Annotated in this window: 112 protein-coding genes, 1 other RNA gene, 3 pseudogenes, 1 riboswitch and 1 other annotated feature (2 of these 118 running past the window's edge); of the genes and pseudogenes, 81 read left to right on the forward strand and 35 right to left on the reverse strand. The window is 38.1% G+C overall.

All coding sequences use genetic code 11. The annotated features are described in order from the left end of the window. From NV377_RS16955 to NV377_RS16970, 4 genes are all read left to right on the forward strand, one after another. On the forward strand, positions 1–269 hold the 3' portion of the coding sequence (locus tag NV377_RS16955; protein WP_258201985.1) for a sensor histidine kinase. It extends 1,480 nt beyond the left edge of the window; the window shows 269 of its 1,749 coding nt (coding positions 1,481–1,749); its start codon lies off the left edge, out of view; it ends in the stop codon at positions 267–269. A 206-nt stretch (positions 270–475) separates the two neighbouring features. Beyond that, positions 476–2,059 carry a hypothetical protein gene (locus tag NV377_RS16960; RefSeq protein ID WP_258201986.1) on the forward strand — a complete coding sequence of 528 codons (1,584 nt, stop codon included), beginning with the start codon at positions 476–478 and terminating at the stop codon, positions 2,057–2,059. Continuing rightward, the gene (locus tag NV377_RS16965) at positions 2,059–4,965 is read left to right on the forward strand and encodes a DEAD/DEAH box helicase (protein ID WP_258201987.1); all 2,907 of its coding nucleotides are present in this window, start codon (positions 2,059–2,061) and stop codon (positions 4,963–4,965) included. Before NV377_RS16960 ends, NV377_RS16965 begins: the two co-directional genes overlap by 1 nt. Before the next feature lie 5 nt (positions 4,966–4,970). Further along, entirely contained in the window at positions 4,971–5,201 is a 231-nt protein-coding gene (locus NV377_RS16970) for a hypothetical protein (protein ID WP_258201988.1), read from the forward strand. 163 nt (positions 5,202–5,364) lie between these two features. Here NV377_RS16970 and NV377_RS16975 read toward each other — a convergent pair whose 3' ends face one another. Continuing rightward, on the reverse strand, positions 5,365–6,504 hold the full coding sequence (locus tag NV377_RS16975; RefSeq protein ID WP_258201989.1) for a YfbR-like 5'-deoxynucleotidase: 1,140 nt from the start codon (positions 6,502–6,504) through the stop codon (positions 5,365–5,367). A gap of 114 nt (positions 6,505–6,618) precedes the next feature. Between NV377_RS16975 and NV377_RS16980 the strand changes: the two genes are divergently transcribed. From NV377_RS16980 to NV377_RS16995, 4 genes are all read left to right on the forward strand, one after another. Then, positions 6,619–7,581: a bile acid:sodium symporter family protein gene (locus NV377_RS16980; protein ID WP_258201990.1), complete on the forward strand. Its 963-nt coding sequence runs from the start codon at positions 6,619–6,621 to the stop codon at positions 7,579–7,581. A 44-nt stretch (positions 7,582–7,625) separates the two neighbouring features. Then, positions 7,626–9,404 carry a two-component system histidine kinase PnpS gene (gene pnpS, locus NV377_RS16985; RefSeq protein ID WP_258201991.1) on the forward strand — a complete coding sequence of 593 codons (1,779 nt, stop codon included), beginning with the start codon at positions 7,626–7,628 and terminating at the stop codon, positions 9,402–9,404. Positions 9,405–9,496: 92 nt separating this feature from the next. Further along, positions 9,497–10,219 carry a response regulator transcription factor gene (locus tag NV377_RS16990; RefSeq protein WP_258201992.1) on the forward strand — a complete coding sequence of 241 codons (723 nt, stop codon included), beginning with the start codon at positions 9,497–9,499 and terminating at the stop codon, positions 10,217–10,219. A gap of 655 nt (positions 10,220–10,874) precedes the next feature. Further along, positions 10,875–11,393 (forward strand): GrpB family protein, encoded by a 519-nt coding sequence (locus tag NV377_RS16995; RefSeq protein ID WP_258202285.1) that lies wholly within the window; start codon positions 10,875–10,877, stop codon positions 11,391–11,393. 88 nt (positions 11,394–11,481) lie between these two features. On the opposite strand, the gene NV377_RS17000 is transcribed toward NV377_RS16995, so the two are convergent. Next, positions 11,482–12,363: a helix-turn-helix domain-containing protein gene (locus tag NV377_RS17000; protein ID WP_258201993.1), complete on the reverse strand. Its 882-nt coding sequence runs from the start codon at positions 12,361–12,363 to the stop codon at positions 11,482–11,484. 304 nt (positions 12,364–12,667) lie between these two features. Between NV377_RS17000 and NV377_RS17005 the strand changes: the two genes are divergently transcribed. From NV377_RS17005 to NV377_RS17055, 11 genes are all read left to right on the forward strand, one after another. Further along, on the forward strand, positions 12,668–13,801 hold the full coding sequence (locus NV377_RS17005) for a methyl-accepting chemotaxis protein (RefSeq protein WP_258201994.1): 1,134 nt from the start codon (positions 12,668–12,670) through the stop codon (positions 13,799–13,801). Positions 13,802–13,951: 150 nt separating this feature from the next. After that, on the forward strand, positions 13,952–14,971 hold the full coding sequence (locus NV377_RS17010; RefSeq protein ID WP_258201995.1) for a PstS family phosphate ABC transporter substrate-binding protein: 1,020 nt from the start codon (positions 13,952–13,954) through the stop codon (positions 14,969–14,971). Positions 14,972–15,158: 187 nt separating this feature from the next. After that, positions 15,159–16,022, forward strand: coding sequence for a phosphate ABC transporter permease subunit PstC (gene pstC, locus NV377_RS17015; protein ID WP_373425833.1), 864 nt, complete (start codon positions 15,159–15,161; stop codon positions 16,020–16,022). A gap of 1 nt (position 16,023) precedes the next feature. Then, the gene (gene pstA, locus NV377_RS17020; RefSeq protein ID WP_258201997.1) at positions 16,024–16,899 is read left to right on the forward strand and encodes a phosphate ABC transporter permease PstA; all 876 of its coding nucleotides are present in this window, start codon (positions 16,024–16,026) and stop codon (positions 16,897–16,899) included. A 31-nt stretch (positions 16,900–16,930) separates the two neighbouring features. Then, complete coding sequence (gene pstB / locus NV377_RS17025) at positions 16,931–17,686, forward strand: phosphate ABC transporter ATP-binding protein PstB (protein WP_258201998.1); 756 nt, start codon at positions 16,931–16,933, stop codon at positions 17,684–17,686. A 355-nt stretch (positions 17,687–18,041) separates the two neighbouring features. Further along, positions 18,042–18,701 (forward strand): phosphate signaling complex protein PhoU, encoded by a 660-nt coding sequence (phoU, locus tag NV377_RS17030; RefSeq protein WP_258201999.1) that lies wholly within the window; start codon positions 18,042–18,044, stop codon positions 18,699–18,701. Positions 18,702–18,880: 179 nt separating this feature from the next. Then, entirely contained in the window at positions 18,881–21,559 is a 2,679-nt protein-coding gene (gene polA, locus NV377_RS17035; RefSeq protein WP_258202000.1) for a DNA polymerase I, read from the forward strand. Positions 21,560–21,633: 74 nt separating this feature from the next. Next, positions 21,634–22,464 carry a DNA-formamidopyrimidine glycosylase gene (gene mutM / locus NV377_RS17040; protein WP_258202001.1) on the forward strand — a complete coding sequence of 277 codons (831 nt, stop codon included), beginning with the start codon at positions 21,634–21,636 and terminating at the stop codon, positions 22,462–22,464. A gap of 367 nt (positions 22,465–22,831) precedes the next feature. Continuing rightward, entirely contained in the window at positions 22,832–23,554 is a 723-nt protein-coding gene (gene ytaF / locus NV377_RS17045) for a sporulation membrane protein YtaF (RefSeq protein WP_308860158.1), read from the forward strand. Between the two features lie 67 nt (positions 23,555–23,621). After that, positions 23,622–24,227: a dephospho-CoA kinase gene (coaE, locus tag NV377_RS17050; protein WP_308860160.1), complete on the forward strand. Its 606-nt coding sequence runs from the start codon at positions 23,622–23,624 to the stop codon at positions 24,225–24,227. Beyond that, entirely contained in the window at positions 24,224–24,793 is a 570-nt protein-coding gene (locus NV377_RS17055) for a lytic transglycosylase domain-containing protein (RefSeq protein ID WP_258202003.1), read from the forward strand. Before coaE ends, NV377_RS17055 begins: the two co-directional genes overlap by 4 nt. A gap of 186 nt (positions 24,794–24,979) precedes the next feature. On the opposite strand, the gene NV377_RS17060 is transcribed toward NV377_RS17055, so the two are convergent. Continuing rightward, positions 24,980–25,195: an alpha/beta-type small acid-soluble spore protein gene (locus NV377_RS17060; protein ID WP_258202004.1), complete on the reverse strand. Its 216-nt coding sequence runs from the start codon at positions 25,193–25,195 to the stop codon at positions 24,980–24,982. 95 nt (positions 25,196–25,290) lie between these two features. Between NV377_RS17060 and nrdR the strand changes: the two genes are divergently transcribed. Then, the gene (gene nrdR, locus NV377_RS17065) at positions 25,291–25,767 is read left to right on the forward strand and encodes a transcriptional regulator NrdR (RefSeq protein ID WP_258202005.1); all 477 of its coding nucleotides are present in this window, start codon (positions 25,291–25,293) and stop codon (positions 25,765–25,767) included. 102 nt (positions 25,768–25,869) lie between these two features. Here the strand turns inward: nrdR and infC are convergent, their stop codons facing one another. Next, a complete protein-coding gene (gene infC, locus NV377_RS17070) occupies positions 25,870–26,349 on the reverse strand; it encodes a translation initiation factor IF-3 (RefSeq protein ID WP_258202006.1) in 480 nt (159 codons plus the stop codon). 21 nt (positions 26,350–26,370) lie between these two features. Then, the gene (locus NV377_RS17075) at positions 26,371–27,093 is read right to left on the reverse strand and encodes a Crp/Fnr family transcriptional regulator (protein WP_258202007.1); all 723 of its coding nucleotides are present in this window, start codon (positions 27,091–27,093) and stop codon (positions 26,371–26,373) included. Between the two features lie 298 nt (positions 27,094–27,391). Here NV377_RS17075 and NV377_RS17080 point away from each other — a divergent pair, with 298 nt between their 5' ends. From NV377_RS17080 to NV377_RS17115, 8 genes are all read left to right on the forward strand, one after another. Beyond that, positions 27,392–28,363, forward strand: coding sequence for a 2-hydroxyacid dehydrogenase (locus tag NV377_RS17080; protein WP_258202008.1), 972 nt, complete (start codon positions 27,392–27,394; stop codon positions 28,361–28,363). Positions 28,364–28,462: 99 nt separating this feature from the next. Beyond that, positions 28,463–29,242, forward strand: coding sequence for a glutamate racemase (murI, locus tag NV377_RS17085; RefSeq protein WP_258202287.1), 780 nt, complete (start codon positions 28,463–28,465; stop codon positions 29,240–29,242). Positions 29,243–29,281: 39 nt separating this feature from the next. Next, positions 29,282–30,433 (forward strand): cation:proton antiporter, encoded by a 1,152-nt coding sequence (locus tag NV377_RS17090; protein WP_258202009.1) that lies wholly within the window; start codon positions 29,282–29,284, stop codon positions 30,431–30,433. Between the two features lie 228 nt (positions 30,434–30,661). Then, positions 30,662–32,692 (forward strand): carbohydrate-binding domain-containing protein, encoded by a 2,031-nt coding sequence (locus tag NV377_RS17095; RefSeq protein WP_258202010.1) that lies wholly within the window; start codon positions 30,662–30,664, stop codon positions 32,690–32,692. A gap of 176 nt (positions 32,693–32,868) precedes the next feature. After that, positions 32,869–33,600 (forward strand): CPBP family glutamic-type intramembrane protease, encoded by a 732-nt coding sequence (locus NV377_RS17100; RefSeq protein WP_258202011.1) that lies wholly within the window; start codon positions 32,869–32,871, stop codon positions 33,598–33,600. Between the two features lie 356 nt (positions 33,601–33,956). After that, positions 33,957–34,832: an ROK family protein gene (locus NV377_RS17105; protein ID WP_258202012.1), complete on the forward strand. Its 876-nt coding sequence runs from the start codon at positions 33,957–33,959 to the stop codon at positions 34,830–34,832. Positions 34,833–34,936: 104 nt separating this feature from the next. Continuing rightward, positions 34,937–35,617 (forward strand): PspA/IM30 family protein, encoded by a 681-nt coding sequence (locus NV377_RS17110; protein WP_258202013.1) that lies wholly within the window; start codon positions 34,937–34,939, stop codon positions 35,615–35,617. 79 nt (positions 35,618–35,696) lie between these two features. Continuing rightward, positions 35,697–38,024 carry a TPM domain-containing protein gene (locus NV377_RS17115; RefSeq protein ID WP_258202014.1) on the forward strand — a complete coding sequence of 776 codons (2,328 nt, stop codon included), beginning with the start codon at positions 35,697–35,699 and terminating at the stop codon, positions 38,022–38,024. 129 nt (positions 38,025–38,153) lie between these two features. Here the strand turns inward: NV377_RS17115 and nagZ are convergent, their stop codons facing one another. Beyond that, a complete protein-coding gene (gene nagZ / locus NV377_RS17120; RefSeq protein WP_258202015.1) occupies positions 38,154–39,398 on the reverse strand; it encodes a beta-N-acetylhexosaminidase in 1,245 nt (414 codons plus the stop codon). Between the two features lie 127 nt (positions 39,399–39,525). Between nagZ and NV377_RS17125 the strand changes: the two genes are divergently transcribed. Both NV377_RS17125 and NV377_RS17130 read left to right on the forward strand, forming a co-directional pair. Then, a complete protein-coding gene (locus NV377_RS17125) occupies positions 39,526–40,530 on the forward strand; it encodes a Gfo/Idh/MocA family protein (RefSeq protein ID WP_258202016.1) in 1,005 nt (334 codons plus the stop codon). Between the two features lie 22 nt (positions 40,531–40,552). Then, positions 40,553–41,485: an aldo/keto reductase gene (locus tag NV377_RS17130; RefSeq protein ID WP_258202017.1), complete on the forward strand. Its 933-nt coding sequence runs from the start codon at positions 40,553–40,555 to the stop codon at positions 41,483–41,485. Between the two features lie 159 nt (positions 41,486–41,644). On the opposite strand, the gene NV377_RS17135 is transcribed toward NV377_RS17130, so the two are convergent. The 4 genes from NV377_RS17135 to NV377_RS17150 all read right to left on the reverse strand — a co-directional run bounded on the left by NV377_RS17135 (position 41,645) and on the right by NV377_RS17150 (position 46,086). Beyond that, positions 41,645–42,580, reverse strand: coding sequence for a ribose-phosphate diphosphokinase (locus tag NV377_RS17135; RefSeq protein WP_258202018.1), 936 nt, complete (start codon positions 42,578–42,580; stop codon positions 41,645–41,647). Positions 42,581–42,729: 149 nt separating this feature from the next. Further along, positions 42,730–43,920 (reverse strand): enoyl-ACP reductase FabV, encoded by a 1,191-nt coding sequence (gene fabV, locus NV377_RS17140; protein ID WP_258202019.1) that lies wholly within the window; start codon positions 43,918–43,920, stop codon positions 42,730–42,732. Positions 43,921–44,080: 160 nt separating this feature from the next. Next, positions 44,081–44,290, reverse strand: coding sequence for an alpha/beta-type small acid-soluble spore protein (locus NV377_RS17145; protein WP_258202020.1), 210 nt, complete (start codon positions 44,288–44,290; stop codon positions 44,081–44,083). Positions 44,291–45,099: 809 nt separating this feature from the next. Further along, on the reverse strand, positions 45,100–46,086 hold the full coding sequence (locus NV377_RS17150) for an aldo/keto reductase (protein ID WP_258202021.1): 987 nt from the start codon (positions 46,084–46,086) through the stop codon (positions 45,100–45,102). A 168-nt stretch (positions 46,087–46,254) separates the two neighbouring features. Between NV377_RS17150 and NV377_RS17155 the strand changes: the two genes are divergently transcribed. Beyond that, the gene (locus NV377_RS17155; protein WP_258202022.1) at positions 46,255–47,745 is read left to right on the forward strand and encodes an alpha-N-arabinofuranosidase; all 1,491 of its coding nucleotides are present in this window, start codon (positions 46,255–46,257) and stop codon (positions 47,743–47,745) included. 14 nt (positions 47,746–47,759) lie between these two features. After that, a complete protein-coding gene (locus NV377_RS17160; RefSeq protein ID WP_258202023.1) occupies positions 47,760–48,047 on the forward strand; it encodes a DUF6171 family protein in 288 nt (95 codons plus the stop codon). 99 nt (positions 48,048–48,146) lie between these two features. Here NV377_RS17160 and NV377_RS17165 read toward each other — a convergent pair whose 3' ends face one another. Then, complete coding sequence (locus NV377_RS17165; protein WP_258202024.1) at positions 48,147–48,926, reverse strand: alpha/beta fold hydrolase; 780 nt, start codon at positions 48,924–48,926, stop codon at positions 48,147–48,149. A 286-nt stretch (positions 48,927–49,212) separates the two neighbouring features. Between NV377_RS17165 and NV377_RS17170 the strand changes: the two genes are divergently transcribed. Genes NV377_RS17170 through NV377_RS17185 form a run of 4 tightly spaced genes read left to right on the forward strand, consistent with a single transcriptional unit; the run spans position 49,213 to position 53,115 of the window. Beyond that, a complete protein-coding gene (locus NV377_RS17170) occupies positions 49,213–49,986 on the forward strand; it encodes an ABC transporter ATP-binding protein (RefSeq protein WP_258202025.1) in 774 nt (257 codons plus the stop codon). Further along, positions 49,973–50,884 carry an ABC transporter permease gene (locus NV377_RS17175; protein ID WP_258202026.1) on the forward strand — a complete coding sequence of 304 codons (912 nt, stop codon included), beginning with the start codon at positions 49,973–49,975 and terminating at the stop codon, positions 50,882–50,884. The genes NV377_RS17170 and NV377_RS17175 overlap by 14 nt, the downstream gene beginning before the upstream one ends. Positions 50,885–50,929: 45 nt before the next feature. Beyond that, entirely contained in the window at positions 50,930–52,021 is a 1,092-nt protein-coding gene (locus tag NV377_RS17180) for an ABC transporter substrate-binding protein (RefSeq protein ID WP_258202027.1), read from the forward strand. A gap of 26 nt (positions 52,022–52,047) precedes the next feature. Beyond that, complete coding sequence (locus NV377_RS17185) at positions 52,048–53,115, forward strand: LLM class flavin-dependent oxidoreductase (RefSeq protein WP_258202028.1); 1,068 nt, start codon at positions 52,048–52,050, stop codon at positions 53,113–53,115. A 516-nt stretch (positions 53,116–53,631) separates the two neighbouring features. Here NV377_RS17185 and NV377_RS17190 read toward each other — a convergent pair. The 3 genes from NV377_RS17190 to NV377_RS17200 form a co-directional block, all read right to left on the reverse strand. Continuing rightward, a complete protein-coding gene (locus NV377_RS17190) occupies positions 53,632–55,749 on the reverse strand; it encodes a coiled-coil domain-containing protein (RefSeq protein WP_258202029.1) in 2,118 nt (705 codons plus the stop codon). A 395-nt stretch (positions 55,750–56,144) separates the two neighbouring features. Beyond that, entirely contained in the window at positions 56,145–56,969 is an 825-nt protein-coding gene (locus NV377_RS17195; protein WP_258202030.1) for an aldo/keto reductase, read from the reverse strand. Between the two features lie 159 nt (positions 56,970–57,128). Further along, positions 57,129–58,295: an iron-containing alcohol dehydrogenase gene (locus tag NV377_RS17200; protein WP_258202288.1), complete on the reverse strand. Its 1,167-nt coding sequence runs from the start codon at positions 58,293–58,295 to the stop codon at positions 57,129–57,131. 177 nt (positions 58,296–58,472) lie between these two features. Between NV377_RS17200 and NV377_RS17205 the strand changes: the two genes are divergently transcribed. The 3 genes from NV377_RS17205 (at position 58,473) to NV377_RS17215 (ending at position 61,196) form a co-directional block, all read left to right on the forward strand. Continuing rightward, positions 58,473–59,402, forward strand: coding sequence for an ArsR/SmtB family transcription factor (locus NV377_RS17205; protein WP_258202031.1), 930 nt, complete (start codon positions 58,473–58,475; stop codon positions 59,400–59,402). A 50-nt stretch (positions 59,403–59,452) separates the two neighbouring features. After that, positions 59,453–60,370 (forward strand): poly(ethylene terephthalate) hydrolase family protein, encoded by a 918-nt coding sequence (locus NV377_RS17210; RefSeq protein WP_258202032.1) that lies wholly within the window; start codon positions 59,453–59,455, stop codon positions 60,368–60,370. Positions 60,371–60,518: 148 nt separating this feature from the next. After that, a complete protein-coding gene (locus tag NV377_RS17215) occupies positions 60,519–61,196 on the forward strand; it encodes an S-layer homology domain-containing protein (RefSeq protein WP_258202033.1) in 678 nt (225 codons plus the stop codon). Positions 61,197–61,316: 120 nt separating this feature from the next. Here the strand turns inward: NV377_RS17215 and NV377_RS17220 are convergent, their stop codons facing one another. Both NV377_RS17220 and NV377_RS17225 read right to left on the reverse strand, forming a co-directional pair. Next, positions 61,317–63,326 carry a methyl-accepting chemotaxis protein gene (locus tag NV377_RS17220; protein WP_258202034.1) on the reverse strand — a complete coding sequence of 670 codons (2,010 nt, stop codon included), beginning with the start codon at positions 63,324–63,326 and terminating at the stop codon, positions 61,317–61,319. A 135-nt stretch (positions 63,327–63,461) separates the two neighbouring features. Further along, a complete protein-coding gene (locus NV377_RS17225; protein WP_258202035.1) occupies positions 63,462–64,379 on the reverse strand; it encodes a hypothetical protein in 918 nt (305 codons plus the stop codon). 269 nt (positions 64,380–64,648) lie between these two features. Here NV377_RS17225 and NV377_RS17230 point away from each other — a divergent pair, with 269 nt between their 5' ends. The 12 genes from NV377_RS17230 (at position 64,649) to NV377_RS17285 (ending at position 72,949) form a co-directional block, all read left to right on the forward strand. After that, positions 64,649–65,215 (forward strand): hypothetical protein, encoded by a 567-nt coding sequence (locus NV377_RS17230; RefSeq protein ID WP_258202036.1) that lies wholly within the window; start codon positions 64,649–64,651, stop codon positions 65,213–65,215. Between the two features lie 38 nt (positions 65,216–65,253). Beyond that, a riboswitch (PreQ1 riboswitch) is annotated at positions 65,254–65,297 on the forward strand. 443 nt (positions 65,298–65,740) lie between these two features. Beyond that, a complete protein-coding gene (queC, locus tag NV377_RS17235; protein ID WP_258202037.1) occupies positions 65,741–66,418 on the forward strand; it encodes a 7-cyano-7-deazaguanine synthase QueC in 678 nt (225 codons plus the stop codon). Continuing rightward, positions 66,418–66,882 (forward strand): 6-carboxytetrahydropterin synthase QueD, encoded by a 465-nt coding sequence (gene queD, locus NV377_RS17240; RefSeq protein WP_258202038.1) that lies wholly within the window; start codon positions 66,418–66,420, stop codon positions 66,880–66,882. The genes queC and queD overlap by 1 nt, the downstream gene beginning before the upstream one ends. Continuing rightward, a complete protein-coding gene (gene queE, locus NV377_RS17245; protein WP_258202039.1) occupies positions 66,879–67,610 on the forward strand; it encodes a 7-carboxy-7-deazaguanine synthase QueE in 732 nt (243 codons plus the stop codon). The genes queD and queE overlap by 4 nt, the downstream gene beginning before the upstream one ends. A 113-nt stretch (positions 67,611–67,723) precedes the next feature. Further along, the gene (gene queF, locus NV377_RS17250; RefSeq protein WP_258202040.1) at positions 67,724–68,221 is read left to right on the forward strand and encodes a preQ(1) synthase; all 498 of its coding nucleotides are present in this window, start codon (positions 67,724–67,726) and stop codon (positions 68,219–68,221) included. Positions 68,222–68,467: 246 nt separating this feature from the next. After that, positions 68,468–69,586, forward strand: a complete 1,119-nt coding sequence (locus NV377_RS17255) for a glycosyltransferase family 2 protein (RefSeq protein WP_258202041.1) — start codon at positions 68,468–68,470, stop codon at positions 69,584–69,586. Positions 69,587–70,045: 459 nt separating this feature from the next. Further along, on the forward strand, positions 70,046–70,456 hold the full coding sequence (locus tag NV377_RS17260; RefSeq protein WP_258202042.1) for a YhjD family protein: 411 nt from the start codon (positions 70,046–70,048) through the stop codon (positions 70,454–70,456). Positions 70,457–70,590: 134 nt separating this feature from the next. Then, a complete protein-coding gene (locus NV377_RS17265; protein ID WP_258202043.1) occupies positions 70,591–70,983 on the forward strand; it encodes a cupredoxin domain-containing protein in 393 nt (130 codons plus the stop codon). A gap of 208 nt (positions 70,984–71,191) precedes the next feature. Beyond that, entirely contained in the window at positions 71,192–71,326 is a 135-nt protein-coding gene (locus tag NV377_RS17270; protein WP_258202044.1) for a hypothetical protein, read from the forward strand. Between the two features lie 77 nt (positions 71,327–71,403). Further along, entirely contained in the window at positions 71,404–71,691 is a 288-nt protein-coding gene (locus NV377_RS17275) for a Dabb family protein (protein ID WP_258202045.1), read from the forward strand. Positions 71,692–71,841: 150 nt separating this feature from the next. Further along, positions 71,842–72,264 carry a DUF86 domain-containing protein gene (locus NV377_RS17280; protein ID WP_258202046.1) on the forward strand — a complete coding sequence of 141 codons (423 nt, stop codon included), beginning with the start codon at positions 71,842–71,844 and terminating at the stop codon, positions 72,262–72,264. Between the two features lie 40 nt (positions 72,265–72,304). Next, positions 72,305–72,949, forward strand: a complete 645-nt coding sequence (locus NV377_RS17285; protein WP_258202047.1) for a helix-turn-helix transcriptional regulator — start codon at positions 72,305–72,307, stop codon at positions 72,947–72,949. A gap of 108 nt (positions 72,950–73,057) precedes the next feature. Here NV377_RS17285 and NV377_RS17290 read toward each other — a convergent pair whose 3' ends face one another. Then, positions 73,058–73,459 (reverse strand): hypothetical protein, encoded by a 402-nt coding sequence (locus tag NV377_RS17290; protein WP_258202048.1) that lies wholly within the window; start codon positions 73,457–73,459, stop codon positions 73,058–73,060. 296 nt (positions 73,460–73,755) lie between these two features. Here NV377_RS17290 and NV377_RS17295 point away from each other — a divergent pair, with 296 nt between their 5' ends. The 7 genes from NV377_RS17295 (at position 73,756) to NV377_RS17325 (ending at position 78,167) form a co-directional block, all read left to right on the forward strand. Next, on the forward strand, positions 73,756–74,214 hold the full coding sequence (locus NV377_RS17295; protein WP_258202049.1) for a DUF948 domain-containing protein: 459 nt from the start codon (positions 73,756–73,758) through the stop codon (positions 74,212–74,214). 58 nt (positions 74,215–74,272) lie between these two features. Then, a complete protein-coding gene (locus tag NV377_RS17300) occupies positions 74,273–74,608 on the forward strand; it encodes a YtxH domain-containing protein (protein ID WP_258202050.1) in 336 nt (111 codons plus the stop codon). Positions 74,609–74,681: 73 nt separating this feature from the next. Beyond that, positions 74,682–75,587 (forward strand): glutamate racemase, encoded by a 906-nt coding sequence (gene murI / locus NV377_RS17305; RefSeq protein ID WP_258202051.1) that lies wholly within the window; start codon positions 74,682–74,684, stop codon positions 75,585–75,587. Positions 75,588–75,829: 242 nt separating this feature from the next. After that, the gene (locus NV377_RS17310; protein ID WP_258202052.1) at positions 75,830–76,066 is read left to right on the forward strand and encodes a hypothetical protein; all 237 of its coding nucleotides are present in this window, start codon (positions 75,830–75,832) and stop codon (positions 76,064–76,066) included. A gap of 39 nt (positions 76,067–76,105) precedes the next feature. Further along, positions 76,106–76,408 (forward strand): iron-sulfur cluster assembly accessory protein, encoded by a 303-nt coding sequence (locus NV377_RS17315; protein ID WP_258202053.1) that lies wholly within the window; start codon positions 76,106–76,108, stop codon positions 76,406–76,408. Positions 76,409–76,447: 39 nt separating this feature from the next. Further along, entirely contained in the window at positions 76,448–76,678 is a 231-nt protein-coding gene (locus NV377_RS17320) for a DUF1450 domain-containing protein (protein WP_258202054.1), read from the forward strand. Between the two features lie 82 nt (positions 76,679–76,760). Further along, positions 76,761–78,167, forward strand: coding sequence for a PDZ domain-containing protein (locus tag NV377_RS17325; RefSeq protein WP_258202055.1), 1,407 nt, complete (start codon positions 76,761–76,763; stop codon positions 78,165–78,167). A 129-nt stretch (positions 78,168–78,296) separates the two neighbouring features. Here the strand turns inward: NV377_RS17325 and NV377_RS17330 are convergent, their stop codons facing one another. Then, the gene (locus tag NV377_RS17330) at positions 78,297–78,968 is read right to left on the reverse strand and encodes a hypothetical protein (protein ID WP_258202056.1); all 672 of its coding nucleotides are present in this window, start codon (positions 78,966–78,968) and stop codon (positions 78,297–78,299) included. Between the two features lie 156 nt (positions 78,969–79,124). On the opposite strand from NV377_RS17330, the pseudogene NV377_RS25940 reads away from it, so the two are divergent. Then, a pseudogene (locus tag NV377_RS25940) lies at positions 79,125–79,730 on the forward strand (recombinase family protein). Between the two features lie 90 nt (positions 79,731–79,820). On the opposite strand, the gene NV377_RS17340 reads toward NV377_RS25940, so the two are convergent. Together NV377_RS17340 and NV377_RS17345 are read right to left on the reverse strand one after the other, a co-directional pair. Next, positions 79,821–80,105, reverse strand: a complete 285-nt coding sequence (locus tag NV377_RS17340; protein ID WP_258202057.1) for a hypothetical protein — start codon at positions 80,103–80,105, stop codon at positions 79,821–79,823. 542 nt (positions 80,106–80,647) lie between these two features. Continuing rightward, positions 80,648–81,934: an amidohydrolase gene (locus tag NV377_RS17345; RefSeq protein ID WP_258202058.1), complete on the reverse strand. Its 1,287-nt coding sequence runs from the start codon at positions 81,932–81,934 to the stop codon at positions 80,648–80,650. A 76-nt stretch (positions 81,935–82,010) separates the two neighbouring features. Here NV377_RS17345 and NV377_RS17350 point away from each other — a divergent pair, with 76 nt between their 5' ends. Further along, positions 82,011–83,006, forward strand: a complete 996-nt coding sequence (locus NV377_RS17350) for a methyltransferase domain-containing protein (RefSeq protein WP_258202059.1) — start codon at positions 82,011–82,013, stop codon at positions 83,004–83,006. Positions 83,007–83,414: 408 nt separating this feature from the next. Here the strand turns inward: NV377_RS17350 and NV377_RS17355 are convergent, their stop codons facing one another. Both NV377_RS17355 and NV377_RS17360 read right to left on the reverse strand, forming a co-directional pair. After that, positions 83,415–83,618 carry a hypothetical protein gene (locus NV377_RS17355; protein ID WP_373425827.1) on the reverse strand — a complete coding sequence of 68 codons (204 nt, stop codon included), beginning with the start codon at positions 83,616–83,618 and terminating at the stop codon, positions 83,415–83,417. A 10-nt stretch (positions 83,619–83,628) separates the two neighbouring features. Beyond that, positions 83,629–83,853, reverse strand: coding sequence for a helix-turn-helix domain-containing protein (locus NV377_RS17360; RefSeq protein WP_258202060.1), 225 nt, complete (start codon positions 83,851–83,853; stop codon positions 83,629–83,631). Positions 83,854–83,959: 106 nt separating this feature from the next. Here NV377_RS17360 and NV377_RS25945 point away from each other — a divergent pair. From NV377_RS25945 to NV377_RS17370, 3 genes and pseudogenes are all read left to right on the forward strand, one after another. After that, positions 83,960–84,070, forward strand: a pseudogene (locus NV377_RS25945) (RHS repeat-associated core domain-containing protein); the annotation flags it as partial. A 30-nt stretch (positions 84,071–84,100) separates the two neighbouring features. Further along, a complete protein-coding gene (locus tag NV377_RS17365) occupies positions 84,101–84,712 on the forward strand; it encodes a hypothetical protein (protein WP_258202061.1) in 612 nt (203 codons plus the stop codon). 85 nt (positions 84,713–84,797) lie between these two features. Beyond that, a complete protein-coding gene (locus tag NV377_RS17370) occupies positions 84,798–85,178 on the forward strand; it encodes a hypothetical protein (RefSeq protein ID WP_258202062.1) in 381 nt (126 codons plus the stop codon). A 329-nt stretch (positions 85,179–85,507) separates the two neighbouring features. Here NV377_RS17370 and NV377_RS17375 read toward each other — a convergent pair. Next, positions 85,508–86,652 (reverse strand): annotated as a pseudogene (locus NV377_RS17375) (IS3 family transposase). Positions 86,653–87,224: 572 nt separating this feature from the next. Between NV377_RS17375 and NV377_RS25950 the strand changes: the two are divergent. Continuing rightward, entirely contained in the window at positions 87,225–87,488 is a 264-nt protein-coding gene (locus tag NV377_RS25950; RefSeq protein WP_373425834.1) for a YolD-like family protein, read from the forward strand. A 111-nt stretch (positions 87,489–87,599) separates the two neighbouring features. On the opposite strand, the gene NV377_RS17380 is transcribed toward NV377_RS25950, so the two are convergent. Beyond that, positions 87,600–88,739: a THUMP domain-containing class I SAM-dependent RNA methyltransferase gene (locus NV377_RS17380; protein WP_258202063.1), complete on the reverse strand. Its 1,140-nt coding sequence runs from the start codon at positions 88,737–88,739 to the stop codon at positions 87,600–87,602. A 360-nt stretch (positions 88,740–89,099) separates the two neighbouring features. Between NV377_RS17380 and NV377_RS17385 the strand changes: the two genes are divergently transcribed. Together NV377_RS17385 and NV377_RS17390 are read left to right on the forward strand one after the other, a co-directional pair. Beyond that, entirely contained in the window at positions 89,100–89,747 is a 648-nt protein-coding gene (locus NV377_RS17385) for an O-methyltransferase (RefSeq protein WP_258202064.1), read from the forward strand. Positions 89,748–89,986: 239 nt separating this feature from the next. Further along, on the forward strand, positions 89,987–90,556 hold the full coding sequence (locus tag NV377_RS17390) for an SF0329 family protein (RefSeq protein ID WP_258202065.1): 570 nt from the start codon (positions 89,987–89,989) through the stop codon (positions 90,554–90,556). Between the two features lie 79 nt (positions 90,557–90,635). On the opposite strand, the gene NV377_RS17395 is transcribed toward NV377_RS17390, so the two are convergent. After that, complete coding sequence (locus NV377_RS17395; protein ID WP_258202066.1) at positions 90,636–91,850, reverse strand: MFS transporter; 1,215 nt, start codon at positions 91,848–91,850, stop codon at positions 90,636–90,638. Positions 91,851–92,009: 159 nt separating this feature from the next. Here NV377_RS17395 and hemE point away from each other — a divergent pair, with 159 nt between their 5' ends. The 5 genes from hemE (at position 92,010) to NV377_RS17420 (ending at position 98,039) form a co-directional block, all read left to right on the forward strand. Next, positions 92,010–93,071 (forward strand): uroporphyrinogen decarboxylase, encoded by a 1,062-nt coding sequence (hemE, locus tag NV377_RS17400; RefSeq protein WP_258202067.1) that lies wholly within the window; start codon positions 92,010–92,012, stop codon positions 93,069–93,071. A gap of 139 nt (positions 93,072–93,210) precedes the next feature. After that, complete coding sequence (gene hemH / locus NV377_RS17405) at positions 93,211–94,152, forward strand: ferrochelatase (RefSeq protein WP_258202068.1); 942 nt, start codon at positions 93,211–93,213, stop codon at positions 94,150–94,152. Positions 94,153–94,156: 4 nt separating this feature from the next. Continuing rightward, positions 94,157–95,596, forward strand: a complete 1,440-nt coding sequence (gene hemG, locus NV377_RS17410; RefSeq protein ID WP_258202069.1) for a protoporphyrinogen oxidase — start codon at positions 94,157–94,159, stop codon at positions 95,594–95,596. A gap of 260 nt (positions 95,597–95,856) precedes the next feature. Next, entirely contained in the window at positions 95,857–97,179 is a 1,323-nt protein-coding gene (locus tag NV377_RS17415) for a CapA family protein (protein ID WP_258202070.1), read from the forward strand. 41 nt (positions 97,180–97,220) lie between these two features. Beyond that, a complete protein-coding gene (locus tag NV377_RS17420; protein ID WP_258202071.1) occupies positions 97,221–98,039 on the forward strand; it encodes a DUF92 domain-containing protein in 819 nt (272 codons plus the stop codon). A gap of 158 nt (positions 98,040–98,197) precedes the next feature. On the opposite strand, the gene pepF is transcribed toward NV377_RS17420, so the two are convergent. The 3 genes from pepF to NV377_RS17435 all read right to left on the reverse strand — a co-directional run bounded on the left by pepF (position 98,198) and on the right by NV377_RS17435 (position 100,702). Continuing rightward, complete coding sequence (gene pepF, locus NV377_RS17425) at positions 98,198–99,988, reverse strand: oligoendopeptidase F (RefSeq protein WP_258202072.1); 1,791 nt, start codon at positions 99,986–99,988, stop codon at positions 98,198–98,200. Between the two features lie 252 nt (positions 99,989–100,240). Beyond that, positions 100,241–100,420: a phosphoethanolamine transferase CptA gene (locus tag NV377_RS17430; protein ID WP_258202073.1), complete on the reverse strand. Its 180-nt coding sequence runs from the start codon at positions 100,418–100,420 to the stop codon at positions 100,241–100,243. 48 nt (positions 100,421–100,468) lie between these two features. After that, positions 100,469–100,702: a hypothetical protein gene (locus NV377_RS17435; RefSeq protein WP_258202074.1), complete on the reverse strand. Its 234-nt coding sequence runs from the start codon at positions 100,700–100,702 to the stop codon at positions 100,469–100,471. A 232-nt stretch (positions 100,703–100,934) separates the two neighbouring features. Between NV377_RS17435 and NV377_RS17440 the strand changes: the two genes are divergently transcribed. Next, on the forward strand, positions 100,935–101,132 hold the full coding sequence (locus NV377_RS17440; RefSeq protein WP_308860163.1) for a cold shock domain-containing protein: 198 nt from the start codon (positions 100,935–100,937) through the stop codon (positions 101,130–101,132). 105 nt (positions 101,133–101,237) lie between these two features. On the opposite strand, the gene NV377_RS17445 is transcribed toward NV377_RS17440, so the two are convergent. Further along, on the reverse strand, positions 101,238–102,413 hold the full coding sequence (locus NV377_RS17445; RefSeq protein WP_258202075.1) for an MFS transporter: 1,176 nt from the start codon (positions 102,411–102,413) through the stop codon (positions 101,238–101,240). A 237-nt stretch (positions 102,414–102,650) separates the two neighbouring features. Between NV377_RS17445 and NV377_RS17450 the strand changes: the two genes are divergently transcribed. The 3 genes from NV377_RS17450 (at position 102,651) to NV377_RS17460 (ending at position 106,959) form a co-directional block, all read left to right on the forward strand. Beyond that, positions 102,651–103,679: a tetraprenyl-beta-curcumene synthase family protein gene (locus NV377_RS17450; RefSeq protein WP_258202076.1), complete on the forward strand. Its 1,029-nt coding sequence runs from the start codon at positions 102,651–102,653 to the stop codon at positions 103,677–103,679. A 253-nt stretch (positions 103,680–103,932) separates the two neighbouring features. Next, positions 103,933–104,901 (forward strand): 6-phosphofructokinase, encoded by a 969-nt coding sequence (gene pfkA / locus NV377_RS17455; RefSeq protein ID WP_258202077.1) that lies wholly within the window; start codon positions 103,933–103,935, stop codon positions 104,899–104,901. A 58-nt stretch (positions 104,902–104,959) separates the two neighbouring features. Then, positions 104,960–105,212, forward strand: a binding site (T-box leader). Between the two features lie 193 nt (positions 105,213–105,405). Continuing rightward, positions 105,406–106,959, forward strand: coding sequence for a 2-isopropylmalate synthase (locus NV377_RS17460; RefSeq protein ID WP_258202078.1), 1,554 nt, complete (start codon positions 105,406–105,408; stop codon positions 106,957–106,959). Between the two features lie 129 nt (positions 106,960–107,088). On the opposite strand, the gene NV377_RS17465 is transcribed toward NV377_RS17460, so the two are convergent. Together NV377_RS17465 and NV377_RS17470 are read right to left on the reverse strand one after the other, a co-directional pair. Continuing rightward, positions 107,089–107,283 (reverse strand): hypothetical protein, encoded by a 195-nt coding sequence (locus tag NV377_RS17465; RefSeq protein WP_258202079.1) that lies wholly within the window; start codon positions 107,281–107,283, stop codon positions 107,089–107,091. A gap of 147 nt (positions 107,284–107,430) precedes the next feature. Then, positions 107,431–108,270: a YitT family protein gene (locus tag NV377_RS17470; protein WP_373425828.1), complete on the reverse strand. Its 840-nt coding sequence runs from the start codon at positions 108,268–108,270 to the stop codon at positions 107,431–107,433. A gap of 158 nt (positions 108,271–108,428) precedes the next feature. On the opposite strand from NV377_RS17470, the gene cshA reads away from it, so the two are divergent. Next, positions 108,429–110,048 (forward strand): degradosome RNA helicase CshA, encoded by a 1,620-nt coding sequence (cshA, locus tag NV377_RS17475; RefSeq protein ID WP_258202080.1) that lies wholly within the window; start codon positions 108,429–108,431, stop codon positions 110,046–110,048. A gap of 71 nt (positions 110,049–110,119) precedes the next feature. Here cshA and NV377_RS17480 read toward each other — a convergent pair whose 3' ends face one another. Then, entirely contained in the window at positions 110,120–110,233 is a 114-nt protein-coding gene (locus tag NV377_RS17480; RefSeq protein WP_258202081.1) for a YjcZ family sporulation protein, read from the reverse strand. Between the two features lie 147 nt (positions 110,234–110,380). On the opposite strand from NV377_RS17480, the gene NV377_RS17485 reads away from it, so the two are divergent. The 3 genes from NV377_RS17485 to NV377_RS17495 all read left to right on the forward strand — a co-directional run bounded on the left by NV377_RS17485 (position 110,381) and on the right by NV377_RS17495 (position 111,926). Next, positions 110,381–111,190, forward strand: coding sequence for a YesL family protein (locus NV377_RS17485; RefSeq protein WP_258202082.1), 810 nt, complete (start codon positions 110,381–110,383; stop codon positions 111,188–111,190). Between the two features lie 51 nt (positions 111,191–111,241). Beyond that, positions 111,242–111,424: non-coding RNA, 6S RNA (gene ssrS, locus NV377_RS17490), on the forward strand. Positions 111,425–111,533: 109 nt separating this feature from the next. Next, positions 111,534–111,926: a DUF1499 domain-containing protein gene (locus tag NV377_RS17495; RefSeq protein WP_258202083.1), complete on the forward strand. Its 393-nt coding sequence runs from the start codon at positions 111,534–111,536 to the stop codon at positions 111,924–111,926. 56 nt (positions 111,927–111,982) lie between these two features. Here NV377_RS17495 and tpx read toward each other — a convergent pair whose 3' ends face one another. Next, the gene (gene tpx, locus NV377_RS17500; protein ID WP_258202084.1) at positions 111,983–112,501 is read right to left on the reverse strand and encodes a thiol peroxidase; all 519 of its coding nucleotides are present in this window, start codon (positions 112,499–112,501) and stop codon (positions 111,983–111,985) included. 100 nt (positions 112,502–112,601) lie between these two features. Between tpx and NV377_RS17505 the strand changes: the two genes are divergently transcribed. Continuing rightward, entirely contained in the window at positions 112,602–113,243 is a 642-nt protein-coding gene (locus NV377_RS17505) for a rhomboid family intramembrane serine protease (protein ID WP_258202085.1), read from the forward strand. 26 nt (positions 113,244–113,269) lie between these two features. Then, positions 113,270–114,160 (forward strand): glutamate biosynthesis transcriptional regulator GltC, encoded by an 891-nt coding sequence (gene gltC, locus NV377_RS17510; protein WP_258202086.1) that lies wholly within the window; start codon positions 113,270–113,272, stop codon positions 114,158–114,160. 114 nt (positions 114,161–114,274) lie between these two features. Here the strand turns inward: gltC and NV377_RS17515 are convergent, their stop codons facing one another. Beyond that, the gene (locus NV377_RS17515) at positions 114,275–114,943 is read right to left on the reverse strand and encodes a zinc metallopeptidase (RefSeq protein WP_258202087.1); all 669 of its coding nucleotides are present in this window, start codon (positions 114,941–114,943) and stop codon (positions 114,275–114,277) included. A 31-nt stretch (positions 114,944–114,974) separates the two neighbouring features. Beyond that, positions 114,975–115,343, reverse strand: the 3' portion of a protein-coding gene (locus tag NV377_RS17520; RefSeq protein ID WP_258202088.1) for a MerR family transcriptional regulator. 72 nt of this gene lie beyond the right edge of the window; the window shows 369 of its 441 coding nt (coding positions 73–441); the start codon falls outside the window, past its right edge — the gene reads right to left on this strand; its stop codon occupies positions 114,975–114,977.

Genomic DNA, 115,343 nt, shown 5'->3' on the forward strand with positions numbered 1-115,343 from the left:
TAAAGCATAGTGAACAGAATCGTAAAGTGATTTTGTATGGTCGTGAGCAGGAAGGTATGTTATATTTGAAAGTAACAAATTATTGTAAAGACGCTTGTCAGACTGTAAATAGTCCATTATTCGTTACTGGGTTCACTTCCAAAGGTGGAGACCATCAAGGACTTGGGTTATCCATTGTATCTGAGTTAATTAAGCAATACAAAGGTGAGCTAGAAGTCTATGCAGTTGATGAACATTACATTGAATTTTCAGTGAAAATCCCCGTTTAGTCCCGCAATTATTTTATAGCTATACATGAGCTGAACCATGCTAATGTATAGCTTTTTATATTGTGTACTGGTTAAAAGAGATCATTTAAAGCTTCATTTACAATGGGAATTGAAAAGAATAAGGAAATGATTATAGTTTGAGCGTTTTTTTTGATATAATAGATAGAATGGACAGATTGAAGTAGAAAGCAGGTGAAGTAAGAAGCATGCAAATGTATAATCGATTGCTAACGGCCTTTGAACAACTTAGTAGTGAAGGGTCATATTCGAATGTATTGAAGCAAGGCTGGAAGCTATATCAAAATCAAGTCGTACAAAAAGTCAATGTATACGGCACCAATATGATTAATGGCATTGTGAAAGATATAGAACTTCACGCGGTAGTTATTGATTCTGATCATATTCGCTATAGTAGTTGTACTTGCCAGCAACCTGTGTACTGTGAACATATGGCAGCATTGCTATTTCAATATTGTAAAATGTTGGAAAACGGAAAAGTTCTTGCTGAGCAAGCATACTTTCAATTATTAGGTTTAGTACGTGCATCTTCCATTCCATCTGTTACAACTAACACTCCATTTGAACAGAATAATGAGGGACAGATTAGCCAACAGGTAGACCCAGAAGAAGTCATTCAAAAAATGATGCAACTATTTGGTGATGATTGGAAGAAGTGCAAACATTCTTTCCATCCACTTTCTAATACATTAACATCGATAAAAGGTATGGCTAAATCAAGTCAACCTACTATTCAACGTTTGCATTGGTGTGCTTCCATATTGTTTGTGTTATCTCTAGGAGAGAGAGCACTGCAAGCGGTAGATAGTTTTAGTCGATATTATCATGAAATGACATTTAAACGTCTCGCAGAGCCTTGGAGTACGCAATTATATGAACTGCTAGGTCTATTGCAAGATGATGTATTACAACCTTATGAGCGGCAATGGATAAGGACTATGATGAACTTTACATTTGAAAAGGCAACTACTTTTGAGAAACCGATGTTTGAGTGGGATTATGCTTACTATAGACTAATTAGTTTCCTTGCCCCATATGATGAACAAAACGATGAGTTATTCACTCAATTAGAAAATCTTGCTCAAGTAGAGAATCGCGAATATGTTGTTTCGTTTTTATATGGTTCTATTGCTGTTCTAATGCTTGGCAAAAAGGCCGATGAACGAGCGATTTATTATTTAGATAAGTGTCAATTTGATCGAGTGCAACGAATTATTTATCCTATTGTAGAGACTCGAATGAGTAATAGCCAGTGGGATCAAGTCGAGATGTGGATGGATTTTTTGAATGATCATTTTGTGCAAACTCAGCAAGTTCGCTCGATAGGGCCATTTCTACAATTGTGCCGTAAAGGCAGTCAACAACAACCGAGTAACTCTAAATGGCTGAAATATATGGTTGAATTCTTGCCACATTCATATGCTGCACTATCTGAGCATTATATTAATGAGCAGCAGTATAAGGATTGGGCCGATTTGCAACTCTATATGGGAAGAAAACCAGAAGATTTCAAAGCAAATGAGTTACAACCGATAGAGAAATATGCTCCGTCAGTGTTATTACCGATGTATCATCAAGCCATTGAATTATCAATTCATAGTCGTAACCGACAAGGTTACAGAACAGCTGCTAAGCATATGAAAAAGTTGCATGGCCTATATGAGCAACTAGAGAAGCCTAATGTATGGAGAAGTTATTTCGATATGATGCAAAGCCGTTATAATAGATTGCGGGCATTTCAGGAAGAACTTCTGAAAGGAAAGTTATTGTAATGAAAATGAGTTTCGGCATACAGCCTTTGGCTTTAGATGGAATATGGGGTAAGCGAGAAGAGAAGTATGAGATCATCTTACGCGTGGATGGCTGGAAAGAAACAACCTTCGGTCAATTGCGTAGTTATATATTTGGTTGGCATACGCCGTCTTGGTATGGTACAGAGATTGAAGAAAGTAAATTAAATGGCAGAACTATTCTTATCTTAACGCCGAAACAAGCTTTAGAGTTTTTGGCGGCTCCTGCACCATTAACCTTACTAGACATACAGTATTCAGAACGGTTACTATTACTGCAAGAATTAGCGCAGTTTTATTTGAAGTGCTTGGAAAACGGAGAATATGAACCGGAAACTGCGAATTGGAATACGAATGCTACGGCATGGAGACCTCTTCAAACTACAGTCCCTATTGAGCAGATTGATACATGGTGGGACAAAGCGAAACAATTTGGATTTGATGGAATTGGTCATTGGTTCAGTCATATTGTGAATGATATTATTGAGAATGTATCACCGGTTAGAAGGAGCTGGAATACGCTTCTAGATGTTACAGGCGATGCATTGCTAATGAATAAAGTTTCCGATGAAGAAGAATGGTTAACGGCAGTCGGTTTTAAAGAGGATGTTTTACCATACAAACTTGCAATAGCACTTCATGAGCCAACCGATCGTTCAAAAACTTGGTTTCTCCGTACATCTATATATAATGTTAAAGATGAACAATGGTATAGTTTAAGCTTTAATGAAGTGACTCAGAATTGGTCCATGATTAATGGTGATGGGTTTGCTACTCCAATTAAGGAACCATGGAGCGATACGTTACCTGAGAAGCTACAACGTGAACGACTACGGTATCAAGGTGTCATCGACAACACGCTAATAAGTGACGATTATGATGTGTTGCAGCATCCGTTAACAGAAGATGAAGCATGGAAATTTTTAGAGTACGAAAGTGCGTCTTTATTATCTTCAGGCTGTAAAGTTATATTGCCTGCTTGGTGGGAAAGTGTTAAAAATCGAAAGCTGAAAATGAAGGGGAAAGTAAAATCTTCGTTAGGATCAGCAGCTGAACCGATGTTTGGATTAGATCAAATTGTACAGTTTGATTGGAAATTTGCAATTGGTGATAAAGAGATCAGTGAAGATGATTTTATGAGTATTGCAGCAAGCAATCGAAAATTAGTTCAACTTGGAGATCAATGGGTATATTTGAGTGCTGAAGATGTCGCTCAAGTTAAAAAATGGTTGAAAAACGTTCATCGTAAAAAAGGACTTACATTTAGTGATGTTCTACAAATGCATTTACGAGGTGAACATGCAGATTGGATCGATGAAGAACTTGATTATGATCTAGACACCGAGATAGAGTTGAATGATCATTTGAAAAAATGGTTAATGCAATTACAAAATGTTCAAGATATTCCGTTAATTGAGGCCCCTTCAACATTCCTTGGAGAATTACGTCCATATCAACAACAAGGGGCATCATGGCTTATTTTCTTGCGTCAATTCGGACTTGGAGCAGTACTAGCTGATGATATGGGACTTGGGAAAACTATACAATACATGGCATACTTGTCTTACGTGAAGCATAATCAATTACGTAAAAGCGAAGCGCCATCTTTGTTGATCTGTCCAACCTCAGTAATTGGGAACTGGGAAAGAGAATTGAAGCGTTTTGTACCAAGTTTAAAAGTTGTTCTGCATTATGGTACGAAACGACCTCGGGAAGCTCAATTTGAACAGTCAATAAAAGATGCTGATCTAGTTATTACATCCTATGCATTGGCACAAATTGATTCTGATGACCTTCAAGCGTATCAGTGGGATTCTCTTTGCTTAGATGAGGCTCAAAATATAAAAAATGCTTATACGAAACAAGCTGGAGCTATTCGAAAGCTTCAAGCGCTGCAACGTATTGCATTAACAGGAACACCGATGGAGAATAGATTAACGGAACTATGGTCAATCTATGATTTTATTAATCCTGGTTATTTAGGAAGCTTATATCAATTCCGTAAATCGATGATAGCACCAATCGAGCGTGAGAAGGATGAGAAGCGCATTGCAGGATTGCAACGTTGGGTGAAGCCATTTATGCTTCGTCGTGTGAAGAAAGACCCTACAATATCATTATCACTGCCTGAAAAGCAAGAAGCGAAAAGCTTTATGCCACTTACTACAGAACAAGTTTCGTTGTATGAAGGTATCGTTAGTGAATTGCTTGAAAAACTGCATAAAGAAACGCCTATGCAACGTAGAGGTCTAATACTTGGATCATTAACGAAGTTAAAGCAACTTTGCGATCATCCAGCCTTATTACTGCATCAAGAAACGAAGAAGCAGTGGGAGATTACACGTTCAAGTAAGCTTGAACGATTAGTCGAACTTGTTGATGAAATTGCTGAGTTAGGCGAACGTTGTCTTATCTTTACGCAATATATTGAAATGGGTAGTCAAATCCAGCGTATATTGGAGCAACGTTATGAGATAAAAGTTCCTTACTTGCATGGGGCAATTCCGAAGCAAAAGCGCGATGAAATGATTGAAGCATTCCAAGATGAATCGATTCCACATGTAGCTTTCGTATTATCTTTAAAAGCTGGCGGTACTGGCCTCAACTTAACAGCTGCCAATCATGTTATTCATTTTGACCGTTGGTGGAATCCAGCCGTTGAAAACCAAGCGACTGACCGTGCTTTCCGGATTGGTCAGACAAGACAGGTTCAAGTACACAAATTTATAACGATTGGTACATTGGAAGAGAAAATTGATGAGATGATTGATGGAAAACAACAATTGAACGATCAAATTGTGCGTCAATCAGATCAATGGATAACGGAGTTAAGTACAGATGATTTGAAAGAATTGTTTACACTACGAGACTCTTGGCTTAAGGAGTGATCGCTTTGAATAAAGAAAATAATGTGGGTATTTCAGAAGTACTGCAACATGCAGATGAACAAATGTCTATCCATGAGATTACGGATGTAATCGAACGTACAGAACCCAGTGAAGGGCAAAAAGAGGAGGCTGTAGCTCTTGCTACAGCTCCTCTAACGGCCAACTCTAACTGGAAAGCATTATATCGAGATATAGCTACTTATGCTAAATCATTAAGACAATCGAATGATGAGTAAGTGAATAGTAATGATAAATGGGAGTAACCATTAAAAGTGAGATGTGGAAAGCCTTGATATTAGCAGAGATGCTAATTTATCAAGGCTTTTTTTATTTTATGAGCTAACATTTGAAAAAAATAACTCAAGTTGAAGTTACACTTTTTTCATAAATTAATCTATTTTATCTCATAAAGTGATCGTAGGTAATATCATGTAGTATATATGCGAGGAAGAAAATAACGGATGGATTTTCATAATGATGCTGAATATGTGTCAATTGTTGCTCGTACTTGCTGACATAATGTGGGTTATTGCGCATTTCAAGATTACTTTTGATGAGTGCGTCAAGTTTATCGGCAATTTCAACTAACATACCTTCATAACTGTCGTCTTTCGCATGTACTAGAAAATCCATCATATCTTCTTGCATGAATGCAGGTAAGTTACTCACCATATCTCTCGCAACTTGTTGTTCAAAATTGATGAACGCTTGTTTGATTTCGATAGATGAGCGTTTGATTGGTGATGCAACATCTCCGCTGACCCCTTCAACTACATCATGCATAATTGATTTCCCAAGTATCGCATACATATTGATATGTTCCTTATTGTATTTCTCTTTTTCCAAATGAGCGTTGAATAGACATAAGGCAGCAACTCGGAAAGAGTGAGTGGCATCATTATCTGGAATAAGATTAAAGCTGCCCCCCCAACGATCGATAAGATCTAGATTGAGGATATAATCGAGAAATTGAGCAATACCTTCATCTTGCTCTAATGCTAATAGTAACCAACGAATAGATTCGAATTCACTTTGCATTAAAACATTCCGTAATTGTTCGTAACGCTCAGTGAAATAACTTTGATGTTGTAAATTGCTTTCGCGTCTACAGAATAACATTGCATCGAAAGAATCGATCGCTTTCACAAGATTACCTGTGTAACTATTATCTTCTGCTTGCACAATATATTCTGTGAAACTAGGTTGAAGTGACTTTGATAAATAGGCTACGAGTTCTTTATTCACTTCATTTTCTAATTTTTGGATATGTGGTGAAAGAGTTTGTTCCTTTTTGGTAACATACTTAATAGAGCCAGTTACCGTTTCGTTCAAATCATGAAGCAATGCTTTTCCAATTAATTCAGACGGCAAGATTGGCTTATGGTATAATCGAGTTTCTATTATACTTATTAGTACAGCAATTGCTCCGCATCGGAAACTATGACTAGCAGCATTGTCTTTGTATCTTGGAGAAAACTCTTGCCAGCGCGAGACATATTGCATCTGAAAAATGGATTTTACATAATGACTGTTATTCATCTTTTCACCTCATTTACTGCTTGGTGTCTAGTGTAAAACTTTATGTTACTTCTCATTATTTATTATAACCTTAATTGATATAAACAACTAGATATTGGAAAGAAGGAAACAACAATGGCTTCATTCGGTCTTGCTATAAATGACTGGTTTGAAAAATACATGTTTCTAATTGTTCCATTTGTTATGATTATTGGCATTTGCTTTGGCGAACCATTAAGTGGACATGTTAATCTAGTACCATACCTGTTTGCATTTGTTACTGTAGCGATGGCGATTGGATGTCGCTTACAACAAGTTAGAGATGTAATCGCGAAACCATTGCAAATATCATATTTCCTAATTTTGATTCATATCTTTGTACCAATTGTTGTCTATCTATTAGCGGGGCTTATACTTGGTTATCACTCTCCATATGTAGTTGGTCTCGTTATGTTCACATTAATCCCTGTTGGAATATCATCAGTGATGTGGGTATCAATGACAGGTGGGCAGGTCTCGCTCGTTTTAGCTATTGTAGTTATTGATTCTCTGTTAAGTCCATTTATTATTACCATTGGACTAAAGGCATTTTTTAGTAGCGTAATTGAAGTGAATACAACTCAAATGATGATTGATTTATTATTAATTGTCGTCTTGCCAACGGTAGTAGGCATAACTTTGAATGAATGGTCGAAAGGTACAATACAAAGTAAAGTTAAACCGATCGTTGCACCATTATCAAAACTTTGTTTTGTTATCGTCATATTATTAAACGCGTCTGCTATTACTCCGTATTTGCATGATCTAAAGGGTGATATTATTAAAATTATTCCATTTTCCATCATTATTGTTATAGTAAGTTATGCGATAGGTTATGTTACAGTAATGAGAAGAAGTGACCTGTCTACTCAAGTAACGATGTCATATGCTTCAGGGATAAGAAATGTTTCATTAGGTATTGTTATTGCCATGAGTTATTTCAGCCCCAGTACAGCGGTACCTATTCTTATCGGAGTACTGTTACAGCAGCCAATAGCAACGTTGTATTCGTTATTTTTACAAAAAATTAATAAACGAACATATAGCCAAAGTAACTAGACAGGGGTACGATGGTAGTACTATTTATTCAAGGAGAGGGAACAATGTTAAGTTTTCGCACAAGACTAACTGTCATTATTATTTCGATGGTCGCATTATCTGTTGTTGCCTCAGGATTATTAATGTTGAAAACATTCAAAGAAAATCATATTCAAGTATTAGAAGAAACACTTGAAAGAGAAATGCGCCTAATTGCAGCACAAATGGATTGGGTGTCAGGTGATAATGAAGAAGTTATTAACTACTATACTGATCAAGCCACTATGCTTCAAGAACTTATGGATTCCCGTGTTACATTTATTCAATCAGATGGTACTGTGCTAGGAGATTCGAGTTTTAATCCTTCTGAAATGGACAATCATAGTAATCGTGAAGAAATTGTCGGCGCATTGAAAACGGGGATAGGCAAAAGTATACGTCCTAGTGATACTCTTCATAAAAATATGCTTTATGTTGCGATTCCTGTAACGAACGAAATAATTGATGATACGTATGTCATTAGACTTGCTATGAGTCTTGATGAAGTGGAGCAGTCGATTAATAGCTTAACCATGGTCCTTATTGTTGGGTTAATTATATTATTCGTTATTGCAGCGTTAACAAGCTATCGAATTGCACTTAGTTTAACAAAACCGTTAGAGAAAATTACTCAAGTTGCCAAGCGTATTAAAAATATGGATTATCGTGCACGTGTGGAAGGAATAAAGCAAGATGAAATTGGCGAACTTGGTAATGCGATTAATGCAATGGCAGAAAGTCTTCAAATTCAAATGGCTAGAATTCGTCAGAATGAGAACCATCTACAAAGTGTCTTATCTAATATGATAAACGGTGTAGTGATGATGGATGCTAATGGTGCTATCCTTATTATGAATGAGCGGGCTGAAAATATTCTTGGTGTATCTGCTCGTAAGTTAATCGGAAAGCCTTATAGTGACATTAAGCAACAATATGAGCTTTCACAATTAATTGTAGAAGGTTTTGATACGAAGGAATTTATACACGAAGAAATTACGTTCTACTATCCAGAGGAACGGTTGTTAGAGCTCAATCTTGTTCCGATCTATCACGGAAATAGTTCTGATTTCGGTGGGATTCTACTTGTACTGCAAGATGTATCGGCAATTAGACGTCTAGAGCGAATGCGAAGTGAATTTGTTGCTAACGTATCTCATGAGTTGAAAACACCAATCGCGGCAGTGAAAGGATTTGCAGAGACATTGCTTGGTGGCGTTGTGAAAGATGAAGAAACGACGCGATCTTTCTTGCAAATTATTTATGATGAGAGTGAACGATTAAATCGACTAATCGGTGATATTTTAGAATTATCCAAAATAGAGTCTAGGCGTGCTCCATTAATGCTAACACCAGTAGATATTAATGAATTTATGTCAAATACGATTGCCATTCTTGAAGTAAGTGCTATGCGTAAAAATATTCACATTGATATGACTTCACCAGAAGAATTTTATATGGAAGCAGATGAAGATCGACTTCGTCAAATTCTAGTTAATTTATTGAGTAACGCCATAAATTACACACCAGAAGGTGGTACGATTACAATCGTCATATCTGAGTCGAAAGATGAAAACATTGTAATTTCTATCTCAGATACGGGAATTGGTATTCCTGAGAAAGATCTTCCACGTATTTTTGAGCGATTCTATCGTGTTGATAAAGCTCGTTCACGTATTTCTGGAGGAACAGGTCTTGGATTATCAATCGTGAAGCATCTCGTTGAATTGCATAAAGGAACAATATGTGTAACGAGTACCGTTGGAGTTGGTACTAAATTTACGATTGAATTACCAAGCATACAATAATTATATTTACCTAACTTTTATATTAATGTTACACTATTAATATGAAATAATGCATGCGACTCAATGTACGTGTAGCTTTTGGAGGTAGGAACATGTCGAATAAGATATTAGTTATCGAAGATGAACCGACATTATCAAGATTGTTATCTTATAATTTAATACAAGAAGGCTATGATACAACCGTGATTGATCATGGTGGTGATGGTCTGCAAGCTGCGTTGCAAGGGAATTTTGATTTAATTATTCTTGATATTATGCTTCCAGGTATGAATGGTTTTGAAATTTTGAATCGACTGCATCAGAACAATGTGCGTACTCCAGTTGTAATTCTTACAGCTCGTAATGCTGAAGAAGAGGTAGTACAAGGATTGAAACATGGTGCAGACGATTATATAACGAAACCATTTGGCGTTGCGGAACTGCTTGCACGTGTATCAGCAGTTTTACGGAGAACACAAAACGAGGACCCCAAACCACTTTTGTCTAATGAGAAAGTGATACAAGCAGGGGAACTGTCCATCTACCCAGAAAAGTATGAAGTCAACGTACAGGGGCAACCTATTTCACTAAGACCGAAAGAATTTGAAGTGTTATTGTATCTTGTTCAACGTCCAGGTATGGTAATAAGTCGTGACGATCTCATGAATGTCGTATGGGGCTTCGATTACATTGGTGGACAGCGTACAGTAGATGTACATGTAAGTTCTTTACGTAAAAAGCTAGAACTTGAGCAGCAATCTGTAAGAATTGAATCTATCCGTGGCGTCGGATATAAACTTGTGATGCCGAAGAAGCTTGTGCAGTCCTTGAAGTAGGATGCATCAAGCTTCTTCTTTTTTGATCGATTGTGATCACGATGATTAAGCTAACGAAGGTTATTCGACATCGAATATGCCATTCATCGTTTGCTCCAGTGCTCATGTACCAACCACGTACATTCCGCGCTTCGCTTCACTGGCTTTATGTCATCTTCTCGGTGCTGACAACCGATCATGCTTCGAAGTTTTGTAGAGTTTTGTAAGTGGTATCAGGGAAGTGGGGCTGCTTTTGAACTTTCCTTAGGAATGTTCAAAAGATTCGCATACTTCGTATGCTGATCATGCTTCGAGGTTTTGTAGAGCTTTGTAAGTGGTATCAGGGAAGTGATGCTGCTTTTGAACTTTCCTTAGGAATGTTCAAAAGATTCGCATACTTCGTATGCTGATCATGCTTCGAGGTTTTGTAGAGCTTTGTAAGAGGTATCAGGGAAGTGATGCTGCTTTTGAACTTTCCCTAGGAATGTTCAAAGATTCGCCTACTTCGTATGCTAATTGTGCTTCGAGGTTTTGTAGAGCTTTGTAAGTGGTATCAGGGAAGTGATGCTGTTATTGAACTTTCCTTTGGAATGTTCAAAGATTTGCCTACTTCGTGAGCGGACAGGAGTATGTTCGAAGACAAAGAATGATATTTGTTTACTGAGGAGTGATTATTATTAAAGTTCGTCTTACTCCCTTTAGCGATAAATGGGCTCAAATGTTTCAAGATGAGGTCAATAATTTGAAAGCTATTTTTGAAGAACTAATAATTAATTTTGAACATTTCGGTAGTACGTCTGTTCCTGGTATGAAGGCTAAGCCTGTAATTGATATGATGTGTATCGTTAATGAAATTTCAATAGTTGATTCCTTTAATGAGAAGATGAATGCTCTAGGGTACGATATTGCTGGAGAATGGGGCATTGATAGAAGAAGGTTATTTCGAAAAGGCGGAGATAATCGAACCCATCATATTCACTTTTATCAATTCAACAATCCTCAAATTGAACGACATTTGGTATTTCGAGATTATCTACGCAGCCATCCAGAAGAAGTGGCTAGATACAGCCAATTTAAAGAAGAAATAGCTCGACAATTTGAAAATACGAGCGGGTATAGTCCAGCGAAAAAAGCATTTGTAACTGAAATGGAACAACTAGCATTCATTTGGTTCACCGAAAAACCGACAAATTAAATCAAATGCAATGCTACTCAAACGCTCCCTTACAGAAAATTAAAAAGCAGATGCTACGAATTCGTAGCATCTGCTTTTTTGTTTGATTTTATTCGCTTTGATGGTCGGGTTTCCATTGCAACATCTTTTTCTGATATTGCTTGGGTGAGCAATCATTATGTTTTTTGAACATTTTATAAAAATGAGCCATGTTAGGCATTCCTATTTTTTCACCGATTTCAGTAATACTTATATCTTTTGTAAGCAGTAGTCGTTCGGCACGTTTCACTTTTCTATAATTCACATACTCGGTAAATGAAAAGCCTATCGATTTTTTGAAGTATTTTACGAAGTAGTAGTAGCTCATATTGGCGATTCTACACACTTCTTCTACTTGAATGCGATCAGTAAGATGTTCCTCAACATAATCGAGAACCGGTTTCAATCTTACTTTATCGAATGAATCTTGCTCGGCAAGTACTTTCTTGTGATCATTGCGTAACAAGATTAATAAGATCTGCTTTATGAGAATACTAACAGCTATTTCATACCCTCTTTGACGAGTAGTTGCTTCATTCAGTATTTTACTAATGCAGTTTGCAGTTTCTTGTTTTACTGCTTCATTTTCATGGAAGATGTAATTGGCTTGACTTAATGGCACATGTGTTTCTGAGAAATATCGCATATATGAAATCGAACCTTGATCGAAGAAATGCTCAAGATCAAACTGCACGACAATATAATCAAGATCTTCTGAGCAGTAATCACGATGAAGTTCGGATGTACCAATAATACATACATCTCCAGCTTTCAAGATCATACTTTCTGCTTCCATATACATTTCTAATTGTCCATTCAATATTAAGAGTAATTCGAGTTGTTTATGGTGATGCCAATCAGTCCGAGTATTATGCTCACGGTGAGTCTGAAATACTTTAATACTTAAAAGAGGGTTATCATATGATACTCGCTCATTAACTGCCTCCAACATAACCACTCCTTAAACTTTTCGTTACTTTACAGGCTGCTTCAATGTAAGAAAAGTACATCGTAAGCATAGGGTTAAACTTTTCATTAACATCTCTTCTATACTTCTCGCAAATGAAAAGTACATCAAAAGCCTAACTTAACTATCCTCATTATATAACTCATCAACCACATAGCAATACAAAAGTAATTGGAATTACGATTAAAAATCTATAAATTTAATAATAATTTTACAAACCTTTGCATGTACGCTAACGCTTCTCCTCTATAGTAATCTTGTAATGATTGGATAAGAAGGAGATGAAGTGATGCAGGCAGTGTCAGTAAAGGCAGTGAATCCGGTATTAAGTGGGATGTCTCAATTTCAACAAGAGGATCAACTATTATTAAATGTTATCTCCAAAACACCTTGTATATCACCAGATATGAATTGCGAGCAAACGTTAGCAATATTCCGTAATAATCCAGAGCATGAGTGCGTCGTTATTGTAGATGGATTAAGTAGACCTAAAGGTTTAATGATGCGCAATGAATTGTTTAGACGTTTAAGTCAACGTTTTAGTGCTGATTTGTTCAGTGAAAAACCAATTGAGAAACTAGCAGATAAAGAACCTTTAATAGTAGATAGAAGAGAATCACCTAGTTATATTATTGAGATGGCATTGAGTCGCAAAGGTGATCGTCTATACGATTGTGTAATCGTAACTGATGGTCAAATCGTCGACGGAGTGTTAACAATGTCTAGCTTACTTCAGTTGTCTAACGACCTGCAACGAAAGTTAAAGGAAGAACAACAATATTTGATCTATTCCTCGCAAGAAAGAATTAAGCGAATTGTTAACGAGATTATTAATGTGGGACAAGCGGCAAAAAGTAGTGGTGAGAAATCCGATGAAATGGTTAATTTCACATTGGAAGGCAAAACAATGCTGCACAAGTTAACAAACACTTTAGAAATTATCAGCTTAAATGCTAGAAAGCAACAATCACAAATTACAGAGCTACAAGGCAGTGTTAATGATATTAAGAAAATTACTTCCATCGTTCATGAACTGTCAGATCAAAGTAATTTGTTAGCGATCAATGCTACGATCGAAGCGGCTAGAGCCGGAGAACACGGTAGAGCATTTACAGTGGTAGCACAGGAGGTAATGAATTTAGCTGGACAAACAAAGCAATCTGCTGCACGAATATCTCATTCTGTTGAAAAGATTGTTGATGTTGTGAGAGGTACTGTGGAAATTACTGATGAAGGATTACAAATAGGTTTACAAAGTGACAAGCTAATTTCAGATACAGAATCGATATTTTTGACATTATTCAAAATGGTAGCAGAGAACAAAAATAACTTGCAACTTATTGGAGAACAAGCCCTTCATGCCAATGATCAAGCTAATAAAACGGTAAATGAGTTGAAAAAGCTCAATGAGATGAATATGTAAACATTGCAATGATGTTTGTGAAAATATTTTACATAGTGTTTACATTATAAAAATACGAGATTAACAATCTATTAGTAATATTAAACCTGTAAGCAATAATACATGAAAAGCTTAAACAAAGAGGGAAACTAAAACTGAGGAGTGGTTAAGTTGATTAAAAACAACACAATTAAAGGAATCATTACGTTAACAATGGCAGCAATGCTAGTATTCACTGCAGCATGTGGTAATACAAATGAAGGTGCAGCAAATAACACAGCTAATAACACAACAAACAATGCAACAGCAGGCAATACTACAAATGAGCCGGTAACTCCGGAAGTTAAGCTTAGCGGTGAAATTAAAATAGATGGTTCTTCTACTGTATTCCCGATTACAGAAGCTGTATCTGAAGAATTCAACGCTGTTCATAAAGATGTACGTGTTCCAGTAGGTGTTTCTGGTACTGGTGGCGGTATGGAACAATTCATTGCTGGTGAAATTGCAATCGTTGATGCATCTCGTCCAATGAAAGATAAAGAAGCAGAAGCTGCTAAAGCTGCTGGTATTGAATATACACAAGTTAAAGTTGCTTATGATGGTCTTTCTGTAGTAGTTAGTAAAGAAAATGATTTCATCGACCACTTGTCTATCGAAGAGTTAACTAAAATCTTCTCTGTAGAAGGAAATGCTAAAAACTGGTCTGACGTTCGTGCAGGATGGCCAGCTGAACCAATCGTAATCTATAGCCCAGGTGCTGATTCAGGTACTTATGATTACTTCGCTGAAGTTGCTCTTAAAGATGTATCAATGAAAACGGATGGAGTTACTTTCTCTGAAGATGACAATACACTTGTAACGGGTGTTGCTGGTACTCCTAACGGCATTGGTTACTTCGGATTTGCTTACTATGAGGCGAACCAAGATACATTAAAAGTTGTTCCAATCGATAGTGGTAATGGTCCAATCACTCCATCTTTCGATACAATCAAAGACAATTCATACTCTCCACTTTCTCGTGAACTTTACATCTACGTAAACAACGCTGAAATGGCTCGTCCAGAAGTTGCTGAGTTTATGAAATTCTATGTACAAAATGCTGGTGAACTATCTTCCGAGGTTGGTTATGTAGGTCTTCCAGATGAAATGTATGCTGAACAACTTGCAAATGTTGAAGCACTTATTAAATAGTAGGTACATTGAGAATTGTAAAAGAGAAAAATGTGGTGTCTCGCGGCATCACTTTTTTTTCAGGCAATATGTTAAAGAATTGTAAACAATAAGGGAGGCAAAGTAAATGCCGAACAAGTCACAGTCAACATTGAGCGCAGATGCTAATGAGTATAGCAATCCATTTAAAAATAGTCGTGTAAGTGTAATGAATAAAGTGATGCCTGTACTACTATTTTTATGTGCGATTGTATCCGTTCTAACAACGATAGGCATTGTGATCACGCTATTATCTGAAACAATTAATTTCTTCAAAATAGTTCCGATTCAAGATTTCCTATTTGGAACAAAATGGTCTGCTCTCATTCAACCACAAAGCTTCGGTATTTTACCGCTACTTACTGGTACTTTAATGATTACAACGATTGCAATTGTTGTAGCTTTACCAATTGGATTGGCTAGCGCGATATATTTATCTGAATATGCTCCGGACAAAGTTAGAAGAATTGTAAAGCCAATACTTGAAGTATTAGCAGGCGTTCCTACCATTGTCTATGGATATTTTGCAATTAGTATTATTACTCCTGTTATACAGTTTATTTTCCCAGGAGCGGGTGTATACAACGCTTTAAGCGCAGGTATTGCTGTAGGGATTATGATCATTCCGATGATTAGTTCATTAAGCGAAGATGCTATGAGTGCAGTACCAAGATCATTAAGAGATGGTGCTTACGCATTAGGAGCAACTAGATTTGAAGTAGCATTGAAAATCGTTGTGCCGGCAGCATTTTCTGGTATTGTTTCATCAGCTGTCCTTGCTTTCTCTAGAGCTTTAGGTGAAACGATGATTGTTTCACTGGCAGCAGGTTCTACACCAACTTTAACCTTTAATCCTTTGGATAGTATCCAAACGATGACTGCTTACATTGTACAAGTAAGTTTGGGTGATGTAGCGCGTGGAAGTGTAGAGTATGGATCAATCTTTGCAGTAGGTATGACATTATTCGTCTTTACGTTCTTATTGAATATCCTTGCACAGTACATTTCAAAACGCTTTAGAGAGGAGTACTAAGATGAATATATTTCAAGATGCGAATCGCCAACAAATCGCTAATCGTCGTCTCAAAGATCATTTATTGCACACGTTATTCTTGCTTGCAACATCAGTTGGAATTATTGCTTTAACGGTCCTAATTGTAGATATTATTATTGATGGTTGGGCGCATTTATCTCCTGACTTGTTCACTAACTTCCCTTCACGTAAAGCAGAAAATGCTGGAATGAAGTCAGGTTTAATGGGGTCACTTTATATATTATTAATTTTGATACCACTATCCTTCGTAATGGGCGTAGGTGCTGCCATTTATCTTGAAGAGTATGCGCCGAAAAACAAGTTTACACGGATGGTTCAATTAAATATTAGTACTCTAGCTGGTGTTCCATCTATCGTGTACGGTATTTTGGGTCTTGCATTGTTTGTACGTATGTTAGGACTTGAGAAGAGCTTAATATCTGGTGCGTTAACGATGACTTTACTAGTACTACCAGTGATTATAGTAGCTTCTCAAGAGGCAATTCGTGCAGTACCACGTTCGAGAAGAGATGCTTCCTTTGCTTTAGGAGCTACGAAGTGGCAAACTGTATCGCGTTCGGTGTTACCATCATCCATTCCAGGTATATTGACAGGTGTTATTCTAGCTGTTTCTCGTGCAATCGGTGAAACGGCACCACTAATAATTGTTGGTGCATCTACGTATGTTGCATTTCTACCGCAAAGTCTTACCGATGCATTTACAGCAATGCCAATTCAAATTTACAACTGGATTTCAAGACCACAAGCAGAATTCAAAGATTTGGGAGCAAGCGCGATTATTATTTTGCTAGCCATACTGATCTTGTTAAATATCTCGGCTGTTATTATTCGTAACAGATATCAGAAGAAATTTTAATTAATTACGAACAGAAATGAGGGAATGAGTTATGGCTACTTTAATTGAAGCAAAAGACTTAGATTTATTTTACACAGATTTTCACGCATTGAAGAAGGTGAATTTAACAATTCCTGACAAAGCAATAACTGCTTTTATTGGACCATCAGGTTGTGGAAAATCAACATTACTTCGTACTCTTAATCGTATGAACGATATGATCATAGGTACAAGAATTGAAGGTCAATTAACCATTAGTGGTACAGATATTTATTCTAATGAAGTGGACGTAGAGACGCTTCGCAAAAAAGTAGGTATGGTTTTCCAACAGCCAAATCCATTCCCAAAATCAATTTATGATAATATCGCATATGGTCCACGTCTTCACGGTACGACTAACAAGAAAGAGTTAGATGAGATTGTAGAAACAAGCTTGAAATCAGCTGCGCTATGGGATGAAGTGAAGGATCACTTGAAACGTTCAGCGCTATCGATCTCAGGTGGACAACAGCAGCGTTTATGTATTGCACGTGCTTTGGCTGTTAACCCTGATATCTTGTTAATGGATGAAGCTACTTCTGCTCTTGATCCAATCTCTACACTGAAAATTGAAGAGCTTGTTCAAGATCTTCGCGACAAATATACGATCGTAATGGTTACTCATAATATGCATCAAGCAGCGCGTGTATCAAATCAAACGGTATTTTTCTTAAATGGCGAAGTTGTTGAGTTCGACGAAACAGAAAAGTTGTTCTCGAATCCGGGGGATAGACGTACCGAGGACTACATCTCAGGACGCTTCGGCTGATATCGCTTGTGATCACGATGATTACGCTGACGTTGCTGATTCGACGGCGAATATGCCATTCATCGCTTGCTCCAGTGCTCGTGTACCAGTAACGTACACTCCGCGCTTCGCTTCACTAGCTTCATGTCATCTTCTTGGTGCTGACAAGTGATCTATGCTTCGAAGTATGTTGGGCATCTCTGGTGGTTCTGGGGCTCCTATTGAACCATCCTCATGGATAGTTCAAAGAATCGCAGCTTCGTGCTAGTGTTTGCATCGTAGAGTGGGCTCCTATTGAACCATCCTCACGGATAGTTCAAAGATTCGCGTACTTGATTGAAGTTATTATGGCTCTATATATGGGGAGGAAACTATTATGATAATGCGTAAAGAGTTTGATCAAGGACTTGAGCAATTGAATCAATGGCTTGTGGAAATGGGAGAATTAGTTGAGGGTGCTATTGAGAAGGCAGTTACTGCATTAAAGAATAATAATATTGAGCAAGCCAAAGAAGTTGTTGCAGATGACATCCATGTCAATGATATGGAAGAGAAGATTTTAGAATTAGGGTTGAAACTCATTGCTACGCAACAACCAGTTGCTAAAGATTTGCGGAGAATTATTGCAGCTTTCCGTATTGCTAATGATCTTGAGCGTATGGGTGATCTTGCATTAGATGTTGCTAAAGCTGTAATTAAGATTGATGGTGAAACATTAATTAAACCTATTATTGATTTGCCACGTATGGGTGAAATTATTCGCAACATGACTTACGAAGCAATTCAATCATTTGTTCATGAAAATGTTGATCTTGCCTATAAGATGGCTAAAGATGATGATCAAGTCGATGCACTTTATGGTCAAATGATGCGTGAATTATTACTTCTTATGATGGAAAATCCACGTAATATTGCACAAGCTCAGTTGTTAAGCTTTGTTGGACGATATATGGAACGCTTTGGTGATCATGCGACAAATATCGGTGAAAGTGTGGTTTATCTTGTAACTGGGAAAAGGCCTGATCTTAATGCATAAAAATAATGAACAAATTAGGACTTTCCTTTAATCGTAATGATTAGGGAAGGTCCTTTTTGTGGTATCATAGTAACATATACTTTGATGTAACTTTTCGTTAGTGTAAAGTTATAGTAATAGGTAGATGAAAAGTATGAAATAGAACTAAATTGTTAATAGAATGAGGTGCAGCTTCACATATGAGTAAATGGATGTTAATTGATGGAAATAGTATTACATATCGTGCATTTTTCGCTATGCCACCTCTTACGAATTCTTCAGGCATGCAAACAAACGCGATATATGGATTCACGACCATGCTTTTGAAGCTGATTGAAGAGCATAAACCAAGTCATATTCTTGTAGCATTTGACGCAGGTAAAGTTAACTTTAGACATGAACAATTCGAGGATTATAAAGGTGGACGTCAAAAAACTCCTCCTGAGTTATCACAACAATTTCCTATATTAAAGCAACTGATAACAGCTTTCGGTATTCAGCAGTATGAATTGTCTGGCTATGAGGCCGATGATATTATTGGTACGTTAACGAAATTGGCGGATCAGCAAGGCGTAGAGGCGATGGTAGTATCCGGTGATAAAGATATGCTACAGCTTGCTTCGGAGCATGTTACGATTGCTCTTACTCGAAAAGGTGTCAGCGAGATTGAATTATATTCTCCTGAAACGATTACTGAGAAATATGGATTAACTCCGCTACAAATTATTGATCTGAAGGGTCTAATGGGTGATACTTCAGATAATATTCCAGGAGTACCTGGTGTAGGTGAGAAAACAGCACTTAAACTATTGCATCAATTCCCTAGCGTTGAAGAAGTGTTAGCTAATCTTGATGCACAAAAAGGGAAATTGAAAGAAAATCTAACAAACAATCAAGAATCAGCTATTATGAGTAAGAAATTAGCGACGATTTTCCGTGAAGTTCCACTCGAATACAATGAAGAACAAATGCAATTTAATGGTTACGATCATAGCCAGCTTGCTGAGCAATTACAAAAACTAGAATTCAAATCACTGATTGAGCGATTACAATTATCAACTGAAAGTGGTTCTTCTGTGGAAGAAGCGCGCTCAGCTATTGAATCTTTAAGCATTCATGTTATCGCTAATGACAATGATGCAAATGTAGTGAATGACCTTATGCAAGCAATTCAGCAAAGTGCTGAGCATGGCTTATATATCGAAGCAATAGGAGATAATCCACATCAAGCAAGCTTTGAAGGGTTGTCTATTTCATTCCAAGATGATGTCTATATTATTGCGAAAGATCAATTGACTGAGCCTTTCCTTCAACCGTTTTGTGATTGGCTATCCAATGAAGACAAGCCTAAGTACGGATATGATCTGCATAAATCCGAATTAGTGTTAAGTTGGATCGGTGTAAAGCTTGGTGGTGCGAAATTTGATGTACAATTGGCGGCTTACTTATTAGATCCTACCGACGGTAATCAACTACTATACACGATAGCTGAGCGACATAACGTATATGGCTTGGTTTCGGATGATGAAGTCTATGGTAAAGGTGCTAAGCTAAAGTTACCTGAAGATGAGAAGCTGTTTCAGCATTTAGCGTTAAAGGCTCGAACAGTCGAGAAGTTAGTTCCGCTATTGAATGAAGAATTAGAACAGATGTCTATGCTTTCACTTTATTACGATCTTGAAGGTCCATTATCACGAATTCTTGCAAAGATGGAGCTACAGGGCATTAAAGTAGCTAGTAGTGAACTAGAAAATCAAGGTGTTGAGCTTGAAGCTGCACTTAAATTGATTACAGCGAGCATTTATGAATTAGCTGGGATGGAATTCAAGATTAGTTCACCGAAGCAATTAGGAGAAGTTCTCTTTGAGAAGTTAGCTCTTCCTGCAAAGAAAAAAACAAAAACAGGATACTCCACTGATGCGGAAGTGTTAGAAGAACTAGCGCCTTATCATCCGATCATCACACATATATTGAATTTCAGACAGCTTTCTAAGCTTCAATCAACATATGTAGAAGGTTTGTTGAAAGAGGTTAATCCAACTACTGGAAAGATTCATACGTACTATCGTCAGACAATTGCTGCAACAGGCAGACTTAGTAGTCAATTCCCTAATCTGCAAAATATCCCAATTAGACTTGAAGAAGGAAGAAAGATTCGCAAAGCTTTTGTTCCTTCTGAAGCGGGTTGGACGATATTAGCAGCGGATTACTCGCAAATTGAGCTACGTGTATTGGCACATATTTCCGGTGATGAGAAATTAAAAGAAGCGTTTATTCATAATATGGATATTCACACGAAGACGGCGATGGATGTATTCGGCGTAACAGCTGAAGAAGTAGATAGTAATATGCGTCGTTCAGCCAAAGCTGTTAATTTCGGTATTGTATATGGTATTAGCGATTTCGGCCTATCTCAGAATCTAGGAATTACGAGGAAAGAAGCTGCTCAATTTATTGAACAATATTTCAATATTTTTAGTGGTGTCCGAAAATACATGGACGATATCGTAGCTGAGGCGAAAAGCAATGGCTATATTTTAACTTTACTTGATCGTCGTCGTTACGTTCCTGATATTCATTCTTCAAACTTTAATTTGCGTTCATTCGCAGAACGTATCGCGATGAATACACCAATACAAGGAACTGCCGCTGACATTATTAAGCTAGCGATGGTTCGTATGGAGCAAACGTTAAAGGATCGTCAATTAGAAAGTCGTATGTTATTACAAGTACATGATGAATTAGTATTTGAAGTTCCTCCACATGAGCTTGAGTTAATGAAAAAATTAGTACCAGAAGTGATGTCAGAGGCTATCCAATTAGATGTGCCACTACGCGCTGATGTAAGCTTCGGCAATAGCTGGTATGAAGCGAAATAGAGATGTAATTGTAAGCATAAGAGGACTAACCTCTTATGCTTACATCTATTAGTAACTAAATTGAGGTGAGCAGTATGCCAGAATTACCAGAAGTAGAAACTGTTACCCGCACGCTAACAGAGCTTGTTCAAGGGAAGCAGATTATACAAGTAAAAGTATTACTCCCACGCATTATTCAACGACCAGCAGAAATAGAGCAATTTTGTGATGCTTTAGTTGGACAGACTATTCTGTCGGTTGAGCGAAGAGGGAAATTCATTCGAATTGTATGTAATGATCTCGTTCTTGTTTCGCATCTTCGAATGGAAGGTCGTTATGGAGTTTTTTCTGCGGATGAAGAAGTAGAGAAACATACACATGTACTATTTACTTTCACAGATGGTACTGAGCTTAGATACAAAGACATTCGTCAATTCGGTACGATGCACTTGTTCAAGGCAGGAGAAGAAATGACGAATTTACCTTTAAGTAAATTAGGAATTGAACCACTTGAAGAACAATTTACAGCTAAATTGCTACAAGATAAATTGCAACATCGAACTTCGAAAATTAAGCCATTACTTTTAAATCAAGAATTAATTGTAGGGCTAGGAAATATATATGTGGATGAGGCGTTATTCACCGCTGCAATTCATCCTGAACGTACCCCTGATACATTGTCCACTAAAGAATGGAAGAAACTTCACCGTGCCATCGTAGATACATTAGCAAGAGCGGTGGAAGCGGGAGGTTCATCAATCAAATCATACGTCAATGGACAAGGTGAGATGGGCATGTTCCAACATCAACTACTAGTCTACGGACGTAAAGGTGAAGAATGTCACAATTGCTCTAGACCCATTCATAAGTTTGTCGTTGGTGGAAGAGGCACTCATATTTGTTCCCATTGTCAGAAGTTGAAATGAAAATGGTGTAGGTTCACATCATATCCGATATCGAGTAAGCTACATCGCGATACATCGTTATCAAAGTCTGTTTTTGAACTACAGCTTCCAATATAGGTTCAAAAAGTAGGCTTTCAGAACCGAGAAGATGAAGCGCTACTTGCGGAGGAAGGAAGCTCCAGTGTACATAATAGGTACACGAGACCCGGACATCCCAAGTTCGCTTCATATTCGATGTCGACTAAGCGTCCAGCATCACATCGTTATCAAAGTCCATTTTTTGAACTACAGCTTCAATGTCACTCATTTTCCTTCCCCCGCATATGATACGTTACGTTCGTAGGCATTCGTCTACTACGCTATTGTAGATGTGGGAAGGGGAACTATCATGTTGTTTGTTCATTTCGCCTCAATGGCTATACTAGCTGTAGCTGTAAGCTTGGACAGCTTTGGAGTTGGAATAACGTACGGATTACGTAAAATAACAATTCCATTTTTATCGATTATTATTATTTCTTGTTTTTCTGGAGTGGTAATTGGTGTATCTATGCAAGCAGGTGCATGGTTGACTGCATATTTGTCTCCTACTCTAGCCAATGATGTAGGTGCAAGTATTCTAGTGCTAATCGGATTGTGGGCGTTATATCAATATTTTCAAAGCATCAAAGATCAACGTGCTGAGAAGAATCAGATTGTAGAAAATCATAATGAACAAGAAAGTGATCGAACAGAACATAATGTAATTAATGCAGTTTCTTTACAAACGACTGCTACAGTTTTTCGCGTAGAATTAAAGCGACTAGGTCTAGTAATTCAAATATTACGTACGCCACAAACGGCAGATTTTGATTCATCAGGAACGATCTCATCGTCTGAGGCAATAATGCTTGGCATTGCATTATCATTAGATTCTTTAGGAGCTGGAATTGGGGCTGCGTTACTAGGACTTCATCCGATTATGACACCAATCATTATCGCTATATGTAGTGCGTTATTTCTTATCGTAGGAACCAAAATAGGTCAAAAACTTGCACATATCCCAATTGTGAAATATTTCAGTGGCTTACCCGGCTTACTATTAATTATACTAGGGATTAGTAAATTCTTTTAAAATCAGCTTCCTAAGTACTTTTCGTATACGAAGTAGTATATTAGGAAGTTAACGAAAAGTTTAAGGAGTGAGTGCATTGTTAATTGGTTTGACAGGCGGTATTGCAAGTGGAAAAAGTACAGTTAGTCGACTGCTTGTTAAGCACGGTGCCTTACTTGTTGATGCAGATCAGGTTGCTCGTGATATAGTAGAGCAGGGGCAACCTGCCCTTAAGGAGATCACCTCCTTTTTTGGACAAGCAGTGCTACATGCTGATGGTAGTCTGAATAGAGCAGCTTTAGGTGCTATTGTTTTTTCGGATAAGGACAAGCTGGCAACATTAGAATCGATTACTCATCCAGCTATTCGTACACGAATGCTTTCTACAATAGAACGTTATAAAGCAGAACATCCAAATACTATTATTGTTGCTGATATTCCATTATTATATGAAACGAAACAGATGCATTTATATGAAGCAATTGTTGTTGTATATGTATCTCGAGAAATTCAAATCGAGCGTTTGGTAGTTAGAAATAACATTACGCTAGATGATGCCTCTTCTAGAGTAGATATTCAGATGGATATTGAACAAAAGAGAGTATTAGCTGATTATGTTATTGATAATTCTGGGTCACTTGAGCAAACAGAGAAACAAGTGATTGAACTTATTCAAAGGCTGGTAAGTGTATGAAGAGAAAAAAATTTAGAAGTCGGTTATTACTATTAGTTGTCATTTGTTTTATCGTTTTTTTATTTGGGAAATCTGATTGGATCACGAAGCAATTATATCCAGTAAAGTATAATGGAGTAATTGTTGAAAGTTCTGAAAAATATGATGTTGATCCTCATCTTATCGCTGCCGTAATTAGAGTGGAGTCCAATTTTCAAACAGGCCGTGAATCACCAAAAGGTGCAGTTGGTTTAATGCAGTTAATGCCAACGACTTCGGATTGGATCATTGAGCGTGCTAATTTAGAACATATTCCAGCAGAAAAGTTGTTACATGATCCAACGATGAATATTGAGTTAGGTACATGGTATTTGAATCATTTGTTGAGTCAGTTTGATGGAGAGAAAGTTAAGGCTATTGCAGCATATAATGCAGGTCCTGGCAACGTATCGAAATGGATTGAACAAGGTACTTGGTCAGGCGAATTTGCTACTGCGGATGATATCCCATTTGGTGAAACAAGACGCTACGTACAAAAAGTTTTTTATTATTATAATAAATATAAGGAAGTATACCCGAAATTATAATTAGATCATAGATAAATGCAACAACTATACGGCATTTTGTATTTTATGCTATACTGTTGTAGATCAAAAAATAAACACATGATATTCTTCTCGCACATAATAATTAAAAATGAATAATAGCCTTGAGACTGTCTTCCTGATGGAAGAACAGCCCCAAAGCTTGTGTTCATTATACAAGGTATAATATTAACTTTGACCTGCTAAAGATTGTTCAGCGATCTGAACTAAACGACGAGTGATTGAACCACCGATGTAGCCTGCATCTCTCGTTGTGATGTTACCGTAGTAACCATCTTGTGGAATAGCAATTCCTAGCTCTTGTGCTACTTCATATTTCAAACGATCAAGAGCTGCTGTTGCTTGAGGGACAAGCAATGAGTTGCTGCTGCGATTTTGTGCCATGTTATTTTCACCTCCTCGCGGTTGGTAAATGTATTATGTGCGATATTTAATGTTTTATTACAAGTTATCATTGGTAAAAGAAGGGAGGGTTCTATATGAAATGTCCATACTGTGATTACTCTGGTACGAAGGTTCTAGATTCTCGTCCAGCTAACGAAAATAAATCAATCCGTCGAAGACGTGAATGTGAGCAATGCAGCAGGCGCTTCACAACCTTTGAAATGGTTGAGGAAACTCCATTGATTGTCATAAAGAAGGATGGAAGTCGTGAGGAATTTAGTCGCGATAAAATACTACGTGGTTTAATCCGTGCATGTGAGAAGAGACCAGTACCAGTAGAGCGCTTGGAAGTAATCGTATCAGAAGTTGAGAAAGAATTAAGAACGACTGCGCTAGCTGAGGTAGAAAGTAGCGATATTGGTTCTATCGTTATGACACAATTATATCCTGTTGACGAAGTTGCCTATGTTCGTTTTGCATCTGTTTACCGTCAATTCAAAGATATCGATATGTTTATGAAAGAATTGAACGGTATACTGTCTAATCCTAATCCTAATCTAAGAACAGAGTAGACGAAATAACGAATAGATACAATAATAAGGGTGTAACAGTAGATTGAACCTTTCTATAGGTCTGATCTACTGTTACACCCTTTATATGCTTTACTAATTATTCTATTTTGGTAGAACAGTGACGGCAGCCTGTTTACCACTTACATGAATCCCAGCTTCCTTCGTGCCATCAGGTTTTAATGTAATGAGCATTCGTTCAAGTAAAGCTTTGGCAACTATGCCTTCCTTCCCTTGAATCTTCACAATTAGTGCAACGGGATGCCCAGATTGAAGCAAAGTTACACATTGTCGGATTTTTGTGTCATAATCATGTTCCTCTATATGAGGCGTTAAGCGAATTTCTTTAACTTTTTTTGGAGAAGCTAATGACTTCTCGATATTTTTTGTTTGTTTTGCCATTCCTTTAGCCATTAATTGGCATGGAGGAGGACTCGAAAAAATATTTGTACACACTAGATCAGCTTTATACTGCTTAGCTAATTCTAATGCTGCTTTTGTAGTCATCGTACCAAGATCTTCACCACTAAGTCCTGTAAGTTCTACCTCAGAAGCTTTTATCTTTTCATTCATTATCATATTCATTACATTGAAACTCCTTCATTACTAAGAGATAGGTTGAGATGGATAATACCAGCCTTCTATTTTTTGTTCCAATTGTGCTAACTGGAGAACTTTTAGTTTTTTATTTTGGAAAATAATTAATTGTTGATCTTGAAGATCAATTAATATTTTGGATACGGTTTCCCGAGCTGCTCCCACTGCATCTGCAAGTTGTTGATGAGTGATTTTAACAGTGAGTTGATAAGCACCATCAGCAAGTAAGATTCCAAATTCTTTGCAAAGATCGAGCAAACGACGAATTATCCGATGTTGTACGTTGAGGAAAGTCAAATCATAAATTTGTTGGTTCGCTTTGCGGAGACGCTCCATCGTATAATTTAATATGAGAAAGGGAACATTGCGATCCTTTTCGACTAACTGTTGAAAATCTGCACGATGCAACGCATACGCTTTTACAGAGGTCATCGCTTCAGCAGTAGCTGAACGTAGGAGACCAGGTTGCATAAGTGCCATTTCTCCGAAATACTCACCTTTATCTAAGTAAGCTAACGTAATACGTTTTGCTTTATTAGAAGTATATATACAAACCATACCTGTTCGAATGAAGAAAATTTGATTGCCTTCATCGCCTTCATGAAAGATAACATTACCTTTTGTGAAACTTACTTCCTTCATATATGGAGTAAGCTGATCTAATAGCTGTTGATCGATGTCTTGAAAGAATGGTATTGAGGCGCGTAACTTGATGGTATCTATTTTTTTCAATGTAAGCATCCTTTCATTCATTATTCGATTTTTTGTAATGTGAGTTACAGAATCAATGTAATGAATTTGTTATTCTATATTTGGGAGAAGGAATAAATAAGTTAGGAGGACAAAAAAATATGTTACTTTAATGATAGCTTGTATACCTGCTATTTTCAATCCATTAAAGTGAAAAATATGGTACTTATGTAGAAGAGTTCTTTTTGCTGTTGGGAGGCTGCAAAAAGAACTCTTTTCGTTGTATTCATTTTCAAGTTGCAGTACGATAAGAGTAACGATATTGAAAGAAGGTAGAACAATGAAACCACTAATATTTGTAGATCGAAGATTGCCACTCGATGTGCTGCAATATCTTGAGGAGCACTGTACTGTCAAAACATGGGGGAAAGACGAAGAACGTAATCCTGAGAAAATACTTCATTATTTACAAGATGTCGTTGGCTTTTTCAATAGTGGTTCTGTAAAAATAGATAACAAGCTATTAGATGCAGCGCCGAACTTGAAAGTAGTAAGTACAATGAGTGTTGGTTACAATCATTTTGATATTGAGCAGTTAAAGCAACGAAAAATAATTGGAACGCATACGCCATATATATTAGATGATACAGTTGCGGATCTTGTCATGGGATTAATGCTTTCTACTGCACGTAGAATTACTGAATTAGATACATACATTAAAGAAGGAAACTGGAAAGGGAATGAAGGAAAAAAACTTTTTGGTATCGATGTTCATCACCGGAAATTAGGTATTATAGGTATGGGTAGAATTGGGGAAGTCATCGCGAAGCGAGCGACACTCGGATTTGATATGGAAGTTATGTATTATAACCGTTCACGAAAGCCGGAAGTGGAAGCACAATTGAGCTTAACATATGTTTCTATGGATCACTTACTGGAGCAATCTGATTTTATCGTCATTATGTTACCTTTAACGGATGAAAGTAGAAATATGATTGGTAAAGAACAATTTGCTAAGATGAAAAATGACGCTATCTTTATAAATGCTTCCCGAGGAGGGACAGTAATAGAACAAGACCTGATCGATGCATTGCAGCACGGTCAGATTAGAGGTGCGGGTTTAGATGTATTTGCACAGGAGCCTTTATCAAGTGATCACCCATTGTTGGCTTTATCTAATGTGGTACTAACTCCGCATATTGGTTCAGCAACAGAGGCGACTCGATATGATATGGCTAAACTTGCTGCGCGTAATCTTGTCCATGCCCTACAAGGTAAAGAAGACGCCCATATTATTAAAGAATTATTATAAGTTTTTGTATGGAGAGTTATTGTTCTATCGCGTGAAGAGTATTATGATAATAATTGTGATTAATTCATAGAAGATTTTGAGTGCAAGGGAACGATTATGATGACAATAGGTATTTTTGATTCAGGAATGGGCGGGTTAACTGTATTATCTGAAGCAATTCGACGCATACCAATGGAAGATTATTATTTTGTTGCAGATACTTTACATGTTCCTTATGGAACAAAATCCAAAGAAGAAGTACATGGATATATTCTTGATACCGTTCACGATATGATGAAACATGACATAGACGCACTCGTTATTGCTTGTAATACAGCTACAAGTATCGCTGTAGAAACATTACGCGAAGAATATCCTAATTTACCTATCATCGGAATGGAACCAGCAGTAAAGCCAGCGGTAGAGATGAATCATTCCACAGGACGAAGAGTATTAGTATTTGCTACACCTCTTACACTGTCATTACCGAAATATTATGCACTTGTTTCACGTGTAGATGATTCCGGCATAGTAGATTCCCTACCAATGGAGAAGCTTGTTCCTTTTTGTGAAAGTATGAAGTATGATACGGATGAAGTGAAAGAGTATTTTTTAGAGCAATTAGCACCTTTTGATCTAGAAGATTACGGAATCATTGTACTAGGCTGTACACACTATCCGTATTTCAAGCCATTATTACGAGAAATATTGCCTTCACATATTGATATTGTAGATGGGAGTACAGGGACTGTACGACGGCTTGCTGCGCTATTACATCGATACGGTATGGCTAGAGGTAAAGGTAGTGGGAAAGTGGTTTTCCACAACACGAATGAAGATAAGATATACAATGAACGGATGAAGGATGCTCTCACTTATTTGCAACATAATCAGCTTTGATGGGTATTTCAACAGGTGTTTGCATAAGGGAGGATCCAAATGGATTTTATTTTTACACTCGTTATTATTATACTTGCAACGAAAATTGCAGGTCATATTTCAGTTAAGTTTGGTCAACCTGCTGTATTAGGAAAACTAATTATAGGTATCGTACTTGGTCCTGCCTTGCTTGGATGGGTACAAAGTGATGAGTTATTAACTACGTTCGCTAATATCGGAGTTTTATTACTTATGTTCATTGCAGGACTAGAAACAGATCTAGAACAAATGAAAAAAACTTGGAAATCTGCATTAGCCGTTGCTATAGGTGGAATTATCTTGCCATTTATCGGTGGTTATAGTGTCGGTATGGCCTTTGGCTTCAGTTCTAATCATTCACTATTTTTTGCAACGTTATTTTGTGCCACATCTGTAAGTATATCAGTTCAAGTGTTGAAGGAATTAGATCAATTAAATTCAAGGGAAGGCGCTACAATCTTAGGGGCAGCTGTCATTGATGATGTTCTTGTTGTAATCTTATTAGCCTTTATGATGAGCTTTACTGGTGGGGACGAAGGTAGTTCAATTGGAATGCTTGTACTTAATAAAGCAATATTTTTTGTTGTTATAGTATTAGCGAGTATATTTATCGTACCGCGATTAATGAAATGGTTAGGAAAATTAAAAGTAACAGAGCCAGTTATTTCTTTAGCGATTGTTATTTGCTTTGGCTTTGCTTACTTTGCAGAATATATGCATATGGCAGGAATTATTGGTGCTTTTGCAGCTGGTATAGCTGTCGGACAAACACCATTTAGAAAAACCATTGAACATAAAATTGAGCCGATTGCTTATACACTTTTCGTTCCGGTATTTTTTGTAAGTATTGGACTTGATGTATCCTTCGAAGGTATTAGTGAGCAGATCGGATTTTTAATCATAATAACGATTATGGCCATTGTGACGAAGCTCACAGGTTGTTGGTTAGGGGCAAGACTAACAGGGTTCAAGTCTAAGCCAGCACTTGTCATTGGAGCGGGTATGGTATCTCGTGGTGAAGTGGCACTAATTATAGCGGCAACTGGTCTTTCATCACAGTTATTACATCCTGAATATTTTACATCTATCGTTATTATGGTTATTGTGACGACAATCGTTACTCCACCATTATTAAAACTTATGTTTATGAGGAATGCGAAAGAATCGGTTTAATTAATAATGATATGAACAGTAGTAAGGTGGATTACAACCGATAAAATTTCGTAATATCTAGTTGGATAACTATAATACAGTTCGAAAAAAAACCAATGAAGAACGCTATCGAGTTCTTCATTGGTTTTTTTATTTTTTAAACTTTCATCATTCTTTAAGTTCACCCTAATTTCAAATTAATTTAGGGGCTCCATAATGAGATTATAGTACAAATTAGGAGTGAAGAATATGAAGTTGAACATATACCAATGGTTTGGGATTTCAATGCTGACGATGAGCTTATTGCTAGCAGGTTGCACAGCTAGTTCTAGCGAGGTAATGTCAGGTGTAGTCGCTGAAAATATGAATGGTGGGTCAACGACAAAAGTATCGTTAGCTGACTTTGATGAGGAGGATTTAGATAGTAGCTGGGATGAGAATTCATCTAAGCAAATTAAACTGAATGGTAATTCCATCACGACATCCGCTTCAAGCGGTGTGTTTATTGAAGGGACAACCGTTACCATTGCTCTTCCAGGAACATACGTAGTAAGTGGTGAACTTAATGATGGTCAAATTCATGTAAAACTTGAAAATGACGGAAATGTAAAGTTAGTGCTTAATGGTGCAACTATTCATAATGAGAATAGCGCAGCTATCTATATCGAAGAAGCAGGGAAAACGATCATTACTCTAGCTGAAGGAACGCAAAATAATCTATCAGACGGTTCTAAATATGTATATGAAAATAATTCAGATGAGCCATCTGGAACTTTGTATAGTAAGGATGATCTTTCGATCAATGGAACAGGAACATTAACAGTTAACGCGAACTTTAATGATGCGATCGTTGGAAAAGATATTTTGAAATTAGTAGATGGTACATATATTGTAACTTCTGCGGATGACGGAATTATTGGTCGTGATGTGCTTGCTATTCGTGCAGGAAAATATACATTAGACGTAAATGGCGATGCCATGAAATCTACTAATGATAATGAAGAGGAATTAGGCGCTATATATATCGTAGATGGCACATTTGCAATTACTTCAGGCAACGATGGTATTGATTCTATAGGAGCAGCTGTTATTGAAAATGGTCAATTCAATATTGTTTCTGGTGAAGGCAGCCAATCTCAAATCGATGATACAACGAGTGCTAAAGGTATTAAATCAGCAACGGACTTAACGATCTATGACGGTACTTTTAATGTAAATAGTGCTGATGATGCATTTCATAGTAATGGCGTTGTAAATGTTCATGGAGGACAATATACAATTACAACGGGTGATGATGGTTTCCATGCCGATAGTACGTTGACTATTAATGATGGAATTATACAAGTTAATGAAAGCTATGAAGGATTAGAAGGAAATCAAATTACTATAAATGGCGGTAACATATCAATTGTAGCCTCTGATGATGGGGTTAATGTTGCTGGTGGCAATGATGAATCAGCATTTGGTGGAAGAGGTGGAGCAAGCTTTGCTACAGATTCTGATGCTTTATTGAAAATAACTGGTGGTCTAATCAAAGTTAATGCAAAAGGAGATGGATTAGATTCTAATGGGAACGTTGAGATGAGTGGTGGTACGGTAGTAGTTAATGGACCTGAGGATAACGGAAATGGACCATTAGATTATGACGGAACATTCAATATGTCGGGCGGTACATTAGTCGCAGTAGGTTCTAGCGGAATGGCTCAAGCAACGTCGGATACATCTACTCAACCTGCAATGTTGATGTACTATACAGAAACTCAAGCAGCAAATACACTTGTACAATTAGCTAATGAAGCAGGGGAAATTATTGTTGCTTTCGAACCAGACAAAACGTATCAGTCCGTAATGATTAGTTCTCCGCTTATTGAACAAGGTCAAACGTATACTTTGTACTCAGGTGGTCAAACAGAATTGGATGAATTGTTAAACATAGCAGAAAATACGACAGGCTCTCTCGGCAATAAAGTAGTAAGTTTCACTATTGCTGACATGATTACTTATGTAGATGCTAATGGTATTACGACTGCTAAAGGCGGAATGGGTGGCTTTGGTGGTGGAATGGGAGGTGGTCGAGGCCAAGTGGGTGGAAATAGGGATGAAAATGGTGAGATGCCAACACGTCCAGAAGGTGAGAATGGCGAGATGAAGATGCCAGACGGTGAAATGCCAACAATGCCTAATGGTGATATGCCAACACGACCAGAAGGTGAGAACGGCGAGATGAAGATGCCAGCGATGGCAGATGGTCAATCGGACAGTTCTGATGGGACACAGTAAATGTTTCTAAAATAGATTAGATTAAGCCTTGGCTAGTATTCTAGAACTAGCCAAGGCTTAATTATCGTTATTTAGATGCATTGACAGAAAGGTATTAACAAAATATTGCAATTGCTATATACTTTAGATAGTTTGTAAAGAGGTACAACCTCTATTCTACTAAAGGATGTGCAATAATGGAGTTATTACTTGAATTGTTATGGATCTTGTTTCCTTTTCTTCTCGTAATGCTTCTCTTATATGTGATTGTGGCACGTAAGAAAGTAGTTTGGAAAATAGTTATATTCGTTACAAGCTTTGTCATCATCGAGACTATGCTTTTGTATAAGCAATTATGGTGGCTACATGGTGAGCATCGTAGACTAGAAATTGAATTTACTTCGGATGGCTGGATACTATTCACGTTAAGTCTGGTTGGATTACTTATTGTCGTAGGATGTATTTTATTTCAAGTGAAGTTGAATCGATATGTTATCTGGACTGGTAAAAATATATTTAAGTCAGTTACATGCGGATCAATTGGTGCTATCATTCTTTCATTACCAATCATTCTATTAAATTTCTATTCATTAGGAAGAGTTCCGGTGGATGGGAGTTTATCTCTATTTATATCAATTATTATGTTTATTGTTGTAGGAAAGAGTATAGAGGAACTATTATTTCGAGGATATTTACAAGGGTATTTAGATCGGATATATTCTCCTTTTAAGTCTGGATTTATTACAACAGCGATATATAGTTTGTTAAATTTTTTGATTTTAATCGTTGCGAATGAATACTTTTTATTAGCATGGATACAAACTATTTATATAGGCATTATTTGCTCATGCCTACGTTATCGCTATGGTATTCTGGCTTCAACGCTCGCAAATGCGCTCGCAATTATTTGTTGGTACTTATTAATTTGAAGGTATTAACTAAGAATAAATGTATATATCGCGAAAGAATATAAATATATATTGACTATATGCGGTTAAGTAATTGATGATATTAATTATTAAGTAATTTATTAATACATAGACTGGAGCACATAATGTTAAATATTTTAAGGGGTCAAGTTAATGCTAAGGTTGAACCGATTCAGCCAAGTGATGAGACCTAGAAGATAGTATACAAATTCCATTATCTAATCTATATTTATTGTAGATAGGCTAATGGATTTTTGTGTTGTGAAGTTATGTTTGATTCAAAGTATGTGCTTTCGGAGCTGCTTTTTTTACAAAGTAGTATCTCAAGTATCCAAAAAAAGTTTTAGGAGGTTTTTTTGTTGAGAATTGGAGCAATTGAAGCTGGTGGAACAAAAATTATCTGTGGTATTGGTAATGAGTATGGACAGATTGAACGTAAAGTTAGTTTCCCTACGGAAACACCTACTATAGCAATGGTGAAAATTAATGAATTTTTTGCTAATGAACAATTGGATGCGTTAGGTGTAGGTACGTTCGGCCCAATCGATGTGAACAAATCAAGTGAAACTTATGGCTATATTACAACGACTCCTAAGCCAGGTTGGGGTAATTTTAATATATTAGCGGAATTACGAAAAACAATCGAAGTTCCGATTGGCTTTGATACTGATGTGAATGGTGCTGCACTTGCAGAGGCTACTTGGGGAAGTGCCAAAGGTGTGAAGAGCTGTGTTTATTACACGATAGGAACTGGTGTAGGCGTAGGTGTATATGCCGAAGGTCATCTCATTCATGGACTTCTACATCCTGAAGCGGGACATATTCCTGTTAAGCGTCATCCAGATGATAAGTATGAAGGTTTCTGTCCTTATCATAAAGATTGTCTCGAAGGTGTAGCAGCAGGTCCAGCAATTGAACGTCGTTATGGTGTGAAGGGCGCTGAACTATCTGTTGATCATGAAGCGTGGAATCTAGTAGCATATTATATTGCACAAGCACTTACATCAACCGTATTATTGCTTTCACCTGAGAAGATTATTTTGGGTGGTGGTGTAATGCACCAAGAGCAACTTTTTCCGCTTATTCATGAGCAATTACAACAAAATTTGAACGGATATGTTCAACATCCGATGATATTGGAAAATATTGATCAATATGTAATCGCTCCTGGATTAGGTGATGAAGCGGGTTTATGTGGCGCTATCGCAATCGGATTATTAGCGCTTGAATAATGTTAACATATATATGTAATGATGAAATCTAATACAACATGAAACGACTATGATATTATTACGTATAACTATTATCGTGTTAATCCGAAGGAGGAATTCCAAAAATGAGTATATTTGATAGATTATTCCGTATTGGTAAAGCTAATGTAAATGCAGCCATTGATAAAATTGAAGATCCAGTTAAAATTATTGATCAAGTACTTCGTGAACTTGATGAAGATGTAGAGAAAGTAACAGCTGCAGTAACGTCTCAAATGGCAGTGGAAAAGAGATTCCAACGTGAGTTGTCAGAAGCCGAAGAACTTGTTGCTCGTCGTGATGCACAAGCCCGTCAAGCTCTTTCAGCAAACAATGAAGATCTAGCCCGTGAAGCTTTGCTTGATAAAAAGAAACAAGTTGAGAAACGTGATCAACTTCAAGAAGGTTATGATCGTGCCAAATCAACTGCTGATAAACTTCGTACACAATTAACTGAGTTAAAATCTCGTGTAACTGAGATGAAAGATCAACGTAATACGCTTATTGCTCAAGCAGAAGCAGCGAAAACTCAACAAAAAATTAATCATACGATGTCTGGTGTCGGTCATAATGATGTCGGTGCTACGTTCAATCGTATGGAAGAAAAAATTAAAAGAATGCATGACGAGGCAGACGCAGCGTATGAACTTGCTAATGAAGACAAATCTTTAGATGATAAATTTGCTGAAGCATTGAAAGATGCTCGTACTACTGCTGTAGACGATGAGTTGGCTGCACTAAAAGCTGAACTTGATGCAAATAAATAATCCATTCATAGCATAATATTGTTATAAGCTGAAAAAGCCAGGTTAATTAACCCGGCTTTTTCTTTTCGGAGGAATGAAAATGAAAAAATGGACAATGATGCTCTTTGCGGGGATATGTATCGTACTTCTTCAGTTTTCACTAACGACGCAGATAAGTGCAAGCTCAGCTAAAGATCAGTACATTTATGATGATACGGGCTCTCTATCAACAAGTGAGATCACATCATTGGAATCGAAGATAAAGGCACAATCATTCCAATTATATGTTCTATTCGTTAATAACACAGGTAATCGGTCGATTGTGGATTTTGCGGAGGCGCAATATACGAAGATGAAGTTACTGACAAACCAAGGATTGCTAGTTGTAGCTTTAGACGATGGGTATGTGCATCTCCAATTAGGAGTAAATTCTAGACTTGAAAATGCATTATACTCCGCAAAAGACTTATCATCATCTGAGCCAGTCACTGACTTTGTAGAACAATATTTCTTTCCAAATGCAGCTTCAGGTGATTTTGCAGGAGCAATTGATGATGTAATTGATGGATTAGCCGACTACATGGAACAAAGTAATTCAACAAATAATTCTGGAGAAAATATGCAGTCTTCGCAAGCTTCTTCCTTACAAATTAGTGCAAAAGGATTCGCATTAATTATAGGAATTCTAATTGTCATAACGGTAGCATTGATACTTATGGTTCAATCACGTAAGCGTAGAAGATACAGTGAGGATGTAGAAAATCTAACGGATGAATTAGAAACGGTACTTGGTAAAGTTCATGAACTTGAGGATGGTTTAACTACTGCTCTTAAATTCAGTCAAGGTCGATCTAAAGCAATTATTGAGGCATCCGAAAATGAGTTGTATACATTACTGCAACGTGCGACGACCTATCCTGAACAATTACGAAGCTTAAAACCTCTGCCCAGATGGATAAGTTCAAAACATGTTGTTCATTTGAAAGAATTAATGTACCAAGTAAAACAACAACTTCAATTGGCAAATAGACTTGAAGATGTATTTCATTCATACAATAATGAAATATCGATAGCAACTAAAGTGCTACAAGATTATCAGTTGAAGTTTGATCAAGCAAAGAAAAACTTCGATACGATGAATAAAAGTAATGAAATGACATTAATCAAGTTAACTGAAAAACAATTTGAGATTCAGAAAATTATTGAGCAGTGTACCTCATTACTTGCCTTCAATCCTGTAGAAGCGAAAGTTCAACTTGATCAATATGGTACACTAATTACTGCTTGGTGCAGTGATATTAATGAATATACGTCGTTAGTAAATGAAGTATCGAAGCTACCAGATAAAATTAATGAGACAAAACTAAAAGTTGATGAACTGGTACAGCAAGAACGATTGAAACTAGATGAAATTTCACCTTACAAATATTATGATTCGATGAATGGTCAATTATCTTCGATAAAAAAAGCATTGAATATCGGTGATATGATCGTGGTTCGTGACGGGATACAACGAATCAATAATTGGTTAGCAAACTCTTTAGCAGAAGTAAAGCAATCGATAAATGCAAGAGATCGTAATCAACAGATGCTGAAACAGTTTACTTTAGTCATGTTGCAATTCGAACAAGATCAACAAACTGAAATTACAAAACAGATTAGTGCCCTGCAATTACAATTCCATGAAGTTCACTGGCGAAACGCTGCTGATCAATTTTCACAGTTGCAACAGAATGTTCAACTGCTGAAACAGAAGATGGATAAAGCGGAAAACTATAATTCAATTGATGTTCAACGTTATTTGGAAGCAGACAACATATTACAAGAAGCGAATTCATTATTGCAGGTGATTCAAGATAGCAGTGCACAATTACTTCATATCCATGAGCGATCAGAACAACGTGTGATCGAGTATTTAACGACATGTGGTCAGTTGAAAACATCAATCGTTCAATTACGTTCTACTGCTCAGTCGCATGGTGTGTATAGTTATCCTGGAATAAGTGAGACTGAAACTGTTGCGAGTAGCAGTGTTCAAACGTTAGAAAATGCAGTTTCATTAACACCTCGCAATCTATATCATGCCAATGAGCAATTAAGAGACGCTACTCAAAAAGTCAATGAATTTGAAAATCTTGTAAACCAGGCAGTAGATAGTAAAATTGCTAGAGAAAGAACTGAGCAAGAAAGGCTGCAGGCCGAAATGATGCGTCGAATGTTCAAAGGCGGCAATAATGGCGGCTTTGGTGGCGGAGGAGGTTTCGGCGGAAGTGGTCCACGTAATGGTGGTGGCTTCGGTAGCTTCGGAGGCGGTGGCAACTCTCGTGGCGGCGGCGGTAGCTTTAAGGGTGGAGGCAACTCTCGTGGCGGCGGTGGAAGCTTTAAAGGTGGAGGTCCGTCTCGCGGCGGAGGCGGAAAATTCAAGTGAAGAGGTAGTTCAAAACGTAATATAACGAGCACCAGGTCGAGGAATGATTCTCATTCCTCGACCTGGTGTTTTGCATTTCAAGTAAATCTTTAATTGTAGATCTGATTTCCGATTATCTTCGGTAGAATGCTATTGATCCAGCTTAGCAGTTAATACTCTACGTACATGTTCATCTAATAACTGCTCTGAAATATTACCGTTCTCGACAGCAGTTGTTATAGCTGTTATGACCTCTTGTTGTGACTTGGTGTCATGACCTACGATAAGCATATCAATGCCTGCTTGCAGAGCGATTATAGCAGCATCACCTATGTTGTATTGTTCTGTAATTCCACCCATAACCATATCATCCGATATAGCAAGACCTGTGAATCCCATTTCTTCGCGCAATCTATTCGTAATAATTTCTTTCGATAATGATGCTGGATATTCGCTATCAAGTTGAGGGAAATAAAGATGACCAATCATAAGTGCATCAATTTGTTGCTTTATTGCAGCATAGAAAGGTATTAATTCTAGTTGTTGAAGCTCTTCCCATGATTTGTTGACAGTAGGCAACGTCTTATGTGAATCTTCACTTGTATCACCATGACCTGGGAAGTGCTTGCCTACGGTAATGACATAAGATTCTAATCCTTGCATCATTGCAATAGCTTGCTCTGCTGTTTCTTGTGGTGTAGTACCGAAGGCGCGATCACCTATTACAGGATTTCTCGGATTACTGTTCACATCTAGTACTGGAGCAAAATCAACATCGATCCCATATCTAGATAATGTTTCTCCCATTGTAGCAGCAGAGTCATAAGTTAATGTTGAGTCGTGAAGCTCAGCTAGAGTTGCTGCAGAAGGGAATTTTTCGGGCAATCGATTTACAATACCACCCTCTTGGTCGATCGTAATCCATAATGGAATGTCTGTATACTCGTTCTGTTGTTTTAATTGTGCGATAAAGTCAGTAAGTTGTTTTTCATTTTTGATATTGCGCTTAAAAAGAATAATGGAGCCAATATATTGCTCTTGAATTAGTTTCTGATGTGCGGTAGTTAACTGTTTGTCCTCGATTCCCATGATTAACAATTGTCCAATTTTTTGAGCAGTGGAAAGATTCTGTAGTATTTGTTCTACTTCATCCGTTGTCTCAACGTTCGGATTAATTGCATTGGGAGTAGTTGTAGGTATTGGTTCTTGACTTGGAGTAGTGACTATCGTTGGAAGACTATCGTTACTTGAAGGTGTAGTAGTATTTTGTTCAAGTTCATTTGGATGCAAAGAGATCGTTTCTTTAGCGTCTAGAACAGTGAATATAAAGTAGAAAGTTACAATAATCAAGACAAGTAATAATATTGTAATAAATGTTATTTTTTTTTGTTTCAAGACATTGTACCTCACTAGTTATTTGATATAATACATATACATTATAGTCTAATCTAGGTGAAGAGTTAACTAACAAAATACTCCTGTTGGGAGTTATACACAATATTAATCGAGAAGGGGAGAGGTAATGAGTATTCAGAAGTTACGATGGGGCATTCTTGGTTGCGCTTCCATTGCAAAGAGGTCTGTTATACCAGGTATTCGTTTGTCTAAGCATAATGAAGTTAAAGCAATTGCTAGTCGTTCAATAGAAACAGCACAAGCAACAGCATCTGAACTACAAATTCCAATTGCGTATGGCAGTTATGAAGAAATGCTTGCTGATCCTGATCTGGATGTCATATATATTCCACTACCGAACCATTTACATAAGGAATGGAGCATTAAAGCAGCAAAAGCAGGCAAGCATGTACTTTGCGAGAAGCCAATTGCATTGAATAGTGTTGAAGCAGCAGAAATGGCGCAAGTAGCCAAAGATGAGAATGTAATTATGTCTGAAGCTTTCATGTACCGCTATCATCCCCGATATAAACTAATTAAACAAATGATTGCTGATGGTGAAATAGGTGAAATTCGTCATATTCGTGGTGGATTCACATTTAATAATGGAGCAAGTACGGAAAATGTCCGTTATGTGAAAGAGTGGGGTGGAGGTTCACTGTATGATGTCGGATGTTATCCAATAAGTGCAGCACGTTATATTCTTGAATCTGAGCCTATTGCCACAACAGTACAAGCAATGTTCTCCGAGAAGCATGGAGGAGTTGATATGATGGCATCAGGCCTGCTTGAGTTTAGTAATGATGTAGCGCTTGTATTCGATTGTGGAATGTGGGCTGCTCCACGAAGTCCGCTTGAAATCATCGGAACAGAAGGTGTTATTGAGCTACCTAATGCATTTTTATCGCATACAGAAGAAGGTTCATATTTTTATGTTCGTAAAGGCGATAAAGTGAAAGAGATAAAAACACCTTATTATAATAGTTATGCATTGCAAGCAGATGCGATGGCTAGAACGATCCGTGGAGAAGAGGTACAGCAATTTCCATTGGAAGATGCTGTAGCGAATATGAGAGTACTTGAAGCATGTCTTCAATCAGCTGAGACTGGAACTAGAATTGTCATTAATTAATCAATTTCTAGGAGAGATGAAGATGCAATATATATCAATTAAAGGTTGTAGCAAGCCGATTTCAAGACTAATAAAAGGAACAGATTATTTGTTACTTAATGAGTTCGAACAGATTAGTGATCATCTTGATGATTATATGGAGTTAGGTGGCAATATGATTGATACCGCTCATATTTATACAGATGGGGAAAGCGAACAAGTTATTGGAAAGTATATTCAATCTCGTAACAATCGCGAAACACTCGTCCTTATGTCTAAAGGTGGTATGCCGGACACAGATGGTAACTCAAGACTTGGTCATGCAGCATTATCAGAACAAATTAAGTGCAGCTTAGATCGACTACAAACTTCTTATCTTGATATGTATGCTCTTCATCGTGATGATACCGAGTTACATGTTGGTCAAATTCTTGAAACAATGAATGAACATATGGTAGCAGGTCATATTCACGCTTTTGGTTCATCCAATTGGACTACTTCCAGAATAGCAGAAGCGAATGAATATGCCACTAAGCATGGCTTAGTAGGCTTTGCATTTAATAGTCCCAATTTGAGTCTAGCTAGACCTCAAGAGCCTTTCTGGGGGGGAGTGCTTGAGGCAGATGATGAAATGCGTCAATGGCATCATGAAACAAAGTTACCTCTTTTATCGTGGTCCCCACTAGCAAGGGGATTTTTCACAGGGAAATATACTCCTGAAGTACGCAGCGATGAAGACATGGTCCGCGTATTCTACAATGAAGATAATTGGGCAAAGTATGAAAGAGCAAGTCAACTTGCTACTTCCAAGGGAGTATCTACGATTGAAATTGCTCTTGCCTTCGTTCTGAATCAGAGCTATCCAACCTGTGCAATTATTGGAGCAAGAAGTAAAACTGAACTTGATTCTTGTCTTGTTGGTTCTACAATACAACTGACTCCTTCGGAGGTAGAATGGCTAAATCTAGCTGAATAATTACGAATTATACATTGTGATCTAGATAATAATAAAACGAGCCGTATAAGATCAAGTTTTGATCTTATACGGCTCATTTCGTCTAGTAGTGCATCTTCGAATCCGATTAAGCTTCCTGCATTACTTCATTATCAAAGTCTTCTTTAAGAACTACCTCTATTAAGATTTGAAGAGAGTAGCTATAGAACCGCCCTCAGTAATAATCTTAATTGCTGAAGATATAAGTGGTGCGATAGACAAAGTGACAAATTTGTCAGGAATATTATCATCTAACAAAATCGTATCTGTAATGATGATCTCTTCAATATTAGGATGATCTAGCTTTTGTACTGCGTTTTCAGAGAATAGACCATGCGTAGCACAGATGTAGGCATCGTTAGCGCCTTTCTTTTTCAAAGCTTCAACGACGTTAACAATTGTACTACCTGTATCGATTAAGTCCTCAATAATGATTGGAGTCATGCCTTCAACTTCTCCGATAATATGGGTTATCTCGGATTTGTTATGGGCAGGACGGTTTTTAATCATAATTGCAAATGGACAATCAATTAGACCAGCTAGTTTTTCTGCAACAGTAGCACGTCCAGCATCTGGGGATACGACTACAGGGTTGACGATATTTTTCTCGCGAATATATTTAATAATAATATCTAGCGCTGTAAGGTGATCTACAGTGATATCGAAGAAACCTTGGATCGGGTCAGCATGAAGATCAACGGTAATAATACGATTCGCACCAACCGTAGTAATAACGTCAGCAACCATTTTTGCAGAAATAGGTTCACGCGGACGACTTTTACGTTCTTGACGAGCATACCCGTAGTAAGGCATAACGATGTTGATTGAATTTGCAGACGCACGTTTTGCAGCGTCAATCATAACAAGTAATTCAACTAGATATTCGTTAACAGGATGTGATAACGATTGTACTAGAAATACATCATGGTTACGAAGAGTTTCTTCGTAAGATACATGAATTTCTCCGCTTTGTAGGCGCGAGATGTTGGCTTGCCCCATTGGGACTTGCAATTGATCACAAATCGCTTGCGCTAGCGGGCGGTTAGATGAACCAGAAAAAATTTTAATTTGAGCCATAATATCCTCCAAAATATGTGTGTCACGTAGCAGCTATAATTAGCAATCTTATCATATCAAAATAATGAGTTATTCACAAATGAAAACCTCATCTAGTTGGCAAATAAAATAGTCATGAAGAAATACATCTTCATGACTATCTCGTTGTATTACTTTAAGTTGTGAATGTCGACATTTGGCTCTGAATCTAACTCGTAGTTAATGCCTTCAACTCCGAAACCGAATAGTCCGAAGAATTCATCACGATAACCTTCAAGATCAGTTAAGTCATATACATTTTCAGTAGTTAGAGCTTCCCAGATTTTAGCTACTTCAGCTTGAAGTTCAGGGTTCATCTCTAGATCATCAATACGTATTTGACCGTCTTCATCAACTGGTGTTGCACCATCAATGTATAATCTTTCTGTAAATAGACGATAGATCTGTTCGATACAACCTTCATGAGTACCTTGCTCTTTCATTAATTTGTAAAGAGCAGATATGTACAATGGAACAACTGGAATTGCAGAGCTTGATTGCGTTACAAGTGCTTTATTTACAGAAATAAATGCACGACCGCCAGTTGATTTCAATTGATCATTCAAGTTGTGAGCTGTTTCTAGAAGATGGTTTTTCGCAGCACCGATCGTACCATCACGATATACAGCATGTGTAATAGAAGGGCCAATATAGTTATAAGCGACAGTAGTTGCATCAGCAGTAAGTGCATCAGCAGCTTGTAACGCGTCAATCCACATTTGCCAGTCTTCGCCACCCATTACTGCAATCGTTTGACGCAATTCATCTTCAGTAGCAGGTTCGATAGCTACTTCCGTCACTTCGCCTGTATGGAAGTTAACTGTTTTGTTTGTATATACTTCACCAAGTGGTTTAATTACAGAGGAGAAGACTTCTCCTGTATCAGGATGCACACGACGTGGAGAGGCTACGCTGTATACTACAAGATCAATTTTACCTAATTCTGATTTGATTAGATCGATGGTTTTTGCTTTGATCTCATTAGAGAATGCATCACCAACAATACTATAAGACTTTAAGCCAGCTTCTGCAGCTGCAGTTTCAAATGCAGCAGAATTGTACCAACCTGCACTTGCAGTACGAGCACCTTCAGCAGCTTTATCGAAGTATACACCAATTGTATTTGCATTTGCACCAAATGCTGAAACGATGCGAGAAGCAAGACCGTAACCAGTTGAAGCTCCGACTACTAGAACATTTTTCGGACCGCTAAGCTGTGGGTGTGATTTCACATAATTAATTTGTTCTTGAACTTGTACAGCACAACCTAGTGGATGAGCTGTCGTACAAATAAAACCTCTTGATTTTGGTTGAATAATCATATTTAGATATTCCTTTCTTTCTTATATTCTCTATGAATATCTTACTTACATGAATCTATTTTACCGATAAATATGAATAAATGGAAGTGCAAAGTAAATAGGCTACCTCTTTTTGCTTATGAATCAAGCGCTTGAGGCAGCCTTAACGTGATTTGATACGCTAGAAACGGTTTGATGATAGTTGTTGTTGACCTAGAGCAACTAGTCGTTTTGTTATGTAACCGCCAATTGATCCGATGTCACGAGTTGTCATATTGCCGTAGTAACCGTCTTGTGGCAACTGAATGCCAAGCTCTTGTGCAATTTCGAATTTCATCTGATCAATCTCATATTTTGCTTCAGGGACAATAAGTCTGCCTCTTGAACCCATACTAATCAACTCCTTTCGAAGCTAGTATGAGATTCAAGTTGAAACATTATGCATCATTTTCCTTTTAATTTGGAAAACATTCGCAAGCGGAGAAGATGGAGCGCTACTTGAGGGAGGAGGAAACGCAAGTGTACATGTTTCGTACACGCGAACCGGACTTCCCAAGTTCGCTTCATATTCGACGCCGCCTAAGCTAAGTTAGCATACTCATCATTATCAAAGTCTGCTTTTTGAACTACCTCTTTCAATGAGAGGTTCACAAAGCAGGCTTTCAGAACCAAGAAGATAGAGCGCTACTTGAGGGAGGAGGAAACGCAAGTGTACCTGTTTCGTACAGGCGTACCGGACTTCTCAAGTTCGCTTCATATTCGACGCTGACTAAGCTACGTTAGCATACTCATCGTTATCAAAGTCTGCTTTTTGAACTACCTCTTTCAATGAGAGGTTCACAAAGCAGGCTTTCAGAACCAAGAATATGGAGCGCTACTTGAAGGAGGAGGAAACGCAAGTGTACATGTTTCGTACACGCGTACCAGACTTCTCAAGTTCGCTTCATATTCGACGCCGCCTAAGCTAAGTTAGCATACTCATCATTATCAAAGTCTGCTTTTTGAACTACCTCTTTCAATGAGAGGTTCACAAAGCAGGCTTTCAGAACCAAGAAGGTGGAGCGCTACTTGAGGGAGGAGGAAACGCCAGTGTACATGTTTCGTACACGCGTACCGGACTTCTCAAGTTCGCTTCATATTCGACGCCGACTAAGCTACGTTAGCATACTCATCGTTATCAAAGTCTGCTTTTTGAACTACCTATAAGGATGGCTTGTGAGATCCATTAGCTGTTGTGTATAACATCCACCACTCATCACGCGTCATTAAAGATGCTTGTCGCTCAGCGTCTTCACAATCTAACACGCGCTGCGCATTGGTCGTACCAAGAATCGGTTGAATCAATGCGGGATGTTTCATTAACCATCCGAGTAAAATAGCTTCTTTCGTCGTTTCTTTTTCATTTGCCAGTTTTTCAATAAGCTGTGTTGTTAGTATCTCTGCTTCGGTTACTGGTTGTTTATTTGCCCCCGTATATCTGCCCTGAGCGAGCGGACCCCAAGCTTGAATTTGCATATTTTCAAGTTGCATGTACTCCATTAATCCTTGTTCAAAATTAGTACTTGCACCTTCTTTACGATTAACAAGTAAACCTTGATCGATAAAATCATGTTGCTGGAGGCTAAGATGAAGTTGATTAACGATGAGGTCATCAGCAAGCGCTTGCTTTATATAGCGTATTTGACCTGTGTGCATATTGGAAACACCGAAATATTTCACCTTGCCGGAAGATTTCAATATATGTAAAGCCTCTGCAATTTCTTCTGGTTCAAGTAATGGGTCGGGACGATGTAGTAGTAGGATATCGATGTATTCGGTGGATAATCTGTCTAAAATCCCATCAACGGAACTTAATAGATGCTTCTTAGAAAAATTATATCGACCTGGCAAGATGCCATCTGCAAGTTGTATACCACATTTAGATTGGATAATAAGTGAATCTCGTAGTGAAGGTTTGTCTTTCAATATTTCTCCGAAGATTCGTTCTGCTTTTCCTCTGGTGTATATATCTGCATGATCAAAGAAGTTAATTCCGATAGAAAGTGCTGCATCCACAACAGCTTCAAACTGTTTTACATGGTCCGTAGTGTATGGTTCTGAAGCGTCCCAAGAGCCGCCAAAACCCATACAACCAATAGCAAGGCGACTTGAAGTAATTCCTCGTTGTACGAATGGCATTTGTTTCACAATGAATTGCTCCTCTCTACTATAATATTCCACTTTAAGTATAACAAAATTTAGAAGAAGTAGTTGTCAAAATGGTAGAATAATATTATTATGAATGTAGGATTAATATAATAACTATTGAATTTATATATACATTAATCCATACATCATTGAAAGGGTGATCGTCTCATGTCAACAAATCACTTAATTATTAATGGAGATCAAACATTATCTCATATTGACCGTCAAATTTATGGCCATTTTTCCGAACATTTAGGAAGATGTATCTATGAAGGGCTATGGGTTGGAGAAGATTCTCCGATCGAGAATACAAAAGGTATTCGTAATGATGTATTGGAAGCGCTTAAAGAAATTAAAGTTCCTGGTTTGCGTTGGCCAGGTGGATGTTTCGCGGATGAATATCACTGGAAAGATGGTATTGGCCCGAATGAAAACCGTAAGAGAATGATTAACACACATTGGGGCGGTGTAGTAGAAAATAATCACTTCGGTACTCATGAGTTCATGCAATTATGCGAATTGTTAGATTGCGAGCCTATCATTTGCGGTAACGTTGGAAGTGGTACAGTTCAAGAAATGTCCGAATGGGTAGAATATATGACATTCGAAGGTATTTCTCCTATGGCAGAACTACGTGCGGAGAACGGTAGAGAGAATCCATGGAAACTGAAATATTTCGGCGTAGGCAATGAAAACTGGGGATGCGGTGGTAATATGCGTCCAGAGTATTACGCTGATCTATATCGTCGTTTTCAGACTTATGTACGCAATTATGGCGATAATAAAGTTTTCAAAATCGCTTGTGGACCAAACGTTGATGACTACCGTTGGACGGAAGTATTAATGCGTGAAGCACATCAATTTATGGATGGTCTATCTCTACATTATTACACGATCCCAGGTGAGTTCTGGACACAAAAAGGTTCTGCTACTGCATTCCCTGAGAACGAATGGATTACAACATTGAAGAAAGCGCAACGTATTGATGAATTGATTACACGCCATTCGGCAATTATGGATCAATATGATCCGCAAAAACGTGTATCTCTTATTGTTGATGAGTGGGGAACTTGGTACGATGTTGAGCCAGGTACTAATCCAGGTTTCTTGTATCAACAAAATACGATTCGTGATGCACTAGTTGCAGCACTTTCATTCAATATCTTCCATGATCATAGTGATCGTGTTCGTATGGCTAACATCGCTCAAATGGTTAACGTACTTCAATCCGTTATTCTTACGGAAGGCGAGAAAATGCTATTAACACCAACATATCATGTATTCAATATGTATAAAGTACATCAAGATGCACAATTATTACAATTCAATCTTGATTCTGAAACTTTTGAAAGTGATGGTCTAAGCATGAAAGCAGTATCTGCTACAGCTTCTCGTGATGCTGCTGGAAAGATTAACATTAGCTTAGCACATGTTAATCCAGCTCAATCTACGACAGTGACTATTGACTTAAGAGGTTTAGTGCAAGATTCATTGACGATTACTGCAACTGAATTAACAGCTGATGTTATGGATGCACATAATACATTTGACACTCCAGATCGTGTAGCGCCAACAGCATATATGAACTATACAGTTAACGGTACTGAATTGACGCTGACGCTTTCTCCAATGTCAGTAACAGCTTTAACAGTCGAGTAAGCTAGGTGAAAGTTATGGATGAAGAAGCACGTACTGACAATCGCTGTCGTGGCTGTGGTCCGCAGTATGAGGTCACAGAGCAGCAGATAGATCGGATTTTATTAGCGCCGATGTTTCAAGATGACACAATTGTTGTCTCTGATCAGGAGTATGCACAAAGATTGAGTCTGTGTGATGGATGCGACAAGCTTATGAATAAGCAAACCTGTCTATTATGCGGTTGTTTTATAAGAGTGTCTGCTAAATATCGCAATAAAAGCTGTCCTAATATCAGTGATCGCAAATGGTCAGCAATAGTGTAATCGTTTTTTAACGAAAAGAGCGAGATAATCTCCCTAGGGAGATTATCTCGCTCTTTTTTGTTGTGTAATTGATATATAATCAATGAATGGTAACGATTTTTAATGTATGGCTTTACAATTCTCAGGCAGCTTTTCTTCTTCTATCCAATCTTTAACCATCTGATTGAAGAAAGAAGGATTTGCTAATGGAAGCCCATGACCCATATTAGGAATAATGAGACCACGACAATTAATGTTGTTTTTAATGAGATCAACTGCTGAGTTTTTCATCATTGAATTTTCTTTTGCACCGACGGTAACTAATATTTTAGACGTAGCTAAGTGAAATTGTTCAGGTATTGCAAAGGACATATTTTCTTCTAAAATTCTAACTAAAGTTTCTAATTTCATTTGACAACTTTCACGATAATATTGTTCAAAATAATCATTAGATACATATAAAGTTTTAGCTTGTAGACGTGAAAAAAATCTATTTCTAATAAGCGAATATGATAATCTAATGGAAGGTTTTATTAATGACTTGGCTAATCGATTTGGTCGAACTAAGGCACTATTAATAATTGCGTAATCAATTAGTTGGGGCTGCATACTTAACATCTGAACGACTATCTGTGCACCTAATGAAAAGCCGATGATAATAACTTTTTTACCAGTTCCTTTTTCTATAATCAACTTAAGAAGTTGTTCTGCACTGTATACGATGGAAAAGTTTCTTTCATTACTACTTAATCCTTGCTCAGGCAAATCTGGTACAACGACATGATAATCGGTGAAGTATTGAGTTTGTTGATCCCACATCCAGTTGCTTACGCCACCACCATGTAAAAATAATATAAGCGGTGCTTTATCATCTCCATGTTCTTGATAGTGCATTGTCAAAACAGTTGCCCCCTGTCCTTTATACATTACTAATTATAATATCAATGATTTTAGAGATAACGATATGGATGGTACATATTCACTTCTATTGTAGCAATACTATATAGATCGGTATATTCGCCTTTACGATGACCTATTAATCCCTATCAATTTAATCGGTATTATGGCATAATAATGAAAACTCACTATTAGGCACTTTCTTTTTGTTAGTAATACATGATAAGATAGTGACTGTTAATTAATTTTATTGGTTATCTTGAATATATATTAAGTGTGGTGAATGTAATTGTCTTATATACAATTGAAAAATGTAAGTAAAACTTTTCGACAAAGAGAGCAGTCTACGAAAGCTCTTCAGCATATAGATTTACATATTGAGCAAAGACAATTCGTTAGCTTAATCGGTCCTAGCGGCTGCGGGAAATCAACGTTATTGCGAATGATTGGTGGACTAGTTAAAGGTGATGAGGGTGAGGTTACGGTTGGTGGGTTATCGCCGAAGGAAGCTCAAAAACAAAAGCAGTTTGGTTTTGTTCCACAATCACCTGCACTATTCCCGTGGCGAACAGTGCTTGAAAATATGAATCTTCCTTTTGAAGTAAACAAAAGAGCGGTTCAAGTATCTGCTAAACGTGAAGATCCTATGGAATTGCTTAAATCAGTAGGACTTGGTGATTTTGCACATTCTTATGCAAAAGAACTATCTGGTGGTATGCAGCAACGTGTTGGTATTGCTAGAGCATTTGGATCAGGTGCGCCTATTCTATTAATGGATGAGCCATTCTCTGCGCTTGATGAAATTACACGTGAAAAAATAAGTTATCAGCTTCTACACATATGGGAATCGCATCAAAAAACAGTTGTGTTTGTTACACATAATATTAGAGAAGCTGTACTACTTTCTGATAAAGTTGTCGTAATGAGCGCTCGTCCAGGGAAAATAACGAAAATCATTGATATTGACTTGCCTAGACCTAGATCCGCTGACATTGAGGAAAGTGCACAGTTTCATGAATACGTGAGTGAAATTAGAGGGTATTTACGTAATGAATGGCAATAATCGTGCTTTACATGACAAATCGGGGTACGTTGAAAGGAAGGGCACATCTATTGTGAGTAATATTAACGAAAAAGAAAAAGCTCCTTTGGACGTCAACGCTCCAAAAAAACCATTTGCTAAAAGATTCAAAAAGAAATATGTAAGTTCTGCTTATTGGCCTTCATTAGCAGCATTTGTTGGCTTATTTATAATATGGGAATTAAGTACGATGATATTCAATATTAATCCCATTACATTACCAGCACCATCTTCTGTTATTCAAGAGTTTGTAAGTTCGTTCAGTTTCTATATTACACATGCATGGGTTACTTTGCAGGAAGCAGTGTTAGGATTTCTACTTGGAATGAGTGTAGCTATCATTATGGGAGTGCTAATGGCTCATTCATCGGTGCTTGAACGTACATTGTTACCGATTGCGGTACTTGCAAATGTGACTCCGATCATGGCTATTGCACCGTTATTTATATTATGGTTTGGCTTTGATACATTACCTAAAGTATTAATAGCAGCAATCATTACATTTTTTCCGATGCTTGTTAATTCAATTATGGGATTTCGTTCGATTGATGAAAATCATTATGAATATATGCGTTCATTACATGCGAGTAAATTGGAAATTTTCATTAAACTAAGATTTCCTAATAGCTTACCTTATCTATTTAGTGCAGCAAAAACTTGTGTAAGTTTAAGTGTTATGGGAGCTGTTGTTGGTGAGTGGAGCGGTGCAACAGAAGGACTTGGTAATGTCATCATGATGGCGAGCAATTATATGCAGACGAATCGTATGTTTGCTGCTATTATTATGTTGGCGATTATGGGAATTACACTTACGAATGTTGTTAGATATATTGAGAAGAAAGTGCTTTATTGGCATGTCTCAGCAAACAATTGGAACTAGTTGACGTTTATCAATAATAAATGAAAAGTTGGAGGTTAACAGAGCATGAAGCAATCAATGACAATACTGGCACTTTCATTGCTGCTTTTTATGGCAGCATGCAGTGATGGTAACAATAGTAGTAATCGTACAGAACAGAACAATAATGCGAGCGCGGAGGTTGAGCTTACTGCAGAAGAGCGTAAAGCTCTGAATGAAGCGGTAGGTGAGATTACGTACATTACAGGATTCTATTACGCTGCATCGCCGCCAGATATTGAAGTGGTTATGGCTGATGAATTAGGATATTTTGCGGAATTAGGGTTAAACGTGAAGATTATTCCTGGGCTTGATGCCGAGGGTATGAAGTTTCTTGCAGCGAATAAAGCACAAATTGCTAGTGCAGGAACACCTAGTCAAGTCATTCAAGCTGTTTCGAATGGTGCCGGTATTAGTGGAGTCGCTACTTTTGGAGCGGAAGGTACAAGTGCTTTACTTGTCATGAATGATTCAGACATTTATAAGCCTGCTGATCTTAAAGGGAAAACTATCGGTTATCACGGGGCATTACCCGCTAATTTAATCGCAATGTTACAATATAATGGTATGGACGTTTCTGATGTGAAGGGAGTTTCAGTTGGCTATGATCCAACCATCCTTGCTTCAGGGCAAATTGATGCGCTAACCGTATACAAATCGAATGAGCCTTATCAGATGGAATTGCTCGGACATGACGTTCGTGTCATAGATCCTGGTGAATTTGGTGCTGAAACATCGTTCGGTGTGCTTGCAGTTAATAATGAATTTGCTGCGGCGAATCCGGTAACAGTAGAAGACTTTTTGCGAGCAGTTGCCAAGGCACATGAATATGCTGTTACTAATATAGATGAATCGATAGCGGTGTTAGCGTCACGTTCTGATTCAGTCTATGACATTCAAACAGAAACAAATCGATGGAAAGTTGAAAGTGAATTGTTGGAGAGTGCTAAAAATACAGAGCACGGAATAGCATGGCAAACAGATGAACAATGGAACCGGGAAATTAAGATGCTTTTTGATGCTAAAGTTATTGCAAAGCAATTAACGGTGAATGAAGTAATGAATAATTCGTTTATCGATGCAATCTATAACGATACTGAACTTATTTGGCCACAATAATGACCAACGATAAGGGGTGAGCAAATATGACAAAGGCAAGTGACCGACATATTGACTTTGGTGTGTTTCTTCCAATAACTAACGGAGGCTGGATTATTTCTGAAACAACGCCAACGCTTAACGGCTGTTATGATATTAATCGAAAAGCTGCCAAAATAGCGGATGAGCTTGGGCTTGATTTTATAATGTCTATGGCTAAATGGAAGGGATACGGCGGCTCAACGAATCACTGGGGAACTTCATTGGAGTCAATGACGATGATGGCAGGTCTTGCTGAAGCTACTACTAGAGTTAAAATATATGCAACAGTGCATACGTTGTTATTCAATCCTGCTGTTGCAGCTAAAATGTTTGCGACGCTAGATCAGATCAGTAATGGTCGTGTTGGGATGAATGTCGTATCTGGCTCTTATGCTAATGAATTCCGGCAGATGGGGATGTGGCCAGAAGAGCTTGGACATAGTGAACGCTATGATCTAGCTAAGGAATGGATGCATGTTGTTAAGCGATTATGGAGTGAAGAGATCGTTACGCACCATGGACAATATTTCACGATGGACAATTGTGAGTCACTTCCGAAACCAGTACAGCAGCCACGTCCGGAAATTATTTGTGCAGGACAATCCGAGAGAGGTTTAAGCTTCACGATTGATGAAGGAGATGCTAGCTTTATCGGTGGGCGAGATTTGGACGAATTATCATCTGTTAGTAAGCGAGCTAAACAAATGGCTGCTGATCGCAACAAAACGATTAAAACGTATGCCATGTTTACCATTGTACCTGGCGAAACAGATGAAGCCGCAGAACAACGGATGAAGCTGTACCAAGAGGGTGCTGACACAGGTGCAATTAAAGGAATGCTTCGCAGTTATGGACTAGATCCAGATGGTCGTGAAAATTCAATGGTTGCACGTGCCAAAAGTGCTTTTATGACAGAAACGATTCACGGCAGTGTAGATACGATTACTAAGCGTATCCAAGAAATATTGAATATTACGCAGATCGACGGTATGATGCTCACGTTCCCTGACTACGTAGAAGACCTAACCATTTTCGGCGAGCAAATCTTACCACGTTTACGCCGCGAGAGCTAATCGGGGACCGCTCCGAGAACAAATCACCGTACTACGCTCCGAGAACAAATCGCTGTTCCAATCGCCGTTGTCCTCGGATTTATTGTAATGGTAATAGCGGTATAAATCCGAGGACAAAAACGACCGCTATCGCTTTTCCACTAGCGATTAGTTCTCTCCGCTGGGGTATTTACAAGAGTGATTAGTTCTCTCCACTAGGGAGTAGTTGCAGTGAAACATTTTAAACAATGTGATTAGTACAAAGAAGGCAAGTATAAGCACCGCATGGGTGCTCATACTTGCCTTTGTTGTTTGTGTTGTTTATCATTTACCCACTTACCAACTTCCACATGGCTAACTGATCAGTGAGCGTGGAAGCAGCGGAGAGGACAGTCATTATGGAAAAGCGGTAGCGCTCGGCCTTGTTCCACGATTTATACCTCTTGCTATTTCAATAAATCGCGGAACAAAAGTCGATTGGAGTAATGAGTGTCATCGCAGCGGGCCCTAACACGCTTCACTGCTACATGAGCCAACTTATTCCATCCGATTCGAGCTGCGTATAAGTTCTTGATTTTCCCATAGCAACATACGAAGATTCGATTTGGAGCCTTGAATGACGAAATGAGGTACTTGATTCATTTTTGCAATTTCAATACCTTCCCAAGTTGCACGATGCGATGTTGATGTCAGAATCATAAATAATGCTTGTGAACGGCTTAGATCAGAAGCGATACGCTCTGGTCGTTCACCACCATCGTGAACTAGCTCAGCACCCGTTTCTTTTACGACGGTTTCAAACCATTTGCGTTGACCACCAATAATAGTGATGGTGCAATCTGTAAGGAAAGGTTCAACTTTATTACGCATGGATGAAGCTATCGCTTCTCTAGGCTTATCTGATTTTTTGCGAGCAGGGTGAACATCTGTCATATCACCATGTAATCGATACAAACGAGTTAACCGCGCGATATGCCCATCTTCTGCTACATTGAATGTACATGGATCACCATGACCAGGCTTTTGAATTTCGACATCTTTGAAATGAATAGGGAAGCGATTATCCTCATCATTGAGATCGACACAGTACCATTTCAAATCTTCATCCTGATGTACGAATCCGTCATATTGATTAATAGGTGAGAAGTTATCATCGCCTTGGAATAGAAGCTCAATCGTATAATGATTATGTCTACCTGGATGGGCAGTAGGTGTACATAGTACTTCTGCCTCATGCTGTAACTCTAGTTGCTGAACAAGTGATTCTGTAATATTGAAAATATCACCATTCTCAAGTGAAATATAGCCTCCATGATCTCGGCGATAGAATGTACCGTAGAGCATGGCACCTTGTTTCTCTGGTAGCATGATGGATGTTGCAGTGTCGTTATGCTCAGTTATTGTTGCAATATCAGCTTGCTGTTGTTGAATAGCTTGTGATTCTTTTGCTTGTGTTATTGTTTGTGCAAATTGATTATGGGTTATTTGATAGTTTTCAATATTCTCGATAAGTTCTAGTACATTTCGCATTTGTTGACGATATTGAGTTCTTAGCTCAAGCCCAGTTGATGTAGGTTGTTCTAAAGTACGAATAAGAGTTTCATTGTATTGATCTAATTCACGATGTAGGCTAATCGTCGTTGCTGTTAATTGTTGTTCCAAAGTAGTTGCTACGGCAGTGGCATTTAATTTTGTAGCCGCTTGTTCTTGCTTTTGTTGTGCAATTTGTTGCCAACTATTCGATTGTTTTTTACTTTCTTCTAGTTCTTTTTGTAACTGATCTTGTATTTGCGAAGACTTTTTCAACTCGTCGGAGTATTGTTTGGTCTGTAACAACAATTGACTTCGTTCAATAAGCCATCTTTCTTCTTCTTCTTTTCTTTTTTGTGAAAATTCTTGTTGAACATTTTCCATTCTTTCTACTTTAACTTCATACATATTTAGCTGCTCCTTTAGCTGCTGGGCATGCAAGGTTAGCTTGTCCTGCTCTTGCTGAAGATGGCGATATAGTTTATCTTTTTGCACCCCTGAAAGCTCTAATTGCTGTCTTGTTGTAATTTCTTTGCTGATTTTATCTTCTAGTACAGCTATCTTTTTTTCATATTTATTTTGATCTTGCACAAGAGTTGGTATCGTATTAACGGTAGCCGCAACTTCCTGAGTTGCAACTTCTTGTACATGGTGGGAATTTATTTTTTCTAATATGTGTATACATAGATCTTCATTGTTTTCTCGATCTGGATGATAATAAATGGTCCAGTATACATTCCAATAGCCATATGTAGCTATTTGTTCTATTAGGTCTTCGTTAAGTTGATCTATTGATGGTGCATCTACGATCATGAGACTTGTAATATATATCAATAGTTGTTGTTTAGTCGTTATATCAGAGGAGGCTTTTTTTATAACAGTGCTTAGCTTTTTAAGAAATAAGAGATCTGGCCATTTCCTTAAATCTTTTTTTGTAAATGGTAATTGTAATGCAATGGCTAACATTAATTTATCATAATCGCTTAATGTTTTAACAAACTGCATAAAATTGTGATGTGGGAACGCTCGATGTGTTTGTTTTTCAATAATAGATCGAAATACTTTAGTATGTTCGTTACTTAAAATATCGTCATGATTTCCTCCTGCAATAGACTTGAGCTTCAATAGAATTCACCCTTTCATCATAACTATTTTATTAGTATTATCTTCAAAGAAGTTCGACATTTACTCGCTTTATTCCTTTAGGTCAATAGACTTAAAAAAGTATAGTACTAATGTAAAATCTTATTGTAAATTGTCGAGATTACAGTCAGTTTCAATCATTATTAGCTTTTAAGTATTGTAGACAACCTCTAAATACGGTTGAAGCTAAAGTAAGTTACTGTTATAGATGATATGGGAAAAGGGTGAAGACAGAATGTGAGAAGCAAACTGAAAGAGTTTAATGAGGATTAATGATTGAGAAGTAGCGGAAAATGTTTTCTGTATATTATTTTACGAAAGAAGTACGATTGAATTGAGAGAAAAGCAGCACAGCAAGACTGTACTGCTTTAATGAATTAGAAATTGAAATTATCAGGATCAGGACCAAAACGTTTATTCTCATTGAGTGCAGAAATTTGCGTCATTTCATCGTTTGTAAGCTCAAAATCGAACACATTAGCATTTTCTACGAGACGAGCAGGTGTTGTTGTTTTCGGAATTGTGATCACACCATTTTGAATATCCCAACGTAGTACGATTTGTGCTGCAGATTTATTATGTTTTGCAGCGAGCTCTTGCAACAATGGGATGTCGAGATTTCCTTGCATTAACGGACTCCACGCTGTTACTTTTATATTATGCATAGAACAATACTGACGAAGCGGCTCTTGTGTGAGAAGAGGGTGGAATTCTACTTGATTAACCATCGGTGTTATTTCACTTTTCGTAGCGATATCCTCAAGATGATGAATCTGGAAATTACTAACTCCGATTGCACGTGCATAGCCTTTTGTATAGATCTCTTCTAATGCTCTCCATGTCTCGGTATACTTGCCTTTCACTGGCCAATGTACTAGAAGAAGATCAACGACATCCATATTAAGTTTAGTTCGACTGTCATCAAAAGCTGCTAAAGCCTCATGATAACCTTGATGTCCATTCCAAATCTTTGTTGTAACGAATATTTGGTCACGATCAATGCCGCTAGCAGTAATTCCTCGACCAACGCCAGCTTCATTTCCATATGCCGTAGCTGTATCAATAGCACGATAGCCAACTTCAATAGCTTGACGCACAGTGTTCTCCGCAACTTCATCAGTAACTTTCCATACTCCTAGACCTAAATAGGGCATTTGCACACCATTTTGTAAGATAACATTGTTTGTATCATTAGCAGTCATTAATTTGAGTCCTCCTCTAAAATTAATAGTAACTGTCTATATAACCTCTATCGTAAATGAGAAGTTATATAGACAACATGAATCTCGTAATCCGAAATTGTCATACCTAGCAAGCTGCTTATTGAACTACCTCTCAAAGTATGCTTACTGAATTAACGCTTAAAGGCAGTTTTTTAATATTGCATGTACGTCCTCTTGCTCCAACTGCTTGAATGATCCAATAGGTCCATATCGTACTGCTTCAATAGCCATACGCTCTAATTGGCTGCCATCGATATCGAATTGAGAGAGTGTAGCTTCCCCGCCAATTTTTGTGAAGAAGTCACGAGTAGCTTGAATACCTGCTAATGCAAGCTCATCCTCAGTTTTTCCTTCACTACTAATGCCCCATACACGAGTGGCATATTGAGCAAAGCGACTTGGACGTTCTTTGTATACATATTCCATCCAATTTGGGAAGACGATTGATAAGCCAGCGCCATGGGGAATATCATAGATAGCACTAATCTCATGCTCGATGCCATGAGATGCCCAGTCATTACGCATACCAAGAGAAATTTGTCCGCCATTAAGTGCCATCGTGCTGCACCACATTAGATTTGCTCTTGCGGCGGAGTCATTTGGATTAGCAATGGCTATTTCAACATTTTCAATAACGGTTTGTAGTATTGATTCACAGAAGCGTTCTTGTAGTGGTGTATCAGGTGTTAGACTGAAATACTGTTCGAACACATGCGACATAATATCAATCGATCCATATACTGTTTGATGTTGGGGAACGGTATATGTTAGCGTAGGGTCTAGAATAGAGAAACGAGGGTATACATGTGGACTACCAGAACCACGTTTCAATTTACTTTCCCAATGGCTAATAACCATAGAACCGTTCATCTCAGTACCTGTTGCAGCTAATGTAAGAATGGTACCAAGTGGAATTGCTGATTCAATGCGAGCTTTATTCGTGAAGAAATCCCATACATCGCCTTCATAAGGTACACCTGCTGCAATGGCTTTGGAAGCGTCGATAACACTGCCACCACCAACAGCTAGTATAAAATCTACATTATGTTCACGGCAAAGTTCAATTCCTTCATATACGCTTGTAAGTCTTGGATTAGGCTCAATTCCAGCTAATTCAACATATTGCACTCCTGCATTTGTTAATTGGTTGACAACTTGATTATATAGTCCTGATTGTTTAATGCTATTACCACCGTACACAAGTAAAACTTTTGTGCCGTATGTAGCTGTTACAGTACCGACTTGTTGTGCAGTACCTTCACCGAAAATGATGCGTGTAGGGTTATGAAACGAGAAAGGTAGAATAGTATTGCCTCCTTATTGTTATGATTAACTTACAAGTTAATCTAATTTTTAGTTTATTGCCTTATTTCATTGTATTTTACAGAAATATCACTGTCAACTTTTCGAAGGTTATTGAAAGATTAACTTTTCAGTTATACAATAGGGTGGAAAGTTATTGAGAGCTTAAGGGGAATCTAGATGGAAGTAGCGGTTAATACAGAGAATAGTTATATATTGGAATGTTTTGCATCACCTACACGAATTAAGATGATTGAATTATTGAAGCAAACGCCGATGAATATTAAGCAATTATCGCAGGCATTAGATATTAAGCCGCCGATCGTTACGCGACATATACAAATGCTTGAAACAGCAGGTATCGTTAGAAGTGAACTTATCGCTGGTAAAAGAGGACAGCAGAAACGTTGTTTCTTACAAATCGAAAAAATGGTTTTAGATTTTACATTACCGTCACAACAAACGACAGCGGAAGGTCCAGATAATTATGGCAAAAGGTATGAGGTAGAGGTACCTGTAGGAATGTATTCTGCATATGACGTGAAACCGAGTTGTGGCTTAGCCTCCGAATTGAATATGCTTGGTATGTGTGATGACCCACGTTATTTTGCTGATCCGATTCATAGTGATGCAAGTATCGTTTGGTTTAGTTCAGGATATGTTGAATATCGTATCCCCAATTATATGATATCCAATGATCAATTATCAGCAATTGAAATCTCTTTGGAAGTTTGTTCTGAAACGCCATGTTCTTCCTCAGAAATGTTACCTTCAGATATTGTATTTAGTATCAATGGAACAGATATTGGAGTTTGGACATATCCTGGTCGGTTCGGTAAAGATAAGGGAGTATTTACCCCTAGTTGGTGGTACAAAAACATTCAACATGGCATTATGAAGCATGTTCGAGTGACAGAGCAGGGCTCATTTATCGATGGCGTGCAATTATCTGACGTAACAATTGATGATCTTGATCTGGATTATGATAAGGAGTTATTATTGAAAATTAGTTGTGATAGCAGTGCGAAAAATTGTGGAGGAGTTACTATTTTTGGTAAAGGGTTTGGAAATTATAATCAACACATTCAGGTAGTCATGCAATGTAAGTGATAAGTTAGCATTAGTATCGCACAATAGTCATTATAATGAGAGGAGATTGTATGCCACAAATTAAGAGGGTACTTAGAACCAAATGGTTTATATCATCGCTCAGCATTATTTTGATTATAATATTAGCTTTCTCTACGGTATCCTTTTTACTCGTAAACTCAGTGTCAGCTACTTTCGAGAAGGGTAGCGTGGAAGAAAAATATGCTTCATCAGGAGAGTATGAAGTTGAAACGATAGCGATCTCGAACGAACTTGGTGAAAAGCTGTATAAAATTTATTACCCCCAATCACAAGATGTTATGCATCCACTAATTGCTTGGGGCAATGGAACAGGGGCATTACCTGAACAATATGACGAACTTTTACGCCACTTGGCTAGTTGGGGATTTGTTGTTATCGATACTTATAGTAAAACTACTGGAACAGGGAAAGAAATTCTAGCTTCCATAGAATATATGTTGGCTGAAAACGATTTGCCCAAAAGTCAGTTTTATCAAAGGATTCAATCTGATCAAATTGCTGCTGCTGGTCATTCTCAAGGTTCCACTGGAGTCATTAATGCCCATACTAACTATGAAAATGGTTCTCTCATTAAAACTGTTGTATCAATTGCTCTCCCACAGTTGAAATATTGCGATCCGAAGGATATATATGATACGTCGGCTTTGAAAGTGCCGTTTTTTGTAATGGGTGGAACACGTGATTTTATTATATCGCCTTCATCGTCCAATCAGCAGGCATTGACTGACGCTAATCCTGATATTCCGGTAATGATGGCAATGGCAAAAGGAGCGGCACATACTGCGATTGAACATGATGGGGGCAAGCATAGAGGGTATCTAACTGCATGGATGAGATTTCAGTTAATGGATGATGTAGAGGCAAAACGTGCTTTTGCTGGTAAGGATGCTGAACTTCTTACAAATGCTGATTGGAAGGATGTAGATTCCGTAAATATGCAGGAATAAAACATAGACCAGTTATCCCGTGTTATCTAATGACTTTATCTGAGAACCACAACTATAAGGATGTTTAACATGACTGCAACCTTTTTCACAATACAGTCGTTCTAATAGGAGAACAGACATACTAAAACAAACAGAAGAGGTGGACACCATGAAGAAACATTTAGCAATTGCAGCGGTCGCGGTCATGATTTCAGCATCATTAACTACACAGGTTTTCGCAGCTAATTCTTTTAGCGACATTAATAGTTTAAGCAGCAAAACACAAATTGAAGCATTACAGCAGCTAGGTATTATTAAAGGAGTGAGCGATACGTCATTCAATCCAGAAGATAAATTAACTGCCGCGCAAGGCATTTCTTTAATTGTAAGAGCGACTCAAATCAGTCTCGCAGCAATCGATTTCTCAACTGCACCTACTGCTGACGGTTTCTACAAAAAGGTTTCCAATGACGCGTGGTATGCACAAGATTTCATTATTGCCCACTACAACGGTCTCGATATCCCTGCTGATATCGACCCTAATCAGCCGTTGACCAAGGAGCAGTTCACACACTACTTAGTACAAGCTCTTGAACTCACAGGACAATATCCGACGATCAAAATGTTTATTCCAATTGAAGATGAGAAGGATATTACCGTTGATTACCAGGGAACTATTCAACGTGCACTATTATATAAAATCGTTTCTTTGGATGAATCAGGCAAATTTGATCCATCACATCTGTTGACTCGTGCTGAGGCAGCAGCCATTTTATTCGACGCACACAGTTTTATTGAAGCGCACAAAGACAATGTAACCCCAGAAGAGCCAGAAGCAAAATCTTAATTTAACTTGAAAAGAAGCTGAATAGACTTATTCAAAGTCTGCTCAGCTTCTTTTTTTTTGATTTTAGTCTTTATCCAAGCTATTTTAAATTTCCAAGCGACTGCCCTTTATGAGATGTAGTTATTTTGTTTTAAATTTTTTCATTTGCTCATTCATATTCAAAGCCATATTACGTAGTTCACTCGAGCCACTAGCTACTTCTTGCAGGGAAGCTGTTTGCTCTTCAGTAGCAGCTAAAATGCTTTCAGAGGATGCTGCAGTTTGTTGTGCCATTTGATTCATCCCGCTCATTTGTCCTGTTACTTCATCAGATGCTACAGTGAGTAGCTGTGAAGCTGCACTAATTTCTTCAAGATCACCTGTCATTTCTTGCATACTGTTATTAATTTTCAGGAAGGCGTGTTCTGCTTCTTTGATCGCTTGAACTCCACTATTTACTTCAACTTGGCCTTTCCCCATAGCAGTCATTACTTTAGTAGTGCTGTTAGTAATATGCTCCACAATCTCAATAGCTTGCTTGGCTGAGGTCTGAGACTGAGCAGCAAGTTTATGAACTTGTTGTGCTATAACAGAGAAACCACGACCTTCATCACCTGCTCTTGCCGCTTCGATCGAAGCATTTAATGCTAGTAGATTGGTTTCATTAGCTATACTTGAGATGACGTCAACGAAGCTGCGCACTTCTTCGGTTTGCTTAGCTAGTTGCTCAAGAAGTTCAGAAGATTGTGCAACGGAATGATAGATGTTATCCATCTGGGTCATTGCACCATTCATCATCTTAGTGCCATTAGCAGCAAGTTTATTAGATACTGACGCTGCTTCAAATACATGATTGGCTGATAACGTAATCCGATGTAGTCCAGCATTCGTTTCATTCATAGAGGTACTTGTCAGTTGACTAGCTTTTGCACTAGCTTGAGCATTGCCAGCTATATCCTCCATTGTACTAGCGATATGATCAGTTGCTTCAGCTACTTGTGTACTGCTTGAATACATATCATCAGATGATACAACAACTTGATCTGAGATCGCTCGAAGTTGATCAATCATCTGCTTCAGTTGTGTGCGCATATCTTCGAAAGAACGACCTAGGCTACCTAACTCGTCTTTTCTTAATAGTAATTTCTCATCGACAGGTATGGTGAAGTCACCTTTTGCTAACTGCAGTCCGTTCCACTCCACACGTTTAATTGCTTTTGCAAGTGAGCGACTGAATGGGTATGCGACAATGATTCCGATAAAGATAAATACATAGCTAAGTATTGCAGAATATTTCAATATATTGTTAAGCCCATCGGTTATTTCGGAAGCTAAAGCACCAGTAATCATTACCCAATTTGTTCCGGGAATCGTTGTGAATGCTATCATCTTTTTGCCATCAGCATCTTTAAATTTCTTAGTTCCACTGTGTTCAGTAATGACATCTTTTAATAGCTTAGCGTACTCGTCGTATGTTGCATCCGTTTTTGCTAATGTAATATAGTTAGTCTCTTGTAGCACTAAATCTTTGTTTTGATGTGCAAGAATTTTACCACTGTCACTCACAATATAAGTGAACCCTGTCTCGCCCACACGAATATCTTCAACGATATCACTTAAGTAATATCCATCGATTCGCGCTAATAGCAATTGTTGAATTTGATCTTGCTTTATGACAGGCACTGCGATTAATAAAGCAGGGGCATTTGTTTTACGACTAATAATGACTTCTGAAATCATCGATTTCCCCTTTAATGCTTCTTGAACATAGGAACGATCGCTAAGATCTATTGTTTCACCGTCGGTATAATGTGCTTGACCTTTAAGATCGACTATAGCAATTCCTTCATAGTTCAGACGTTCTGCTTCAGTATTTAGTACGGGCAGCTGTTCATCCCAGTTATTGCTTTGAATTCCTGGTTGATTAGCCAATGCTTCTAGCTCACTTACTTTACGTGCGAGTCTTTCTTGTATAATGACGGAACTATCTGTTGCTTTACTCATTAGTGATTTTTCATACTCATTCGAAAGTTCCTTTTCTGACACGAAAAAGCTAACCGCATTTAACGAGAAGGAGATTAATACCGTAAGAAATATTACTAAAGTCATAATTTTTTTGAAAATAGTGTTTAATTTAAAAAAGTTCTTCATTACACTCAACCTCTCGTTGTAGTTAACCTGTATGTATTTGTAAATATTATCTATCTTAATCCAGTTCACAAATGCTATATATGATAAAAATCACACAAAAAAGGAGTGTATGAAATTCATACACTCCTGTATTAATTATGAAAGAGGCAATGTTTTTGCATAAGTTTCAATAAATTGCAATGCTTTCTCTGGATGTGGAGCATCTACGCGAATGCCCACAATTAATTTAGGATATGCAATTGGCAAATTTTTACCAAGTGCACTTTCCGTTAGATCTATCGCATAGACATGCTCTTCGATAATATTACCATCATCATCTGTTATTGCTCCAGTAACGGCATACTTACTATCTAATACATCGCTTAGCGATGCCACATCTTCAAGTGGGGTTAGTACACCTTGCGGTGTAATATAATTGAACATTGGTTCATCTAAAATGTAGAGATCAGGTGACTCTGTCATAAGTAGGACGAAAGCCTTTTGTATATAAGCATATTGCATAGCCTGATCTTCTGGAACATAGATGATATCCGAGACTACCCTTTGAAAATCTGGGAAATCACTTAGGAGTTTAGCATTAGTTGTCTCGAAGGTATCATCTTTACTTGTATCGAAATAGTTACCTAAAAATGACATTTGAACATCAATGGGAGGTAAGCTTGCTAGGTATCTTTTCTCTTCTTGACGATCCATGAAAGCGACAACACCGTATATTAGGGCAATAACAAGACCAATGGCAACATAAGTGTGTATTTTATAATAGCGCCAGAAATGATCGAATTTTTTAGCTTGTCCAGCCATTTTCTTGTACTTACCATATTCTTGCTCTTCGAAAGCATCGGTATATTTCTTTGTTTCGTAATCTAGTATAGCTCGATAGGCTTCTGTTATTTTGTGGAAATCAAAATCAGGATCAATACTTTGCTCTTCTACAGTTAGTTTCGAACGAGAACGATCTTTACGTAATAGGGTAGAGTATTTCTTTTCTACCAGATCTTTCTCCGCGAATGGCTCAAGACCTAATCGCTCATAGGCCTGTTTAATGTCTTCCATTGTGTCACCCCTAATAGTAATTGCTCCATTAATTATTAATGATATCTCATCTAGTATACGTTATTTTGTAGCAGGAGTACATTTTTCCAACTATTTTTCACTACTAAATGTACAAAATGATGTCGAAACTTGAAAACGCTATTATCTATTACGATAGTAATATGATATCGGTTGCACAGGATCGCTTTTTAAAAGTACAAATAAGTTCAAAAGGTATTGAATGAATAGGTTATAATACAAATATGAAATGACAGTAGAGGATGGTACAGATGTTTGACCCAACGATATTTGAAAATTTGAAAATAGCTTTTGAGAATCAATTGTATGACTTAGATAATTTGGATGGCGTTATATCTATTATAGATCGGAAAGATAATCTTGATCTTGCCGTTATGTCACGTACATGGACGCTTACTTTCGTGCTTGCTCAAGTGGAGTTAAAGCAAGTTCCACTATCAGCCGAAATTGTATTGTCAAGCTCTGTACAAGATTTGGCTGGTGAAATATTAGAACACGAAACAGCACATCCAGCATGTAGTTTGATGCTGAGATTTCATTGTCTTATAGATAATCCGTTTGAACAATGTAAGAAAATTGAAAGAGCGATTAGCGAAATATGGGAACGAAATATGTTGCCACGTCAATCATTAAGCGCGATGTATGACACAGAATTACATCCTGTTCATGGTTCACCACTATGGTTACCAATCATCTATCGCAATACGATTGAACTTCCTTTCAATCGTCGGATTAATGAGGATCAAATGGATGATATTGATCAGTTGATTGAATATACAATTAATACACTTGAAGCTATAGGAGATGCTGTGCTATAGTAGCAGTTGACAATTGAACAGGAAAATCTGGTGTATGGCCAGGAGAGGTTCGCGAACTCCCTCTATAAAAAACTAGACGAAACGATTGCTATTATCTGTAAAAGATAATGAGCGTCGTCGTTTTGTGTTCGGCGTGTATTGCCCATTAAGGGTAATGCTCGCCTTTTTTATTTGCTATGAGAGTTGAACAGCTCGGGCTGTACTAAATATTTTTCTTTCGATGTAACTTTTCGTTGAGAGGTAATTCAAAATGATCGCTACTGATCACGAAGGAAGGCTCTGAAGTGGATTCGATGGCGAATATGCCATTCATCGGTCATTCCGATACTCATGTACAAATGACGTACACTGCGCTTCACGTATCCCTAGCTTTATACCGTCTTCTTGATGCTGAGTCGCAATTATTTTGAATGTTCGAAGAAGTTCAATCAAGATTTTAGAGAAGTTTTAGCTTATGCTTTCGATGTAACTTTTCATAAGTGAGAAGTATATCGAGAAGTAATGAAAAGTTTTAGGAGGTTTAAAATGTTACATGAAGAGAAAGCTGTTGTTGTATTTAGTGGTGGTCAAGATAGTACAACATGTTTGTTCTGGGCGCTAGAACGCTTTGCAGAGGTTGAAGTGATTACATTTAACTACGGTCAACGTCATATGTTGGAGCTTGAATGTGCGGCCTCCATTGCTAAGGAACTTGGGGTTAAGCAGCATGTGTTAGATATGGGGCTATTGAATCAACTTGCACCTAATGCTTTAACTCGATCAGATATTGATATTGAAGTGAAGGATGGCGAGTTGCCAACTACTTTTGTCGATGGTCGTAACTTGTTATTTCTTTCTTTTGCATCAATTGTGGCAAAAGGGATTGGAGCCAAACATATTGTAACGGGTGTATGTGAAACGGATTTCAGTGGCTACCCAGATTGTCGAGATATATTTGTGAAATCGTTGAATGTGACATTGAACCTCTCTATGGATTATCAATTCGTTATTGATACGCCATTAATGTGGTTGGACAAAGCGCAAACTTGGGAGATGGCTGATCAACTTGGCGCCTTTGAGTTTGTACGTGAACGTACGTTAACATGCTATAACGGTATTCCAGCAGATGGTTGCGGCGAATGTCCGGCATGTGAACTTCGTCGTAGAGGGCTTCAACAATATCTTGAAAGACGACAATTGACTGAGGCTGGAGGTGCACAGTAATGCTACAGCAAATCTATCCTCAAGTAGAGCATCCTTTTGAATATGAACTTAATAAAGATTTTCAATTCGCTGCAGCCCACTATGTACCGTCACCGAAAGCTGGGAAATGTCAGCAGATGCATGGTCATACGTACTTTGTTAATGTTACAGTTGCTGGTGATCAATTAGATGATACAGGTTTTCTTGTCAATTTTGCTTTCATTAAAGAGCTTATTCATGATCGGTTTGATCATACATTACTGAATGACCATCATAATGATTTTAACAATAATGAGCCTAATTATTTTCCTACGACGGAAGTCGTTGCTCGTACAATTTATGAGCTCGTCAGTGATTTTTTGGCTACAACGGATAATAAACCTACATGTGTGCAAGTATTTTTACGCGAAACACCTACAAGTTACTGTATATACCGCCCTCGTAAGTTATTGCGCCAGTTGAATGCAGTAGGAGGAGAGCGATGAGTGCTGAACGTGCCATTCCTGTGCTTGAAGTATTCGGACCTACTGTACAGGGAGAAGGAATGGTCGTAGGACGTAAAACAATGTTTGTGCGAACTGCTGGTTGTGATTATCGTTGTGTGTGGTGCGATTCTGCTTTTACATGGGATGGATCAGCAAAAGATGAGATCCAACTCCGATCTGCTACACAAATTATTGCCTCATTAGATGAACTTGCTGGTGATGCATACGACCATGTTACTATTTCTGGAGGAAATCCTGCGCTATTGCCACAGTTGGATCGTTTTATAGATGCACTTCATGAACGAGGGAAGAAAGTTGCTCTAGAGACACAAGGTAGTCGTTGGCAAGATTGGTTTACTAATATTGATGATATGACGATTTCCCCTAAGCCACCTAGCTCCGGCATGGATACGAATTGGGATAAGCTAGATGAGATTGTTAGTAAACTGGTGGAACATGGATCGCATTTTTGCTTAAAAGTCGTTGTGTTCGATGAGGCTGATCTTGCTTATGCTAAAGTTGTTCATAAGCGCTATGCTGGCGTTAGTTTCTACGTGCAAGCTGGTAACGGAAATTTGACGGAGCAAGAGCCAGCACGTATGCTTCCTTATTTGCTAGAGCGATATGAATGGTTAATTGATTTAACGATGACTGATAGCGAGTTGAACGCGGTATATGTGCTGCCGCAGCTTCATACATGGGTATGGGGCAACAAAAAAGGCGTTTAGAGGTAGTTCAAAAAGCAGACTTTGATAACGATGAGTATGCTGACGTAGCGTATTCAGCGTAGAAGATGAAGAGAATTTATGCATATATAACATTATAAAGGTAGGGGTTATAGATGGAAGGAAGAAACAAAGAAGAGCTTGATCGTATTACATTGCTTGGTAATCAAGGTACGAAATATCCGTTTAATTACGCACCTGAAGTACTTGAATCATTCGATAATAAGCATCCCAATCGTGACTACTTTGTTAAATTTAATTGTCCTGAATTTACAAGTCTTTGTCCAATTACTGGTCAGCCAGACTTTGCAACGATCTACATCTCTTACATTCCAGATGTGAAGATGGTAGAGAGTAAATCATTGAAGCTATACTTATTTAGCTTCCGTAATCATGGTGATTTTCATGAAGATTGCATGAACATCATTATGAATGATCTTATTAAATTAATGGAGCCTCGTTATATTGAAGTGTGGGGGAAATTTACACCACGCGGTGGTATTTCGATCGATCCGTATACAAACTGGGGTCGTCCTGGTACGAAATATGAACAAATAGCCGACTATCGTCTCATGAATCATGATCTTTACCCAGAGAAAGTCGATAACCGTTAAGCAATAATAAAATTTTTATAACAGAGGGAATTCAAAAAGCTCACTTGTTGAACATTCATAAAAAACATCTTCAAGTTATGCGATTGATAGTTTCATATCATCGTAGCTTGGAGATGTTTTTTTGTTGTACTAGAAAGTATTAATTTAATGTCCCTTGGAATGTTATAGCGAAGCCAATATTGTAAGCATAATTAGGTCAAAGCCTCTCATAAATTAACACTATAAGAAAATATGAGGAGGGCGACGATGACTTCTAATGTAAAGTTAACTGCATGCATCATTGTTCAAAATGAAGAAAGTCACTTACCGTATTGTCTGGCATCTATTCAATCGATTGCTGATGAGATTATCGTTGTAGATACGGGATCAACGGATACAACGAAACAGCTTGCACAGCAATATCATGCGAAAGTATATGATTTTCAATGGAATGATAATTTTGCAGATGCACGTAATTATGCTTTGGAGCAAGCGACTGGTGAGTGGATATTATATATCGATGCAGATGAACGTCTTGAAGATAGTGGTCATGCAGCCATTCGCGAAGCGATAGAACAGGAAGAATTACTTTTGCTCGGATTAAAAGTCGTTAATTATTATGGACATCGTCCTGCACAATACGAACGTTCAAATTTGCTAGCTCAATATCGAATTTTCCGTCGAGCAAAAGCAACATTCATAGGGGCGATTCATGAACAGCTAAATTTCTCAGTACCACTTCAAGCGCATCAAGTGAAATTGCTCTCATCACAATTATCGCATTATGGATACCTACAAGAACGTGTACTTGAGAAAAATAAGATGAATCGAAATGTGAATATATTACTAAAGGAAAAAGCTAGAGATAAAAACAATCCATGGACGGATTATTTCATTGCTAATGAATTGAATCAACTTGGAGAGAAAGTGAAAGCATACGAATTTGTTAACCTAGCGATTACAGGATTTATTGCGAAGCAACAACTTCCGCCATCGCTATTATATAAGTTGAAGTACAGCATTGTGATTGATCTACAACAATTTGAAGGGATTGAACAATCGATCGATCTTGCGATTAAAATCCATCCAGATTTTGTAGATTTGTATTATTATAAAGGGTTGATCATGAAAGAACAGGGAAGGCTAGATGAGGCGATCATCGCATTTGATCAAGCACTTCTTATCGGTGAAAATAATTTACAACATCTAACCTTATGTGGTACAGGAAGTTTCTTATCTAAATTTGAAAAGGCGGTATGCTTAGAACAGCAAGGCATGCAGACAAGTGCATTACTTCTTATTGAAGAGGTACTTGTGCAGTACAGTAACTATGCTCCCGCATTAGTAGCCAGAGAGAGAATTAAGGCACTATACACAACCTCCTAGAGTAGAAGTTCAAAACATCCACTCGTGATCACGATGAGAATGCTAACGTAGCTCAATCGGCAGCGAAGATGCCCCTCATCGAAAGCCTGCGTGTGCTCACGTACACAAAACGTACGCTGTGCTACTCGTTTCCGCTGAGGGTCATCTTCTTGGTGCTGACAAGCGAATATTTTGAACCTTTATTGAAAGTGGAAGTTCAAAAAGCGGCTTTGATAACGAAGTACTGCAGGAAGCTATGCTACTCCCCCGCTTGCGAAAACTTGCTTTGCTACATGAAAATTTTGTATTTTTTCCTTACTTGCATAAACAAGCACCCATTGGATATAATGAGAACATATGTTCTTGTTATATCCAATGTTTTTATAGGGAACGATGAATAGTGTTCGCTTTTCGAAAATACTTTTCATTTGCGAAAGAAATGTATGGAGAAGCCAATGGGCAGTTTTAGGAGGAACTAAGATGAATGTTGAGCAAGAAACAACTGAAATAAATTCGCAATTACAAGAAAAGGCGTCACATGCTCCAATTCAAGAAGAATTTGAAGCGGATGCTATAAAACAATATGTGTTGCTTGAAATGATATTACGTATTATTGATCATGATGTGAAAGCAATAGGTTTATCACAAATTAAGTTGCCTAGATTATATGAATCAATGCTACGCGCGATTCAGGATCGTGTATTATTAGATATGGCAGATCATCGCAGAATGTTTCGAAAAGGCGGTATTAAGATCTATGAAGAATTACAACAACAAGATGGATTATTAGCAAAATACGTCTGTAGAGGGTATCATCATCAGATTTTTATGCTATGGGGATTCGTGAAAGTAGAGTGTGAACGAGTCTTGAAAAAATATATGTCGGTATAATTCGCAAAATGTTCATCACTTTGTCATAATTTCAGAAAAATTTTCATGTTTATATTAGTAATTGGTTGAGTAAATTGGGTATTGTTAGGTAATATAGGGATAGACATTATGAGTATAAAGGGGAGCACGTTGTAATGCAAAAATGGATTATGTTCGCGCTAGTATCAGTTGCTGCAGTTATGGCTATAAGTTTACTTGCTTTCGGTTTACCAGAAAAACCAAACACTGGACCAGAAGAACTACCAGAAGGCGTAAATAGTATCATGAAAATTATAGCGTCTGATGATTTTACTTTTAACCAAGAAGAATTCACGGCTAAAGTTGGCGAGACTGTTATTTTAGAGTTCTCTAACAAGAGCGGTATGCACGGTATTGACATTACAGATCTTAATGTGAAATTAAACAAAGATAATCCAGAAACACAAGTGACGTTTGATAAAGAAGGCGAATATTTGATTGAATGTAATATTCCATGTGGACAAGGTCACAAAACAATGCATGCTAAGCTTATTATTACAGCAGCTTAATAAGTTAGAAGTAGAAGGAGCTGTCGAGTTGATCTCGGCAGCTTCTTCTATTGTTATGGTTCGCTACATATTCGATGTCGAGTACATGACGAAGCCGGTCATCGTTATCAAAGCCCACAATTTGGACTACCTCTTAAAATGAAAGTTCAAATTGTGGACTTTCAGAATCAAGAAGATGGAGCGCTACTTGCGGAAGGAGGAAACGCAAATGTACGTAATTGGTACATGCGTACCGGACTTCCCAAGTTCGCTACATATTCGATGTCGAGTACATGACGAAGCCAGTCATCGTTATCAAAGTCTACAATTTGAACTACCTCTTAAAATGAAAGTTGTCGGTTAGAAGCAACTTGGGTTATCATAAGACTAGTACTACCATTATATTAATGCAAATATCGTGAATTATAGGGGGCAATCTCATTGATTACGCACATTGTATTTTTTAGATTAAAGGATAATAGTCCTGAGAAAGTAGAAGTTACTGCAGAGGTGCTTCGCAATATGGAAGGTAAAATTGAGCAATTGAAATTTATTGAAGTTGGAGTAGATGTTATCCACTCTGAGCGTTCATACGATATTGCACTTATTACTAAATTCGAAACTATGGCGGATCTTGATGCATATCAAGTGCATCCCGTTCACCAAAAGGTGATCGAGCATATGAGCACTGTGCGTGAATCTTCTGTAGCCGTTGATTACGAAAGCTAAGAGGTAATTATGCGCGATGTATATGAAATGGCCACATATCTTGTCATCATTATTGTAAGTTGTATTGTGATGGGAGTTTGGCTTAAGCGTAAGGCAAAGAAAAAGAACAAGTCTAACAACAATTAATAACTTGCTATAGGCGGTGAATTCGTGTACTACGTCAATCATGAACAGATAGCCATTCGACTAGCGACAATTCCGACGCTAACAGCAGCAATGGAGCAATTAAGTAAGCAATGGGAAGGCGCAGCATTACAAGCATTGGCGCAAGAGCGAGCATTACATCTAGCAATAGAAATTGTGACTGATATTGGCAGTTATCTAATAGATGGGTTTCTTATGCGCGATGCAAGTAGCTACGAAGATATTATTGAAATTACAAGTGGTGAAGGTGTCTATCCAGAAAGTATGGTGCCTGATCTAGTGGAATTAGTACGTCTTCGTAAACCGCTTGTGCAAGATTATTATAATTGGAAGAGTTCAGAGCTACATCCGTTACTAGAGAAGTTACCAGTTTTGCTAGTAGAATTTAAAGTTGCGGTTGAACGGTATGTTGAAAAAGAGCTAGCTTAATGGATTAGCTCGTATTGTGATGGAAGCGAGGTGGGTAATAATGAAGCCAACTAGTTCGACTCGTGACGCTATATTGTATAAACTACGTAGTCAAGGGCGAATGCAAATTAGCGCATTAGCCCAACAACTTCAGCTGACAGAAATGGCGATACGAAGACATTTACACGAGTTAGCAAAGCAAGATTATGTGCAAATTATTTCAGTTAAGCAGAGTATGGGACGACCAAGTCATGCTTATGAGTTAACGCGTAAATCTGAAGAACTATTTCCGCGAAATTATCATATGCTTACCGTTGACCTACTTAGTGAACTAGATGATAATCCTGAAACTGCACCATATATTAATATGATGTTTCAAGGACGTAAGCGTAAGCTATTAGATCGCTATGAAGATAGAATGGCGAACAAGGAGTTATCCGAAAAGGTTGATGAACTTGTTGCTATTCAAAATGCTGGTGGTTATATGGCTGAGGCGAAGCGTGATCAGCATTACTATTATATCGAAGAATACAATTGCCCGATAAAAGGTGTCGCAGATCGTTATCATCAAGCATGCCAATGTGAACTAGAGTTGTTTCAAGACTTATTAGGAACAAAGGTAGAGCGCACAGAGTGTCTAGCTAAAGGTGGAACGAGATGCAATTATCGTATTCAAATGTCCAGTAACGCTGAAATTGAAGCATGAAGCTGAGATAAACAGCATTTAGACCTTACGTTAGAAATTGATAAGGGGCAACACCCAGATGTCATGGAATGATGACATTTGGGTGTTGCCCTTTTTTGTATGTGTATATTAGTGATTGAAGGTAACAGGAATTTTAATTAAAACATAGTTTCTAGTCCACATTTGCGTCGATGTAATTAAGTTTTCACCGTCTTGGGTAAAGAAAAGTCCAGAACCTTCTTTCTGTTCTAGTTCCCAACCATATTGACCAACAAGTTCAGTAATATGCTCATCAACAACGTTAATTCCATTACTACCAGAAGTTATGTACCAATGAGTTTTGTTATCACTCGATAATAGGACAAGATTATCATTTGAATGCTCAAACGTAGTGATAGCTTCTCGTTGACTAACGCCATCGATAGGTAGTGTCGGATAATAAAGTTTATTATTGAATATATACCCTCCTACTAAAAGCAAGATGACACCAATCGCACTGAGCGTAATAATTGCTACCGACCATTTCCTCACGGAGACTCCCCCTTTTATGTACAATTAGTTATCTATACTAATACTTCAGAACAGTTCAGTGGCTACATATATAGCAATGTACCCAATCTAATAATGATACAAATAATGCCAAAGGTAAGTCAAATTTTGTGAGCTAATTATATATTTTTGAAAAATGATGTGAAATGTTGTGTCAATACAAGCCCAATCTGCTTATACTGTGTTACGCGAATAGGCATATGTCTAGTTAACAAGAAATTGGTTGCAAAGACAGTTTGCGATGACTATGTCCAAATTTATCGGTATGAGGAGGAGCTATGTTAACGATTGAATTCAGTATTTGGATCGCTACAAGTGCCTTTGTCATTCTTGTTATTGCTGTAATTGTTACATTACGATCATTAGTTGTTCGTATGAACACATTAACAGCAACAGCAACTGATATGAAGCAAGACATAAGTAGACTATCGCTTGAGTGCAGTATTCTCATTCAGTCGACCGATGAGACCGTGAAAGCAATCTCAAGCAGTGTGCAAGCGGCACAAGGAATTGTTCAGGCAACGAAGCAGATTAGTCAAACAATTGAACATACTGCTGCAATGGTGGATGAGGTGACAGGTAAGATTTCACATCGAGCATTGAAGTATGTGGAACAAGAAAAGGCTGAGCGTCAAGTGGAGGATGCTATACAATGGGCAGAGCTAGCGGTGTCTGCGTGGCAATTATGGCAAGGTGTACGCAAGAAGCAACTAGATAATAGTGCAGCAAGAGATTAGTAACTTAGCGGAAGTTCGACAAGTTATAAACGCACATGAAAATTATGAAGGAGTGTTGATGATGAAATTAACGAAACGTGGAACAGCATTTTTGGCAGGTATCATTACGGGTGGGGTAGTTGGTAGTGTAACGGCATTATTATTTGCACCAAAAAGTGGTAAAGAATTACGTTTAGATATTAAAGTAGGTGCTGAAAAGGTTGCAGAGGCAACGGTAAAGGCTGTTGATCATGTGACAGAAACTGTCTATGAAGCGAGCAGACAAATTGAGGATCGTACTGTAAAGATTGTCTCAGGAGCGAAGCAAGGTATGCAAAATATCGTTGGTGGTAGGAAGCAAATATGTGCTACTAATGAACAAGAAGAGACTCCACAAGAGACTTCTCATAATTAATGCTTGCAAATTAAATCGCAATAATTAATACTACTTAATGGGCAGAGTCTAGAGAGAAGAAAGCGGTGGAATTGTGCAGCGACCAATAGCGGTATTAGATTCTGGTGTAGGTGGATTGACGGTAGTGAAGGAATTGTTGAAGCAATTACCTCGTGAAGAAATCGTCTATTTCGGCGATACGCTTCGTGCACCTTACGGTCCAAGATCGAAAGACGAAGTTATGCAGTTTACGGAAGAAGTCGTACAATATTTGCTTAAGTATGATCCGAAACTTGTCATTATTGCATGTAATACAGCAACTGCAGTGGCGTTGGAGCATATTCGTGCAAGTCTTTCAATTCCGATTATTGGCGTGATTGAGCCTGGGGCTAGAGCAGCGCTACGTGGCACAAAGACAGGTTATATAGGAGTAATCGGTACAGAAGGAACAATTAAGAGTAAGGCTTACGATCAAGCACTTTTTCAGCTTGCAGAAGATATTCAGATTGTAAGTGAGGCATGTCCAGCTTTCGTTCCGCTCGTGGAGAAGGGTGAATACGAGTCAGCGAAAGCCTATCAAGTTGTGTATGATTCCATTGTCCATATGCGCTCATATCCAATAGATTGCTTAATACTAGGCTGTACGCATTATCCATTTTTAGCAAATACAATTGCAGAGGTAATGGGAGAAGCAGTTACACTAATTCACTCTGCAGAAGAGACAACTACTGAAGTCATTGCGATCTTGGAAAAGCAAGGTCAATATGAGCAAACCGAAGATCATAATGAACATGAAGCAAGGGTAACGACAAGTCAATTTTTAGGTAAATCTGTAGATACGGAGTCCGCTAATACAATGGTGAAAATAAGTAAGCATTGCTTTATATGCAGTGGAGATCCATCTACTTTTCAAGCGATAGCGAGACAATGGCTTGCAGATGAGCTCCAACATTATGAGCCGGAGTGGATAAGTAGCGTGAATAATATTCATATATTGTAATATATAATAGCGGGGGGTAATTTTGGGCTAGTTGCCACTGAATTATCCCCTTAATGTTGTCATGATGGAAGTACATAATAAATAACTAGCTAAAGGTCTAGTACGGATTGAATAGATAGTGGGGTATACTAAGAAAAATGAAGAGGAAGTTCAAAAATCGAGTTTTGATAACGAAGTTACTCATGGAGCATGATCGGCATCGAATATGAAACGAACTTGGGAAGCACGGGAGGAGTGGCTATATGAGGAAATTACTATCACTAGGACATTGGAAACATACCTTTCAATTAGTTTTTAAAATTATTACATCTCCGACAGTAGCGTTATGGGAGAAGGGCTTGTTTGTTATTCCTGTTCTTATTTATTGGATAGCACCGGATTTTATGCCATTTCTACCTGTTGATGATATCGCATTTACAATGATTGTTGCAGAATGGTTTGCGAGTAGAATGGCTAAGAAGTATAATATAACAAGATAGTCCATGTTTACTACATACAGCAAAAGGAGCGGGTAAGCTATGAAATGCAAAATTTCACGTAACGCAGCAAAAGTATTGAAGGTTGAATTAGATAAGCCAGAAAGTGCAGGCAAATTATTGCGTGTATTTGTTACCCATGCTCATGGGGATCATGCACATTACGGTTTAGGCGTAGATGAGCCTACAGATAAAGATGTTGTTGTATCGACGGATAGCGGAATTGATGTTATTCTAGAAAAAGACAATGATTTTTTAGATGGTATTCGTATCGATTATTTTTATGCGCCTGAGGAAGGTTTTGAAATTACAAACCCTACAAAAGGTAACCACGGGGATCATTAATTGTAACACAAAGCATAATGGGAAATGGGAAGAGGAAGAATGGCGACAAATGATATTAGAGTCTGCGATCAGTGCAGACATATGAAAATGAAGACGACGGTAGCAAAGATAGAGAAACTTGCACCGAACTCTGAAATTAAAGTAGGCTGCAAATCATATTGTGGACCGTGCAAACGAACACCGTTTGTATTCATTAATGGTCGATATATTAAGGGTGCAACAGAAGATGAAGCGATAGCAAAAGCATTGGTTCATCTTAAAAAAAAATAATAGCGCAACATAGAGTCCTTCACTTAGATGGTTGTCCATAAGTTGAAGGATTTTTTGCTGACAATAGAAGGTGAGTTTATAGATGAATAGAAGTTGGTATATTAGTGGGTTTGTCAGTGCGTTAATTGCGATCCTCATTTTCCAGATGATTTGGCTACCTTCTTCATTCTTTTTTGCTAGTGGAAAGGAATGGATACAATATATTGATCAATTATATTATGTAGTTATTGTTATTCCATTATGTTGGTTGATTGGCGCGATATGGCGGAGTAGACAGAATCTACAACGTAGTCTAGGAATAACTATGTTACGAATTATTATTATCATCGGATCAGCAACGATGATTGTTATTCTAACGCAACCATTGCAACATTTACAACTGCTAATTATTGTGACAGCTATTACAGTCGCAGCTATTATTGGTGAATTGGTATGGAGTAAAGTGATTGCTGTGCGAAGTAATCCACAGATTGTAAGCACACAGCTCAGGCATTCCTATAGTTCATTAGTACAGCCGATTGTGCTGTATTGCATAATACTTCTCGTGCTGATTTGTCCAACTGGTTATAATGTGACTTATCCAGGGATGACGATGAATATGAATGCTTATGCTACGATTGGAGAACAATCTTCTGACAACAAAGGGATCATTGAAGGTGTACTTATATTCGAGCGTCGTGCATTTCCAATTGATTGGCTGTACGGAGCGATATTTCCTACTTACAAGATAGAGAAGCGAGAAGCGAACGAACTAAGTATAACTGAAACGTATAGTCAAGTCGCAGCGATGAAAGCCGATGCGAATGAGCTCGCTGCTGCAGTGGCATGGGAACAAGCAGGCTTAGGCGAGGCGATTGTTTATGATGGAATTCAAGTCATCGCAATTGTGGCAAAATCTCCAGCAGATGGTGTTATTCAAGCAGGAGATATTGTTACTGCTATTAATGGAGAAACGTTACACGATTCTGCAGCACTCATTACGTATATGAGTTCACAGGTAGAAGCAGGTGATCATGTTCAATTAGAACTGTTACGAGAGGGTAAACAAGTTAAATCTACTGTTTCTACTATAGCTTCAACGGACGGGGACAATAGGGCAGTTCTTGGTGTATCTATTCAAAATGCGTATCGAACACAAATAGAAGGAAAACTTACGTTCAAGTCTTACATTGCTCATGCTGGTGGACCATCACATGGCGCGATGTTAACGCTAGCGTTTCTAGATCAACTTACCGAAGGCGATTTAACAGGTGGCTTGAAAATAGCAGGGACAGGTACAATTGAACCTGATGGAACTGTTGGGATGGTAGGCGGAATTGAGCAGAAAGCTTATGCAGTTGGTCGTACAACGGCGGATGTATTTTTCGTGCCGAAAGAAGGTATGCTTGAAGCAACAATGGGCGCACCAGAGCTCAATATTGTGCCAGTAACTTCACTTCATGATATATTGTTATGGATAGCTGAACACCAACCTGATGTAACGTTGTAAAAAAGGGATGCGACGAGAGGATAGCCAGTAGGCTGATCATCTTATCGCATCCCTTTCTTATTTATTTAGAACGAGGTGGCAACGGACCAAAGAACTGGTATTGAAGTCCAGGCTAGTGCTTTAATTTTTTCACATTATTTCAATGGTATATTCGCCTGTACCACGTTTCTTAATGCTGGGTTCTTTTTTATAATATATTTTATCGATTATAGATTTAAGTAAATCATTCTTTTCTATAATGGTTGCAGCTGTATCATAATTTAACATGACATTTTTCACTAGGGGAACAACTTGACTTTGTTTTCTTTTGATCGTTTGTTTGATAAGAAGTTCATTTTGAATTTGAGCTAGTTCGCTCAATAAGGAATCTTTTCGTGCCAAAGTTGTATCCTGTCTTTGCATGAAAATATCTAATGTATAGGCTTTTCTTTCCAATAAGTCAAACTGTTCATTAAGTTGTTCTTCAATTTCTACTAGATCTCGTTCTAACTTGTCCAGCCGTCTTTTCTTCATTTCATCACTAGCACTTTTCTTTTTTTGTTGTTTTATCGGCTCAGAACTAAGATGCTCGTAGTACATTTTTATTTGATTTAGTACATCGGACTCTATTAATTCAAACATTATCGAAGCGGATTTCTTACAATATATATTTGTACACAAAAGTCGTGGTTTTTTAGTTGGCCGACTATAGTAAGGGGCGTAGCTCATAGCCTGTTCACAATAATAACACTTCAAAACGCCTGCGAACACGTTCGTCATGATTTTACCTCGATTAATAGGTGCTGCGGCTCCGTCACTCATCGTTTTATTTGCTAGTTGATATTCTGCTTCGCTGAGCAAAGCGATATGAGCATCAGCAACAATTATTTTATGAGCTTCTGTTCCAGGTTTTACAAGATATGTTCCGTTTTCTTGGTTGGTATGCTTTTTGGAACACTAAAAGGAGAGACACTCTAAATGATCTTTGCATATGCAAGAGTATCTGCCAAGGATCAGAATCCTGAAAGGCAGCTTATTAAATTTCGTTAGCTTAATATAGAAGAAAGATTTATATTTGTGGACAAACAGAGGGGGAAAAACTTTGACCGGCCACGCTAGCAGGCGATGCGTATAATGCTGCGTGAAGGTGATTTGATCTATATGGATGCATTGGATCGGTTAGGAAGAGACTATGACGGTATTATCAGTAAATGGAAGTATATAACCAGAACAATCGGTGCAGATAGTATATGCCTGGATAATGAGAGTTTATTCGATTCTCGAAAATTCAAAACAATGGGTGACCTAGGTAAACTTTTGGAGGATCAATTTTTAAGTATGCTTGCCTATGTGGCCGATTAGGAACGACAAAAAAATCGCCAACGACAAGCTGAAGGGATTGAAGTAGCTAAGAGCCAGAGCATAAAGTTCGGCAGATCTAAGATGGAGATAACGAATGAATTTCTCCTTGCTTATGAACAATGGAAAACAGGTGATATAACTGCGGTAGGAGTTATGATGCGTTTAGATATGACTAAGTCCACTTTTTATCGAAAAGTTAAAGAGTACGAATTGAAAAAGTGAATAATAAGCCACTCTTAATAAGTGGCTTATTATGTTTAAGTTAAATCTGCTACCAACGAGTACAGACATAGGTACATTAAAGGAGAACTCTTATACTCCAAATCCTAATAGTTTAGATTGTCTGAGTAGACCTGAATCGGTGAATTCCAATGCTATGACTCTACAAGGAAAATGTATTTCTAGCCAAGCGACGTTTGACTTTTTTAGGCTTGGATGTAATTTCTCGAAAGGACATACCCCAGGATGCTCCGTAATAACTTTTTGCAATAATTGTTTGGAAGCATTATCTAAACCTGTAACGTTTCCTACATATCTACCTTCATAACTCAGCACAAGGCCAGACACATAACCTTGTTTTAGTTTTATTCCAACCACATCAGCTGTAATCCTTACTTCTTTTCTCCGTTTATAGTATGCTTATTTCCCTCTATGTATGAACTATCTACGCGTTGCGAAATTAACCCTTCCCATGACGTTCGTGAAGCCATTCCCAAAGCGCTTGACCATCTTCTACAAAGATCAGAGACTCATCATACTTTTGCTTTCTTACACCAAGTCGGACTCTTTGAAAGTTTGGTCTTGTCCCATCAAAATATGCTATCTTAGTTTGATATGCTTTATGATAATGGTGATGATATCAGATGATTGCCTTTTCTTGATCGTTATGAAAAATAAGTCAGTAACAAATAGCCGAGGTTGTTTCTCAGCCAACTTAGCAGACAATCGAAGGTGTATTGATCCCTGTCTCAAAAACGGGGTTCAGTTCCACGAATATGTAGATCCTTTTATTTTCCGGAATGAGGAAAAAAAGCATTAATCGAGGATCGATCGTTACCGAGCAGTGTAGAGAAAATTATAAATCGTCGGAAGCGTATTAAAAAAGCGGGCAGCTATGCCCGCGCTTTAGCAATTGGTGATCAGATGCCATCGACAATACGTTTGGAACGTGTGGAAACTTGCTTTAATAGCTCATCTTCGTCGATCGTCAGTAGCTGGCGACCCTGCATCAACACTTTTCCATTTACGATTGTCGTGTCTACATCCGATCCATTGGCGCAGTATGAGAGCAGTGAATGTATATTATGGATTGGCTGCAAATGGGGTTTTCTCAGATCGATCAAGATGATGTCCGCTTTTTTTCCGATTTCCAACGTGCCCACTTCATGGCCTATGTTCAACAAACCCGCACTTCCGACAGTCGCCATGCGAAGAGCATCAATAGCGTGAAGTTTTGTGGGGTCCCCGTAATCTAATTTTTGCAACCAAGTGGCAGCTTTGATCTCCTCAAACATATCTAGCGTGGTGGCGCTGCCCGCCCCATCCGTGCCTAACCCTACGGTAATCCCTTGTTCGACCATATCCGTAATTGGTGCAATACCGCAACCAAGCTTTAGGTTGCTTACGGGATTATGGGACACTCCTCCCCGCATACCCTTCAAGTAACCGATATCGCGCCGATTAAGATGCACGCTATGAGCCAAGAGCACATGAGCCTTTTCAAACAGACCGAGATGATACAAATATTCTGTTGGGGTTTGATAATACTTTTCCCGAATCTTGATTACTTCCTCTTTGGTTTCAGCGAGATGCGTGTGAATTGCAATACTCTCCTGCTCTGCAAGCGAGATAACTTCTTTAAAGGACTGTGGCGGAACCATGTAAGGGGAATGGGGCCCCAGCATGGTGGTGATCCTGCCCTCGGCTTTACCGCTCCAACGGTGGATTAAATCAATTGCCTCTGACATTCGTCGGCCTCCGTCATTTTCAAGGAAGACCAATCCCCGAGTTAAAGAAGCCCGCATACCGACTTCTTCTGCCGCAAGTGCTATTTCATTCATATGGATGTACATGTCCGCAAAGGCAGTCGTACCCGATTTGATCATTTCGGCCATTGCGAGCTTTGCTCCCCAATAAATGTCCTCAGGAGTCATTCGGGATTCAGCGGGAAGCATTTTCTTGTCTAACCAATCCATAAGTTTCAGATCGTCGGAAAATCCCCTCAATAAGCTCATTGGGGTATGTTGGTGGGCGTTAATCAAACCTGGCATTGCTGCCATGCCTTCGCCGTTAATCACCTCATCGACTTCAGCGGTAATGGTAGTCTTAATTTCAGTTATGCGGTCTTTGTCAATCAGAATGTCCCCGATAAATGGTTCACCGTTTCCCATGGTTAAGATGGTCGCACCTTTAATTAATTTCTGCATCGTGACAGCCTCCTCTTTCTGGGTTTATACTAAACCTTGACGTTGGGTGAAGGTCAAGGTGAAAAAGGAGTTTCTCATGAAAATAAAAGAAGTCGCGGACAGGTTGAAAATATCGCAGAGGGCAATTCGGTTTTACGAAGACAAAGGGCTCATTACTCCTTCCAAACAAGATGACAATCAGTATCGTATGTTTGATGAAGAAGATATTTGGCGCTTGCAGACAATCATTGCACTAAGGGAGTCTGGAATGGCGGTAAGTGACATTCGGGCGGCGCTGTCGGACATAGAAGCCCAAGGTAACAGTCAATTACGATATTTCTTGGAACTCCAACGATCCGTCATGTTCTCTAAATGGGTTGAAATGAAGCAGATTATTGAAACGACAGACGAAATGATCGAAACACTCAAGGAAAATCACGTACTTCCGTTGGATGACATTTATACTCTTGCGGAAGGGTCGAGAAGGCTGAGGGAACAGCGAGCATGGCAGGACAAGTGGGGTTTTGACAGCTTGGCCAGCGTTCACGACCAGTTGGTTAAAGAAGACAAACAGAAATATAGGGATTATGATGAGGCGCTGCGCCTCATTGTGAAGTGGGTGTCGCCAATCTTTGGGGAAAGGGGATTGGATATCGGAACAGGCACGGGGAATCTTCTTGGCCGACTGATCAATGAAGGTGCGGTGATGGCAGGAGTTGACCAGTCCAACGAGATGTTAAAGGAATGCCAGCGCAAATTTTCAGAGATAGAGACCAAGCTTGGCAATTTCTTAGCGTTGCCCTACCTTGACGGAAAATTTGATTTTGTTGTTTCGAGTTTTGCCCTGCATCACCTTACTAGGGTTCAAACGCTGATGGCTATCCAAGAAATGCGTAGGGTATTGAAGACGCACGGTCGGATCTGCATCGCGGACTTGATGATTGACAGAGAAGAGTGCGCGGTGTGTGAAGACGACGAGGAATATATTCCGCTTTATGAACTCGTTAATTTATTTGAAAACAATGGATACATCACTAAACATCTAAAGATTAATGAATTGCTGCATGTCGTCTTGGCTGTGCCTATTCGATAAGAGGCAAACCTTTTCCTTGCGTTAAGGTTTGTTGGTTTAGATTCAACTAACCAGATTTGATAGTTAAAATACTACAGCGGCCACTTAAGACTATATTTTCTAGTCTAAGTGTGCCGCTACGTCTCTGTGTAAATCAGTCTAATTATTCTTTGTGGGGAACACGTCAAAAATCAGCCTGAGTGAGTTTTTGGTAAAGTACCAAATTTCCCTGCTCAAGTGCGTCCCGTTACTCTTTAGTATCTGTAACTCTGCCCGAAGACGCTCAATGCTTGCTTCCATTTCATTGATACCGTCTCGTAGTTGCCCAACATCATCTTTAGTTTCCATAATATATACTCTTTTTCTCCACCCCATGATCGCTGGTTCTTGACAGGAAAAGCTCAATCTCTGGCTAGCGTAAAAAATGCTCTAAAATTTTGTGTATACCTGAGCATAAGCCTTTTTCATTTGCTCTCGTAATTCTTTGTTTTCTTTCTCCAATTCCTTTATTTTACGTTTTAGTGCTTCGATGAGTACATCTTTATTGGCATCATTCATCTCACGTTTTATTTGTTTTGGCGTTGGTGCTTTGGATAATAGCAAGTAATTCGTCAATGACAGCGTCTGTTTCATCAATGTTAGCCTATTGAACAGTTATTTCACCTTCAAACAATACTTTAGGCTCTACATGTAATGCATTAGCGATTTTATCGAGATTATCCAAAGAAATATTTCGTTCCCCACGTTCAACACCGCCAATATAAGAGTAGTGAAACCCACATAGCTCAGCAAGCTGATCTTGTGATAATCCCTTTGTTTTTCGGTAATGACGTATATTAGAATCGACTACACTACGCAAATCTACCACAGGCAACACTTCTACTAAGAGTGTAGACAATGCTAGAAGAAACGGTAACCGACATAGCTGCTCAATATTTTAGATGATATACTAAAAATTAACAGGGAGAACTGTTAGATTTATTAGTGAGGATACGTATGGAGGAGAATTAAATAATCCATTAAGTCAGAATCTATATACGTATGTACATAATAATCCATTGAGATATGTTGATCCAAGTGGGCATTATTGTGTATCAGCCGATGGGAATTGGGCTATGGCTGGTGGATGTAGTTCAAAAGATAGCTATTATTTAGGAGACGATAAATATTATTCTGGAGCTCCAGTAATTCAGAATGGAATATTCAAAAGAAAATTGGGCATAGATGCACCTTTTAGCGAACAAAAGATGAATTTTTGGTCTGATAGTGCAGGAACTCTAGCCACCACCATTGTTAAAAGTCTTGCAGAAGAGGGGGTAAATGCATTAACGGGAAATCGTATATATGACAAATTACTTGCCCAAAAACACTTTATACAAGGATATCAAGTGAATGGTGTATATCAAAAAATTAATGGTTATAAAACACCTAGCCTATTAGATAAAGGTTTGGCTAAATCAATTAAAGGAGTAGGTTTTGCAACAATATTAATGACAGGGTATTCTATATTTGAAGATACGCAGACTTACTCTGGTTGGGAACTTGGTAAAGCAATAACATTAGATGTAGGTGGGACGCTTACAACAGTGGGTATTGCTATAATAGCTACTGCATTAGGAGGACCAGCAATAGTTGTAGTTGGGGTAGGTATAATTTCAGGATTGGCTGTTAACGCAGTAATTGATTATGTTAAAGAAGAATTCTTAATTGAAGATAAGAAAAAGTAATTAAATAGAAGTACTAGAATAGAAATATCATTTTGTTATGTTGTTATTTCTATCTCTAGTACAAATTATTTAAAGGGGAAATAATATGAGTACAATCTTTAATAATATACCATTACCAATTTACTTAGTGTTTTCGTTTGTGTTACCTCTAATATTTATGGTTTTTTTTTATAGGGTAAGAAGGAAGTATCCCTTCACACTTTCTATTAGCATAGTATTGGGAATGCTTTTATGCATGCTAGTTAGTTTTATTCGGGTTGCAACAGAATTAGGTGCATTTACCGAGCAATTGGATTACTTCAAAAAAACTATGTTTTATATACTTCCTATAACTCTTCTTTTATTAATTGTTGCTGCATTCCAAAAAACAATTAATGATCCGAGGAATAGATTATTAGCAATAATTGGATCGTTTTTTATAGTTATTCCGGTTGTAATTATAGCTGTAATTATCATTAACTCATAATTTGTTAACTTGAGCGCAATTTAAGTTAGGGAGTGGTACTGTTTCATATCATTCGAACAATAATTAGATATAGATTATGTATGACTCTACTTTGGAGACTATAGTTTGACAAAAAAACGGTAACTTAGGGCTTTTTCTCAACCATGGCGGCAGCTGTTTCTTTTATTGAAGGGATAAACAATGAAAAAAATTATGAACCTCTTGAAATAGAAACAGAATCACTTCTATACATAGAGCTATGGAAGTTTAAGAATAAAGCTGTTGGTTTAAGTTCAAAAAAAGTGTCTGGGAACTGACCCCCGTTTTTGAGACAAGGATCAAAACACCTTCTATGCAACCAGTTTCCGAAATTCAATCGGGGACTGGTTGTTTAGTTTCGTTTGAATACGAAAGTTGTTATTATAATAAATGTAATCTCTGACTGTCTGTTCAACGATGGCAGTCGTCGTACAGGTCAAATGGTCGAGATAGAATGTTTCGCACTTTAGTGAGGCGTGAAACGATTCAATGGGGGCATTATCAGCGGGTGTACCTTTACGGGACATGCTCATGTTAATGCCTTTTCGTACGACATCTTCCTGGTACGTGTTTGAGGTGTACACCGAACCTTGATCGCTATGTAATAAACAGTCTGCAGATAACTCTGGGAGCTGATTTAGCGTATCGAGTACACAATCTATATTTTGTTTTGAACGGATAGTATAGGCAATGATTTCACCAGTATATAAGTCTTTAATACTCGAAAGATACAACATCTGCTGCCCGAATGGCAAGTACGTAATATCCGTAACGAGTTTCTGGAGTGGTCGATCTGCCTTAAATTCACGTTGAAGTATATGCTCTGCCACGATGGCAGGTTGTCCGATTGCTTTACGTTTCTTAGGCTTTACACGGCATTGTAAGCCATATTGTCGCATAATCCGTTGAACCACCTTATGATTGACATGGACGGTTCGATTAATTAATGCGGTTATTTTACGATAACCCAATCTAAATTTATGCAAAGTACACCACTGATGAACGAGATCAATCATCTTGTCAGTTCGGTCATTGCTCTGAGTCTTCTTCCAACGATAGTACGTTGCTCTCGATATGTTTAATGTCTCACAAACCAGTTTAACTGGTAGCGCTGTGTATTGTTGGATAAAGCGAATAGCTATTTCTCGATCCACATCTTTTCCCACGCATTGTACTTTTTTAGTACGTCAATTTGTTGCATTAAGAAGCGAATTTCCGCTTGTAACTTTTCTGTTTCAGAAGAGAATTCAGGACCCTTAGCAAAACTATATTGCTTACCTACAGGCTATTCTAAATGATAAATTTGACCATCGCGATACCATTTCATCCAAGTTTTTAGTTGTCCTCTATTTCGGATATTCAATTCATTCATTACTTGCTTAACAGGAATACCTTGCAGCCTCATTTGGATTGCCTTCATTTTTATTTCTACTGGATAACTCACTCTTGTTCCCATAAATAATACACCTCCAAGTTGTATTCATATCTTACGACATGTGGTCAACCCTTGTTATTTGGGCACTAAAATTAAGGAATCCAATTGGTGGCTGCCCATTGTACAGTAAACTGGCATGAAAACGAAGTAATAGTGGGGATATTATCTTAAATGGAAAAAGTGAGATAGCTCGAGAAGAAAATGCGTCACGTATTTTTTAGCAATTTTATTTAGGTCTTAAAACGGTACTCCATTCTAAAGCCAAGAGAAATCAACCTCAGAGGTCAATATTGCAAGGATCAGGGATTGGGAGAATATATAGACAATTAAGAGGAAAGGTATAGTGGTTCTATTTTATTATCCAGTGCTGCCAATACTTCAAATAAAACAAGTTGTTAAATTTCAGTCTTGCACGTTTTTTCTCCAGAACAAGGTCAACATAAAGTAGTGTACAAAAAAAGCAAATGAATATTGCTCACTTTTATTTATGCACAATTATTTATGAATGTAAAAACCCAGTACTTAGTTGGAAAGCTTATTATAATTGAATTGTGTACACTGGTTTTATGTAGATTCCTGCCCGAACATAAAGAATTAATCAAAAACGCGATCACGAACAAAAGCGAAGAGAACGAATCGAGTTAGATGATCAAGAATTGGATTATATCTACGATGCTCTGTTGCAGTCTTTACGGCATAGTAAGTCTGTCTCGATAAGAATGTTTCACTCATTCGAAGATTTGGTTATCGTAGGTGTGGTGGAGCGTTTAGACCGTCAAATAGGATGTTTTAAGGTTGATGGCGAGTGGTTTATCATGGGGGATATAGAAGGGGCAGAATTGTTTAGGACCTTTTAATTAGAAATTAGAAAAACAAAGACATCCACTCTACCTTAACGGTGTGTGAGGATGTCTTTGTTTTTCCAAACGCTTGGAGTTTTGTAATTGCTATGTGTAATTATTTCTTATTTATTTAGAACGAGGTGGCAACGGACCAAAGAACTGCACCAGGTTACACTGAATGCGACCATTGTAAAGCTTGCGTTTTTTGTCAGCTATTTTGCCCATATAATGTTCAACTTCAAGTGAAGGACTGAAAATAAAATGTGACCATGTTGGATAATAAAGTGATGCCCTGCCAAGCTGACGAAGCGCTAATTCAGCTTCTGTCTCATCTCCAAGACGCTCACCATATGGAGGGTTAGAGATAATAACACCATAGTCGCCTTCAGGCTTAATTTTAGCTACAGGCAAGACATGTAGTTTAATTTCTTTGCCGAAGCCAGCACGACGAACCGCTTGCGTCGCAATATCAATAGCATGTGGATCAATATCAGATCCTGTAATTTGTAACTTCACATCGTCTTTCACAGAATCAAAGGCCTCTTCACGAGCTTGCTCCCAAAGCTCGCCAGGGATGTTATCCCATGCTTCACTATCAAAACTACGACGTGTTCCAGGTGCGATATTCCAAGCTTGCATAGCAGCTTCTATAAGAATAGTGCCTGATCCACAGAACGGATCGTATAACGGACGGTCAGCTGTCCAACGAGATAACGAAACAATAGCAGCAGCCATCGTCTCACGTAGTGGTGCAGCTGTTGAAGCAATACGATAACCACGTTTATGAAGTCCAGAACCGGATGTATCGATCGTAAGTAATGCTTCATCATTCAGTAATGTTACTTCGAGAACGTAAAGTGGACCATCTTCTGGAAACCATTCGGTATTATGCTTTTCTTTCAATTTCTCAACGATTGCTTTTTTCACGACACCTTGCACAGCAGGTACGCTAGTTAGCTGTGATTTGTGAGAGCGACCATTGACAGGGAACTCAGCATTAGCAGGTAACCATTCATCCCAATTAAGTGCTTTTACACCTTCAAATAAATCATCGAAAGTTGTAGCTTGAAATCTTCCCATATTAACAAGTACACGACCAGCTGATCGTAACCATAGATTTGTACGAGCAATATCAAGGAAATCACCTGTAAAATTAACTCTACCATTCTCTGTTTGTGTATCTGTATATCCAAGCTCTTTCAATTCACGAGCTACAATTGCTTCTAGTCCCATTGGAGCAGTAGCGATTAAATTCAGTTTTGCCATCTGTTAACACTCATTTCTTTTTTTCTATTAGCCTAAAAGTGCATGTTCAAAAAGTGGAATTTCAGGACCGAGAAGATGAAGTGCTACTTGTGGAAGGAGGAAGCGCAAGTGTAAGTTATTGGTACACGCGGCTCGGATTTCCCAAGTTCGCTTCATATTCGATGCCGAATAAGCTCCATGCATGACTTTGTTATCAAAGTTCGCTTTTTGAACAACCCCTATAATCATATAGAGATATTGTATCTCATATTGGCGTAATTACAAAGTGCTATGTAATAATAGCGCTTCTTGTCACAATGCCTATAAAATCATACAATAAAGTGTAGGCAAAAATATAGCTTTTTGTATAAATATTTAAGAATGAAGGGAAATATCATAGTGAACCTAGAAGAACAGTATATAGATGGTCTATTTGAACGTGATGAAGTGCTAGAAGTAATACGTGCTGGAACGGCAGCACAAGGCATGCCTGATATTGCCGTAGCTGATGGGTATGGGAAGTTACTAACGATGCTTGTATCGATGAATGGAGTTACGAATGCGCTAGAAATCGGAGCTTTAGGCGGTTATAGCGGCGTGTGTCTTGCACGTGGCTTGAAAGACGGAGGACATCTTACTTGTCTTGAGTTAATGCCTCATTATGCAGAAGTTGCGCAAAAGCATGTAACGGAAGCGGGCTACGGTCATTGTATTAGCTACAAAGTTGGTGATGCTAAGGCTAGCTTAGAAGAGTTGTATCAATCAGGGAAGAAATATCAATTGTTCTTTATTGATGCAGATAAAGAAGGTTATCCGATCTATCTGGAGTATGCAATCAAGATGGCAGATTCAGGTGCATTAATTATTGCTGACAATATATTACTACGTGGTCGTACCGTGAACGATGCGAAGCAAGGTCCAGCGGTACAAGCGGTTCGAGCATTTAACAAACAAATTGTGAGCGATCCCCGTCTAGAGAGTACGATACTACCTGGATATGATGGATTAGCAATAGCAAGAGTGAAGTGAAAATTACTTGAATTAATTTATAACATAATCAGAAAAGTTTGGTAATTCGGTAGCCTTGCAACACCTCAAACTTCAAGCTAATTTAATATGATTAATTAACTAAAAGGCAATTCTCCGAGTAGTGTAAGAACTATTCGTTTTTACTTCTATTTAGTGTGATCGATATGTCGGTTACTGTATTATAGATAATAGAGTAACTGCATAAATGGGGATTAATAATATAGAACACGGAGGATTACATGTCCTGGAGTAAATTGAAGCAACAACTGGAGAGTTTTCTCTGTCCTGCGTTAAATGGAAGAGTGGAATATCGTTCAACTAGCTATCGCTATTTACCTGATAAAGCAGGAATTTGTTATATCGCAGTAGATAAAAAGAACGTGCTTAATATGACTGATAAAACTACTTTAATTAGATGGTATCAGACGGATTTAGAAATAAAGAATGATCCAGATATTCAAGTTCCTATCATCGATGAAGAAATTGAAGCAGTTAGAAAAGATACGAAGGGTCTAGTTCCTGAGGATCGTCTAAAAGTTATTGCAAGAAGTAGAAAAATATCAGAGATTGCAAAGGAACTTCTGTCAGCACAGACATCATTAAGTAAATCCAATTTCGTTGTTGTTGCAAATAAGTTTTTATCTATGTCTATAGAGGAAAGCATAGAGAGCCATGATATCTTATTGAATATTCTAGCTTTGGTAGACAGACGAGTTGGCAAAAAGCGAATTTTAAACATGAGTGAGAAGATGAAGGTAAAGCATCCAATTGTTCAGTATTTTTATGAACTGCGGCTTAGTACGTTTTGATAATAAATAACTGATCCATCTCCAATCGAAAGATCTGCATAACAAAAGTGCTAAGTAGCAATTCGCTACTTAGCACTTTTTATTGATTACTTTGCTTGATTTGCCGTTTGTGTAGAAGTGCAAACCAAACCCATACGCCATTAAGTCCCATAAGTATTGCAGAACTGATAAACAATCCTTTAATACCGATCCAACCGGAGAAAAAACCTCCTGCAATAGGGGCAATAACATTTCCTAGACTAATCATACTAGTATTAAAACTAAATGTTCGAGTTGCCATTCCAGCCGGTGAATATTTAGCTAGCAAAGAATTGACAGTAGGTACTAGACCACCAAGGAAAAATCCAAGAAAAAATCTAGCGATAAGAAGTTGCCACACGGTATCAGCAAGTGCTTGTGGAATAAAGCTAATGGCGGCACCGATAAGACTAAATGCTAATATTTTTTCAGGCCCAACACGATCGCCTAATTTACCTAATATAGGTGAGGCGAGCATATTAGATAATCCAGTCGCCGATGCGACTAGTCCAGCAAGAAAAGCGATATTAGCAACATTAGGACTTAACTCTTGTATGTAAAGCGGAATTAAGGTCATCGGGCTCATATTGGCAAATTGTATGAGCAGTGTAACAGCAAACAATGCAGCGATTTGCGGAATATATATAATCTTTTTAAGACCTTCAATAACTGTCATCTGAACTTCATTCGCAGCTTGCTTTCGATCAAAAGTTTCTTTCACAATGAACATACAAAGTAACGAAGCGATAAATATTGAAATTCCCGTTACATAGAAAATTGGGCGGTAGCCAATAGATTCTGCAAGAATTCCACCAATAAGTGGACCGAGAATTGTACCTGCAATTCCTCCAGATTGCAGCGTTCCCATTGCGAATCCTAACTTATTCTTTGGTGTAGTGGCAGAAACTAATGCTACAGATGCTGGGTTAAAGCCGGAGATTACGCCGTTAAGTAAGCGGAGCAACAACAAATGCCAAGGGCTTGTTGCGAATCCCATGAGAACCATCACAATTGCCATGCCGAATCCAGAGCGAAGTAACATTAACTTACGTCCGTAACGATCGGACAACTTTCCCCAAAGTGGCTGAAATAAAAAAGCAGTAATGAAATTACCTGCAAAAATTACACCAGCCCATATTCCTATTTCATGAGGATCTGTGACACCTAGCTCACTTTGCAAATATAACGTAAGAAAAGGCATAATCATCGTCATGCCAGCCATAACTAGAAATTGGCCAAACCATAAAACGACAAGATTCTTTTTCCATTGTGTCATAGTTATAGTATAGCATGTTTGAAAATTATTATTTATGAAGAAAAGATATAATGAAATGTCATGGGATTGTCATACGTAGCGATCACTATGAGTTGTTAGATAATGACAAAAGGGGCATAATGAAAGATAGACAATATTACATAGAGAAGAGGTTCTATAATGGCTTACAATGACCTATTCATACGTGCATGTATGAAAGAAGAGGTTGAACGTATTCCTGCATGGTATATGCGTCAAGCTGGTAGATATGATCCTGAGTATCGAAAAATCAAAGAAAAATATACACTTCTAGAAATATGTAAGCAACCAGAATTAGCGGCAGAAGTAACGATGATGCCAGTTAAAAAATTAGGTGTAGATGCGGCTATTCTGTACTCTGACATTATGAATCCTGTAGCTTCAATAGGGATTGATTTTGATATTGTTGCTAATGTAGGTCCGGTCATCCATAATCCGATCCGTTCAGCTGCTGATGTTGCAAGGTTAAAGCCAATAGATGTGGATAAAGATTTGTCTCATGTTATTGAAACGATAAAAATATTAGATCGTGAGTTAGAGGTGCCACTAATAACATTTGCAGGTGCTCCGTTTACGATCGCTAGTTATCTTATAGAGGGTCGCCCTTCTAAAAACTACTTGAAAACAAAAGAATTAATGTATAGTGAGCCCCAAGTATGGCATCAATTGATGGACAAGCTCGGTGATATGGTTATTACGTATTTACGTGCTCATCTTGCAGCAGGCGGTAAAGCGTTCCAATTATTCGATAGCTGGGTAGGTGCGTTGTCACCTGCAGATTTCAGAGTATTTGTATTACCGACAATTGAACGTATTTTCTCTGAACTAGAACATATATCACAACCGAAAATTTATTTCCCTGGCGTGGCTTCAGGTGAGTTATTACCCGAATTAAAAAATGTAAAAGCCAATGTTATTGGTCTAGATTGGCGTGTTCCGATTGCAGATGGTCGCAAAAGATTAGATCATCAATTTGCAGTACAAGGAAACTTAGATCCAACGATTCTTCAGGCTCCTCAAAAGGTTATTGAGAAATATGCGGCAGAAATTATCGATCAAGGCATTGAAGAACCTGGCTTTATATTCAATTTGGGACATGGACTGTTCCCAGAAGCATCACTAGAGAAGCTGAAGGATTTGACTGGGTTTATTCATAGTTATTCAGAGCAAGCTATTGGACGGTTGGTCAAATCGTCCAATTGAGATCACGCTTGACAAGCTCCGAAGTGAACTCGGTCGCGGCTTCTCCTTGTTGGCGACAAACGTATAATTCGACCTTTTATTAGAATTAAGCAAGTAGTATATCCCCAGAGGATAAAAAGTTTTAGGAGGAAATAAGTCGATGGTACAGCAAAAAATAGGGGTATTAGTTATGTCGTACGGTACTCCCCAATCTTTAGATGATGTAGAAGCATATTACACTCATATTCGTCGTGGTCATGCGCCTACGGCTGAACAACTGAAAGATTTAACTGATCGTTATGAGGCAATTGTAGGTGGAGTATTCCCATTACGTAAAAATACCGATGCACAAGTAGCTGGTTTGCAAAATAGGCTGAATGAAATTGCACCCGATCGCTATGTTTGTTACCAAGGCTTAAAGCATGCAGCACCACTAATCGAAGACGGTGTAGAGCAAATCGCTCAAGATGGTATTAAACATGCGATTGGAATCGTACTTGCACCTCATTACTCTGTGATGAGTGTAGGTAGTTATGTAAAGCGAGCTCAAGAAAAAGCTGCTGAACTAGGCATTAAGATGAAATTCGTACAGTCATACCATCTTCATCCTAAACTTATTGAAGCATTAACAGATAGAGTGAATAACGTTTATGAACAACTGGCACCATTGCAAGGTGATAAGCCAGTGAAAGTTCTTTTCAGCGCACATAGTTTACCTGAGAAGATTAGAGAATTAGGTGATCCGTATGAACATCAATTAATGCAGACATCTGAAGCGATTGCTGAAAATACAGAAATCGAGGACTGGCAATTCACATGGCAGAGTGCAGGACGTACGCATGAGCCGTGGTTAGGTCCAGATATTTTGGATACGATGGAACAAGTAGCACAACAAGGTTATAAAGCGATACTATCAGCACCGATTGGTTTTGTTTCCGATCATCTTGAAGTGTTGTACGATCTTGATATTGAAGCGAAAGCGAAAGCAAAGCAGCTTGGTGTATCTTTCGAGCGGATAGCTATGCTGAACACTGATCCTTTATATATGGATACGTTAGCCGAATCTGTTATTACAGTAAGTGCGCAACTAGGGAAGGAATGACATAATGCGGAGTGCAGAAACGATTGATACAGTTGTCGTGATAGGCGGAGGGATCAGCGGACTGAGCTCCGCTTTTTACTTGCAAAAGTTAGCTAGAGAAAGTGGTCAAACCATTGACGTTGTACTAGTAGAAGCGGAAGATCATCTAGGTGGAAAAATTAATACGCTACAAAAAGAAGGATTTGTCATTGAAAAAGGTCCAGATTCTTTTCTATCCCGTAAATTAGCGATTATTGATCTAGCTCATGATCTATCCATAGAAGATGAACTTGTCGCGACAAATCCCAATGCTTCGAAAACGTATATTATGAACAAGCTTCAATTACATGCTATGCCACCGGGACTAGTACTTGGCATACCGACAGATATTATCCGTTTTTTGCAAAGTGATCTTGTTAGTCCAGAAGGTAAACTTGCTGCATTAGCTGATCTACTGAAAGGAGCAACTCCAGCGGAGCGAGATGAATCGCTCGGGGGCTTTCTAGCTAGAAGGATTGGGAAAGAGCTTGTAGCAAAAATCGCAGAGCCACTACTTGCCGGTATTTATGCTGGTGATCTATATAAGTTAAGTCTTAACGCGACGTTCCCACAATTTGCTCAGTCAGAGAAGGAATTTGGTAGTGTTATTCTTGGTTCACGTCATAATAAACGTGTAACTGAAGCACAGAATCAAGGTAAAACACCAGCAACGTTTATGACTTTCCGCAATGGTCTATCGACAATGGTAGATGCGTTAGAGAAGGCATTATCAAGTATAACAATTAAGCTCAATAGCAAAGTAGACCGTTTTGAAAAATCGGAACAAGGATATACTGTTCATTTGCAAAATGGAGAACAATTACAGGCACAAGGTGTTATCGTTACAACACCGGCTTTTGTATCCGATAAATTACTAAGAACTCATATTAACAGTGAAGGACTAGCTAATATCCGCTATGTATCTGTTGCAAACGTAGTGATGGCATTCGATAAATCCAATTTTGGTGTAGATTTTGATGGATCTGGATTTTTAGTACCTCGTTCGGAAGGGTTGCATATTACAGCATGTACATGGACGTCTAATAAATGGCTGCATTCTTCACCTGAAGATAAGGTTCTATTACGATGTTATGTAGGTCACTCAGAGGATCAACAGTCTGTTAAGCTTGACGATGAATCACTGATAGCTGCTGTACGTGAAGATATTAGGAAAACTGTAGGTTTAACAGCAGAGCCGTTATTCACGGAGATTACGAGGCTTAATAACTCTATGCCACAATATCCAATTGGACATGTGGATGCTATAAGGGATATGAGGATTGAACTTAGCGAGAAACTGCCAGGAATATGGGTAACAGGGGCAGCTTTCGATGGAGTAGGTTTACCTGATTGTATTCGCCAAGGAAAAGCAGGCGCTCAAATTATGCTAGACTACTTGGAAGATGTTGCAGTGAAAAAACAATAGTGTAAGGTATCTAGTGAGGAGCTAATTTATCCATCATGAAACTCGATGATGAATAAATTAGCTCTTTTTTATTAATTATTTGCTATTCTAATTCGTTGAATGAACAGAATATCCAGAAAATTTGTAAGTTTTTGTAGTTAAATATATTCCCTTATCTAATAAGTAAATTAGAAAATATTAACTCAGACTACCGATTAAACGATATAATGAGAGAAGTTCTGGAATATGTGAATGTATTACATATGAAAAGGAGTTCTCTTATGTCTTTATCTAGAATGGAAACGAAAAAACGTGAGCAACAAACAAAGGATCGAAGTAAAAAAAAGAAGCGCCGCTTATGGTTAGTCAATACATCGCTGTTAGCCATTATTATTATTGTTGTAGCAATATTCTTTGGTGGAGAAAATTTATGGATTACTGCCAAAGAGCAAGTAAGTAAATTGTCGATGTTCAAAGATACAACAAAAGAGAGTACAGTAGAAGTTTCTGGAGTTACTAATGAGAAGATTGAACCTACTGATCCTCTAATTACAGAAGATTCAAAGGATAATAGCGCTATTGATGAAAATACAGTAACAGAAGATCCGGTTACCATTGAAGAGGAAGAGATTACACCAATAGATACAGAATCTACTACAGTTAATCTCGCTTTTGTTGGGGATATTTTGCAAGGGGAATATATTAATAGTTGGCTACAGAAAGAAGGTTATAGCTACCCTTTTCAGAAAGCATTGCTGCATTTAAGTGTAGCTGATATTACAGCAGGCAATTTAGAGATGCCGATTACAACGAGAGGTACAGCTGCTGATGATAAGACTTATGTATTCAAAGGAGCGCCAGAAGGTCTTCAAGGACTTGTAGATGCTGGAATAGATGTCGTTTCATTAGCGAATAACCATACGTTAGATCAAGGTGTTAAAGGTATGTTAGATACGATTACTCACTTGAATGAATATGGGATTAAACATACAGGAGCGGGTAATGATGATACGGAAGCTTACACACCTGTTATCCAAGAGGTTAATGGAATTAAAGTAGCTTATCTTAGTGTTAGTCATGTATTGCCTAATACATCGTGGAAAGCAAATAAGTATACCGCAGGACTAGCTGAAGCATATGATCTAACTAGGATATTACAAGCTATCGAAGAAACTGAGAAATTAGCCGATATTACGATCGTAATGGTTCATTGGGGTGAGGAAAGAGAAAGTAAGCCAGAAGCAGATCAATTAAACATAGCACGACATTTGATAGACGGGGGCGCTGACTTAATAATCGGTAGTCACCCCCATGTATTACAAGGGTTTGAACAGTATAATGGAAAATGGATTGCATACTCATTAGGAAACTTCGTATTTGCTTCACATCCTAAGGGCAAGCAAGCGGAGTCAGGGGTCTTGAGTGCTACTTGTAACAAATCAGCGGAATGTGAAATGACTTTCTATCCAATGAAAATTGTTAATGCACAGCCTACACCTGTAGAAGATGAAGAAGCTGAAGAAATGCTACAGTTTTTACAGGATGTATCTCGCAATGGCGTTGAAATTGACAAGCGTGGCAAACTGTCACTAGCAAAGCCATAATAACAGAATTAAGATGCAACAAGTAAAGTGAGGATGAATTCGTGGTATCAATTGTTTCAGAATGGTGGATTAGAATACTTCTAGGTGTAATAGGAAGTGGTTTGATTGGTTATGTTGCCTATCGTAAACAATCATTATCACTTTCTGGTATGTTGTCGGCAATAATAATGGGTACGGGCTTCGTACTGTTTGGAGAGCCAATTTGGTTCTCATTATTAATTGTATTTTTCATAAGCTCCACAGTTTGGTCAAAGTGGAAGCGTTCCGTAGCTAAGAAGCGGGAAGCGGAAGGTAACTATGAGAAAAGTGGTAGACGCGACGCAGGGCAAGTGTGGGCAAATGGTGGGATAGGCCTACTGCTCTGTATTGGTCATGCCATATTGCCACATGAAGGTTGGTTATATGCGTACATAGGCGTTATGGCTAGTGTAACAGCTGATACATGGGCAACGGAAATAGGGGCACTAAGCAAAAGTCAGCCAATCTCCGTAATTACTTGGAAACGTGTGAGTTCAGGAACAAGTGGTGGTATAAGTTGGCTAGGGAGTTTAGCATCATTAGCAGGAGCGACATTGATTGGACTAATTAGTAGTCTATATATGCAATTTGATTACCGTTATATCGTAGCTGGAGCAATAGCTGGCTTCGTTGGAGCGATGATTGATTCAATAATGGGTGCTCAATTGCAAGTAATGTATCGCTGTAATGTATGTGGAAAAATTATTGAGCGTAAAACTCATTGTGGTGCTAAGACACAATATTGGCGTGGGCTATCTTGGATGAACAATGATAGGGTCAATGGTCTATCAAGTGTAATAGGTGGAGCGGTATCTTTTGGATTAATGTTGTTTATAGTTTGATAACAACGAACAATATGAATTAATAGAAGATGCAAATACATAGTCGAAGCATAATTATTTCTTGCAACGAACTAAAGTAACAAATAAAAGGCTTCCTCCTATGTTCTCGCGAGATGCGAAAGCATAAAAGGAAACCTTTTTATTATGCAGAGCTTATTTTACTTTACTAGCTCTTCCATTTGCGAGATAAGATCTTCGAACACGCTCATTGCCTGCTGAATCGGCTCTGGAGAAGACATATCAACACCAGCACGTTTTAAAATCTCAATTGGATAGTCACTGCCACCACTCTTCAGGAAACCAAGATAGCGTTCAACAGCAGGCTCGCCCTCATCAAGAATTTGTTTAGAGAAGCTTGTTGCAGCTGAGAAGCCAGTCGCGTATTTATACACGTAGAAGCTTGTGTAGAAATGCGGAATTCGAGCCCATTCCATTGCGATATCTTCATCAACTTTAACACCTTTACCGTAATACAAGACGTTCAAGTCATAGTAGATGCTGCTTAGATCTTCAGGAGTTAATGACTCGCCTTGCTCTGTACGCTCATGAACAATTTTCTCGAACTCAGCAAACATCGTTTGACGGAATACTGTAGTACGGAATTGATCAGCATAATACGTAAGTAGATACAACTTCTCTTTAGGATCTGTTGATTTCTTAAGCAAGTAATCCATTAGTAATGCTTCATTCAATGTAGAAGCAACTTCTGCAAGGAAGATTGGATATTGAGCATCACGATAATTTTGTGCTTCATCTGAATGGTAAGAGTGAAGTGCATGACCCATCTCATGAGTTAATGTAAACATGCTGTTCAAATTATCATTGTGATTCAATAGTACGTATGGATGTGTACCGTATGCGCCCCAGCTATAAGCACCACTACGCTTACCTTCGTTCTCGTATACATCGATCCAGCCACTATTCAAGCCTTCTTTCAATACAGATAAGTATTGCTCTCCAAGCGGTTGTAGGCTTTCTTCAACAATACTTTTAGCTTGATCGTATGTAATATTCATATCGAACTCATCTACTAAAGGAGCAAATAGATCATACATATGAAGCTCATCTACACCAAGTAATTTTTTGCGAAGTTCCATATAACGATACATTAATGGTAAGTTTTCATGGATCGTATCAATTAGATTCGTATATACACTAGTAGGCACGTTATCCCCATATAGGTACATATCAAGAACTGAATCATATTTTCTTGCTTTTGCATAAAATAAATTTTTGTTAACATTAGCACTGAACGTTGCACCAAGTGTGTTTTTTAAGCTGCCATAAGTAGCATAAACTGCTTTGAATGCTTCCTGGCGGACTTCACGGTTTTTACTTTCAAGAAATTGAATGTAGGTACCATGAGTTAGTTCTACTTCCACACCTTTTTCATTTTTCACTTTAGGGAACTTCATATCAGCGTTATTTAACATACTAAAAATATTGTTAGGTGAAGAGCTAATATTACTTACTTGAGCCATTAATGCTTCTTCAGCTTGAGTTAAAATATGAGCTTTGGAACGCTTCATTTCTTCAAGTGAATGACGATATTTCTTAAGTTGTTCATTATTAATTAATGCATCTAGTTCATCGTTAGTTAAAGCAAGGATTTCAGGAGTGATGAAAGATAATGCCTCACTAGCTGAAACGTTAATTTTACGAGCTTTTTCAGATAAAGCTTGATACTTTGTATTCGCCATGTTTTGATGCAAACGCATATTAGCATATACATATAAGCGCTCAAGTGAGATAGACAATGTATCCTCTAACTCAAAGCATTTATTAACTTCAGCAGCCGAAGATAGCTTTCCTTGAAAGGCAGCCAATTGTGGGATTAATGCTTTAACTTGATCGTATTCTTGATCCCATGCTTTCTCGCTTTCAAAGATATGCTCAAGCTCCCATTGGAATTCTTTTGCAACCTCTTCACGTTTAGGTACAGTACTCATACTATTCCTCCTTAGATCCTTTTTGGATTGACTTATGTACACATCACTGGCAGCTTGTAATGTTGTAGATTGTAATAATGCTACCAGCGTAATGCAACAAACTAACTTTACGATTATTAACTTATTCATAGGTTCACCTCAGATAGCATATATACCCATATACTATCTCCGAAATGAACGAAACTATGCGCTACTCGAAGTTGTTCGAGAGGATCCTCTTTGAATACCTACTAATGATGGTCTTCACTTAGATTATGTGCCTAGTTTCAATAAAGAATCTATGATGATGAAAAATGCGAATAAAATCATTAGTATGGCAAAAATAGATAGCCATCTCTTCATAGAAGTTGGAATGGTGTCCTTTTTCAACACTAAGACCGCACCTAACGAGAATGCAACAATAATGAATATTAAACTTATGGATGGATCCATATTACTATTCACCTCCGTGTTCAAGCATGAGAATGAATTGCCTTATCATTAGACGTTACGGAAGTTGTCCATAATTTCTTTTAGTTCATCTTCACGACCAATAAAGTTTTCTGCAAGGAAATGATTTGCAGCCCAATGAAGCATTTCAGGTCGACTGATGAATTGATATCCTTCTTCGCCCCACTGATCAGATATTTCACGAATAACAAGAGTTTTCCCTTGAACTTCGACAGTCAGCATATTGTATTTATCGCGCTTGTAGATTACATGTTTTTTGTACATAATGATCTCTCTTCCTTAATTGAAATGCGTTAATATTAATATCATAGCTATTATTGAGATGACAATCAACAAAAGACGGTGAATTACTAGTAATTCGTAGGCATAACTTTATATCATCACCAATATAATAGATAATATTCATAATTTGTAAAAATTGCAATTATTATGGATTAATCGTATAATGACCGTATTCACTGTAATTGCAGTGGTCAATTCTAGGAGGTTGTTTATTTTGAAAGGTACAGTTAAATGGTTTAATGCAGAAAAAGGTTATGGTTTCATTCAAGCTGAAAATGGCGAGGACGTATTTGTTCACTTCTCCGCAATTCAAGGCGATGGCTTTAAGTCTTTAGATGAAGGACAATCGGTTGAATTTGATATTACTGAGGGCAATCGCGGTGCACAAGCTGCGAATGTTACAAAGTTATAATAGATCGAATGACAATTAAAGTTCAAAAAGCAGAACGATATCGATTGAGATAAGACAAGAGGGCTAGCTACCATCACTTGATGGAGGCGAGCCCTCTTTCTTTGTCTATCGATCCCCGTATTTGAAATTATAAAAAATGAATCCGATAGCTCCTACGATCGCAAAAGCAGTAGCGAGTTGATAGAACAAATGATGACCAAAATTGGCATAGATTTGTCCGCCAGCTAAGCCACTTATACTGCCTGCTACACCCATCCATATAATGGTGAATATTGCTTGACCCGATGCTCGGAAATGATCTGGAAGTAATTGAGACATATATCGAAGTGCAGTAGAGAAATAAATTCCGAATGAAACACTATGCATCAATTGAGTGACTATTACCCAATGTGGTTCAGTAATAGATGAGAGAAGGAACATCCGCATCGCATACATGATGGAAGCAAAGATTAATAATGGTATCTCTTTGAACTTATCTCCGTATTTACCTAACAGAAAGAGTACTGGAATTTCACTTAACGCTGATATCAACCATGCTAGTCCTACAAATGAATCCGATGCTCCAATGTGGCGAAGTGTTACCGCGAGAAATCCTTCATACATACGATGTGCTGTAGAAATAAAAAAGAGTAAAATAAAGAAATATACTACTTTAGGTTGTTTTAAAATTGTTAAAAGACCGGAAAAATCAAATTTCTTTGAACTGCCATGATAATCTTTAATGAAAAATGTCCCTATTATTGATGCAGCAATCGTTAAGAGTAGAAGATTTAATGTCTGGCCAGTACCAACTTGTTTAAGGATAAGTCCGAAGCTATATGCACTTAACGCAAAACCTAGTGAGCCAAATATGCGAACTAAAGCATAAGGTGTTCCAGTGTACTTACTAGAAAGCAATATCAAACTATCATTCAATGGATTAATTGGGGTTTGACAAAAATAGAATAAGGTCATAATGAGACAAGTAATAGAAAAAGAATCAACTTGATGTAACAATCCAATTGCGACAAATTGGAAAATAAATAAAATACGAACTAATTTCACAATCGTCTGATTTTTGTCACTTATGAAACCAGTAAACATATTTGCAAATATCGATATCATTGGTCCGACGGAGTAGAGAAATCCAATTTGGCTCTCATTATATCCTTTATCAAGAAAAAATAACGGAAGAAAGCTAACGACTAAAGCTTGAGTAGAGTACGATATGAAGCTATAACTTCTGAGAGATAGAGTCTCACGTTTAGCGTTAGAACTTGGGGGAGTAACTGTGTCTTGCATGCTAGTGTTCACTCCAATATGATTATTATTAAGGAATTGTAAAATAAGTATAACAGAAATTGTGTGTGCTGATGGCTAGATTATTGCGGTAATTATATGTTACATTTACATGTAGATGATCTCTTATAGAAATTTGCACTTTTCATCTGCTTGTGCCGATCTCACAGATCAAGGAGGTGCAACAACATTCTTATTACTAAAAGTAAAAGAAAGGCGCCTAATGGTGCCATAAGATTAATGCATCGTGTGTACAAATATGTACTCCCAGATGTAGCACATGAGCTAGAAAAGCTTAAAAACCGTGCAGAACTGATACCTAATCCGGAACTTAGAATGCAAGCCCTTAATAGTATTCAAGATAAGAAATTTCACTGTCAGGGTGGTGGCGTATATGCCGCGGCTAATTTGCAATATCGTACAGTTTTAATACCACTAATTGTAGCACTCCAAACGATTAGTGATTATTTGGATAATTTGTGTGATAGAAGTACATCGCTAGACGCTGAAGATTTCAGAATGCTACATCAATCTATGCTAGATGCTGTTACGCCTGGTGCATCGTTAAAGGACTATTATGCATTCCGTGAGGAGAAGGATGATGGTGGATATTTACATCATCTCGTGTCACAATGCCAACAACAAATTATGTTGTTACCTTCCTATAGCGCTGTACAATTTCATGTAACACACTTGGTATCATTATATGGTGACTTGCAAGTGTACAAGCATATTGCTAAAGAGCTCCGTGAAGAGAAGCTGCTAGGATGGTGGGAAGAACATAAGTTTGAGTATCCGCATTTGCAGTGGAATGAGTTTGCTGCAGCATCAGGATCTACTTTAGCAATGTTCATGCTTTTTCTAACTGCTACTGAAGAGGGGATAACTGAGGAAGATGGTATAAGAATCAAAAATATATATTTCCCGCATGTTTGTGCATTACATATTCTACTTGATTATCTTATTGATCAAGAAGAAGACAAGGCCGGTGGAGATTTGAATTTTTGCAATTACTATGAAAGTGAAGCTACACTTGTTGACCGTATCGCTATGATAGTAAATCGAGCAAGGAAGGATGTACAAGAACTCCCTGCATCGGGCTTTCACCGCTTAATTATAGAGGGCTTACTTGCTTTATATTTGTCAGATCCTAAAGTACAGCAGCAATCTGATGTTCGTAAAGTATCAAGACAACTTATGAAGAAAAGCCCGTTAACTCGATTATTCTTTTTTGTGAATAGTGTTTGGATACGTAAGCAACAGGCTTAGTATATAAAAGGTAGTACAAAAAGCAGGATTTGATAACGAAGTGATTCCGGAAGCTTTATCGGCATGGAATATGAAGCGAACTTGGGAAGTGTAGCATAAGCTTCCGATGTATGTTTCTTGCAGAAACATTGTAGGGACTCGTGTACCAACTACGTACACTGGAGTGTCCTCCTTCCTCAAGTAGCGCGCCATTTTCTTGATTCTAAAATGCCACTTTTTGAACATTTACTTTAAGGAAACTGGAGGAATATTTATGTCATCAGTCAAAAAAATTGCAGTATTAACTAGTGGTGGAGATTCACAAGGGATGAACGCAGCAGTACGTGCTGTCGTTCGTAGTGCTATTTTCCATGGAATTGAAGTGTTTGGAGTACAACGTGGTTACCAAGGGTTATTGAACGATGATTTGCGTCCAATGGATCTACGTAGTGTTGGTGATATTATTCAGCGCGGTGGTACGATTCTACAAACCGCAAGATGTAAAGAATTTACTACACCTGAAGGTCAACAACGTGGTGCGGACATTTTGAAGGCTAGAGGTATAGATGGACTAATCGTTATTGGTGGAGATGGTTCCTACCAAGGGGCAAACAAATTGAGCAAATTAGGAATTAAAACGATGGGGATTCCAGGTACCATCGATAATGACATTCCATATACAGATTTCACAATTGGCTTCGATACTGCTGTTAGCGTAGTCGTTGATGCGATTAACAAAATTCGTGATACAATGTCTTCTCATGAGCGTACGTCTGTAGTTGAAGTAATGGGACGTCACTGTGGTGATATTGCGCTTCATGCAGGACTTGCAAGTGGAGCTGAAACAATTATTGTACCAGAAGTTCCATATGATCTTACTGAAGTAGCAGAGCGAATGAAAGCGAACTTCGAAAAAGGTAAACGTCATAGTATTATCATTGTTGCAGAAGGCGCCGGAAAAGGTGAAGATGTAGCACAAAAAATTACTGAAATTAGTGGTATTGATGCACGTGTAACGGTACTTGGTCATATTCAACGTGGTGGTACTCCAACAGCACAAGATCGTATTCTTGCAAGTCGTCTTGGAGATTTTGCAGTGCGTCAACTTATGGAAGGTGTTTCTGGTAAAGGTTGCGGCGTTATTAACGGTGAACTAGTTGTTAATGACATCGATCTAGTAACAACAACGAAACGTCCGTTCGATATGGAGATGTATGACCTAGCACTTCGTTTGTCTCAATAATTTACTTAGGAATTAGTTGACATATGTAACAAATGGGAATATAATTTGAAACAAATATTAGTAGGCGTTGATTGGAATTATTAGAAAAATGGTAACTTTCAGAGAGTCGGTGGTTGGTGAGAACCGATAGTTTAAATTTTTTGAACTCGTCCAAGAGCTACTCTCTGAACATTAAGTAGGAGATGTCGGTTTTCTACCGTTATCAAGATAGGCAGTGTTGGCTGCCGAATTAAAGTGGATTATTATGTGCTTATTTTGAGCATCATCATAATCAATTAGAGTGGTACCGCGAGCAACGCCTCGTCTCTATAGTTATATAGAGACGGGGCTTTTTTTGTTGCTACAAAGAGCTAGCATGCATCAAATAGCTAGAATTACGAAGTGATTTTCCTTTGCGAGAAGTATGACGAAAAGAACATGGAAAGTTTGGGTTAAGGCTTCCGAAGTACTTTTCATTTGCGAGAAGTATAACGGAAAGAATATGAAAAGTTGAAGGAGTGATTGATGATGAGAAAGATATTGGTTTTTGACACAACGTTGCGTGATGGAGAACAGGTTCCAGGAGCTAAACTTAATATGTATGAAAAAGTTGAGGTGGCTAAGCAACTCAAAAAGCTACAAGTTGATATTATCGAAGCGGGATTCCCAGCATCTTCACAGGGTGATTTTTTAGCCGTTCAAGAAGTTGCGAAGAAGGTTGGTCAATCCGATAACATCATAATCACTGCCTTAGCTCGAGCGGTGAAAAGCGATATTGATGCTGTATATCAAAGTGTGAAACTTGCTCAAAATCCATTAATTCATATTGTACTTGGTACATCTGATATTCATGTTGAAAAAAAATTCGGAAAGTCAAAAGATCAAGTACTAAATATTGGTGTGGATGCAGTAAAGTATGCTAAAACATTGCTTCCTGCAGTGCAGTATTCAACTGAGGATGCTTCTCGAGCAGAATTTGAGTACTTGTGGTCAACGATCGAAGCGGTTGTGAAAGCTGGAGCTACTATAATTAATGTACCTGATACTGTTGGATTTGCAGTTCCTGAAGAGTTTGGGTATCTTATACATCGGTTGAATGATCGCTTGAAAAACTTGGATGATAAAGTACTGCTAAGTGTACATTGTCATAATGATCTTGGTATGGCTACAGCGAATACGTTAGCTGCTGTCAAAAATGGTGCAGATAAAATAGAAGTTACAATAAACGGTATTGGTGAACGTGCAGGAAACACTGCACTTGAAGAAGTTGTTATGGCATTGAAAACTAGGTCTAACGTATATAATGCTGTAACGAACATTAATACGAAAGAAATAATGAATACATCTCGTCTAGTTAGTAATTTTATGGGGCTTGATGTTCAAGTCAATAAAGCGATAACAGGTGATAATGCCTTTGCTCATTCCTCAGGAATTCATCAAGATGGTTTGTTGAAATCTCGTGATGCATATGAAATTATTTCGCCGAGTGATGTCGGTCTGGATGATATGGAATTGGTTTTAACTGCTCGTTCTGGAAGACATGCAGTGAAAAATGCGTTAGAGCAACTTGGGTTAATGCCTGCAGATGAGAAAGATTTTGAGGGTGTCTTTACGAAGTTCCTAGAAATTGCTGATACAAAAAAAGAAGTTTATAACCATGATTTATACATCCTTGTTGAAAATTATCATGCGTTACACGGTAATGGGTGTGAGCGTCAAAATATGAGTCAACATTTCTATGAACTAGAGGATTTCCAAGCAATTATAAATAGCACTTTCCCTTCTGCGAGTGTAAAGCTTAGTAAGGGGAATGAAAGTATAACTCACAGTGCTACGGGCTCTGGACCGGTAGATGCGTTATATTCTGCAATTACAGCCATTTGCGGTTTGGAATTGGAACTACTAGAATACAATATTAGTTCTGTTTCAAGAGGCAAAGAAGCATTTGGTAAAGTGAAAATAAAAGTTAGTCATAAGGGAAAGTCATATATTGCAAAAGCGACGGATACTGATATTATGAAGGCAAGTGTGCTTGCTTATATCAATGCAGTTAATAGTGTTGTTGTAGATTCGTTATAACAATTACTTTTACGTAAAAAATTAGCTTTTTGAAATGAAAATTATTTAAAATTGAAAAGCCTATGCCGCAATTTCAATAGTGGCATAGGCTTTTTTTATTAATGAAGCAATAAGCGGTGTTCGATCCATTTAATGCAAAATCATACTCGTTTGACCTTGACAAATACTGAATTGCACAATTTCCATTGCATCTTCAGGCTCAAGTAACTCGATGCCATCACGTAATACAATTTTCGTATCTAACTCCTGAATGGTCAAAAAATTAACTAATTCAGGTGCTAGACGCTCAACAATTGTTGCAAGTGTAACAGTTTCCATATCCATCCAACAACACCCCAATCGTTAAAGTGTTACTTGCGAAAGAAAACTACATCTCGAAACAGTTGATTAGAACGTCTTTATTATATCATAACGAAAACAATAAAATACAGTAAGTTCAAAATATGGGCTTTAAATGGGCTGATATTCTTTTCATTTTCGAAACTCACCTAGTACACCAACGGTCTCGACAATGGTGACAAATGCGTGCTTATCGATAGAATGAATATTTTTTTTAAGATCTGCTAGTTCATACCGAGTTCTAACTGTCATTAACATATCACGATCACTTGATGTATAAGCACCTCGTGTCTTAATAATGGTTATTCCTCTTGGATGAGATAGTAAAGACTGAAGCATTTCATCAGTTCGGGTAGTGATGATAAATACGGTGACTTTTAAATGCTTGATGTGAATACTATCTATAAGTTTACCCACACAGAAAATCGCAACGAGAGAATATAGTGCTAGCTCCCAATTGCCGGTGAACAATATATGAACGACGATAACAAAAGCATTAAGTCCCGACAGAATAACGCCAACGGGCACATCTCTCTTTTGTGTAATAATGGAGGCGATAATGTCGAATCCTCCTGTAGATCCGCCGCTTCTTAGAGCTAGTCCACTTGCAAATCCTACGACGATACCACCGAATACGGATGCAAGTAGAATATCATCTGCCAATGCATGTACAGGAATAATCTGCATAAATATCGTTGCAGTAATAACTGAGTAAATACTCCAGACAACAAATTTCTTCCCTAATGAAAACCAACCCCATATTAATATAGGTAAATTCAGTACTAAATATAACCAACCGATATTGCTATGGCTAATATACCCTATAAGCATCGCAACGCCTGATACGCCGCCACTAAGAAGTTGACTTGGAATGAGTAGCATGTTGAAGCCAAAAGAAATACATGCTGAACTTAGTGTAAACATAATGAGTCGTAATAAAAATTGTTTTTTGTTAAATGCAACTGAAGTCATTGGACACTCGCTCATTTCGTTATGTTATATTATCTCAATTGTAGTTACATTTATAGTATGGGTAACAAACCGCAACTAGTATTCATACGACAATCTGTGCTATAATAGTAATGACGTTTTTTTTAGAGGCTTTAAAATAGAAGGAGTATGAGAATAGTTTGAAAACATTTGCTGAATTTGGCTTGGAACCTAAAGTGTTACAAGCAATTACAGAGCTTGGATTTGAAGAGTCAACACCTATACAGGATAAAGCGATTCCGATTGGATTAACTGGTAAAGACTTGATTGGCCAAGCTCAAACAGGAACGGGAAAGACAGCGGCATTCGGGATTCCGCTTATTAACAAAATTCCGGTTAGCGAAGAGCGCATTGTTGCGCTTATTATGACCCCTACACGTGAGCTTGCAATACAAGTTTCAGAAGAAATCGGAAAGCTTACGAAATACAAAGGACTTCGTTCATTGCCAATTTATGGTGGACAAGAGATTGGCCGTCAAATTCGCGCTTTGAAAAAGAAGCCTCAAATCATTATTGGTACACCTGGTCGTCTACTTGACCATATTAACCGCAAAACAATTCGTTTGGAAGATGTTCAAACTGTTGTACTAGATGAAGCGGATGAAATGTTGGACATGGGCTTCATGGAGGATATTCAAAACATCCTTAAGCAAGTTCCAGCAGATCACCAAACAATGTTGTTCTCAGCTACAATGCCTGCGAACATTCAACGTCTTGCACAACAATTTTTACGTGAGCCTGAACATGTGTCTGTTATTCCTAAACAAGTAACAGCACCGTCCATTGAACAGTCTTATATTGAAGTTCATGAACGCCAAAAGTTTGAAGCTCTAAGTCGTTTGCTTGATATGGAATCTCCGGATCTTGCTATCCTATTCGGTCGTACAAAACGCCGTGTAGACGAACTTAGTGAAGCATTGCAAAAACGTGGATACAGTGCAGATGGCCTTCATGGTGATCTATCACAAAACCAACGTGATGCAGTAATGCGTAAATTCCGTGATGGAAGCATTGATGTTCTAGTTGCTACTGACGTAGCTGCTCGTGGACTAGACGTTTCTGGCGTAACGCATGTAATCAACTTTGACCTTCCTCAAGATCCTGAAAGCTATGTACATCGTATCGGTCGTACTGGTCGTGCAGGTAAAGAAGGTAAAGCTTGGTCATTCGTAACACCGCGTGAAATGGATCATTTACACTTTATCGAGAAAATCACTCGTCAAAAAATGGTTAAAAAACCTTTGCCAAGCTTAAGTGAAGCTATCGAAGGTAAGCAACGTATTACTGCTGAACGTGTTATCGAATTAGTGGATAATGATGATATTGCAGAATACAAAGGTCTTTCTATTCAATTGCTTGAGCAATACGATTCTGTGCAATTAGTTGCTGCAGCATTGAAATTGCTTACAGGAGATAAGAAAGAAGTTAATATCGAATTAACACCTGAAGAACCGCTTCGTGCGAAAAAACGTAGACCAGATGTTCGTTCTAGTGGTCGTCCGTTTAATCGTGGTGGTAGTGGTGGCAGTGGATCAGGTGGCGGCGGTTACCGTGGTGGCGGTAACAGCGGTTCAAGAGATCGTCGTCCTGGTGGCGGCTATAAAGGTAACAATAGCGATGGTTCTAAAGACGGCGCACGCAGCGGCTACAACAAACGTAGCGGCAGTAGTGAAGGTCGTAGTTCTGAAGGTCGTTCTGAGCAACGTCGTCCGTCAGAAAATCGTCGTCCTCGTCCAAATACAACAACAAGTAATGAGTAAAATCGGAAAAGTCCGTGCTGCCTAGCGGGCATCACGGACTTTTTCTACATAATATTCAGTGTTTCATTTAATTAACAGCCAAATCCAAGTGTACAAGCAATAATTACTAGAAGAATGAATAATACTAAAATTGCTGAAAATGAATTGTTATTATTACCACACTGTCCAAATGATGCGTTGCCCATATTAGCAACCTCCTTAATTTTTCTTGTTGGGGAACATACCATATACTATGCTATAGTTGCCGGTTGGATTAGACGGATACCTAGATTACTCATTTTTGGGCATATTTCAAAAAAATTTTCTTGTTATTGAAAATGGAGGCGTATTCAATGGAACCTAGAGGCATAATGGGTGGATTATATCGTGCATCTGAATGGATCATGAGATTATCCTGTATTAACTTACTGTGGATACTATGTGGTTCTCCGTTCTTTATCTTTTTTGGGATGAGCTTACTATCCTTATTGAATAATAGTGTGCCTGAAGATCAGTTGCTTGCATTTATTCAGCAGACATCAATCATGTTGGCAATTTTGGCTCCGTTTACATTTTTCCCTTCTACTGCTGCGGTGTTTACTATTGCACGGAAATGGGTAACTGGTGATACGGATGTGCCTATGTTTAAAACTTTTTTCAGAGGATACAAAGATAACTTTAAGCAAAGTATGTTAACAGGTATAATTTACTCTATTTTAATTGTCGTGCTAGTGGTAGATTATTATTTCTTCTTTAGCAGCGATGGTGGGAAAATTGTATCAAGTATTTTCATAGGTCTTGCTATTTTAGTTATTATATCATTGTTGAATTTCTTCTCCATGCTCGTTCATTATCATATGAAGACTTTTCAATTAATTAAAAATGCGATTTTAATTACGATTGGTAAACCTTTCCGTTCTTTATCGACAGCAATACTATGCGGAGCGGTGCTGTACATCAGCTTTACTCAATTCCAATGGTTATTGATATTCTTCACGGGTAGTATCATTGCAACGATTGCTTATTGGAACTTCAATACGATCTACAATAAGTTACAACAACAATTAGATGATATGAAGAAGAGTGAAGAAGAGGAACCTGAAATCACAGCTGAACTAGATCGTGAAGATCTGGTTAAAACTGACTATAAGGATTCCAAATAATTACAGGCTATTCTTCGTTTACTTTTTGACTAATTCGGTCTATAATTACAATACATCCTGCGGTGTTCGTAAAGGCTCTTCGTTGTTTTGAACCAATGGCTGTTTCAAGGGAGTTCAAATTTTTATACGGCTGACATGCCCTGCACATGGGATCTCAAATGTATAGATGAGGGCACCCACCTGCTTAGAGCGGGTTCAGAAACATTTGGGCTTAACGGCATTTGCGGGTATTTATTGTAGATCGAGAGCGATTAACTGGTTACTGCCAGTGAAAGCTCTTTTTTCATAGGTGGAAACATGTTATCATGAATGGAAGAGTAGAGATAAGAGGGGGAGATCTTAGTTGTTAAAACGTACCTTAATCGGCTTAGTTCGTAGTTTTGATGGAACGGGCGATAGAGTTAAAGATCCAGCACTTAAGTCGCATGTATATAAGCTTTCGAAAGATAAAGCTTGGGATGAAGTAGTTTCCATTTTGAAAAAAATGCAAGGCTACCGTTTATTACACGAGGTTCAATCTGTGGGAGAGATCGTACTTGAGAAACGTACGATTTTTGGGAGAACGATGGATATTACAGTTTCTGTAATTAGTGTTGATCCGTTGCGTTCTGCAGTAGATATTTATTCAGCGTCTCGCGGTTCATTAGGAGATCTTGGTTCCAATTACCGAGTAATTATGGACATTTACCGAGTTTTAGATAAAAAGCTAGCTGCATATAAATTGCATAACAACTAATGAAAAAGCGAGGAAGGTAATTACCTTCACTCGCTTTGTTTCCACAAAAAGACCAATTATGTAAGTTGCTTAGCAGCAGCTAAAGCGGCTTCGTAATCGGGGTGGCTACTCATTTCACTTACATATTCAACGTATTGAATAACATTATTTTGATCAAGAACAAAAATAGAACGCATATCTATTGCGAATTCTTTAATGAATACTCCATAAGCGATGCCGAAGTTATTATCTCTATAATCGGATAATAGAATAACATCGTTAATGCCTTCAGCGCCACACCAGCGTGCTTGTGCGAATGGTAGATCAGCACTTACAGTTAGAATAGCAACGTTGTCACCTAACTTAGTAGCTTCTTCATTGAAGCGACGAGTCTGAGCTTCACAAACGCCAGTATCGATGGAAGGGATAACGCTAATAAGTTTTACTTTACCAGCAAAATCTTCAAGGGAAACAATTTCACCAAGTGATTTGTTAAGTTTGAAATCTGGAGCTTGGTCGCCGATATTTAATTGTGGACCAACTAATGTAAGAGGACTACCTTTAAATGCTGCAACACCAGTACGTTCTTGAGACATATTAGAATTTCCTCCTTGGATTTAAGGTTTTAACTACGTTCATATTATAAGCCTACATACATCACCTTGTCCAATTACGTTAAAGGAAGTGTTTCTGACTATGATATTTTTAAGATATGAAAGTTTTCGTGGATATCTGAAAAGTTTCCCGGTAACTTCTGCAATTGTTGCCCTCTGTACATTGTATTTTCTATTCATATTCGTTATGGGAGACCTAACTAACATGTATGGATATGGGGTTTTTTATGCGCATCCGACTGACAATCCCTTCGGTTTGGACGAGCCGTGGAGATACGTCACTTCTATTTTCATGCATGCAAACTTAATGCACCTCATCCAAAATATGATGATGCTAATTATAATGGCTCCACCGCTTGAACGTATTATGAAAAGTGGTCGTTACCTAATCTTCTATCTTCTATGTGGTATTGGAGGCAACTTTATCTCTGCCTGTGTTAATAATCTTGCAGGTAATGTAGGCATAGAGGGTATACATATGGCTGTTGGAGCATCTGGTGCGATCTATGGCGTTTTAGGTGCATATCTGTTTCTTGTAGTATTTCGTAAAAAATGGCTTGATCCTTCATCGATCAGGACGATATATTGGATCGTTGGTTCTGGTATTGTCTTTTCGCTTTTGTATTCTAACATAGATTTCTGGGGACATGTTGGAGGCTTAATAACGGGTTTTGTGTTATATCGATTGTTTGATCGAATAGCTGCAAGAAATAGAAAAGGATAAAAGTGGAGTAGGAGAGATTTTAACTTATGGAATTGCGACAGCTTTATTACTTTGTAAAGGTGGCACAAAAGGAACATGTAACGCAAGCTGCGGAAGAGTTGCATGTTGCTCAGTCAGCAGTAAGTAGGCAGATCCATCAGCTAGAAGAAGAACTAGGAGTAAAGTTGTTCGTTCAAAAAGGACGTAATTTACAATTAACACCAGTGGGACAATTGTTTCTAAGACGCGCAGATGAAATATTGCGTGAATTGGATCGCGCAGTACAGGAAGTTCATGAATTTCTAGATCCAGAGAAGGGGGAAATTCGTCTTGGATTTCCTCATAGCTTAGGTATTTCTCTAGTTCCACAAGTAGTAGCTGCCTTCAGACATCATAATCCAGATGTGAAGTTTAGATTTAGACAAGGGATGTACCCGACTTTAATTCGTGATTTGGTTAAAGGTGACATAGATTTGGCGTTCATTTCACCTGTTCCAAGTGAACAGGATCAAGTGACAGGAAAAGTGTTGATTACAGAAGAATTGTTTGCGATTTTACCAAGCAACCATCCTTTAGCTAATCGAGATGAAATACGTCTAGGTGAGTTGAAAGATGATCAATTTATCGTATTCGGTGAAGGATATTCCTTGCGCCCCATCGTAATGAATGCATGTGAAGCTGCAGGATTCACGCCTAATATAGCATTTGAAGGGGAAGAAACAGATACGATTCGTGGGCTTGTAGCAGCTGGTATGGGGGTAAGTTTACTACCAAAGATGGCTGTTGAGTTCGTAGCACCAATTCCTATTGCAATCGTAAAGGTGATTGATCCCGTCATTACTCGAAATGTTGGAATTATACATCGTACTAATGAAAAGTTACCACTAGTAGCAAAAGTGTTTTATAATTTTCTTATGAATTATTTCGCGCGTAAGTAATTCGTAAAAATGAGTTATTTCACAATAAGGCAGTAATAACAATCGAACATAAGTATCCATAACAAAAAAAGAAGCTATCGCATTTGCGATAGCTTCTTTTTTATTGGTGTAAAATTATTCGCGATTTTGAGTAACGATCAGTACATAACGGATAAGCTCTAGAAGTGAAAGTAGTGCTGCTGCAACATATGTAAGAGCAGCAGAGTTAAGCACTTTAGCTACGCCTTTTTCTTCGTCACTACGAATAAATCCTTCAGATATCATCACATCTCTTGCTCGATTACTTGCGTTGAATTCAACAGGTAATGTAATAACTTGGAACAATACCGTACAAGCGAAGAAGACTACACCAAGTTGAGCGAGGCCCATCATTTGGAAAAGAAAACCGGCGATTAATAGAAATGGTGCTACACCAGAAGCGAAATTTACTATTGGGAAAATTTTGTGACGTGCTACTAAGAATGGATATGATTCTTTATGTTGAATAGCGTGACCAATCTCATGACAAGCTACTGCAATAGCACTTATTGATGTTTCGTAATATACGGGTTCAGATAATCTTACTACACGATTAATAGGATCATAATGATCTGTTAGTGAACCAGCAACCGGCTCGATTGGGATGTGTTGTAATCCGTTACTATCTAACATACGTCGAGCAGCTTGATAACCGGTCAATCCACTAGAAGTTGCAACAGTTGACCATTTCTTAAATGTACCTTTTACTTTGAATTGTGCCCAAATCGTCAATCCAAAGGCCAAAATAATGAGAATTATCATCATTTGAAATTCCTCCATGTTCAAGATGAATACGTTACATAAGTGAGCTTTTGTTCATTAATAGCATCAAAGCTTCTATACAAGCTGCTGTTTGAGGTAACAATCGAGTATAGAGGTGTTTTGCTTGCTTTGGCTTAAGTTGATCCAGAACTGGCTCTAATTGCTTTACTTCACGCTGAAGCACAGAGAGTTGTTGTTCGAGTTCTGAAAGTTTTAAACTTAAGTTCTTTTGAGAAGTGATGCTCTCCCATTGTGCCAAAATCTCTTTTATCTCATCTAACGTATGTTTATCTTTTTTTAATGATTCAATACGTTCTAATCGGTGCAAGGTTTCAACATTATACAAACGATACTTATTATCTGAGCGCATTGTAGGTAGTATAAGTCCGATAGATGTATAGTA

Source organism: Paenibacillus endoradicis, assembly GCF_024721975.1.

Bases quoted from the DNA above. Each gene is read 5' to 3' on its own strand.
- NV377_RS16960 (WP_258201986.1), top strand. From the start codon at position 476: ATGCAAATGTATAATCGATTGCTAACGGCCTTTGAACAACTTAGTAGT.
- NV377_RS16965 (WP_258201987.1), top strand. From the start codon at position 2,059: ATGAAAATGAGTTTCGGCATACAGCCTTTGGCTTTAGATGGAATATGG.
- NV377_RS16975 (WP_258201989.1), bottom strand. From the start codon at position 6,504: ATGAATAACAGTCATTATGTAAAATCCATTTTTCAGATGCAATATGTC.
- NV377_RS16980 (WP_258201990.1), top strand. From the start codon at position 6,619: ATGGCTTCATTCGGTCTTGCTATAAATGACTGGTTTGAAAAATACATG.
- pnpS (WP_258201991.1), top strand. From the start codon at position 7,626: ATGTTAAGTTTTCGCACAAGACTAACTGTCATTATTATTTCGATGGTC.
- NV377_RS16990 (WP_258201992.1), top strand. From the start codon at position 9,497: ATGTCGAATAAGATATTAGTTATCGAAGATGAACCGACATTATCAAGA.
- NV377_RS17000 (WP_258201993.1), bottom strand. From the start codon at position 12,363: ATGTTGGAGGCAGTTAATGAGCGAGTATCATATGATAACCCTCTTTTA.
- NV377_RS17005 (WP_258201994.1), top strand. From the start codon at position 12,668: ATGCAGGCAGTGTCAGTAAAGGCAGTGAATCCGGTATTAAGTGGGATG.
- pstC (WP_373425833.1), top strand. From the start codon at position 15,159: ATGAATAAAGTGATGCCTGTACTACTATTTTTATGTGCGATTGTATCC.
- pstA (WP_258201997.1), top strand. From the start codon at position 16,024: ATGAATATATTTCAAGATGCGAATCGCCAACAAATCGCTAATCGTCGT.
- pstB (WP_258201998.1), top strand. From the start codon at position 16,931: ATGGCTACTTTAATTGAAGCAAAAGACTTAGATTTATTTTACACAGAT.
- phoU (WP_258201999.1), top strand. From the start codon at position 18,042: ATGATAATGCGTAAAGAGTTTGATCAAGGACTTGAGCAATTGAATCAA.
- polA (WP_258202000.1), top strand. From the start codon at position 18,881: ATGAGTAAATGGATGTTAATTGATGGAAATAGTATTACATATCGTGCA.
- mutM (WP_258202001.1), top strand. From the start codon at position 21,634: ATGCCAGAATTACCAGAAGTAGAAACTGTTACCCGCACGCTAACAGAG.
- ytaF (WP_308860158.1), top strand. From the start codon at position 22,832: ATGTTGTTTGTTCATTTCGCCTCAATGGCTATACTAGCTGTAGCTGTA.
- NV377_RS17055 (WP_258202003.1), top strand. From the start codon at position 24,224: ATGAAGAGAAAAAAATTTAGAAGTCGGTTATTACTATTAGTTGTCATT.
- NV377_RS17060 (WP_258202004.1), bottom strand. From the start codon at position 25,195: ATGGCACAAAATCGCAGCAGCAACTCATTGCTTGTCCCTCAAGCAACA.
- nrdR (WP_258202005.1), top strand. From the start codon at position 25,291: ATGAAATGTCCATACTGTGATTACTCTGGTACGAAGGTTCTAGATTCT.
- infC (WP_258202006.1), bottom strand. From the start codon at position 26,349: ATGAATATGATAATGAATGAAAAGATAAAAGCTTCTGAGGTAGAACTT.
- NV377_RS17080 (WP_258202008.1), top strand. From the start codon at position 27,392: ATGAAACCACTAATATTTGTAGATCGAAGATTGCCACTCGATGTGCTG.
- murI (WP_258202287.1), top strand. From the start codon at position 28,463: ATGACAATAGGTATTTTTGATTCAGGAATGGGCGGGTTAACTGTATTA.
- NV377_RS17090 (WP_258202009.1), top strand. From the start codon at position 29,282: ATGGATTTTATTTTTACACTCGTTATTATTATACTTGCAACGAAAATT.
- NV377_RS17095 (WP_258202010.1), top strand. From the start codon at position 30,662: ATGAAGTTGAACATATACCAATGGTTTGGGATTTCAATGCTGACGATG.
- NV377_RS17100 (WP_258202011.1), top strand. From the start codon at position 32,869: ATGGAGTTATTACTTGAATTGTTATGGATCTTGTTTCCTTTTCTTCTC.
- NV377_RS17110 (WP_258202013.1), top strand. From the start codon at position 34,937: ATGAGTATATTTGATAGATTATTCCGTATTGGTAAAGCTAATGTAAAT.
- NV377_RS17115 (WP_258202014.1), top strand. From the start codon at position 35,697: ATGAAAAAATGGACAATGATGCTCTTTGCGGGGATATGTATCGTACTT.
- NV377_RS17125 (WP_258202016.1), top strand. From the start codon at position 39,526: ATGAGTATTCAGAAGTTACGATGGGGCATTCTTGGTTGCGCTTCCATT.
- NV377_RS17130 (WP_258202017.1), top strand. From the start codon at position 40,553: ATGCAATATATATCAATTAAAGGTTGTAGCAAGCCGATTTCAAGACTA.
- NV377_RS17135 (WP_258202018.1), bottom strand. From the start codon at position 42,580: ATGGCTCAAATTAAAATTTTTTCTGGTTCATCTAACCGCCCGCTAGCG.
- fabV (WP_258202019.1), bottom strand. From the start codon at position 43,920: ATGATTATTCAACCAAAATCAAGAGGTTTTATTTGTACGACAGCTCAT.
- NV377_RS17145 (WP_258202020.1), bottom strand. From the start codon at position 44,290: ATGGGTTCAAGAGGCAGACTTATTGTCCCTGAAGCAAAATATGAGATT.
- NV377_RS17155 (WP_258202022.1), top strand. From the start codon at position 46,255: ATGTCAACAAATCACTTAATTATTAATGGAGATCAAACATTATCTCAT.
- NV377_RS17160 (WP_258202023.1), top strand. From the start codon at position 47,760: ATGGATGAAGAAGCACGTACTGACAATCGCTGTCGTGGCTGTGGTCCG.
- NV377_RS17175 (WP_258202026.1), top strand. From the start codon at position 49,973: ATGAATGGCAATAATCGTGCTTTACATGACAAATCGGGGTACGTTGAA.
- NV377_RS17180 (WP_258202027.1), top strand. From the start codon at position 50,930: ATGAAGCAATCAATGACAATACTGGCACTTTCATTGCTGCTTTTTATG.
- NV377_RS17185 (WP_258202028.1), top strand. From the start codon at position 52,048: ATGACAAAGGCAAGTGACCGACATATTGACTTTGGTGTGTTTCTTCCA.
- NV377_RS17195 (WP_258202030.1), bottom strand. From the start codon at position 56,969: ATGACTGCTAATGATACAAACAATGTTATCTTACAAAATGGTGTGCAA.
- NV377_RS17205 (WP_258202031.1), top strand. From the start codon at position 58,473: ATGGAAGTAGCGGTTAATACAGAGAATAGTTATATATTGGAATGTTTT.
- NV377_RS17210 (WP_258202032.1), top strand. From the start codon at position 59,453: ATGCCACAAATTAAGAGGGTACTTAGAACCAAATGGTTTATATCATCG.
- NV377_RS17215 (WP_258202033.1), top strand. From the start codon at position 60,519: ATGAAGAAACATTTAGCAATTGCAGCGGTCGCGGTCATGATTTCAGCA.
- NV377_RS17220 (WP_258202034.1), bottom strand. From the start codon at position 63,326: ATGAAGAACTTTTTTAAATTAAACACTATTTTCAAAAAAATTATGACT.
- NV377_RS17225 (WP_258202035.1), bottom strand. From the start codon at position 64,379: ATGGAAGACATTAAACAGGCCTATGAGCGATTAGGTCTTGAGCCATTC.
- NV377_RS17230 (WP_258202036.1), top strand. From the start codon at position 64,649: ATGTTTGACCCAACGATATTTGAAAATTTGAAAATAGCTTTTGAGAAT.
- queC (WP_258202037.1), top strand. From the start codon at position 65,741: ATGTTACATGAAGAGAAAGCTGTTGTTGTATTTAGTGGTGGTCAAGAT.
- queD (WP_258202038.1), top strand. From the start codon at position 66,418: ATGCTACAGCAAATCTATCCTCAAGTAGAGCATCCTTTTGAATATGAA.
- queE (WP_258202039.1), top strand. From the start codon at position 66,879: ATGAGTGCTGAACGTGCCATTCCTGTGCTTGAAGTATTCGGACCTACT.
- queF (WP_258202040.1), top strand. From the start codon at position 67,724: ATGGAAGGAAGAAACAAAGAAGAGCTTGATCGTATTACATTGCTTGGT.
- NV377_RS17255 (WP_258202041.1), top strand. From the start codon at position 68,468: ATGACTTCTAATGTAAAGTTAACTGCATGCATCATTGTTCAAAATGAA.
- NV377_RS17260 (WP_258202042.1), top strand. From the start codon at position 70,046: ATGAATGTTGAGCAAGAAACAACTGAAATAAATTCGCAATTACAAGAA.
- NV377_RS17265 (WP_258202043.1), top strand. From the start codon at position 70,591: ATGCAAAAATGGATTATGTTCGCGCTAGTATCAGTTGCTGCAGTTATG.
- NV377_RS17270 (WP_258202044.1), top strand. From the start codon at position 71,192: ATGTACGTAATTGGTACATGCGTACCGGACTTCCCAAGTTCGCTACAT.
- NV377_RS17285 (WP_258202047.1), top strand. From the start codon at position 72,305: ATGAAGCCAACTAGTTCGACTCGTGACGCTATATTGTATAAACTACGT.
- NV377_RS17295 (WP_258202049.1), top strand. From the start codon at position 73,756: ATGTTAACGATTGAATTCAGTATTTGGATCGCTACAAGTGCCTTTGTC.
- NV377_RS17300 (WP_258202050.1), top strand. From the start codon at position 74,273: ATGATGAAATTAACGAAACGTGGAACAGCATTTTTGGCAGGTATCATT.
- NV377_RS17310 (WP_258202052.1), top strand. From the start codon at position 75,830: ATGAGGAAATTACTATCACTAGGACATTGGAAACATACCTTTCAATTA.
- NV377_RS17315 (WP_258202053.1), top strand. From the start codon at position 76,106: ATGAAATGCAAAATTTCACGTAACGCAGCAAAAGTATTGAAGGTTGAA.
- NV377_RS17320 (WP_258202054.1), top strand. From the start codon at position 76,448: ATGGCGACAAATGATATTAGAGTCTGCGATCAGTGCAGACATATGAAA.
- NV377_RS17325 (WP_258202055.1), top strand. From the start codon at position 76,761: ATGAATAGAAGTTGGTATATTAGTGGGTTTGTCAGTGCGTTAATTGCG.
- NV377_RS17330 (WP_258202056.1), bottom strand. From the start codon at position 78,968: ATGAGTGACGGAGCCGCAGCACCTATTAATCGAGGTAAAATCATGACG.
- NV377_RS17345 (WP_258202058.1), bottom strand. From the start codon at position 81,934: ATGCAGAAATTAATTAAAGGTGCGACCATCTTAACCATGGGAAACGGT.
- NV377_RS17350 (WP_258202059.1), top strand. From the start codon at position 82,011: ATGAAAATAAAAGAAGTCGCGGACAGGTTGAAAATATCGCAGAGGGCA.
- NV377_RS17355 (WP_373425827.1), bottom strand. From the start codon at position 83,618: ATGAAACAGACGCTGTCATTGACGAATTACTTGCTATTATCCAAAGCA.
- NV377_RS17365 (WP_258202061.1), top strand. From the start codon at position 84,101: ATGGCTGGTGGATGTAGTTCAAAAGATAGCTATTATTTAGGAGACGAT.
- NV377_RS17370 (WP_258202062.1), top strand. From the start codon at position 84,798: ATGAGTACAATCTTTAATAATATACCATTACCAATTTACTTAGTGTTT.
- NV377_RS17380 (WP_258202063.1), bottom strand. From the start codon at position 88,739: ATGGCAAAACTGAATTTAATCGCTACTGCTCCAATGGGACTAGAAGCA.
- NV377_RS17385 (WP_258202064.1), top strand. From the start codon at position 89,100: ATGAAGGGAAATATCATAGTGAACCTAGAAGAACAGTATATAGATGGT.
- NV377_RS17390 (WP_258202065.1), top strand. From the start codon at position 89,987: ATGTCCTGGAGTAAATTGAAGCAACAACTGGAGAGTTTTCTCTGTCCT.
- NV377_RS17395 (WP_258202066.1), bottom strand. From the start codon at position 91,850: ATGACACAATGGAAAAAGAATCTTGTCGTTTTATGGTTTGGCCAATTT.
- hemE (WP_258202067.1), top strand. From the start codon at position 92,010: ATGGCTTACAATGACCTATTCATACGTGCATGTATGAAAGAAGAGGTT.
- hemH (WP_258202068.1), top strand. From the start codon at position 93,211: ATGGTACAGCAAAAAATAGGGGTATTAGTTATGTCGTACGGTACTCCC.
- hemG (WP_258202069.1), top strand. From the start codon at position 94,157: ATGCGGAGTGCAGAAACGATTGATACAGTTGTCGTGATAGGCGGAGGG.
- NV377_RS17415 (WP_258202070.1), top strand. From the start codon at position 95,857: ATGTCTTTATCTAGAATGGAAACGAAAAAACGTGAGCAACAAACAAAG.
- pepF (WP_258202072.1), bottom strand. From the start codon at position 99,988: ATGAGTACTGTACCTAAACGTGAAGAGGTTGCAAAAGAATTCCAATGG.
- NV377_RS17430 (WP_258202073.1), bottom strand. From the start codon at position 100,420: ATGGATCCATCCATAAGTTTAATATTCATTATTGTTGCATTCTCGTTA.
- NV377_RS17435 (WP_258202074.1), bottom strand. From the start codon at position 100,702: ATGTACAAAAAACATGTAATCTACAAGCGCGATAAATACAATATGCTG.
- NV377_RS17445 (WP_258202075.1), bottom strand. From the start codon at position 102,413: ATGCAAGACACAGTTACTCCCCCAAGTTCTAACGCTAAACGTGAGACT.
- NV377_RS17450 (WP_258202076.1), top strand. From the start codon at position 102,651: ATGCATCGTGTGTACAAATATGTACTCCCAGATGTAGCACATGAGCTA.
- pfkA (WP_258202077.1), top strand. From the start codon at position 103,933: ATGTCATCAGTCAAAAAAATTGCAGTATTAACTAGTGGTGGAGATTCA.
- NV377_RS17460 (WP_258202078.1), top strand. From the start codon at position 105,406: ATGATGAGAAAGATATTGGTTTTTGACACAACGTTGCGTGATGGAGAA.
- NV377_RS17465 (WP_258202079.1), bottom strand. From the start codon at position 107,283: ATGGATATGGAAACTGTTACACTTGCAACAATTGTTGAGCGTCTAGCA.
- NV377_RS17470 (WP_373425828.1), bottom strand. From the start codon at position 108,270: ATGACTTCAGTTGCATTTAACAAAAAACAATTTTTATTACGACTCATT.
- NV377_RS17480 (WP_258202081.1), bottom strand. From the start codon at position 110,233: ATGGGCAACGCATCATTTGGACAGTGTGGTAATAATAACAATTCATTT.
- NV377_RS17485 (WP_258202082.1), top strand. From the start codon at position 110,381: ATGGAACCTAGAGGCATAATGGGTGGATTATATCGTGCATCTGAATGG.
- tpx (WP_258202084.1), bottom strand. From the start codon at position 112,501: ATGTCTCAAGAACGTACTGGTGTTGCAGCATTTAAAGGTAGTCCTCTT.
- NV377_RS17505 (WP_258202085.1), top strand. From the start codon at position 112,602: ATGATATTTTTAAGATATGAAAGTTTTCGTGGATATCTGAAAAGTTTC.
- gltC (WP_258202086.1), top strand. From the start codon at position 113,270: ATGGAATTGCGACAGCTTTATTACTTTGTAAAGGTGGCACAAAAGGAA.
- NV377_RS17515 (WP_258202087.1), bottom strand. From the start codon at position 114,943: ATGATGATAATTCTCATTATTTTGGCCTTTGGATTGACGATTTGGGCA.